This is a genomic window from Lunatibacter salilacus (assembly GCF_009797935.1).
In the GTDB taxonomy this organism is placed as follows: Bacteria; Bacteroidota; Bacteroidia; order Cytophagales; family Cyclobacteriaceae; genus Lunatibacter; species Lunatibacter salilacus.
Genome location: NZ_VOLC01000017.1, coordinates 57,672 through 156,108, shown reverse-complemented (window position 1 = coordinate 156,108; position 98,437 = coordinate 57,672). Strand labels below are relative to the sequence as shown.

Below are 98,437 nucleotides of genomic sequence, written 5' to 3'. Positions count from 1 at the left end.
CGTTCCAGCGGTTGGCCGCGGCACCGATTTGGTAGTATAGGGTCTGCCTGAATACATCCGTGTGGGCACTGCCAAGATTTTTCAACCAGCCCTGGATAGTATAGGCATAGGTCTGGTTGCCTGAAGTAATGCCAGGGAACGACTTTGCGGTCAGTTGCCCCAGATCGTTGTAGGTGTATGAAGCCAGTGTAACAGGGGTTTGTGTCCCGGTTTTATGCGTCACGGATGCAAGTTGTCCGGCCACGTTGTAGGTGTAGGCGCGGCGGATGTCCGGAACGGACGGGGATGTGCTTGAAATCAGGGTATGGGTTGGCCGGTCTTCGAAATTGTAGGCCGTGGAGTTCCGTACCGTTCCCCCAAGCTGGTGTTGGGAAAGCGTCTGTATTACCCGGGCCTTTTCATCGTAGAAGATGGCGGTGGTGTAAAATTCCCCTGTTTCCAAATTCTTTACTTTTTTCCCCGTTTGCAGCCCGTGAATCCGCATAGTTGGTTGGGCGGAAAAAGGCGCACCTGGACTTACGTAGGAATACCCGCTTAAAAATGCATACGAATCGTAGTAGTTTACGGTCAGGATATTGCCTTCATCAGCCGGCCAGGCACCTGATGGGCCCGAAGTGTCCGTCCCTATCCGGGCGGTAAAGCTTTGGTTGGCGGTAGCCTTCATGGTAAATCCGGGTTGAAGCGTGACGGAACCCGATGCCACATATTCCCGGTATCCGTCAAATTTGTTGGAGGAAATCGCAGTCCCCGTTCTTTTTGTGGCGGTATTGGCATCCACCGATGCGTTGTTGGAGGCCGCCCCGTCCAGTATTCCCTGAATATCCGCACGGGATCCGTTGACAGTGGTAATCCCGGTCATGACGACCCTTCCAAGTCCGTCGTATTTGGTGTAAAGCCATTGCTTGGGAGACGCATTTGCCATATTCGGATCCTGAAATCCCACAAGGCGGTCCTGGTTGTCATACACCATGGATTCCCTTCCTTTTCCGGGTATGCGCTTTTCTATCAATCTGCCCCTTCCGTCGTAGAAATACCGGAAATATTGCCCGTCCGACAACGTCGCGTCCGTACTCGCGGAGGGTTTCCAACTTGCTTCGGCAATTATTTCTACAGCCTTGGGCGGTATCACCACCCTAAGCCGGGAGAAGTCATCGTACACATAGTAAGTGCAAAGCCATCCCGCATGCCCGTCCGCTGCCGGCGAAGCCGTATCCAGGGATTTTTTCATTACCACACGGTCGAGTTTGTCCGTATAGGTGACTGTCCGGAGGTTGTCCTCGTCATCACCAATATCCACCCAAAGCGAATTTGCCGCATAAGCGGAAGAGGTCACCGGAAGGCCGCCGCTGTTTACCGTGAATATCCGCACTGCGTCAGCCGCGGTGTTCGGCCTTCGGGAATATTTGAATTCCCTGCCGGAACCCATTTTCCAGGCATTGCCCTGCGCCGCCTGTTTGTCCACCCTGTTTAGCGGGGAAGGCTCAAACGCCTTTTCGGCATATCCGGCAGGGTTGGGCCCATAGAGGTTAGTATAGTAGGTATTCTGTTCGGAAACGGCGGAAGGCCGGTATTCCCCCGGAGGGGAACCGTTGTTTCCTGCATAGGGAAGGTAATCAATTTTCTGCCGCCCGTAGTTGTCATAAAGGATCGGGGTAATGATGTCCTTTCCCGATACGGAAACCTGTTTTGACACAGTTTGCTTCGGCCGGCCCAGCCCGTCATAATAGGTAAATGTCTTGTAGGATTGGGATGGGGTGCCGGTTTTCACTGTCGTCTCGGTAAGACCAGTTTGTCTCGCGGTATATTTTTTCACAAAATTAGGATCGGATATGACCGCCTTGACCGGTATTTTGGGTGTCATGCAGCCGGATGCCGTGTGGATGTAGGCCAGGTAGTAGGTGGTGGTTGCCGACAGGCCGGGTGTGGTGAATTTTCGGGCGGTGCCAAGTTGAGTGGATTGGTCGGCGGCAAACCACCGGTAGCCGAAGCCGGTTGGGGCGGGGGAGGCTTCCAGGGTAACTGTGCCATTTCCGACCCTGGAACCGTCCGGGGCGGCCGCGGATATGCCGGCGCATTGGTCGGGACTTGTTACCTGAACCTGGATGTTGTCGTAATAATTCCCGTCGTAGGTCATGTATTGGTAGGATAGCCAGTGGGATCCAACAGAGTTGAAAGTAAGGCTTATGCTGTTTTGGGATTCATGGTTGACAAATCCACCGGACGGGGACCACATATAACCCAGGCCGCTGCTTGGATGGACCATGGTGGAGCCGTTCCAAAAAGCCACATGAAAAGTGGCTGCCGTGCCCAGGGCCACGGAAGTGGGCCCCGTGATTTGCGGCCGGGCGGTGCTTTGGCAAAAAACAGCCGGCGCAATCAGACAAAATCCGATAAAAAGTAATGCGGGCTTCATTATTCCTGCCGCTTGACAAAGTACAACTCATGGACTTCCCCGCGCCGCTCCCTCAGCGGCACCAACACAATTCCGTCCTTTCGGTGAGAATTGACCGCATACGCCGTCTTTGTCCCGTCCACTTCGATAAAAACCGTGTCCCCGGACACCATTCCCCAGGTTCCGTCCACCGCCGCCGGTTTTGTCCCCAGAAGCCATTGGGCGGTAAACATGCCGTTGTCGTGAAAAATATATTCCCTTGACCTGATTGCCCGGTCCATGCCATCCGACATTGCTTTGTCAGCAGGGTAGTCCGTATGTGGCAGTCTGTTTGTTTTAGCCCCAAGCTGGGCGGCGGAATCTGTTTGCCAATAACCTGTCAAGTCAGAAGCTATAAATTCACGGAGATTTTGACATACCGCCGGGAATGCGGTAAAAAGTAAAATCACCGTTCCGGTATAAAATGCCTTTTTCATAGTATTGGGGTTTTTACGGGTTTAGCCCACTGGTCTGGTAATTGTATTGGTAATGTTCGATGATCTGCCCGTTTTCGTCCTTGACAGTCTTCAGGCGGCCGAAGGCGTCGTAGTCGTAATGAACGGTGTAGTTTCGTGCGTCAGTCACGGACTTCACGCCCACCTGGGGAACATGCGTATAGGTGGTCATTTGGGCTTCCGCGGGGTGCAGGCGGAGTTCGTCGACATGGATACCGCTACCCGAAATGGTGACAGTGTTGCCTGTGACATCACGTTCGACAAACTTCCAGGCGGTAGTCAGGCTTTCCGTCCGCCCCATAAAGGCCCAGTTTCCGGAACCGGCGGAACGTCTCGCCCAGAACGTCAGGCGGAATTTGTTGGCCGTGCTTGCGCCGATTCCAGTTTTTGAAATACTTCCGGTTCCCAGGTTATAATAATAGCCGCCCGTTTTGGAGTTGGCAGAGGGGACGGGACTGCCGGAATAGTCCCAGCCCCCTTTTTCCGATGTCTCAAAGGATGTATGCGCAATGTTTGCAGAGAGGGCGTTTTCCGCCTTTGCGGTCGGATACCGATAATCGCCGTTCCATATGTATGATGTATGGGGATTTGCGGAAACAACCACATCTCTTAAAAGATGTGTTAAGGGGTCATAAACATAGGACGCTTTTTTTTGGTAGCCCGGTGGAGTCAACAAACCGGGATTATGGGTTGGGGGTGGAATTAATGATTCATTTTCATAGTTGTACACCTGGACGGGATCACCCCGGTTGTTGTATGTATGGACTGTGCCCTCCGTCAAATTACCTCCCTTTAAAATTTCTGTCTTGACAGCTTTGCCGATAATATGGTTGTTCTTCAGCGCGCTGATATTTTCTACCCCGTTGTTATAATCCTGTGGGTAGTAATACTTTTTTTGAATCTCTCCACCTTCACTGTCCGTTGATTTTTCCAGCGTGGGGAATTTGTGGTGGGTACCGGCATATTCGAATTCCTTTACGGTAACCCGGGAATTGGACCCGTCCATGCCGTAATGGGTGGACGTTTCCTTTTTTTTCGCTACCCAGTTTGCGGGCAGATAGTATTTGCCGTGTATATAGCTTTGTCTTGAGTTATCCCCGCTGATCTCATATACTTTATATCCAAAAACATCCGTTAAGTTTGGAAAAAAATACTCATAGTCCTTCTTATACAGCAGATGTTTGGATTCACTGTAAACGCGGACACTTTCCAAGTGTCCTCTTTTCCAATCCGTGTCGTACATGGGAAGAAAGGGAAACTGACTTCCGGATACATTTTCAATAATTAATTTGGTATACCCGCCAACACCCGGGGCCGGCGGTATCAACGTACTGTATTGACTGTCAAATATATCTGTCGGCGCGTCAATATCCGTATGGTCTTGCGGATTCCACATGTTTGGATAGGTGGATGAGGTGGTATAGGTACTTACCCTGTATCCGTTGCCGCCCTCAAATTCAATGACCTGCCTGTAACCAACAGCCTGGCCGCGGGTTGAACCCAAAACCGCCTGGGGCACTGTTGAAATTTTAACCACATTCTGAAATGGGTGGATGAATTTAACATTGCTCCAATCCCCAAAAACTGAACCTATATCTCCCGGTGGAACCGCCCTTTGTGCAGGTCCATACCCTCTACCCAACAACACATAAAAATCGCGGGGGTCACTAATCAACTGTCCGGAGGAAAAATTCCCGGAAATAAATGGCGGATCCATGGATGGATCAAAATTCTTATAGATGTAGGTTTTTTGGTTGACAATCAAACCGTTGTTGTCATGGTTGGCAATTGACCCGATCCTTAGACCGCCGCCGGTTCTATATCCTTCCTCCGGATCATCAAAATCATGCGGTTCAAGGTTGTACACCGTATATCCGCCGGTCGGATAGACAACCTTATGCAGGGAGCAGGCTTTTACCGCCGTGGCGCTGCCTTCCCGGTTAGCCCCCCCTTTAAAATTATTTGTTGAATAATCTTTCATATTAAGAATCCTTTCAAACCACTGGCCGGCGTAAACCGTCCATGTTATCCCGGGTATCAAAGTTCTGTTTCCGGCGTTGTTGAAATAGCCCCAATGATCCTGATCTACCGACAGCCGGTGGGGGAGGTTAAATAGTGATCCGTTGACATCACTGTAATATTCGAATTTGTAGGGGGGGTGTGCGTCTGACTTGTCACCCGCAAAAAAGGTTATGGCGTCGAGCTTTAAACGATACCTTAAATGCTCGAAAGTAGATAAATTTGGTGATCGATACCCCGCAAAACCAGATGTGAATGCGGGTGCGATAAAATAGCCGGTACTAAAACTGACATGCTTTATGGGGACATTGTCAAGATCATAAAATGAGATTTCCCTGAGTGCGTAGCCCGGTAGATTGCTCCGGTAGTCGAGGCGGGAAGAAGTATCAGCCGTAAATTCGATTTTACCCGAATTCGGCGTACTGATACTTTCCAGGAAAACCTCATTGCCGGTGGACCAATGCTGTACGGGGGCGGGCCATCCATAATTGTCTATGTCATCCCCCTCATCGATAAGCAGGGATGTTTTTTGGTTATAAAAATGTCCGGCAACCCTTGTTGTGTAGTTGAACGTTATTTCTCCACCCTGTGGTGATTCAATTTTTGTCAAGTACCATGAAGTGGGAATCAGTTCATTTAACCCGACAGCAAAAGCCCTGTCAATTTCATCAAACTCATAAACCGTTCCGGTTTCATCCGTGACAATAAATTTTGAATTGACAGCGCTCACCCCCGCTGAAGGGTTGCTTTTCACAAATTCGATTTTGAGATCCTCATACTTGTAAAACTGCACATCCCCATTTTCGTCAAAAACGAACTTCCCGTTTCTGTTTCCAAAATTGTAATAGAATATATCGGGTTCTATATCATAAAAATTTCCATCTCTAGTCGCGTCAAAGAAAATATTCAGGTTATCGAACCTACCTGTCCTGGGATTTGGATCCGGAAAACCGATATCCAAACGGGTAGGTAAAATGTTCCCGTTGCCGTCCGGTCTTTCCGCCTTGTGCCTTTCCTCCCTGGTAATCACGCCGCCGGCATTGAGACTCCACCCCAAGCCCACCCAGGAAGCAATTTCATCCACTTTTATACCACTTGCGTGATATGAAAGTGTAATATCCACACTGGCGCCTTTCTCGCTTATTGAACCGATCGGAATGGAAATAGGGACAAGTCCTGTGTAGGAGGATTCGGGTATTTCCACATACTTTGAGAACGCATAGGCATTCGGTGAAGTCGGGGCAACATCAAAATTCAGGGGATCGCTTTGGGCAAAGCCCAAGAGTGGAGAGAGATTGAAAATTAAAAACAAGGTAACCTTTTTCATTCTAGTTATTTTTTATTGTTATAATTCAAAAAACATACGGCCACTCCGGTATTGGGCTGTTGGGTCAATTAAAGATTTTAAAGGAAGGATTGGACATCATATGCGACTTTCACCGTTCATGCCAGTCATTTTCTGTTTTCAAGGTGTTCCAGTCTGATGACAAGGGCATTGATTTTTTCCTCCTGGGTGATGGTATACAACGTCAGCTCCTCGATCTTCTCCAACAGCTTCGCATTCAGCTCGCCAAGCCGCACCCCATTTTCAGTCACCTCCGCCTCGCTTGGGATATTCGGAAGATGTCCGTTTTCAAGAATAAAACCTTCCAATTCCCCCAGCGGCATGAGCTTATAGCCGGGACGGAACACGTAATCCGGCCAACCGGAAACGGTGATGTTTACCTCTTTGGCTTTCACCGTGCCGTTGACGTTTATCCCGCCGCTGTTGAACAGTGCCTGGACACCGCCTGTGGCATAGCCCCGTATAATCCAGCTTTGGGTTGTTCCGTCGTTTGCGAACTGCCGGAGATATTGGCCGTTGCCGTTGGAATGGATTTCCGTGTAGCTTGATGAATTTCCGGTCCATTTTCCGGAGCCTGCCACATGGAGGCGGTGGGTGGGGCCGGTTGTGCCGATACCCACATTTCCCCCGCCCATGACAGCCATGCGCGTTATCCAGTTGCCGTTGGATTTGCCGGCCTGGATGAAAAGGTGGCGGTCTTTGCCGTTGGCGTTGGTAGGGGAGGCCCTAAGAAAAAGATGTTTTTGGTTCGTATTGGGATCGTCGCTTGTCAAATACACTCCGTTTATATCTGAGTGGATCCGCATGAAGTTATTGCCCCCACTGCCGCGCCCGAGGATTACATCCCCCTTGACCTGCAATGGAACAGCAGGTGAGGTGGTGCCGATTCCCACATTTCCCGTGGACTGGATTAGGTTTGTCTGGGCCAGACCCGTAAACGAGACCGCCAAAAAGAATATGCAGGCGGTTTTGAATTTTCCGTGTAATATGATTTTTTCCGTGAACATCTGTCTGTTATAATTTTTTGGTTAGTAGAAAACATAATTACAATATGAACACTGGAGTTATATATGACATATAATTATGCCTTAATATGCATTATTACCCAATAGAAATTATAATATGTTCAATTGAACGAACGTATCCCGACAAATGCTTTGTATGGCATTCAAAAATATTGTTGGAATCCCAAATAGTGTAAAAATGACTTCCCAATCACGCACAAAAAACCCGGATACTTCTGTTTATAAAAAGCATATCAACACAATACGGGGATTGGAATGGCAAATTTAAGATGGATTCTAAACCGGCAATAAAATTTCCGCATATTTCAAAATCTACAGATTGTGAAACAAGGCAAAGGGCATGAAAAATTAATGGCGGCAAAAGACCCGGTCAATTTTAGGGAATTTCCAAACTGCGTACTTAATTCTTAGGCAATAAAACAATTTTAATTTTCAAACAATGGGTAACACAAACCTAATATTCACAAAGAATACATGCTATTTTTAAAAATTAACAAATTTATCTTAATTTTTAAAAATAGACCTGCTGGCGAAGTCTACTGCTGTGTCGGGGGTAACATAAAAAGAATTTTATTCCTTTACTTTTAAGACGCAACAGCTATTTAAATTTTATAACATAAATATAGCAAATGAAAATTAATTATCAAATAATTTTTTTGTTTATTTTAATAATATTTTTCGAAGCATTCTAAACAGAAATACTGTCTATAAATTATCTTTGATAATCGCATATAAAGTAAAGGTCCAAACTGAAACCGAGCTGAAAAACCATTGTTTTTATCATTATATGTTTGGCACAGTCTGGACGCCTATTTTAACCAGATCGGATTTTTGTATTTATTTTCCCGACTCTTTTTTAGACTTTGACAGACGTTCTAACTCAAACCCCATGCTAATCTGAACGGCGGATCCCGTCAGGCTTTTTTCCTTTCTATACAGTGGATCGATTCCTACCAAAACAATACTTTGTGCCTTTGAACCCATGGAAATCCTCCGGCCGACGCTTACCGTGGAAGATAAAATTTTACCCCCGTAATTCAAATTCTCATTCCCCTTTGGATATTGTATAGCGACTTCGCAACCTGTCAACATGGCTTGAACAGCCCAGTTTCTTTTCGATACCCGCATTCCCAATGAAACACCGACACCCTCACGCCTCGGCCAGGATTCCTTACTGAAGTGACTCCTAACAACTCCTCCCGCAAATACCCTCACCTGTGGTGAAAAACCATAGGAAACCCCGGAGGCAATATGCACACCCTCACCAAACGGCGTGAGCGGATCATACCATATATATAGCCCCGTCCTTTGCTGCCAACTTTTCCCAGCCAAAGTATTGGGTTCAAAAAAGGCTGATTTTTGTTTAAAATTTTGAAATTTAGTAACCTGTATGTACCCAAGAGAATCTATTTTCAGTTTCCTGAAGTCCCGATCTGCATTTTTGAGATATTCATCGGATATATGCCGCCCTTTACCCGCCACGTGTTTCCTGGCAAGTGCCAGTATTTCTTCGGCTGAATCCCCATCCGTTTCCAATAGCGAATGGCCTCCCGATCCAAAGTAATCGGGGACCTTCCCCGGAACAGGGTCCCATCCCTGATCCAAGGTGCCGCTTAGGTGCTGCTCTATCTTTGGCATTACCCATTCGTTTATCAGTGCCTTAAGATTTTCTTCACTGGTATCCATTAGGTGTTCTATTTCCGCCACACTACTTGCGGTTTCCAAGGTTTGCCCGCTGCGGTTAATATCGCTGAGGGTATTTGCGATGGCAGCATTTAGTTCTGCGTCCGGAACGTCGTCCCTGGCAACCATATCTTCCAATAGCTGCTTTTCCCTTTCCAAGACAACCTTGCTGCGTGCTCTAACGACGGCACTATCTGTACTATCTTGGGATATCTCCTTTAACCTTTTCAATTGGGTTTTGAGGGAATCGTAGGACTGCTTTAAAGATTGAATCTGCCGTAGTTCTTCGAGATACGGAATTTGTGGTTTAGGAGTTGCCGGATTTCCCGGCAAGGCGACCGCGTGGCCTGATGGCAGGGAAGGTTTGAACGTCGGAATGGTCTGTGCCTGAACATCACCAAACCGAAAGCCCAAGGTCAATGAAAACAGCAATGCGAATGATAGGATTATATAATTCTTACGCTTTAGTCTGGCAAAAGCATCCATTGGATTAAAGCCTCCCGGTAAAAATCTCTTTTTCATAGCCTAAAATTGAGTATTTACTAAAAAAACATGGTAAATATAAGCTATTTCAGCTAATCGTAAAATACCCAAGGTTGGGTATTTTTTACGTATTTAATCCAAAAAATTATGCTTAAAAAAAAAACTTTGAAAAAAGTGAGCAGAATACAAATTCCTTTTTATAAATTTAACTTGTCCTCCTGAAAGTCAGGTCCTTACTAATCAGTGAGCAGAAACCGGACATGGGTTTAACGGTGAGTGCCCCAACTAAAGCTCATACTTTTATATTATCCATAGAGTTTAAAAATCATGGAAAACAACCGAACTATGATGCAGTATTTTCACTGGTATTATGGAAATAATAGCAGCGATGCGGACTTGTGGGATAGGGTAGGGGACGAAGCGGAAAATTTATCAAAACTGGGTGTTACCGCTTTGTGGTTGCCGCCGCCATTTAAAGCTGATTCATATAATCCGGGGGGAAACACTGTCAACGAACAGTATAGTGTAGGCTATGATATGTATGATTTATATGACCTCGGTGAATTTGACCGAAAAGGCGCTATCCGCACCAAATACGGCAGCAAGGATCAATATTTGACCGCTATCAAAAAGGCGCATTCCCAGGGAATAGCTATTTATGCCGACGTTATATTTAATCATAAGGCTGGTGCGGATGATACGGAATGGGTGAATTCTTCGCGGGTTGCGGAACACGATAGGAATTTTGTGATTGAAGACGAATTGTGGATTGAAGCTTGGACCCAATTTAAATTTGAGGGGCGTGGTGATGTCTATTCTGATTTTAAATGGTGTTACCGGCATTTTGACGGGGTAGATTGGGCTGCCAACCTGGATCCGGAACAGGCCAAAGGCATTTTTAAATTTAAAGGATTGGGTAAGGATTGGCAAAAGATGGTATCGGGGGAACATGGCAATTATGATTACCTGATGTTTTCTGATATTGACATGAATAGCCCGGAGGTACGCACAGAACTGGCACGCTGGGCGAAGTGGTTCCTGAAATTTACCGGCGTAAACGGATTTCGGCTCGATGCCGTGAAGCATATTCAATTTAGTTTTTTTCGTGACTGGATAAGGTTTCTAAGAAAGCAGGATCCTGATTTGTTTTTTGTTGGTGAATACTGGAGTTATACTGTCAATGATCTGAAGTATTACATTGAAATGACGGCAGGACTCATGTCATTATTTGACGCGCCGCTGCAAGGTAATTTTTATAATGCCTCACGTACACCTTGGGGAGGGTATGATATGCGGACCATTCTGGATCATTCTTTAGTAAAAGACTATCCCAATCTAGCTGTTACCCTAGTTGACAACCATGACACCCAACCCTGTCAGGCACTCGAACATTGGGTGGATTGGTGGTTTAAGCCGCTGGCTTATGCAATTATTTTATTAAGGCAGGAGGGATATCCATCGGTTTTCTACCCCGACTTATACGGAGCTGAGTACTACGACAAAGGCCTACATATAAGCCTCGCCCCCGTACCCCATATCGAAAAGCTGATGCTTGCAAGAACGCAATTTGCCTATGGGAATCAATATGATTATTTTGACGATAGAAACGCGATAGGTTGGATTAGGGACGGTGATGAAGACCATAGTGGCAGTGGAATGGGAGTATTGCTTACCAATGGTCCCGAAGCTACGAAGTGGATGAAGATTGGTGAAAAATACGCGGGTAAAACACTCTACGATTTTTTAGGCAATACAACATGTACCATTACCGTAAATAATGACGGCTGGGCACCATTCTGTGTTAATGGAGGTTCGGTATCGGTGTGGGTTTTTCAGGGATAGATCTAATTATCTGAACTTAAACAAATTTTCATAACTTCCCGGGATTTGTTTTCGGAAACTAGCGCTAAGCAAAATGAGGCCTTTCCCTGAGTACAGCAGCATGGTTTGGAATAATAAGTATTGTTTGATCTTGCCTGCCCCTCATAGGAGGAATTTAACCGCTGCTACTATTTCTTTTGGACTTTGCCTTTTTATAGGGTTGTTTTCAATGCTAACTACTTAATCCGTGCAAAGACACCATAGCTGATCTTGTCAGGGTGGGATAAATAGTTGAAAAAATTCAACTTAATTCCCATGAATAAAATAGCATTCATGGGGATCCCACTGATGGCGTAAATAATAGGATAACGATGTTATAAGTTTTAATATATAAAATAACAGCATGTTTTTAAACCTTAAAAATTCATTAACTATTTTTCTCTGTTTGTTTTTCGTCTTTACCCAAGCCGCACCGATCCCACAAAAGGAAATACTTCAAACTGATTTGATTTCCCTGGCAGACAGCCTTGAGACCAATCAGCGATACCTTGAATCTGCCGGAATTTTTCAAAAAATAACCGATCAACTAGGGGAGGACCACAAGGATTATGCTGTGTATCAAAGCAAATATCACCACAATCTCGGGTTACATTTTTCCGGGCAACAAAATTATAGCCAAGCCCATTCGGAATTTGAAAACGCTTTGAAATTCAGCAATCAGCTTCTGGCAGCCGGAAATGCGGACTATTTGAAGGATGTTTTTACCAATACTTACCACAATATTGCCAATACCGGAGATTGGGAAAATTCTTTAAAAAAAGCTTTGGAAGGATACCAGCTTCTTGAAACGCACCTTAAGGCGAGGGATAAGGCCGATTTCGTTTACGATATCGCATATTTATATGATAAAAACAGAGAATTCCATCAAGCTATAAACGTTTACAAAGAATCTATCGCTCTCTATGAATCGTTGCCGGAGGAGGAATTAAAGGTTTCCAGCTTGGCTTTGGCATATAATAATCTGGGCACCATGTATGCGGAAACTGGTTTTTTTACCCAGCGTAAGCATTGTTACCTGCAAGCTAAATCCCTTTGGGAATCTGATCCTAAGGTGGATAAAAGTAACTTGATTACCATCTATGGAAACCTAATGCGCCTTTACCGCACCTATGGGGACAAGGAAGGAGCTGGGGAATTAATCAAGGGGGTGAACTCCCATTTTGACAAATGGGTAGCTGAAGCGTCTTTTGGCAAAACCGATTTCAAGGTGGATGAAAAGCCTGAACTGATGCATTATGTAAACAAGCACCGGATCAACATTCTCTATTTCGACCTTACCGACGATAAGGCATCTGCTCTTGCGCATTTGGACAGCTTGAGATGTTACTTTCAACAGCTGCCCCGTCGGCATCAGATAAAATATTCCAATTACCTGATCAGCAGCATACTCAATTCAGCCGCAATTTTAGATGATTACGAGCATGAAACTATCAAGCAGCAAAAAACTCAATTATTGGATCTTGCGCTACAGGAAAGCATCAATACGGACAATTACTATTATGAGATGTTGACCTATGCGGACTATTGTAAATATTGGCTATTTTCTTCCAATAATCTGGATAGGGCACTGATATATCTCGACAAAGCGCTGGAAATCGGAAGGAAGCATGATATTCGGGAAGTAAATCTGCTCAATTTGTCCCTGAAAAAAGCGGATGTCTTACAACAAATGGGGGATTTTGGACAAGCCGAAAGCATAGTGAAACATGCCTTTTCCTTATTGCTTGGCGAGGAAGTGGAAAATGTAATGGTGGTAGACGAGCATGATTTTAGGGAACGCAACAGCGTATTTTATATCAATGCTGTGAAAGAGGCCGCCAATATCTACCGAAACCAATACGCACTCACCGGCGATCGGAATTTGGGATTAATTGGATACCACCTGTATGATGTAGCGGCCATTATTTTTCAGGACTACTATCAAAAAGGAGCTTATAATCCCAGTTTGAGTATGACCGCAGGCAACATTCATGAAGGATTGATCGCTCTTCACATCCAACTGGAAAAAACACATGTAGACAGTCTGTTGGCCCGAGTGGAAAATAATACCTCGCAATTGCTTTGGAGGGAATTTGAATCCAAATTCCAACAATTCTTGCCAGTGCCAGATAGCTTATTGCTTAATCATAACCTGCTAAGGACAAGTTTGGCCCAAATACCCAAAGATTCGATCTCCTTAAATGATGAGAGGCGGAAACTTGAGTCAGACCTTGCCGCGAACGAAGCCAGCATTACGTCGCATGACGCGAACTATTTCGGTTTTTTCTCTGGAGGATTAGATATTGACAACCTTCAGAGCCAGCTTTCAGGCAGTAGAGCGATAGTAAGGTATATGGCTACGGACAAAAAACTTTTTGCATTTGTGGTCACTTCCTCGGAAATCCGGGTGGTGGATCTCGGTGAAAAGAAGCCTGTATTTGACCTCCTGGAATCCTACCATGAGCAGATCCAGCGAATTCAACCCAACGCTGCAGGAATGTCCAAGGAACTTTTCAGTCTTTTGATCCATCCATTGCATCTGGAGCCGGAAGTTATCAGCAAACTCGTTATTATCCCTAACGCTAAACTAAATTACTTGGCATTTGAAAGTTTGGAAAATCCAGAGAATTCCCGTCTGCTTGTGGAAGACTATGCCATCAGCTATTCCAATTCATTTAAGCTATGGGTCTTACAACAAAATATTGATACCAATTGGCACAATAGACATTCAGTCGCAGTATTTGTTCCTGAATATCCGCAGTCGTACCTAACTAATTTCGAAGAAAATCATGTAACTAGGGGACGTTTAACTCATTTGGAAGGTGCATTATCTGAAGGGCAGTATATTGTAAACCTGTTGGGAGGTGAATTATTCCAAAAAGAAAAAGCCAATAAGAGTCAATTTCTTCAGGCAGTTGGAGCCTATCAGGTATACCATTTTGCGACGCATGCGGTAGTGGATCAAACTGACTATGAAAGCTCGGGAATTTATTTTCAGGATGGAGAGATCATGTCCTATTCTGAACTATATAATATGCAATTTCCTGCCGAATTGGTTGTGTTGAGCGCATGTAATACAGGGATTGGGAAATTGCAGGCAGGGGAGGGCTTGATGAGTTTGTCCCGGGCACTGACCTATGCTGGTGTCAAGGCTTCGGTTTACAGCCTGTGGCAGGTGCCCGATGAGGAGACGGGAGTGCTGATGAGGAATTTTTATACCTACTTGGAACAAGGAAGCAATAAGGAAGAAGCCTTGACTATGGCTAAACAGAAGTTTTTGGCTGATTTCCCGATGAAACGTCATCCATTTTATTGGGCGGGATTTGTTCTCAACGGAAATATAGATGAGCTACCTCCGGATAGAACAGCGTTTCTGGTAAGGGAATACGGCATTTATTTGGGCTTTGGCTTACTGATTTTGGGCATTGCTATCTTCCTATATCTCAAAAGACGACCCCCAATATTCTAAAAAAACTCCATATATTACCCCATCTCCCGTCTGCCGTCTCACAATCCCCTCATTCCAGAAGTTTGTTAATAGGTCGATAGGTCTATGGGTCGATAGGTTTATGGGTTGAAGGGGTTCCCCTGTCCCTCAGTTTTCCGTCTCCCTCAGTCTCAGTCTATCAGTCACTAGGTCTCTCAGTCCCTAAGTCCCTCAGTCTCCCATTTCCTCCAATAACTTCCTTGCCCTCCCGGACAACAACCCGTTTGAATCAATCACTTTTTTCAAATGGCTTTTGGTTTGCGGAATCTGCTGATCATTTAAATAAGCCAGTGCCATATACCAGTGTGACGCCTCATAATAGGGGTTTTCCGGCTCCCACTCATGCTGCTCCAATAATGGGATAGCCTTTTCGGGATTGCCTGAGGCCATATAGGAAATTGCTTGATAAAATAAGGCGTAGTCTTGGTCGGTTTTCTTGTACACTTCTTCGAATGCAGTGGCGGCTTTGTCAAACTGCTCCTGATCGTAGAGATGAAAGGCTTGGGAGGCATGCCCGTTTTGATCGTTATTACTCCTGACTGTAGGCTTAACCCTATTTGGATAAGGTTCGAAGTAGGCGAAATAGAGATCCTCCGGTTGGTCATGATTTTGACTGCTTATCCACCATCCCATTGTCACAATCAATACAACAGCGGCTGCGGCGTACCACCATCTATATATCGGCTTCGGTGGCTTATCGACGGAGTCCAACTGGGCTTTCAGTTTTTCTCTTTCCTCTAGCCTTATGGCTGCTTTCAGTTTTTTATGAAACGCAACCGCCTCCGCAAATTCCGCATCCTCCTTTAACAATCTTTCAAATTCATTTTGTTCTAAGGGGGAAAGGCTATTTTCGAAATATCCTTCTATCAATAGTTCTTTATTGCTTTTCATATACCCCAACTAACGTTTTTAACTGCTTTATACACCTGGATTTTTGACTTTTAACGGTGTCTTTTGTTTCATACCCCAGGAGATGCTGAATTTCAGCAAGTTTTTTACCATCGTAATAAAACATGCGAAGCACTTCCCGGCACTTTTCACCTAATTGGCTATAGCCCATTTTAAGTTGAAGGGTCTGTTCATCCAATCCATCGGCTACATTCTCTGTCACTAGGGAAATTTCATCTAAAAGGCTAACATCTTCAAAAGGCACCAGCTCATATTTCCCGATCGTGCGAAGGTGTTCGATGAGTTTATATTTTCCAATGGCAAAGAGGTAAGTTTTGATGCTGCTCTTTAAGGTAGTCAACTTTCCCTCAAGGATGTTTTCATACAACACGATGATGGTCTCCTGGTAAATATCCTTTATGGATTCTTCCTCCAGTTGATACTTTCGGGCAAAAGATATGAAGTGGGCCTTGTTTTCAGAATAGATCTCTTCCAGTTTTTTTTTATCCCCTCTACGGATGTCTTGTACAAAACGTTCCTCCTTATTCATTTATAGAAAAATCAGTTAAAAGTAAACACTAGGCCGACAAAACTACATTTTTTTTTATCCACGTGTTTACTTTTTCAAACTTTTCACATGAAGGATACAAAGGTTCATGTGAAAACTTCCCCAAGGCAGTCTAGATACTTGCCCTAGGGAAAAACTAAAATTATTTACTGTTATGAAAAAATACCATTTATTTGCAAAGAAACTCCATTATGTTGTTTCAGCAGGACTGTTTTTAGCATTGTTTTCCTGTAGCGAAAGTGAAGATGTAGAGCCAATAGAAGAGATTCTACCTCCCATAGTACTTTCCTGTGATTATTTCTCGGAAGACCGGGTTCTGATCAATGACCCGCAGCGTCCGGTGGATTATGTTATCGAATGTTGGACGCGGGTAGAAGGGAGTCTACAAATACAGCCTGGAGTGGTCATTGCCTTTGAAAATCATGCGGGCATGCTTGTAGATCTGGACAGTAAGCTTTTTGAAATAAAAGGCACAGCAGAAGAGCCTGTAATTTTAACAGGCACATCTCAGCTGAAAGGCCACTGGAAAGGTCTGTATTTTACAGAAGCCCATAACCAATCAAACATAATAGAACATGCCATTATAGAGTATGCTGGTTCGGAATTGTTAAAATCTTCTTCTCCTGCTCTAGGAGGAAGTGTAGCCCTTAGAAACGTTTCCAGCACTACTAGACAATCCTTAACCCTCAACCATGTGGAAATAACCAATGGAGGAGGTTATGGCTTGGATCTTACCACAAATGCGAACGTTTCAGTCTCTAATTTGACCATCACCGGCAATGAGGAAATGCCCATCAAAGTCGCTGCCAATAAGGTCCACTTATTGGATCAGGCGTCTACATTTGCCGGCAATACCGAAGACGTTGTCAATATTGTCAGCAATAATCACGAAATTGAAAACATGACAGTTAGCTGGACTAAACTGGATGTCCCTTATCTTGTAGATGGCCGGGTCCATATCAAGGAAGATGGACACTTGACTGTTGAGGAGGGGGTAGAGATCCAATTTCAATCGGGTGGCTACTTGCAGGCTGCGGCTCATCTTCCCCCTTATAATGTAAGTCTGAAAATCTTGGGCACAGCGGATAATCCTGTTCATCTAATTGCAGCCAATGGAACAAATTGGGGAGGTATTTATTATTCCTTTACCCAAGAGGATAACCGGATCACCCATGCCATTATAGAAAATGCCAAGGGCGATTTCCCTGTTGGAAATCTTTCTAATTCCGGTGCTATTTATATGCATGCAAACCCACGGATCACGGTCTCAAACACCACGTTTACCAACCTGCCAAACGATGCATTTTATGCCTATACCGGAGGCAGTGACGCCCAACCTGAACTTCCCAATCTCACCCGCGACAACAATACCTACACTAATTTAGGTGGAAATGAACTCGGCTGGGGTAACGGAAGGGAATAAACTTTAAAGGCCCAGACCTGCCAAGCTACCTATAATGGATAAATCCGAAAGCTTGGTAGGTCTGTAAGGCCTTTTTTTCCTTAAGAAAGCCGAAAAAACAATAAAGCAGACCGAAAGCTAGACAATTTGGAATGTTTGTTGACCAGAACAATCACCTAATTTCTTTGGAAATGGATGGAGAACTTTTTTTTATAGGGTTGGAGTCGAGTTAGTGTGATGCTTTTCTTCGTAATTCGCAGGAAATTTGAATGTTTTCAGGAACATAAAATATTTCATTACCTCTTTTTATGAAGGTAATATATTCTCTTTCTGACTTGATCATAATCAAAATAAAAGTGGATTTTTTATTTTTATTTATCAAAGAAATATTATAAATTAGTTCGAGATTATCTGGCACAATTTAATTACAACTACCACAAAGTGACCTTCGTGACACTTTATTCGACTTAATTTATAAATAAAAATATCTTACAGGTATGAACCCGGCAGGGAAGTAGAGTAAAGAAGAGAATTGGGCATACTAAAGATACTTGTGCTGATTCCGGTGTTGAGTTTTTGGTTTGCTTTGCCTTACGGTGAAATGGCAGAAAGAAATTCAAAAAGCTTATTCTTTAGACAGTCTTTTTACAGCCAATTCTTTTCAACTGCGTATTCATAAAATTTTATGGAAACGAACCTGCCGCTACAAATTTCCCTACAGCCTTATTTATTAAAGGCCTATCATTTCAAATTGGGATTGAAATTTATCTCACTATTAAATGCTATCCCTAAAGGAAATATATTCCTTTTTTTCATCTGGGGTAAGGGTACCTGGGACCACCGCAAGGCCCATAACTATAAAATCAACAATCCGGGAGGAATTTATGTGTTAGGTCAGCAATTTGAAATTTTCAAGTTTTCAACAAATTATGACGAGCTTGATATAATTGGTTTTGAACTGAACCCGATTGTATTTCAACAGGTATTTGGCATTTCCACGAATTCAATTGTCAATGAAATGGTATGTATAAATGATAAGCTTTCTTTGGACCTTGTTGAAACTAATAATCCTGTTTCTGGTGAAGTGACTTTGGCGAATCAGCTAAAAAAATTTGAAAATCTCTTATGGAAAAAAATTCAGACCAAATCGCACATTACGTTTGATGACCTTAATCAGGCCATTTCAATAATAGATTTTTATGGGGGTAATATTTGCATTAAAAACCTTGCGGAAATGCTTCAGATGGGTACCAGAAGTCTGGAACGTAGGTTTCATACTGTATTAGGAGTTACTCCAAAAACCTATTCCAAAATAATACAATTCAATAATGCTTTTCGCATGATGGTACAGACCAATAGAAAGATCGTGGAAATTGCCCATGAGGCGGGATATTACGATCAGGCGCATTTTGTCAATCATTTTAGGAAAATATGTGGCATGTGTCCCTCCCAATTTTGGGCGGAACGCAACCTGACTCATGGAAACGGAATTCCTAAAAAAATAAGGACCAAAAACAATAGGGTGGGCAATACATTTTACTATGAAAATCAATTATATTTTTATTAGCTGTCGCATTTTTCCAAGATTCAGTATTTTTTTCTCCTTATGTTTGATTATTGGCAGTTAAAAACCTGTTGATCATAACAAATAACATGTTTTAGGAAAGCATAATCTGGCTTTAACAATTTCTTTCATTAATACGGAATTTTTAAGAGGGTTACACTACCAAAAAACAAGTTATTGCGTTTCGGCAGTCTAATTTGGATAGGTTTTAAAACAGTGAATTTTCATACTTTATTGTTTTTTTATTTTACCTATCCTGCAGTCCCGCATATTTTACTCCCTTCCTTCAAAGGCTTATTTAAATCAGCAACACATCTGCTTTAAATAATCCCCTAGGTTAAAAAATTATTTTCAAGCCCAAATGAAATGGGACTTGTGGTGGCAAAGCCGCTTTTAAATTCAAACAGACTCCTTCCATAAATTCCGGTGGAAAATTCAATACACCTGTTTCTCTTTATTTAATCATTATAAAAAACTAAAATTATGGCAGTTCAAACATCATATCCGGGTGTATATATTGAAGAAATACCAAGCGGGGTACGCACAATTACTGGTGTTTCCACCTCCATAGCAGTTTTCATTGACTATTTCCGGCGGGGGCCGATGAACAAGGCCGTGCGGATTTTCAGTTTTGGAGAATTCGAAAGGGAATTCGGAGGTCTCGACACTCAAAGCGAAGCCAGTTATGCCATACAGCAGTTCTTTGGGAACGGCGGATCGCAAGCTTATGTGGTTAGGGTGGCAGGAGGGGCACCTATGGCAGCAGATGTTAAAATAAGTGACACCGTTGGTGGGCCAATGGTAATTGAAGTAAAAGCGATTAACGAAGGTGATTGGGGAGATAATATTCGATTATCTATACAGCACAACGATCGACAACCAAGCAGAATCGCTAACCCACCTGATTCCTTTCACCTAACTATTACGGAATACAACGCATCTCTTGAACTTGTAAGGCAAGAAAAGTTTTTGAATCTGTCAATGAAATCCTCGTTGTCTAATTTTGTTGTGAAGGTTCTAAATGACGCAAATTCCGGTTCAAAGATTGTACGAAACACCGCTACTATTGGAGAATCGTTGCCAGCCGAAAACGGCACACGTTCCGGCGACCACCGCACAGGCTCCGAAACAAACGAAACTGCCGAGGTAACTCTTACTGCTGGAAATAATTCTTTAATAGTTGAAATCGATGGAGAAACAAAAACTGCAATTTTAGATTTACCTACACATTTGCCATCACAGCCTAACACTTATTTGTTGACATCTCTTGCATTGGCTTTGGAAAATGCAATAAGAACTGCCAACCCTTCTAAGGAGTTATTTGCAAAAGCGTCCGTTATTGCCTCAAATGGCCGCATAATTGCAAAAACAGGCACAGGGGTACCCCTTGCTATAGTGAGTTTTTCTAATCACGGGACGGATACCCTTGCATCAGAACTATTACTTGATAATGCCAACTCTATTAGAAATATTCAGGAATACGAATTTGGCAATGGTACTCCGATTGGGGCTATGTTAAGCAGCACCAATGGGGATAACGGCACACCTCCTGACGCATCGGCCATTATCGGCAGCCTGAATAGCAAAACAGGCATATATGCGCTGGAGGACGTTGACCTCTTCAATATCATGTGCATCCCGAGAACGGCGATTACAACAGGCACCGATGCCATGACTACGACTGAAGCTGATACCGTTATGGCTACAGCAATTGAATACTGCCGTCAAAAACGGGCCTTCTTCATCATGGACACACCAACGGGAGTTGACGAACTGCCTAAAATAACGACTTGGATGGCTGCCGGGGATACCCTTCGAAGCTCATATGCAGCTATCTATTATCCAAGGGTTCTATCCCCAGATCCCCTAAACAATTACAGGCTACGATCCTTTGGGGCGAGCGGCACCATTGCAGGGCTTTATGCAAGGACGGACAGCGACCGAGGGGTATGGAAAGCTCCTGCGGGAACGGAGGCAAACCTTCGCAACGTAACTCAATTAGAAGATGTACTAAGCGACCGTGAAAATGGGGTACTTAATCCGCTTGGCATAAATTGCCTGAGAAATCTTCCAATATATGGAAATATCAGTTGGGGAGGTCGGACACTTGCAGGTGCAGATGCCAATGCATCAGAATGGAAATATATACCTGTAAGGCGCTTAGCGCTTTTCTTGGAGGAGAGTTTGTTCAGAGGGATGCATTGGGTGGTTTTCGAACCAAACGATGAACCGCTTTGGGCACAAATTCGACTTAATGTGGGTGCGTTTATGAACATTCTCTTCAAACAGGGTGCTTTCCAGGGCACTTCCCCACGGGAAGCTTATCTTGTGAAATGTGATAGAGAGACCACTACTCAGAACGACATCAACCTTGGCATTGTGAACGTTTTGATAGGCTTTGCTCCTTTAAAGCCGGCCGAGTTCGTGTTCCTCAAAATTCAACAATTAGCTGGTCAAATTCAATCCTAAATTTTAACACATATGCCAACTTTCACAGTCAATCCGCAACGATTCGATCCATATAAGAATTTCAAATTCCGCATCAAATGGGATGGGAAATATGTAGCTGGCGTCAGCAAGGTAGGAATGCTAAAACGGAGCACAGAGGTAGTTGAACACCGGGTAGGGGGAGACCCAAGTACGGCTAGGAAATCTCCAGGGCAAACCAAATACGAACCCATCACACTGGAAAGAGGTGTTACCCACGACACAGAATTTGAAAAATGGGCCAATAAAGTTTGGAACCTCGGCTCCGGGCTAGGTTCTGAGGTATCCCTGAGGGATTTCAGAAAGGACATCATCATTGAGGTGTATAACGAGGCGGGTCAATTGGCCATTGCCTACAAAGTGTTCAGGACCTGGGTAACCGAGTTTCAGGCATTGCCCGAACTCGATGCCAGCGCCAATGCCGTCGCCATCCAATCCATCACCCTGCAAAATGAAGGCTGGGAACGGGACTACGATGTTGTAGAACCTGCTGAGCCTACCTTTACCGAACCTGACAATTGATGGATGTGACTAATTTCCAAAAGGTAGGAATAGTGTTTTTATACTATGATTTCTGAGCATGATTTATTGGATTTTTGGGAAATCGGACAGACCAAGCCATTAATCGAGCGAAGCCTGTTGCTGGTTTCCCTGTGGCATCCAACCTATGATTTCAGCCAAGTCGCAGCGATGCCAATAGGTGAAAGGGACCTCCATTTATTGGAAATAAGAAAAAATTTGTTCGGGGATATCTTAAACAATACAGCCCATTGCCCTGAATGCAAGCAGAAATTGGAATGGGAAATGACCATCGATGCTATAAGGACGGTGTCCCCACAAAACGTTGATATTCAAAAGGGTCAGAGCTTAGAATACGACGGGAATCTCATCCAATTCAGGCTGCCCAATAGTAGCGACATCATGGAAATCATGGCTCTTGGTAATGGTACTTCAAATGATGAAGTGCTATTGAGGAGGTGCATTGAAGCAGATTCATTGCCACCCACTTATTCTCATGAAATACCGGATGCACTTAGAAATGCCATAATAGAGAAAATGGAAGCCTCTGACCCGCAAGCAGACATGATGGTGGCCATTTCCTGTCCTGAATGTGGGCAAAACTGGAACGCAACATTCGATATAATAAGCTATCTGTGGGCTGAGATAGACGATTGGGCAAACAACTTGGTACAGGATGTTTACTTGCTGGCAAAGAATTTTGGCTGGTCAGAAAACGATATCCTTGAAATGGGAACTTTTCGTCGAAATCTTTACATAAACTTGCTTTACGCATGAGCAATTTTTTGTCCAATATCATCGGTCGGCATACTGGATCTATAAATAGTCTTGTTCCCACAACACCTGGGATATTTGAGCCGCGTCGCCCAACCCCTGGAAGATTCAATTTATCAGTACCTAAGCTCGGAAATGAAGCGACACTAGCTAACAATGATTCTAATTTCAGGTTGGACAAAAGTTCCATGCTAGCAGAATCTTCGGATACTATGGAAAAAGTTGTCGAAAGGAGAAATGACAAAAGAGTCACACCAGTATTTTCAAGTAGCAAAAACAAAGACCAGCCAAAAAAGGAAACTGACACAATTAGTGGCGATTGGCGAGTTGAGCAAACTCCTAATGAAAATAATTCTAAAAGCAGCCAATACCAGGCCGAACAAGAAAAGAAAACAAATATGGTGGCAGACGCATCGAGAGGTGATGGACAATTTGGGCAAAATCAAAAAGTATTTTTCCCAACCGGCCCATTGAAATCGATGCATCAACGTGTTTTGGAGCGGGGTCGCCTTGAAGTACCCAGGGATGGAAATGGTGTTGGATCTTCTTCTGAATTGCAAAATCAAAAAAACATTGATCCGACCGAATCAAATCAAGCAGAGCAAGTGGTTAGACCTATTTTAAGAACCGAAGCGTCTTTTGAGAGGAACGCCATACCGAGGTATCAAGGATCAGAAGGAACATTGCCAATTCATTCCAGTAGTACCAACCTAAACCTATATGGCGAAACGTCGCAAAATTTGACAGTGCGGAACAATCTTAATAGTGATCAACCTTTCAATGCACAGCCTACAATTAAGGTTCAAATAGGTAGGATAGAGATAAGGGCAATAAAAGAAGTACCTGCCAAACTAGTGAAGACGCAGACAACTGATAAACGACCATCTCTAGATGAATTTCTCAAAAAACGGGACAATAGATCACAGTGAGTAACGCATTTGGAATAGCTGCTGTAACCCATGTGCTCAAAGATTTGTTGAACGATGGGCTTGTGTACCAAAATGTATCGGCAGCGGTAGGTTCGGCCATCAACGTCACCTCCCTTCCTCCCGGCCAGGTGGAACCACAACAAGGGAGTCCTACTAACCAGCTTAACCTATTTATGTACCGCGTAAGCTACAACACAGGATTGAACAGTTTCGGGTATCCTTCCAGGAATGCCAGGGGTGGCCTTGTCAATAACCCTCCGCTTGCATTAAACCTACATTATCTGCTTATCGCTTTTGGAGAAGAAGAGCTTCATGCCGAAATATTATTGGGATATGGTATGCAGCTCCTGCATGAAAACCCAGTTCTCGACAGAAACCTTATAAGGAACTCCTTAAGTAGTGCCAATGCCTCTAACCCCGATGGCAGGCTTCCTGAGAACTTACTTGCATTGGCCAGTTCTGGGCTTTCCGAACAAATTGAGCAAATCAAAATCACACCGGAGCCCTTGACTACCGAAGAAATGTCCAAACTCTGGACGGCAATCCAATCCAGGTACAGGCCATGCACCGGCTATTTAGCGACAGTAGTGTTAATTGAAAGCGATAAGCCAACCTCTTCGCCCTTGCCGGTACTACAGCGCAATGTTTATGTATTTCCCTTCCGCCAGCCCAATATCCATAAAATCCTGTCTTCCGAGAATGCACCCAATGCGAAAATCACTGAACTTAGGCGCATAATCACCGGTGATATCCTGATCCTGCAAGGCGAGCAGTTAAAGAGCAATGGTGTGGTAGTCAAAATAGGGGATGTCGAAATTCTACCCGATGTAGCCAATATTACCGGAACCCGGATTAGTGTAGAATTGGATGCCAGTCTAGAGTTGAAAGCTGGGGTTCATGGTGTGCAGGTCGTCCAGCCTAATGTAGTGGTTGAGGGTAAACGGATCCCCGCGAACTGGGAGGAGATAGATGAGTGGGCGAGTGCAATCAGTTATGCTGTAGAGGATGTAGTAGTCATTAACAGTGGAGTTGAAGAATCTTCCCTTGCATACTGTTGTATTGATCCACATATTTCCAATGGTGATTTCGCCATCGATTTGGTAAATGCTAAGTGGGAAGAAATTGCCAAACGCAGGATGTTTAAAGGAAACTACTCAAATTTACTGGCCTTTGTATTAAGCCCCACATTGATCAATACCAATGTCGAGACTGATCCACTTGAGCCCGGTTGGTTTAATATTGAGGTCAACGTTGTGCCCGGGCTGCGCAAAGGGCAAAGGGTCATGCTGATCCTAAACGAAACCAACCTTGCGGCCGAAATTGAGCCGATTTCTTACAGCTTTCCGTTGCCACCAGAGGTGCTAGCCACCATTACTGATCCATTGCATAGTGTAACTTTTGGAATTAAATCTGGCATAAAGGTTGGACAATACTTAGTAAGGCTGCAAGTTGACGGGGCAGCCAGCCCCTTGACTACCAACGACGATGGCAAGTTTATCGGCCCAACCCTTATCATTTCATGAACTATCTGACCCAGGAAAAGTGGATGGAATTGAACAAAGGCTACCTGATGGGCGCTGTCAGCGAGGTTAAGTCAGAACTTTTAGCATATATAGAAAAGATAAATCGGGAGTCTGGATTCGAAGAGTTGGAACAACCAGTCGCCTCTAACAAAAAGGAAACCATCGACAGTGTGGGTGAAGTCCTGCCAACTCCCGCCGCCCTGGAAGACTTGGCGGATAGTTTTCAACTCAGTTCCTTTGAAAGGAAAATTTTAGTAATGTGCGCTGGAACCGAACTGGATACCGAGCTTGTCGACATCATTGCCAACTTTAGGAAGGATGGCTCTCATCTTCCCACTCTCAGCCTTGCAATGGCTGCTTTCAAGGATGCCCACTGGTCTGCCATATTTCCCGAAGCCCCTTTGAGGTATTGGAATTTGATAAACATAACAAGAATTGGCTTACTTACTCTTTCCCCCTGTACCATCAATGAATATGTCTTACATTATTTAATAGGTATCAATCATTTGGACCACGAATTGGCTGTCCATTTGAAATTGGTTTTGCCAGAAGGCAATTTACCTTCATCGCATGGGGCGGTGGCTTTAGCACTTGCCAGTCAAGTGGCGGGGTTTGAAAATTTGGGGGAGTACCCGCTCGTGCAGGTGCAGGGAGACAATACTGGAGACAGAGCAATGGTTGTTGCAGAAGCTTTTGCGCCCCTCGGGTTTTCTACCTATAAATTACAACTTGGAAACCTGCCCACAGGATTAAAGGACCTGACCGAGTTCACCCGTTTGTGGAATAGGTCTTCCCTGTTGAACAGGCTTGCCTTGTTTATTGATATGGATGGCGCTGATCAATCAAGCAGCCGGCCGCTGCAATATTTGATTGAAAATGCGCTAGGCATTGTTGTCCTTGGCAGTGAAAACGGCATGCCCAATTTTGATAGATCCCTGCTGACCTTTAACCTTGAAAAGCCGCTCCGAAATGAACAGGAAAACCTCTGGCGAGACCATCTTGGAAATTTTTCGGCAACACTGGATGGTAGTTTGAGTGAAGTAATAGGCCAGTTTAACCTGAACACGCAGTCGATCAAAAAACTGGCAACCGCCACAGTAGCCAGCCTCAACGCCGAAATGCACGGAACAATTGAAGCTGACGAAATTAAGCGAAAACTCTGGAAAGTCTGTTGCAAGCATACCCGCCCAGATCTTGATAACCTTGCCCAACGAATAGATCCGCTAGCCACTTGGGATGATCTGGTGCTGCCGGAAACGCACAAGGCCACACTAAAGGAAATCGCTGGTCATGTGAAGCACCGTCAAAAAGTCTATGACGAATGGGGTTTTGCAGGAAAGAGCACCCGGGGATTGGGTATAACCGCCATGTTTTCTGGGGAAAGCGGCACGGGAAAGACCATGGCATCCGAAGTGCTCGCCAATGAACTTAAGCTCGACCTCTACCGAATTGACCTTAGCCAAATTGTAAATAAGTACATCGGAGAAACCGAGAAGAACCTGAAAAAGGTCTTCGAAGCCGCTGAGGGTAGTGGCGCTATCCTCCTCTTTGACGAGGCAGACGCCCTGTTCGGCAAGCGCAGCGAAGTCAAGGACAGCCATGATCGCTACTCTAATATAGAGGTGAGCTACCTTTTACAAAAAATGGAGGAGTACCGGGGCCTCGCCATCCTCACGACCAATATGAAAGGGTCGCTTGATAAGGCTTTTTTAAGGAGGATACGCTTCGTGGTACATTTTCCCTTCCCCGATGCACAAATGAGGGCTGAGATATGGAAACGGATTTTCCCTAAGCAAACCCCCACGAATTCACTTAACTTCCAAAAACTCGCCAACCTCAATGTTGCTGGCGGAAATATCCGCAATATCGCCTTAAATGCAGCGTTTTCTGCTGCGGGAATAGGAGGAGCGGTGACCATGCAGGACATACAGATTGCTGCAAGGGGAGAGTACCAAAAATTAGAAAAACAATTGAGCGCCGCGGAGTCGCTACTTTGACACCATGCCACAGGAAATTGAAATATACATCGACCGTATTGTGCTGGAAGGCTTAGATCACCTGAATACCAGGGAACTTAACCATGCCATACAGCAGCACCTCACTACCTTACTTTCAGAACAGGGCCTGTCGCATGGCTTCATTAACATGGGCCAAGTAAACAAACTAAATGGAGGCCAAATATATTTGGCCTCCAACTCAACTACTGGGCAGGTTGGAGAAAGCATAGCAGGAGGAATTCATCAAGGAATAAAAACTATTGAATTAGAAAGTCACTCATTTCCTTCAAGGCAGGCATTGAAGCCAGCTATCGGTCTGCTACTGCTCATTAAGTGTAGGGAATTTGCTGCTGCCAGCCGACAAGGTCATTCAAAACTCAAAAATTTATGCCATCCTCCCCCCTCTCTCCCAAGCTCCTGAAAGGCGGCATCGTTCTCCTAGACCCAAATACCTCGGAGGTGAAGAAGGTCATTCCTTTACAGTACAACCCAGAGACCATGACCCGCAGCCTAACACCACAGCGACTAGGGGAGGGCGCATCCCAGTCGGACGCACTGCGACTCACTGGACCGCCTGAAGAGATTTATTCGCTCGAAGCGGAATTGGATGCCACCGACTACCTGGAAGTTATGGATAAGCAGACGCTTGAATATGGCTTGCAGCCCGCGCTTACGATATTGGAAAGGATTGTTTATCCCGAAAGTAGCAATCTGATAGCCAATAATTCTCTGGCCAATTCGGGCACATTGGAAATTATACCCATGGAAGGGCCACTTGTACTGTTCGTTTGGAGCAAAAACCGGGTTGTTCCTGTAATGATTACGAGTTTCAGCATCACAGAAGAAGCATATGATGCCAACCTGAACCCCATCCGGGCCAAAGTCAGCCTAACGCTGAAAGTGCTCACGGTCAACGACCTGGGCTTTGAACACAAAGGTGGCAGCCTCTACCTGGCCTATCACAAGCAAAAGGAAAAACTTGCAGATAAATTCAAGCCGGGCAGCTTAGCGGCGCTTGGCCAAACCAGCATATAATGGCAAAAATTACAGACCCAATACAAGCCCTGGTAGATTCGGCGAACCTGCCTACGCACAATTTTCCAGCCACCAGTCGCTACTATCCAATAGCCACAACGCATATGGATGGGCCAGACGAAGAGGCTATTTTATACCTACGCCGGAGATTTGTACCACCCCCAGAATTTTACAGCAGCCAACAAAGGCATCGGGTCGCAGATGGCGAGCGCCTCGACAACATCACTGCCATGTATCTGGGAGATCCGGAACAATTCTGGCAGGTGGCCGATGCCAATGGGGTCATGAAGCCACAAGAATTGATCGAAAAGGCAGGCAACCTGCTTCGTATTCCATCCGCTTCAGGATTTTAAGAATGTTAAAGGGGAATGTTCAACTGTCGTTAATGATTGGTCATATGGTACCAGAGCCAGTGGCTAAGGCAGTCCTTGACGCACTTATAGATGTAGAAGTTACAAACTCGGCTAGTTCAGACAGTGGTTTTCAGTTGAGCTTTGCTTTTAGTTCGAAATCTCCCCTAAATGCTTTGCTGCTTCTATTGGCCAAGGTTGGTCCATTAATTCGGGTTATCATCCTGGTAAACATCAAAGGCAGGCAACATGTACTCATAGACGGCGTGATTTCCACCCATCAACTTTCTCCCAACGTTCAGACCGGTCAATCCATTTTGACTGTAAATGGTTTTGATCTTACGACTGTGATGAACCTGAAACCTTTCACGGGCATCCCATATCCGGATATGCCTGCGGAAGCACGTGTTGCCCAGATTATCGAAAAATACGCAGAGTTTGGAATAGTATCCAATGTGATTGACAGTGTTTTCAAGGACATGCCGATTCGCTCCAATAGGATCCCCATTCACCAAGGGACTGATTTGGACTACGTTAAATTGCTAGCGAGAGATGTCGGACATGTATTTTATTTAGAACCAGGCCCCTCCCCAGGCTCTAGTACCGCCTATTGGGGCCCAGAACTGAAAGTAGGCCCCCCGCAGCCTGCATTAAACATCAATATGGACATTCACACCAACATTGAATCACTTAACTTCACCTTTAATGGGGATTCCAAGGAAATTCCCGTTGTTTATATTCAAAATGAGGAGACTAATGAATCTGATTCCATAACAATACCAGTATCGGACATCAACTCATTGAATCCTCCACTTGGATCAATACCGCCATTCGCAAGCAGGTTTCCAAAAATAAGAAACACAGCCCACCTTAAGCCCGTGCAGGCAAAAGCGCTTGGATTAGCGGAGGCATCCAGAACAGCCGATGCTTTAACTGGTTCGGGAACACTTAACGTGTTGCGCTACGGGCAGGTTCTTAAGGCAAGAGCATTGGTAGGGGTACGTGGCGCATGTGAAGCTTTTAATGGGCTATATTACGTCAAGAGTGTGACCCATAAAATCAAGCGGGGAGAATACAAACAAGATTTTACTTTGTCCAGAAACGGGTTGGTCTCTACCGAAAAAAGGGTACTAGTTTAACAGTATATCTATGGAAGAGAAATATTATGGAAAGTATCGAGGAGTGGTGAAGGAGAATATTGATCCAGAGAAAAGAGGCCGGATATTAGTAAAACTTCCCGATGTAACTGGTTTGGATACCTCAAGCTGGGCCATGCCCTGTGTACCGATTGCTGGGCCAAATATGGGCACTTATTTTGTTCCGATTATCGACTCATGGGTATGGGTTGAATTTGAAGCGGGAAACCTGGACTATCCAATTTGGATAGGAGGGTTTTGGGAAAATCAGTCCGAGGTTCCCGAATTGGCGCTTGCTGGTATTCCGGAGTCTCCCAACATCGTGCTCCAAACAGCAGGACAGAATTCCATCGTACTAAGCGACTTTACAGGCAGTAACGGCGGAATCATGTTGAAAAGTGCAAATGGTGCTTCCATTATTGTCAATGACGAGGGCATTTATATTGAGAATGGAAAAGGCGCCAGCATCATCATGAAAGGCACCGAAGTCGCTATCAATAGGGACGGAATGGTAATCAATTAGACATTTTCTTATATGCCAGGATTTTTGCTACATCTTGGAGCGACCGTAAAATGCACGCATGGCGGGCAGGCCGTGCCTACAGTCACAAACGAACGGGTTACCCTGATGGGCAATCCCATTGTGATGAAACCATCACCCTATTCTATTTCTGCCTGCCCGTTTCACGTAGGCAATAGTCATGTGCCATGCATCACTGCTCAATGGATCACTGCTGCTTCCCGCATTACCGCAAATGGGATGCCTGTCCTTCTACTGGACAGCCAGGCTAATTGCACACCAAACGGAACCCCTCTACTTATCGTAGCTACGCAAACCAGGGTCACAGGAGTTTAATTTAAACAATTGGATGTCCCTTTTTAACGCACATGAACATTAATTTTCCATACCAGGTTAGGGTCAACGGGCGGACGGATACCACAGACCGAAGTGACCATATTCGGGACATGATCAAACAAGTGCTTTTCACTTCTCCTGGGGAGAGGGTAAACAGGCCTACATTCGGTTGTGGATTAAACCAATTGGTATTTGAACCGAACAGTTTGGAACTGATTTCTACTCTTCAATTCTTGGTGAAGGGAGCACTACTGGAATGGTTGAGTGAGGAAATCGAAGTAGAAGAAGTAAGGATTGAAATCCTGGATTCTACATTACAGGTCCAAATTCAATATTCTGAGATAGGGATGACAGCCATTATGGAAGCAGTTTTTGAAAGAGTTTATTGACGCCATGCAATACTACTGCAAAAATCAAACAAGGCGAATCCGGGTAATCAATAGCCCTTTGGGACCGGGTCTTAATGCGCTAAACGGCATTGATTATTTGGAGGTGGATTCTTTTGACCAAAAAACTCTTGAAATCCACTTTCTTCGGCCCTTGCCTGGGGATGTTGGCGGAGTGCCCACTGGACCACCGCTTGCCTTAGATAACATAAAAATTGAAGGGGGTACAAGAATCCAAAACATCAAGGTGGTGTCGGTTGCCTCCGTCAATGAGGTACTGACCATACAGGTTGACAATGCGGGGGATTTTTCCATGTACATTTTCAGGCTTGTTGCGTCACCTACTGATATATCCCCTCCGGCTGATTTTGATGCCCAGTTGGCGTTTGTTGCGTTTTCTTTCAAGGCAGGTTGCCCCAGCGACTTTGACTGTAAAACCAAGGACAACTGCTATGAGGTAGTGCCGATTGAACCAAGGATTGACTATTTGGCAAAGGATTATGCGAGTTTCAGACATTTGATGTTAGACAGATTGAGCCTTCTGACCCCGGATTGGACAGAAAGAAATGCCGCCGACCTACAGATTGCCTTGGTTGAAATACTTGCCTATACAGGCGACCACCTAAGTTATTACCAGGATGCGGTGGCAACCGAGGCATACCTGTTTAAATCCAGAAAGAGGATTTCCGCAAGACGTCATGCCAGGCTATTGGACTATCATGTGCACGACGGCTGCAACGCCAGGACCTGGCTAACCTTTGAGGTGGAATCCGGAAGTAGTACTGATGGGGCAAACTTGCCAGCGCATACCATTTTGCTAACCAAAGGGAATGGAAACGAAATAAGCATACACCCAAATGACCTTGATAAAAAGCTGCATGAAAGAGGCGTGATTGTCTTTGAATCAGTGGACGGAATAACCCTTCACCAATCGCAGAACAAAATTGATTTTTATACTTGGGACGACACAAGCTGTTGCTTGCCAAAGGGATCTACCAGTGCGACTTTATACAATAAGGGGCAACAGGATTTATTCCTGGAAAAAGGACAGGTACTGATATTGGAGGAAGTGATTGGCCCTACGACTGGACTTATAGCCGATGCCGATCCTACCCATCGCCATCCGGTTCGGTTGGAAAGTGTCGAGAAAAAACAAGATGTACTGAACGGCATTGAGGTCTGTGAAATCTTATGGCAGGAAGAAGACGCGCTTCCATTTCCACTTTGCGTAAGTGCAATCATCCAAGGAGTAATGATTCAAGGATTGAGCGTGGCAAGGGGCAATGTGGTGCTTGCAGACCATGGCATAACCGTTGAGGCAGAAAAATTAATTCCTGAATCTGCTTCTGAAAAAGGGCTTTTCAGGCCACTGTTGCCCGACATTGGCGTCACGGTGCACGCAGCCTATCCAATTGAGGGCCCAGCTTCCAGGGTACTCCATCAAAACCCCCATCAAGCGAATCCTGCAATTGAACTCTTGAATGGCACCGAGGTTTGGAAAGCCAAGCGCGACTTGTTGGCCAGCGACCGTTTCACCAATGAGTTTGTAGCAGAAATAGAAACAGACCATACCGTACGTATCCGGTTTGGGGACGATATCTTAGGCAAAAAACCGGGACAGGGCTTTCAGCCCAAAGCCAGGTACAGAATAGGCAACGGGCTTGAAGGAAATGTCGGGTCCGACTCATTAGGTAGGGTATTGTGGCCCCAAGCGGGTATGCTGAAAGTGCGAAACCCTCTTCCTGCTCAGGGAGGCAAACAACCGGAAACTATAGAAGAGGTGCGCCAATATGCACCTGAAGCTTTCAAGACCCAAGAAAGGGCCGTAACTGAAGCCGACTATGTGGCTAAAACAGAGTTGCATCAACAAGTGCAAAAAGCTATGGCAAACTTTAGGTGGACCGGGAGCTGGCACACTGTTTTTTTGACAATAGACCGCAGGAATGGATTGGAAATCGACAAAGAGTTCAAACAGGAAATATATGATCACCTCGAAAAATACCGAATGGCTGGCTATGACCTTGAAATTCGACCACCTGTATTTGTATCATTGGAAATTGAATTGAATGTTTGCGTAAACTCCGGCTATTTTAGGAGCAATGTCAAAGAAAACCTATTGGAAGAATTCAGCAGTTTTGACCTGCCCAACTTTAAAAAGGGCTTTTTCCATCCAGACGAATTCACCTTCGGACAACCTGTTTACCTGAGCGCCATTTACCAACGGGCAATGGCCGTTGAGGGTGTTGCTTCAGTTGAAATGAAAACCCTTAAGCGGCAGGGCAGGCCAGCAAATCAGGAGATAACAAATGGCAGGCTGATGCCGAAAGAGAGTGAAATAATCAGGCTGGACAACGACCCCAACTTTCCCGAGAACGGAAAAATCAATTTTTATATGTATGGCGGATTATGAACTCAATTGAAAAAACATTGGACAACTGTGGATGCTGTAGGGGAGTGGAATTTCTTACCCCGCAGATAATTCACAATGATACCGGACTTAGTGCGCTGATGTTCCGAATTGGAACACACGGAACTTTCAAGGAATCCATGCTGCGGGGTCTGTCCGAGTCGGAAATACTTCGACAACTTACGACCCGTGAAAATAACGACCATACAATTGCCTTGATAGATGCTTGGGCAACCGTGCTTGATGTGCTTACTTTTTACAACGAGCGCTTCCTCAACGAAGGATATCTTCGGACTGCGGTGGAGCGGTTGTCGTTGGTTGAATTGGCAAGGCATATCAGCTACCGCCCCAATCCCGGAGTGGCAGCAAGCACTTGGCTTGCATTTTCAATGGAAGAAGCGCCCGGAGCGCCCCTGGAAGCCATCGCACCAATAGGCATGAAGGTGCAAAGCATTCCAGGACAGGACGAGAAGCCCCAAATTTTCGAGACCATTGAGGAGATTCGAGCCAGGACCCAGTGGAATGCCATAAAACCAAAACTAAGTGAAACGCAGCTTCTGATAAAAGGGAGCACCCAGTTGTACTTGCAAGGGACAAGTACCCAATTGCAGATTGGCGACCTGATTTTGGTTGTAGGAGATGAGCGAATCGCCAATCCTGGAAGTGAAAGATGGGACATCAATACCGTAGAATCCGTAACAGTTGATGTAAAAAAAAAACACACCCTAATAACATGGCGAGAAGGCCTAGGTCATGAAATACCATTGGTAAACCTTTCATCCAATATGGTAAAAGTCTATGTGTTCAGACAGCGGGCCGCATTGTTTGGGTATAATGCACCTGACGTAAGACTATTGACCTCGGTCATTGATACATCAATGGTAAATGAATCAACAAGCCCAATTGAATGGGCGAATTTTGAAATCACCAATCCTTCAAGTAAAACCATTTTTCTGGATGCTATTTATCCAAAAATATTAACCGATAGCTGGTTGGCCTTGATAGAACCTGACTACGCAGAATTGTACAGGGTAAAAGAAGCTACGGACGGTGCTCAAACCAATTTTTCCCTTGCCTCAAAATCATCAAAATTACTGTTGGATACGGATGAGAACCTTAAGGATTTCCCCCTTAGAGACACAGTTGTACTGGCACAGAGTGAATTATTAGAACTTGCAAAAGCACCGATTTTGTCCCCCGTTTTTGGCAATATTATAGAACTTGACAAAGAACAACCAGAACTCAGGGAAGGCCAGTTTCTGATTTTGAGAGGCCAATTATTGAAACAGGTACAGGTAACACCAAGAGAGCAATATGTCAGAACAGGAAGCACAATCAATGTGGTAACCAAAAACCTTACCTTTTACCCTACCGGTTCATCTTCAATCCACCTTAAAACAGGAGTAATCTTGGATGTGCTACAAACCCCAATCCAATTGGACAATGGGAAAATCAAGTGGATTGTTCGGTATAACAATTCAGAAGGGTATCTGGAAGCATTGCATAAAGATCTGATTCCCTACGAACTTCCAAGAACCACTAATGCTCCAGAACCCGCAACCTCCTTAAATAAACCTAAAATCGTAAGCGAACTTTGTGAAATCGAAAAAATAGAAGGTCCGGACAAAATCAAATTGAAAGTATCACTTTCGAATGTTTATCTAAGACACACTGTGGAAATCAATGCTAACATAGCGCTTGCTACACATGGCGAGACCAAGTCAGAGATTCTGGGCAGTGGATACGGTTCACTGTTTTTCCAAAAATTCAAATTAAAGCAAAAACCGCTGACTTATATTCCCTCTTCCGATACCACTACCGGACATGCAACAACACTTGAAATCAGGGTCAACAACATCAAATGGAAAGAATTCCCAACGCTATATGGCAAATCGACCAATGACAGGGGCTTCGTCACCAGGGCAGAGGATGATGGAACTACAAGCATACAGTTCGGCGATGGTATCACAGGTGCAAGATTGCCCTCAGGGTCTGGAAATATCAGGGCCAAATACAGGGTAGGCATTGGAATGGAGGGGGAAGTTAAAGCCGGAGAGCTATCTCTGTTAATGACACCACAATTAGGCATCAAGTCTGTGATAAATCCACTGCCTGCAACCGGTGCCGACGAACCTGAGGCCATAGAGAATATCCGGAGCAATTCCCCATTGACCGTACTCACCCTGGATAGAATTGTTTCGGTATTGGACTACGAAAATTTTGCAAATGCTTATGCTGGCATCGGAAAAGCCCGGGCAGATTTAATGTGGAAAGGGGAAGTTCGCATTGTACACCTCACTGTCGCCTCTGCCAGCGAGGGAGCAATTGACGATTCACTAAAAACCAGATTGCTGAAGGCCATTGACGATGCCCGGCATGAAAACTTTCCGGTTGTCATCAATTCATTTGAAAAGCTGCTATTCAACGTCATTGCCAAAGTTAAAATTCACCAAGATTACTTGGAGGACAAGGTAAAAACCAAGATAAGGGAAATGTTGGTTTCCAGCTTCAATTTCAGATCAAGGAACTTTGGGCAAAGCGTAACGCCAAGCGAGGTCATTGCTGCTATTCAAACTGTTGAAGGGGTGATTGCTGTCGACCTGGATCAAATCGGTGGCCAAAACCCATTTTCCAGCCCTCATTTTTTGTTAATGTCCCGCAAGTCAAGATGGGCAGGAGGTGCCATCCTGCCCGCTCAACTCCTACAGATTGACCCCGAAAGCATAGAAATCAACCAAATGGCTTAAGTACTTTCCATGAAAATCGATACCAATTTCCTTTACGACCTGCTCCCTGCTTATTACCGGACTCTGGACGATGAGCAGGGTCTTCCATTGCAGGCTTTTATCGAAATCCTGGCAAGGGAAGGGGGTATTGTTGAGGACCATATCAGCCAACAGTACGAAAACTGGTTTATTGAAACCTGCGAGGAATGGGTTGTTCCCTATATCGGCGACCTGTTGGGTGTCAAAAACATACATGAAATTGCCGGTGCTTCATTTAGTAGACGGGCTTACGTGGCAAATACATTGGCCTACAGGAGAAGAAAGGGAACCCTGCCCGTTTTGGAGCAATTGGCCTTGGATGTTACCGGCTGGCGCTCAAAGGCAGTGGAATTTTTCCAATTGCTGTCAGCGACCCAAAACCTCAACCACCTAAGGTTACATTGCACGGCAACCCCCGACCTTCGCGGGATGAACCGGCTTGACCTCATCAACACCGCTTTTGATCAACAGAGCCATTCTGTGGAAGTGGGGCGCATATCAGTTGGCATGGGCAAATACAAAATCCAAAACATTGGCATTTACCTGTGGCGTTTGCAATCATATCAATTGAGGATGGTCGATGCAAAAAAAGTTGGTCCCCAAGCGGGCATACCAGACGAAGCTTATACTTTTAGCCCCTTGGGAATAGACACCCACCTTTTCAACAATCCCCAGACAGAAAACAATATTGTTCATCTAGCTGAAGAGGTGAATGTACCCGGATTGCTGAGACGCCGCATATTACATGATGAACTGGAGACGGCAAGAGAAGCAATTTCTAAAGGAAGATCGCCGATTTATCAGTTCTTTGAACCAACCTACCCGACCGTTTTTCAATTATTCACCCAATCGACCGGAAGCCCACCTTCAGCCATCCCAACAGAAGAAATTGCCATTTGTAACCTATCCGATTGGAGGGTTCCTCCTATGTCCAAAACCTACCAGGTCTACGTGCCGGGCACAGGATATCAGGATGTGGTCAGACCAATTTCCGCGGCAGTTGATCCTGTGCTGGGTAGAATTGTTTTATCAAACCCGATCGGTGGTGCGCATTTGTTGGGCAATTTTAGCTATGGCTTCAGTGGAGACATAGGAGGTGGCCCCTACGATCGGAAACTTTCAATCGATGAGGTAAAAGATACCGATTTCGATTGGCATGTTGGAATAAGCAAGGACAAAAATAGCGTACAATCGGAGCCAATTTACGAAACACTCCAAGAAGCCATAGACGACTGGAATAGTTTGGACAGTACTATTCGCAGTGGACTGATTACCATTATGGACAACCGCTCCTACCAGGAGACCGTTGGGCTGACTTCCCTACTCATAGCCGAAGGCAAACAGCTATGCATTATTGCTGCGGACTGGCCGGTAGTGGATTTGGAAGGAGTGCCTACCAGGATACCGGGAACCTTCAATCCGGAAGACCTCAGGCCAACCATCATCAGGAACCTCGAAATAGATGGCACAGCACCGGCAACATCATTAAGTGGGGGGAGTTTTTTTATAAATGGAATACTGCTGGATGGCAAGCTGTCAGTAAATAATGGTAACCTGAAAACCTGTAGTATACGGCATAGTACGCTGGTACCAACCAAGGGAGGGGCGGAAATAGCTCCACAAACAGGCATTTTGGAGTTTTCTATCGGTCAGTCCATCTGTGGTGCCATTAATGTAGCATCCATAGGGGCACTGGTGAATTTAGAAGAATCCATTGTTGATAATAATGCTGGAACGGCCCTATCCGTTCCGGAGGGTCATCTGGGTCTACAAAATTGTACCGTCTTCGGAATGGTAGAATCTGAGTCCCTTGATGCCGGAAACTGCATCTTCAACGAGAGCCTGGATATTGCACGGCGCCAAAAGGGATGTGTGCGGTTCAGTTATGTGCCCTTAGGGTCTCAAACACCACGGCGTTTCCGCTGCCAACCAGAATTAGAAATACAGGAACAGATAAAGGAAAGGAAGGAACTTGGGCCAACGACTTTATCCGAGGAACTCGCCATCCAAAACCGTGTGCTCAACTGGCTGTTGCCAACTTATAATTCCAAGGAATATGGCCACCATGCCTATAGCCAGTTGGCAAACGCTACCCCAGAAGGCATCACCACTGGGGCAGATAATGCAGCAGAAATGGGTGTTTTCAACTATCTCCAACAACCACAACGACTGGCAAATCTGGAAATCGTCCTGGAAGAATACCTCCGCTTAGGGTTGGAGGCTGGCGTCATTTTCGTGACCTGAAATTCCTCCAATCGAATAGCCATACTGAACTTTTATATCATTTTACCATTGCCACTCAAAAACAACTGAAACGCCCTTGCAAATGCATAAATCGAAACCACTATGAAAGGAGACTTTAGTCGCATCACTGGTATCAAAGCCAAAAGAAAACATTATAGCGGCCTGCTAAAGCAACAAGGGCGTGTGCAACTGGATTCCGATTGGAACGAGCTTATTTCCATCATCGCCCATCAGCGTGGTATTAGGACCATAGATGCAATTGGTGAATGTGGTGCTCCAATCCATAACAGTGGTTTCGAAATACTGCACCCTGGGGGAGGCTTGTTGCCGGAGGACCTTTTGATAGCAGCAGGCCGGTTCTACGTAGGTGGGTTGCTTTGCGAGACTACCCCAGGTTCCAAGTTGCCAGTTAGAGGTTTTCCATCGCCTTCAGAAATTTCAGTGGATGACACCAAAATAGACGGTGTAAGCCTGGCCATTGACCACTGGGTACAGTTGCTATCCGATGAACAACCGGAAGGAATCATTGCACGAGTGACAGCAATAGGAGCAGGTACAATTACACTTAGCCAAAATGTTTCCTCCTTTGCAAGTGACAACCATCCTAAATTAAGACTTTTACTGCTTTATTCACAGCAACCGGACTATCCGGGTTCAGGCACCTACACGCCTATTGCTGGTCAAACCGATCTGTTTTATTTGGACGTCTGGGAAAGGCATGTTACTGTTATTGAAGACCCGGAACTTAGGGAAGTGGCACTTGCCGGCCCAGATACTGATACGCGCTCCAAAATCATGGCTCAGGTCAAGTTGCTTGCCAATGTAGGCAATATAGGTTGTGGTGACCAAATAGATCAGTGGAACAGCTTGGCGAAGGCGCCAAATGGTAGGCTTACCACAAGACCTGTTGACGTAGTGGCACCTGCCAACCCTTGTCAACTAGGCGAAAGCGGCGGCTTTTTAGGCTTGGAAAACCGCCTTTATCGGGTTGAGATTCATGACCCAAGTGCAAGTGGTATTCCTTCTTTTAAATGGTCCCGCGACAATGCCTCTTATGCCTATCCCATTCAGGATTTTTTCCATGATGGCGGTGGAGTAAACTATAATAAAATCAGCCTCGGTCAAAACGGCAAAGATGCCATACTCAAAATCAAGGAACTGGATTGGATAGAAGTGTCCGAGGACTTTGCCGACCTTAGTGATGACAGCCGTGGAACATTCGCCCAAGTATTAAAGGTGGAGGGAAATTTACTTACCCTTGATACCAATGTCACTTTGCATAGGGACAGGCCATTGCCAAAAATCAGACGATGGGACACGAGCAACCAACGCCCAGACGAATTGACGGATATAGTGACTGGCGCCAGCTACCAACTGGAAGATGGTATCGAAATTGAGTTTTCAGGAACAGAGTTCAAAACGGGCGACTACTGGTGTTTTTCTGCCAGGACCCTGACGGGGGAAATAGAAATCCTGGACAAGGAAGCGCCCATGGGAGTGAAGCATCATTATTGCCGCCTGGGGATGGTGACAGGGCTTGTAGGCGGTGGCGTTGAAATAGAAGACTGTAGGCCTGAGTTTCCACCATTGACGGAGCTCCCACCAACAAGAATGGGTGGGGGCTGCTGCACCGTCACTGTAGGAGAAGACGAAGAATTTCAGGATATACAATTAGCCGTTGACTCCCTGAATGGAGGCCCTGGAACCGTCTGCATCAAACCGGGGGTATATGTAATTGACCAACCTATAACTGTAACCGGTAGGGACATCACTATAAAAGGCTGCGAAGGCAAGCCAGTCATCATCAATAAAGCAAGTAGTCCAGAAAACAGCATAGTTTTTCAGGTCAGCGGATCCTGGGACATTGATATCCATGATTTGTGGTGCATTTCTACTTCTGGGGATGGTGGGAAAGTGGTTGATGTGGTAAACTGTCTTTTCTTCACCCTGCACGATTGCCTTTTGATTGGCGCAGGAACGAAGGAGCCCAACGGCGTTGTCACCTTTCAGGGGCTTACCATCAATACAAATCTGTATGACAACTTGATTCTGGGCAGGATTGGCATAAGGTACGACAGTACAGCGGAACAGGATCTTAACTTGCACATGAATGCCAGAATGGCACAAAACATTGCTTTTGTGCTTGAAAACGGCATTTTCCAAGCAGAAAATCCTGTAATGGTAGGAGTTGATTGTATTGAAAACCTGTTGTTGGGATTCAATAAGGGTTTATTGGGCAAGCCGTTCTTTCCAAAATCACTATTTAAAGTAGCAATAGACAGCGGTCTCTATGCTATAGAAGAGGTAGACGTAGAGGATCAGGAAGATGATTTATCCTTTGATGATGTAAGTACAGGAAACACTGTGGCTGTGGTCAATTTGGAATCTTATCTGAGGGTATCGGCTCACGAGCTTAGCTCAAGAATAGTCAAAGCAAGTTCGGTTGGAGCAGATGCATTTGGAGCATTGGATGGGTTGGAAAGGTCACTGGGACATATTATTAAGCTTGTAGGAACAGTAGTTGATGTCAACATTACCGACAATATTCTCTTGGGTCAGTCCGGGATCCTAACCCATGCAGCTATCGAATGTAGCATAGACAAGAACCTGATTTTAGCTAAATCAGAGGGGATTGAGATGGACTTATTTAATAGCGCTTCAATAGACAACAACCTTATGGTGTCAGGGCAACAAGGAATTGTGTTTCTTGGAAAAATTGGTAATGGCCTCACCATCACCAACAATAGAATTACCTCCCAACAGACAGGAATAGCAACAATTGGTAACAGAGAGTTTCATTTAATGCAAAACATTCAAATTGATAATAATACCATCTACGCTGGCGAGGTCGGTATACATCTATCTGGTCCGGCTCTAATCCTAATGGATTTGACGTTGATGGACAATTCCATTACAGGAGGCAAGAGAGCAGGGATTGCTATCATGGGCAACACACCTCCAGAAGAGTTGAGACAATTAGAACGGCAAAGGAGGATACAGCGAATCATTCAACGCAACTCGATAACTGTAGTAGGATCTGGAATAATAGTAGGCATGCCCCAATGTGAGGTTTTGGATAATGTAGTAAATACCATTGGGATCGAAAACCAGCACTCCGATAGTTCATGGGGTATACAGATTATGACCCGTGGTTGTTCCATCGTAAATAATACCATCCACGCTTATTTGGACATCCAACAAGGATTATTGCCAAATGGTGGAATTTTTATTATTATACACAATGACCTGATGGACAAGGAACTACATGAGATAGACATCATCAGGAATACCATCATTGGTGGAGTGAAAAATGGAATTGAAATTGCCTCCACTATCAATGGAATGGTGATAGAAGGCAATGAAATCGCCAATATGACCCTAAATGGGATTGCAGTGCAAAGGCATGTGCAATCTGTTAACAATCTTCGCATTGCTGGAAACCATATCCATGATTGTTTCACTCCATTGCCTGGTGACCATGAACCCTGGTGGAGTCATGCAGCCATAGTACTTAGCAGTACCAGCAAGACGCAGATTATTGGAAACCGTATCCTCAATAACGCAAGGGTCATGACAGAAGGCGCAAACGTCTTCGGCTATGGGGCATTTTATGCTGAACAAATCAACGAAATCCAGATTGTGGATAATCAGTTTACCGATAATTGGGGCATAGACCAAAGAAGGTCAAATCATGCTATCATCCATGTGCCCATTCGTTTTTACCCAGCGAATTCTCCCAACATTCCGCTAAATGAGGATATCCAAATTTCCAACAATATCATCAAGGGGTCAAACACCCTAGCATTGGAAATTGGAAATTACACAAGCGTTGTATTTGGTAATTTTTCGAGATTCTGGGGACTGGACAGCAAGGCAGTCATCAGTCAAAATCATTTTGAGACAACACTTAACGGCCCTATAGTACAGATACACCTGAGCTTGAGTATTTTCTCCAACAACTTTGTAAGTTGTGCTGTATCGGACAGTGCTGTCTCACTTGGCTATGGCGGATTTGTCATGGCAAACAGCAATGTAGTCAGCGACCCCATTACTGGGGCTGGCATAAACCAACAAATAATCAATACCCTCCAATTTTAATCAAACATAAAAATTCTCCGTCATGGCAAAAGTAAAGATAAGCAAGAAAGACCTCCCCATTCTCAGACGGGACTTGGAATTGGATGAAGAGGTTTTGAAAAACCTTCAAGAACTTCAGGAGACCTATAAGTCAAAATTTGAAGGCAATATTCAGGAAGCACAAAAGGAGGCCCTGGCATCCTATGAATCAAAAATCAAGGCCCTTAAAGAAGCCAAAGCCAGGGTATCAAAGGAATACGAGGCCGAAATCAAAAAATACACTGCCCTGGTCAAGGACCTGAAGAGCCAATCTACCGAAACGCATGCAGGATAGGAAAACCAAAATGGGGAAGTAGTCACTTTTATATGCATTCAACAGTTCTTCAAAACACCCCCACCAAACAGTCCAATGGCAGTTCTCCAGCCGTCTGGAACAAGCAGGAGGTTGATTTGGAACAGAAGCGCAAAGAGGCGGTCCATTTTGAAAAGCCCTACCATAATGTAAATGTGGATGGTTCGGCCGGCGACAATCCTTCCAAACCAGTTCATAACTCATTTAACTTCAATAAGATTCCTATCCTTCCAGGAAGGGACGAAAAGATACAACCAAAATTAAAAATCAATAAACCTGGGGATAAGTATGAACAGGAAGCTGATGCAATGGCTGATCGGGTCATGCGCATGCCGGAAATCGAGTCACATAACTTTCTTTCTCTGAAGCCGCTAAATTGCATTCAGCGCAAATGTGCTGATTGCGAGGAGGAAGAAACAGTGCAACGCAAAGAACAAAACAGTGGGACGGTTGACTCACAATCCATTGCTATTCAACTTTCAGAGGCAAGGGGTCAAGGTCATCCACTCCCTAGTGCTATTCAGAGATTCATGAGCCGGTCAATAGGTACAGATTTCAGTAATGTTAGGGTGCATACCAATTCCTCAGCAGCAGATATGACTCAGAAATTGAATGCGCGAGCCTTTACAAATGGGTCAGATATTTTTTTCAATTTTGGAGAATATGCACCGGACTCTCCTGAAGGAAGGCATCTCCTGGCCCACGAATTGACCCACGTGGTTCAGCAACAAAATTCATTGTCTTTGATCCAACGTAAAACATTGAGTGAAAACATAACTGCTACCAAAAATCCCCACTTGCTCCAAAACTCCAGCCAAAGGCAGACAAGTACAGCGCTAAATGAATTCATTGCTCAATTGGAAGAACGTATCCAAAAAGATGGCCTAACCCCCCAACTGCTTGCAAGTGAGATAGAAAATGGTAATTATAGCCCTAAGAATAAATTTCCTCGTGAGGTCCGCAGTTTTTTGTATGATCTGATGAAAGACTCCAAACAGTACAAAACTGCTGCCAAGCAGCTTATTGTTGGAGCATTTGCTTTAAAGACTTCCTCTTTTCGACGTGAGATGTACGAATATATATTTAATGATATCTCTTCAAAAGGAAAGAGATTTCGAAAGGAACTCATCAAACAACTCATCAAACAAAAGCGTTACAATGATTGGATTAATATTTTACTAAATCGAATAGCTGACCTAATAGTTAATCCGGTCGATGAATTTCCTGGCGAATACGCGGATTTAGACAAGCCCTCAGAATTTGTTACGCCAGTCAAAGATTGGGATTTTCAGAAGCTACAAAACGAAAACGAAGCTTTCATTTTAGGTTATGAACTGATCCTAGAAGTGGATGGTATATTAAAAAACAGTTTACCTCTTTTTGTTGAAGCTTCCAAGAAGGAATCAGTATATAAAGACAATATTATAAATAACCTTTTAAATCTTATCGTTCACTTTCGAAAAAATGGTGAAGAAGACGAACCAGCCCAACTAAAACACTATATGGCTGGTGAAATCGAAAAATTGGTAAACAAAGCTCAAAGTTTTGATTCTTCACTGGACTCCCAACGAAGCAGGTTGAACAGTTCATTATATGCTCGTACAATATCTCAACGGGATTTGCCAACGGAATTAGTCGAAATAATTAAAGATAACGAAGACGTTAAGGAATTAAGGCAGGTCCTTAATAGAACAAATCTATTCAAACAAGGGCTTGACGCAGACAATGTTGTAATGCAGGATTTAGATCAAATTATCGAAGATTTGAGGGATAATTTACAAAGGATAGATACGAAATTACAGTCCAACCGAGATGATGCTCTAAAGGTGTGGCTGAAAGGTGGAGAGAATGAAGAAAATAATGAAAGCCAATACGAAAAGGCGATGGCTTACGGAATTGTTCAAATTTTAGTCAATTCTATCTCAAAAAAGCTAAAAGACGATGTATTAGATAAATCATTAATAGATGGAATAGTTAATTATCAAGATTATCTTGATTATTTACAGATTCACGCTGCGTTTAGAGTACGTCGACTCGCACTAACTATGGATTGGAAAGAACTTATGAATCTTGTCAATCCTTTGTTGTTTGCGAACAACAAAAATGAACTCAATCTAATCCTTGTAGGAGAATGGGTAGAACAGAAATTGCATGATCCATTAAAAACGTTTCAATCAAGAATGACAGGAGGCATAGAACTGAAGACAAGCTACGCCGGTCAGTACAGTGCAATTGAGTTTTCTAAGCTAATAATGTTAATGTATGATCGAGAATTAGCCAATTGGTTGACGGATCTTAGGAACATTGATAATATTTCCGGTTACGATTCTTTCATTTTAAAAGGAAAGTCGGAAGTATGGGAGAAAATTAAGCCCCGGCAGTACATTATAAAGAAATTTGCCTATCGGTTTAATGATGAAAAGTTCGTAGACAATTCCAAACGTTACCCATTCCAACAGCTTATTTACGGTCATGAGAGAACCGCACAGTTTGATAAGGAGGATATGGCAAATAACGGCAGATTATTTTTAGCCAATCAGGATGATTCTTATCATAAGGTTAACGTCTTGAGGAGACCAGAATTATGGACAATTCCCGATCCGAGGAAAGAGTGGATAGAGCAGGATATAAAAGAATTTTACAGAAAAAGGGGAGTTCTTTACGCAGTAGAACGTGAAAGGAATAAAAATAAAAAAGAGTTTTCTATAATAACAACCTTACGAGATAGACATAGGGGATCTTGGCTTGAGGAGTTTGAAAAGAAAATTCAAGAGGAAACAAAGGAGACTTTTAATTTTGCACTTAGTGAAGACAGATTTAACTGGATCAGACGAATTCAAAACCAAAGATTAGAACCGGTCAACAAAATATCAAGGATAGCAACGAGAAATTATGAAGCTATCAGCGATGATTTAAACGAAGCATTTTCAGATCTCTTCACTTTCAGAAGAGATATAGTTCTTTCAAATGATAATGATATAAAGGCATATGAAACTTCCAAGCTTATTTTTGAGTTGGGATCCAATTTTCCAAAGGCTCTTCTGAAAGCGCTTGAAATTGATTTTAAAAGGAGGAATATTATTATCGGGAAATATTTGCCTTTGCTGGAAGCGGCCCTGCGAATAGCAAATAATAACCAATTGGATTTTCAACGCTTTTCAGAAGAAATAACTCAGATTAAATCAGTAGTAGAAGCGTTCCATAAAGTACTAAAAGAGCTTCAAGTTAATTTCGGATTTGAAGGCAAAATCGGAAATCCTCCTTTATTGAAAACCCTAAAGGGCATTAAGCTATTAGAACCCGGTAATCCTTTTTTTTTCAAAGAGCAGGTGTTTGAACTGGTCGAGGTTATGACGGACTTTAAATACCATCCACCTTTCGGATACCATTGGAGAGACCCTTTTTCTGACTCAATACCAAACACATACCTACCCATAATCATGATAGGTGGAGTAGATCACGGTGAAAGCGAAAATCCGATAGAACTGTTCAAGCTTTTGATCGATGGAAAGGAAGAAATTATAAGCTATGATAAAAAGAATGGAGATACCATCAAGTTTCTAAACAATATGACTTTAAAACTTGACTTTTTGGCTGCTGGTAATTATATGAAGTGGTTGAGCAAAAATATCGTATCTGTAGTTGAGAAAATGCAATATATTCCTGGTATAGGACTGGTTGTTGATGCGACCATTTTGGCAGATGGCATAACAGAAGCTTTAAAAGGCGCTGACGATTTGGTGCATGTGCTCCTTGATTATCCTCGGGAATATTTTTTCAAATTAAAAACCGAAATTCAAGAACTTGCAAAACCTGAAGAAATGATCCTGTTCCTGTTTCTAGGAGGAAAAGGTATTAAACAAGATATTAATAAACAAGAAACACCAAAAGAAAAAAGAAAAAGCCAAAGTCGGAAAACCGGTCCATTCGGAAGAATCGTTGATTTGGCAGGCAGCATCTTTGGAGCTGGAAAACGGCTCTTCGACAGCTTATCTAATATGCGGGAAAGGGTGTCCACACGCTTCAGCATTATACGTAACTGGATACTGGGTCATCCAACCCTTATTCATTGGGTTCAAAAAATAATCAATAAGATACAAGGTTTCGGTGAACCTAGGAGCTCACAAGATGATTTAAACTTATTGGACTCAGAAAAAAGGGAATTTGCCAACAGTCTAAGTGAAACCTTAAATGAGTTCTCCCCCGTCAGTCTACCCAAAGAAATAATTGATATGTCACAGGTAGTTCAGTTGACGCTTAATATAGTTTTGAATATGGCCATGAGATCTAAAAAACTTCAAGTAGCACATGAAGCTATAAAACTTCTTGATGCTGATGATTATTTAGCTTCTTTGATTTGGTCCTGGATGAGCAGCAAAGGTATAGATCCCAACATACTTTGGAAAAGTGAAGTCGTAGAAAAATTACAGGAAGCTCTCAATGATGTACAAGGTGAAATCTGGGATCAACTAAAATCAAAAATAAAAGAATATGCTGGAGAGGATATTCTTGAAGAAATTGGTTTTTCAGGTGTGGAAATAGAATCTGATGAAGGTGACGAAGTACAGCCTTATTTGACGAGAATCCCGCTCGAAACTGCAATCCTTAAAGGATTTGACCAGGTTCATTCAGGGGAACCCCTCAACAAAAAAACTAGAATTGATGCAGAAGAACGATTTGGCCAGGATTTCGGACATGTTCGGTTTCACAAGGACCAAAAAGCCAATCAAATCACCGAAAGTCTCGGTGCTGCTGCACTCACTTCTGGAAGTCACATCTATTTTGCTTCCAACCATGATCCAAATAGTAATGGATCCAAAAATATCCTCTTCCATGAGCTAACTCACGTCATTCAGCAGACCGGCAATCGCCCAATAAGGCAAGCACATCCCCAACAACCTGTACCAGGAAAGCCTCATACAGGCCTCAACCTCGATCCGAGCCTCGAACAAGAAGCAGGACAAGGCGAAAAATTAGCCAATAAACTTTCACCGAATGAATTTTCTGAGCTTGAACAAACTCATTCAGATGGCCTTCAACCGGCAGGTTTGTCATCCAACACATTTGCCAGACTTCTGGAGGAACTGACCAGCTTTGAATCTTTATCTGATGAAAAGGAAAGAACAGAAAAAGAAGCAATTTTGCAAGCTAAAAATCCAAAATTTCTCACGCCCCCTTACAAAAGTGCAGCAGCTATTTGGGGAAATTTGGCCATTTGGCTAACTGATAATTATGATTATTCAAACCCTAAATTCCCAGGGTATATGGCTGGTCTCAAAGTCCCTGTTAAAAATAGCATAAAAGGTATAAACCTCAATGAGATATTGGTATTGGCCGGACGCTCACTAAAGAAAAAACCAAAGAGCAAAACTTATCAGCTGGACGTAAAAACTTTCGTAAGGCTCCTAGAAGGATTTTTATTGGCCAAAACAGGTATCGGGATCAAGATTGACTGGAGAGGAAAATGGGACCCTAAAAATGCAAGAAGGCCTCCACCGCGTTTTTCAATTACATACTATCGTTTGCTGCTACCTTTAGTCACTTCCGATTCTATCTGGAATGAGATTCTTAATTTATTAAAAAACCACTCAATATTCAGAAGGATAAGAAATCGTCCAAGAGATAATGAGTTAAAAAACCGAATTAAAGGTTATTTGTTTACCTTAAAGTGGGGAGAAGAGCCATTCAAAAGTAATAAATTTGAATTAAAAGAAAAAATTGTTAAAGGCATCCTGGCGTACAAATTACCTGAATTACATACAGGTTTACAAGATGATCCAATTCCTATACTTTGGTATAAAGAACGGAAAGATTACCGCGATCCGATAGTGTATAAAGGTAAAAATTGGCCAATGGCTTTATCAAGACTACCTAATTCGGATGATTCATTCCATCCTGGTGTGGATATGAATAAATATTGGAATAAAAATTTTGTTCGCAAAGAGCCCCTAAAATATACCGGAGAACCAAAAACCGCTTCTCGTAGAAACTCCGACAAATTCAGGGAGGAATTTGCAAAGGCTGGTAACCGATTAAGTGACCTTGACTTAGAAGTTGATCATGTTATGGATTTGCAATACGGTGGTGAGGATGTTTTTACAAATCTATGGCCGCTTAATAAAAAGATCAATGCCCTTGGTCGCAAATGGTCATCAAAAATAGATGGAGAATTTGTATTACCTTTTGCTTTGGATAAACAAGATACAGAAGTGAAATATGCGAGTATGAAGCATTTGGCACGATTTGGTCGCAATTTTTACAAAGTCGTCGGTTTCAGTAAAGAAGGCCCTAATCCGGACTACAAAACATAATGTGTACTAATTCTCAAATCACCAGAGAGAATGAAAACTTTCCTCCATCTCATTACAAGTTCCTATTTCAGAATAAAAGTCAATTTCTACTCAAATTAGAATCTCTTCCTGCTTTACAAATAAATCGAATATTTTAGGTTTAAATTAAAGATATTATAAAATCCGACTCCAACACCACCAAATTATTCTAAAATAACTCAATAACATCCAAGATATTATCAAAAACCTGGATGACATTGTCCATAAATCTAAGAATTTTGCCTTTCTCACTTGGGTGGCAGTCTTAATTTAATCACATACCTAGTGGATGAGGAAAAGCTCAAATTTAAGCATATTCTATTTTATAAAGAGGCCTTTTTATTTTATTGGGCGCTGACTTTTTTATCCATATTATTGGGTTTAATACTGATATTTTAATTTCAGCCCACACATTATTTTTTTATGAAACCAAATATCCTTTGAAATTTCAAGCTAGACAATTGGCCTTATGTATTTCACATAGCAAATGAATATGAAATTTTGTTATTTTCTTTTCATTGTATTATATATTCCTACGAGTATTGTTGCCCAATCTGAGGAAGATATTGATGAGTTAGCTAAACCACAGCAGGAAATTACCACCAACTGGAATAATATCACATTTTTAAACGCTTCAAATTTCGATTTCAATAATAATTTGCAGGGAAGTTACTTGGGTAAAATTAATATTTTCGCTCCAGATATTTTGGGATCACCCTTTGGATTTAATTCCGGTATAATGAGAATTAAATTCGATTATACTGATACCACAAATAACCCCTTGTATTTCGAAAATATATTAGTCAATCCTCTACAGACCAAAAATCATGGGGAAAAATACCTACGACAACTTAATCAATATGCAACAAGCCGATCCAATATCGCTTGGAGCTTCTATTTGCAGCCGATGTTAAGAATTGTGTCTTATCCTTGGCCAAAAAATAAAAATGGTGGAGACAACACTGAAAGAATCCGAAAAAGAAAGCCAATACCAAATTCAATAGTTCCAAACGGAATCTATTTTCATCTACATGGGGAATTATTGGTGAATAATACCAGCGTAAGGACCAATATTTCAACCCTTTACCAAGATACCCTAACTATAGACACTTCGCAAAACCTAACATATTTATCCTACCAAAAAAACCCTTTAATCTTCGATAGGGCATTTTTAAATGGGTATTTCGGAGCGGGATTAACATTTAATATAGATCCATTTTCGAACGGGAATTCCCGCTTCTTTTTTCAGTTTACTCTAGGCAAGACAACTAATTATCCGAATTGGTCTTCTCAAGAAATCTCAACAGCCAAAATTAACGTCGTTACGGATTCTATTGGAGTCGCTGTTCAAGAATATGAGGAAATTAAAACAGGTTCGTTCTATTTGGTTCGATCGGAATTTGCACAAAGGTTATCCGACAATTCCCAAATTATTATAGGAGCGGATATAAGAGGCCTTTTCCCTAGGTTCAGCCCTTTATATGCAACTTACCTAGGCTTAAATGTGAATTTAGATGCGTTAGTCCAGGTGTTCTCTGACAAATAGTCAAAAATTGGTTAAATTGGATATGGGGAAAACGGGATAAGTACAACCTGGTTGAATAGTAAATGGAAGTACAGTTTACAATAATATTTAAAATGAATCAAAAAATTGTTAAAGATTAACGACGGACCAGAAAAGAAATGGTTTTTGCTGGAAACTCATTATAGAGAGGCGACCAATAGGTATGGGGAAGTGAAAGACGCGGATAGAGGGCCGGAATTGCATAGGGAAAAGATGCTTTTGGTTCATTTGATTGCTGAATACGAAAAAAAGCTTTGGGTTTTACCTGAAGTGGATCCTGTGGAAATGATCAAGGCCCGAATGGAGGATTTTGGATAAAACGCATCCACGCTGGCAAAAGTCTATAGTGATCCTAATTCCGTCCTTAAGCGTTTGGACTTCCTGTCGTTTTTATGCCAGTCTTGTTTCATTGATGGCGTAGCCCTGCGAGGTAGTCTTTGAGTCGCTTGGTGGCCCATTGTCGGAACTGGGTGCCGTGTTGCGATTTTACACGAGATCCCACAGAAATAATTACGTCAAGGCTATAGAGAGCTACTGGTTTATCTGAGTGGGCAATAGGCATTTTTTGCATATTGCTTTTTTCTTCTAACTCATTTTAAAAACATTTCTGATATGCCTTGAAACGACGGATTGGTCTCTTAGAAAAAGTATTACCATTTGCTCCTGGGTGAGCCAAACAGTATCCTGCTCAAACTTTACTTCAATTTGAGTCTGGCCATCACTTCCTTGATATATTTCGATTTGGTTTTCCACAAATGCTTCTCCTTAAAATTTCACCCGAATTCCTGCAGCTCAATCTCTTTCAATCATCATTGAGCAAAGGCATTTCCAAATATAGCGATTTGGGTACTGTGCATTTTGGCAACTTTAGCGAACAAGCACAAAAGTGCCCTTTTTCTCCTCGCGCTGTGTTTTTTTATCCAGGGTGTAATGATAGTTGACTATATAGAAATAAGATCCGATGGGAGCCTCTTTCCCGTTTATGCTGCCGTCCCAGCCAGTATCTCCGTAATAAAACAGTGCACCCCAACGGTCATATATCCATAGTTCAAAACTGACCTTGCAATCGGATACGCCTTCATAAATCCCCGGAGCTTGCCTGGGGTCGAAGCCCGTTGGCATCCTGATCATGGGAACGGTTTCGCTCACCTCCATGGCTTTGATGACCTGGCTGCACCCCTTTTGGTTCCTAATCGTGACCGAGTAAAATCCTGCTGATAAATTTTCTGCGATTGGGCCATTTAAGCTGGGATCATGCTGCCATTCATAGGTATAAAGATTGTGTTCTCCAAGTAGTGTAAGTTCGATTGTCCCAGAGGATTCGCCGGCGCAGGCTACATGTGTAACCTGCGCATTGGCCAATGGCTCAGCTACCTGAATAGTGATTTCAGGAGATATACCCACACAAGAATGATTTTCTGTGCCATAAACGGTGTAGCTAATTCCGGCTTGTATTCCCGGTTGGTCCCAAATTACTTGGATTTCCTGGCTTCCCTGTCCTGAAACAAGTTTACCCCCGGTTACCGTCCATTCATACGCTCTTCCCTGTACGTGGGCTTCAACGCTGTAAGTGTGGGCCAGTTCAGGCTCAAAACACACTTCCACCGGAACAATTGGTCTTAGCGCCTGAAGATCGGACTCAATCTTCACTTCCAATTCAACTGGGCGGCCCGGGCAGCCATTTTCAGCATAGGGTGTCATGATGAGCTTTGCATCGGGATTGGATGGACCCCACCTGACCAACACAGAGTCTACGTAGCTTTCCAAGATTTCCCCTCCAATAGCTTCAAATTCAGTCTCGGTGATATCCTGCTTGTCCACCAACCGGTACATTACTTCTTCTATATAAGGACATACAGTGGTCTGCCCGACCAATTCGGCTTTTGGGTCCATTACTTCCACTTCAAATGTGGCCTCATCCCCGTCTTCACAGGAACCGGTGGATGCGGTGACACTAATCATATACTTGCCAGGCCTGGTAAAAGTATGAGAGGCATGTTGACCTGTGTGGGAGGGACTACCGTCTCCAAAATCCCATACAAAATACGTAAAACCGGAAGTGCTGGTACTGATACTCCATTCCCCTTCCTGATCAAGACAGGCCACTTGGTCGCCATTTACTTCAAATTCGTATGCTGATTGGATATCTATTTCCAGATTGCCCAATGCTGCCCCGGCAGCATAGCCATAAGACTCCCGGAATCCAAAACCATAAACATATGCGGCAAAGCCATCAGGGTTGGTCAAATGGTGCGCACCTCCTGATACCCTGATCCTGGCAATCTGAAAATCGGTATCACCAGACAATGGTTCAAAAAATTTTCCGACGTTGTCGCCATCAAGAGCCGTCTTGTGCTGTGTGCCGGCTTTCACTACGATGTTGACATAATGGTTGCTAATGTTGGCCAATTGGAAGGAATTGAAAACCAGATCTTTTAGAAATTGCTCAATCGGACTGTAGGTGATCATAAAAGGATCACCTATGCCAGAAAGTCCCGGAATATTATTATCGTTACATCCTACGCCTCTCGAAAATACGGTGACAGAGGAAGGCTTGGATGTTTCAATTTTTCCCGATTCATCCGCACGAAAATCGATTGTCAGAAATTGCCCCTTATTGATGGTTCCTTGAGGTATTCCATTAAGGCCGACCTTAGTGTCGTCCTCCGAAGCCAGTACTTTAACCAACTCTCCTGATGTCCTCTCTTTCAATGCGATATGTACGAAGTGTTTGCCCCAGGAGCTGACCGGATAGGATTGCTGAAAAAGATTGTCACATCCCTCACAATCTCCCACCCAAGTACACACGCTTCCTCCAAATACAGCGATTTTTCTACAGGCGTTCTCAATATCATCTACTATCCGTACCCGGGAACCTGTCAAATCTTTATCTGCTTTGATCTGGTAACTTTGCCCACGGTTAAGTACAATAATAGACGGCACCCCGGCCCTGTTGCCGCTGACCGAATTCACGGAAGTGGTGATTTCTATTTTGGTATTGTCCTCAGTGGCCACCACCAGTAAGGTACTGGGAAAGGGACTGACTTCCTGATGCGTTGTGATATAATAGTCTTTTCCCAAACCCCCAACGGGCAAAACCACCGTACCATCAGTAGTTCTAAACATTTCGTTGAAAGCATGGACCGCAATATTTCCAGTGGCTTTGATAAAAATACCTTTGTTTTCCACCTTCCCTGAAGTTCTGTGCATCAGGTTAAGATTACCGGAGTTTATCCGGAGTTCATACTGTTGGCCTTTATTCAAATCAAACGATGATGAGCGACCAAGGTATTCTATCACCCCCGAAGTCTTTTCATTAGCCGTTATAATTAGGACAGCGTCACTGTAAGCACCTTCGTCCAAACCATAATTCTCCATAAATCCGACCCAAAATTCCCGACCAATAGTCGAATTCTGCCCCAAGGCCATTTGGCACGAGCTGATAAACAGCAGAAGCGCAAGAAAAAACCTATTGCGCATTACCGTAACTTACTATTGACCGTAAAATTTTTGTGATTACGGGCATTCACATTCATACATCTAAAAATAATAAGTCCATAAAATTTTTAAGCTAAAATCACTATAAATATAACGATATAACATTCACTTTTTCAAAACTTACAAAATTTAATATAATTTACTGACTATTAGTTGCTTATGTTTTTGATTGCCCGGTATTGTTTTAGATAGTTCCTCGCCCAACCCACCCTATATAATGATCTTTTCAAACATTATAGTTTTCCTTTTATAGTGTCTATTTTTTCATTTTGAGGTGTCAAAATGTTCAGCCATCTTTCTGTACACCTATTGATCGAATGAGACCACCGGGAACAATAAAAACGGATGCACAGGGCCTTTTCAATTCGATTAATTAGCCTAACTGATAAGGTTCCGGGATTGTGAAACCGAACTTTTGTACCCCAACGAGTCCATCACTTCCATCCACGCAGAAATTTAAATATGGGAAGCCAAAGGGTACATTTCAGGATTTTCAGCAATTCTAATAAATGTTTTTTCTAGCGATTCATGGTATATTTCCGCCTGCGAAGGTCCAAAAACTTGAAGGCCAAACAGGTATATCTGAATAAGGTCTTCTTCGAGTTAGTGTGTATTTCATTGTCCGCCCTTGGAACGGTTCTTAGCTTCTTCGAGTATTTCTTCCATAGTCTTTGTAGAAATCCCGCTTTCCTCACCTTTGATTAGCTCATTTCGTAGCCAATTTCGTTCTTCATCTTGTTCTCTTTGCCTACGTATCAAGTCATTGATCAACTCACTCTTACTTGCATATTAGGATCTTTTCCTTCATCCATCGGTCGTTCGGCTCATTTACCGTTATTGTTTGCCTGGCCATTTTTGTGTAGTTATGGTGTAGTAATACACCGGAAAAACCATAAACGCAAGCAGAATAGTTCCTATTTTTCGTGATTTACCTAGATACAATTTATTTAAATTGCGATTTACAAAGCTATGGTTTTTTACTAGCAGGTAAAGGCTATTTCCAGGGAAGGGTAGAAGTCCTTTTCGCATTCTGATTTGTAAAATGGCACTCTAAAAACTTCAGTCTTTTTTTTACCATTCCTGTTGACCTATCGCTTGCATACATGTTGATTTACCGAGAATTCCTCGGTAGTTGAAACCGTATAAAAACAGGCTGTTAATAGTTTAGACCAGTCCAAAATAACACTTGAAATCTAAACTATAGTAACAATTTTAAAACTTATATCTATTTGCAAAGGCCACCTGAAGTTTTTTCTGATTTTCATGAAAATAACGGATAAAATCTTCCGGCAACGTCAAGTGTGCATACACTTCATCATAGTAATGTGATGCAGCACAAAATACCATGGTTTTCATCTTATGCAATCGGAAATTTATCGGCGTTTCCTCGATTTCCAATTCGGTAACCTCCATATCCGCTTCTCTGATGAGGTATCGGATCCAGATGTTTTTGTAACCTAATTCTTCTAGGTCATCCAAATTCTTGATCCTAAACCCGTCAATAAATTCAATGAGGTTGTCTTCTTCCGTAAACAAGCAAAAGGAAAAGTTCATTTGTTCGACTTCAAATTTATATTCTGAAGAAATATGATCACCATTTACATAAATCGAGAGGCTATTTGATGTCTGAAATAGGGGACCTTTGGAGGCAAGGTATTGGGCTAACTCCTCGGCTGATATAGTTGACATGCTCAAAACTGGGAAATTTTTGGGATTAAAAAAATTGCTTTTATCATGATCCGTCCCTCTAATTGGGATATGAAAGTACCGAATACATACACGTCGTACTGGGCCTGATTTTCCTCAAGTTTGCTTCGGATAAGTTTGAGGAGTGCAAGGCCGAACTCACCGATGATGACAAGGAGAAATACCTGGAGATAAAGGAATTCTACAATATGTAGAATGTCTTTTTTCTCGCCCCTAAAAGCCGCTGGTCGCATGTGATCGAACATTCCAAACACCAGCATCCTGACCTGAAGGCCGATTACATCATGGCCAATCCGCCCTTCAACCAAAGTCAGTGGCGTGAAAAAAATGAACTGGAGGACGACCCCCGCTGGGCTGGATTTACCACCCCACCGGCAGGGAATGCCAACTATGCCTGGATTCCGCATATGCTGAGCAAGCTTTCTGAAAACGGTACCGCCGGCTTTGTCTTGGCCAATGGCTCCATGAGTAGCAATACCTCAGGAGAGGGGAATATCCGGCGCGAATTGATCGAAAAGGATATGGTGGACTGTATGATTGCCTTGCCTGGGCAGGTATTCTATACCACCCAGATTCCGGTTTGTCTCTGGTTTGTTGCCAAAAACAAAGCAAGACGGCCCCATCCCGAGGATCCGGAAAAGGAATTCCGGGATAGAAGGGGACAAACCCTCTTTATTGATGCCAGGCAAATGGGTACCATGATTGACCGCACCCAAAAAGAACTCACTAAAGACGATATTGCGACCATCGCCAATACCTATCATACTTGGCGCAACTCTACAGAGTTTGTCACTCCTAGCGGTAATGATGATAGCCTGAGAGATAGTGATGGTAGTGTGAGATGTAATGGTAGTAGGCTGAGCACTGGAGCTACGAGAGTAGCGGATACTGAAGCCTACCGAGACACCCCCGGCTACTGCAAATCCGCCACCCTTGCAGATATCGTAGCCAACGATTATGTCCTGACACCCGGCCGCTATGTAGGCATAGCCGAGGAAGAAGACGACGGCGTCCACTTCGAGGATAAAATGATGGAGCTCACTGCCACATTGAAAGGGCAACTGGATAAAGCCAAGGCACTGGATCAGGCTATTTTGGAGAATTTAAAGATGTTGGGGTATGAGTGAGTGGAATGATGTTGAAATAGGCGAGTATTGAACGCTACAAGGAGGATATGCCTTTAAAAGTAAAGACTTTAGTGAAAGTGGAATTCCAGTTGTAAAAATAAAAAACATACAAAATCGAAATGCTACTTTAGAAGGTTCACAGTGTTATCCTAAAGAATATCCACTAGAAAAATTCAAACTTTACCAGGGTGATATCTTGATTGCAATGACGGGTGCTGGAAGCGTAGGAAGAATTGGGCGTCTTATTTGTGATAGTAAATCATTCGGCTTAATGAATCAACGGGTTGGTAGATATACGAAAATTGATTGGGAGAAATTTGAAACAGAAGTACAATTACTTGAAAGTAGATTGGCAGAATCTCGGAGTTTACTTCCCCACGCATATTATGTAGTATGCTTGTTTTCAGTATTTTAGGTATATAACGGTACAAATACGGTACAACATATTATTTTAAAAATTTAATATTTTGTTTATATATTTATATTTATTAAAAAGGCGTAATTTCTCCAATAATCTTCACTTTTCTTCCAAAACAACGAAAAAATTTTGTCGCCTAGTTCATTTTTTCTTAAAAGAAAAGAAAACTTGCTGTGGCAGTTCGCTTGGAATTAGTCACAATATTAAGCTTTTTGGTAATTAGGTAGAGTGGGGGAGATGCCTTTTTATTAAGCGTGGGGTAGGGGTCTTATTGCTCAAGGGTGAGGTAGGAGTTAATTTGGACAAACCACCTTCCGAATTGTAAATTGGCACTCCCTACATTTAATTGCCTGTTTTGGAATCTTTTTCCATGTCTTTAAGTGTTTTGGTTTTTCTGTTGTTTCTGAGCCAAAGTTCTTTCTGACGGTGTGGCTCTGCGTGATGTGCATTATTAGTCGCCCGATGGCCTGCATTTTTTCTGTATTTTTCTGTATTCTAGCTTATGATAAATTTGATCCTTTTGCTCTTCTGTCATTGATCCTTACCCCGGCGCCATACGCGGATCGCAGAAGGTGTAAATACCAATGAACCCGTAAAGGACGAGACACAGAAAAATATTGATAACAAAACCCGTTACTCTTCGCTGTCGATTTTTTGAAGCGCCTTTGTGTCCAAGTTTGACTGGATTTATTCATTTTAATGATAAATTTAGCATTGCAATCAAAAAATGAAGAAAGGAATGAGCAATGATGTTTACATACTAGGAGCAGGAGCTTCTTTTGAATCCGGCGCCCCTTTGATGAATAACTTTTTGGATGTAGCCGAAGATTTACTTCGTCAAGAGGCATTTGGAGAAGACGCAGAACAAATACAGCTTGTCTTTGACCTGATAAGCGAACTCCAAATCGTCCACTCCAAGGCCCAGTTAGACCTTAACAATATCGAATCCCTATTTGGAGCCATTGAGATGGGTATCATCTTGGGCAGATTAACTTCAACATCAACAGATGTTGCCAAATACAAAAACGCTTTAACGACATTGATATCCAAGACGCTTATCAAATCAATGATGTTTCCATTCGAGATGAAGTCAGGTGTTACGAATACGCCAACCTTTTCATCATCAAAAACCTACAACTTCTTTGCAGAGTTGATATCCAAGAATATACCAACTTCCTCTATTCTTACCTTTAACTACGATTTAGGAATTGATTTAGCCTTGGCCTTCAATAATATTAAAGCCAATTACAAATTAGATAGTAGCGATAACGGTTTTAAGCTATTAAAACTGCACGGTTCCATAAACTGGTTTACCAATAAAAATTATCAGGATAAAATAATCAAGTTTCTTTCGATCGAAGATGCAAATGAATATGTGCGTCATGACAGCCATAAAAGACAGCACATCAAAGGAAAGGAATACAGTTTCGATATAAATAGCTATTTGAGTATGTTTCGTGCAAACGAAAAACAAGATCTTGAATTGGTTATCATTCCCCCGACATGGAATAAAACTGAATACCATGGCCAACTAGCAAAGGTTTGGGAATCGGCAGCGAAGGAGTTAAGTAAAGCTCAAAACATCTATATCTTAGGATATTCCTTACCTGAAAGCGATTCATTCTTTAGATATCTATTCGCCTTGGGCACCATAAGCAAAAATAGAATTCGTAATATCGTTGTGTACAACCCTGAAAACACTGGTGAAACAGAAGATCGATTTAGAAGGCTTCTCGGACTAGCGACCGCAAACAGGTTTCAATACAAGCCGCTTAAATTTTCAGAGGCTATTGATGATATTGCTAAAAGTAAAGGGATAAAATTTGATTCAAAAAACGGTTGGATTGCTATTTAACGCTCTACCTGTAAGGAATGGCGATCAAAAATTAAAAACAATCAAGTGACCCGCAAAAGCGGCAAAATAATAGAATATGGGATGTTTTACTTATATGAATCCCCTAGGATGGAACTGGAGACTTTTTCACTGCCCGAATTTCTGAAAAGTTAAACCTTTGATAGGTTCTATGATCTCATTATCCAGGACATCGGAGTATGAAAAGTCTTTTCGGGTAAAGATTTAGCCAACTAATACATGGCTTCCGAATTCAGTCTCAAAATCGTTACGTTGAAAATTTGAATCTTCTGACCACTACCTGAACAGGCGTTGCTTTAGCTGTGTTCCATATAACGACGCAGCATTTAGCAATCTACATAATAATCCCTAAAGCCGAATTTCATTAGGTCGTTCACATAAAAACTGGCAGGAATGATGCTCATTGATCCATATATGGGTGAGGCAATCACATAAAAATCCTAACTTTCTTACCCTAGTTATGGCTTCTTGGTTTTGAGGCGTTACAGGGAATTTTTTAATGCATTCTCTGAAATACACCAATTTTACAAGAAGTCCATCTGTGGTGAAGCTATACTTTCCATTTGCCCGTTGGGCATTAATAAAAGAGTCTAGGTATTTGTATTGATCCGCCATTTTTAAGTTCTATATTGCGATTAGGGTTTGATTTTGACCCCTTTTGCAATTGTGGACTTAGCGATTGATGCTTTGAGAAGCAAGCGTATTTATAAAAAGTAGAATATTGAGACAGCAAATGCCTAATTTGCCCACTAAATAAGGGCTTGAACACATATTATTCGGATATGGGAAGCAGAACTTTATGGGAAGCAGAACTATTATAAGTCTCCTACTCAAACTTTACTTCATTTTGAGTGTGGCTATCGCTGCCTTAGTTGATTTCGATTAGGATGCTATTTAAATTTTGATCACCACCATTTCAAATTAATTTCATGAAATGCTTCGACCTTTGGCCTTAAATTTACATCTAGGCTACCAAACTCATTGGTACGAAATGTGTAATAGAAAGGAATTGACCGGAATGACGCTCTTTTTAATCATATGAAGTTTAGTTCGTCTATTTAGTTTGTCTGATAAATTCCTTTAGTGTTATGGTTTTTAACCCAAGCCCTTTCGCTTTTATCTGTAAACCATTATCAGAACTAATTAATATCGGATTGTCATTTTTGAGTTTGAGCAACACTGTCAAAATCCTATTGTCAGGAGATCTTTTGTCGAAATCATCAGGAAGCAGAGATATGTCTGAAGTCACTAATCGAATTTCTCTAGAGTTTTGGTTCTGATTAATTGATTTTAATGCTCTTTGAACCATTTTCTTGCCTTCTGAATCTAATTTCAATTTTAAGCTATCAAGTTCATCTAGGACTTTTGCTGAAAGAATAATTGGGTACTTCTTGTCTATTTTACTAATTATTTCTGGATCATCTACAAAAACATTTGTATCGATCAGATAATAATTTTTCTTATCAATACTTATGTGTTTTCCTGGTTTTGAAAGATCAATATGACCCAGAATTTTTAAACCAGGAAGCTTTGATTCAGTTTGAGTACTTTTTTCGGAATTTTCAATTTGATTATCTTGTTCTATTTCTATCTTAGGATTAGTGATTTCATTTACAGATTCATTTTTGTTTTTTATTAATTCACCATTGGATGTAAATTTGAATGAAAATTCCTCATTTAACTTTCTTAAATAAGAATCAACATTATTATTAAGATTTACTTTTTGGTTAAATCCATCATCTGTTAAAATATACGTGCTTTTTTTTGCTCTACTTGTGGCAACATTAAAGCGATTTAAATTGAATGAAAATGAACTTGATTTTGGAATTACGTAGAAGCAATAATCCACATCTAATCCTTGCACTCTATCAACTGTTTCAATTAAATAGTTTTTAGAATTTGTTTTTGATTTTAAATTTTGTTGGAGATATATAAGTGTTTCTATATAGGGTGTTAAAACCGCTATTTCATTTTTTTTGAGTTGGGATAATTCGTCTATGCCTTTAACCAAGAATTTGAGCATCGATTCTTTAATGCTTCCAAATTTATCTGAGAATAAAATTAATGAGGGACCACCCAATGGATGCATTAAGCTACCAATTGAATTGAGCTTTTCTATATCTTGATTAAGATCCTTATTAAGAGAAATAGACTGAATAGTATTTTGATAGAAGTTATTAGTAAAAATTGTTGACCTTTCAGTTAACCTCCTTGTTTCAATTTTCCTATTGAATATAAAACTTTCCATTTGGGCTACTGAATTCATACCATTGACTAAAAAGTCAATATTCTCATATTCCTCATAATTTTTATTGCTAACGATTGGCAAAATTTGTTTTGGATCTCCTACCACTATCACTTTCTTCCCAACTTTCGTAGCTGCGGCAATTGTAGTAAGATAAGCTTGAGAGGCTTCCTCAACTATGACATAATCGAATGAATTGGTTTGAGTTTTCCATATTCTTGAAAATTGATAATAAGTTGTTAATAAAACATGCCCCTTAATAGCAACTAGTTCTTTTGCCTGACCAAGTTCTGGGTACAATTTTTTCTCGTCAATTGAGAGTGGAAGTTTTGAGATTTTACTGCTTTTAAGTAATTCAGCAATAGAATCCTTTTTGCATACTTCAACTGTTGCCTTATTGGTTAGGGCTGTAATCAAAACTGATTTATCACCTTTTGCTAACCTTGAGACCACTTCTGCAACTAGATGAGTTTTCCCTGTGCCGGGAGGTCCCTGGAAAATATAAATATTTGACTTATCTAATTCACTTATAATTGCTCCAGCAATATCATGGTCTTCTTTTAATAATCCTGGCGCCTTGTTTTTGTCAAGCTTGAATTTGAATCCTAAAATTTTCTCCCAAAGAGTGGAGCTATTTTCGTCAAATGACTCGCTTAACAATTTCAAATTTTGGAGATATTCAAATGGCGGGATTGTGGGTCCAAAACCCAAAATTTGATTAATTTGAATAGATTTAACGAATTCATATTCCATTCCTCTAACTAGCAGAGTTATCCAGCCTTCCCTTTTAGAAGGAATATAGTCCACAGTTTTAGCTTCAGTTCTATTTCTATCTTTTAATAGATCGAGAAAGTTGATATCCTTCCAAGTTTCCGGACGTTCAAATCCATTTTTTAGTGTGAAGCAGGTAAGGTTTTCATCAATCCGTGGAGAATGATATTTATCTCCAAAAGGTAAATCAAAGAAAGCATTCCCTCTTTTAGAGTCAAATCCTTTATATTGACCAACATATAATTCACCATTCTGAAATAAGGATAAGCCTGTTGAATTGAAAATTCTTTTAACTGAGAACTCAAGCTCCTTAAGTTCATCTGCGTAGAAATTAATTTGATCTTGTCTAGTTACCATATTTTATTCAAATGAAAATTCATCATCTGCAATTGCAATGTCATTTTCTTGGTTAAAAACATTAGTAGGTTTTATACCAGAAAACAAACTCTCTTTCATTTTTTCACTTGTAACCAATATTAGGTGAGATTCTGATTCTAATGACTCAAAAACCCCATCAATTTCAGCAGTATCCCTGCTATTTGGAACCCTGAATAGAACATTCGTTGCTAATCTATCTTCTAAAAGCTCTAATCTTTTTTTGAAGAGTCGTGGAGAATTTCCTGGATAAATGACAACTAAGTAGGTGTCGTTATCTTCAAACATATCCCAATGTTCCTTGTCTAAATAGAGTAGTCCCCCTTTTGCACTTCGAACAATACATTTTACATTTTTTCCATCGGGATCAATGATACTAGTTAGTGCTGCACCAGAACTATTTACATTTGATAAATCGAATCCCTCATTTAACAAAAAGTAAACCGCATGAGTTTTGGCATTTCCGTTTTCGGTTTTTTGCTTTTCAGTTGAAATTCCAAGTCTGTCCTGAAGTAACCTATCAATATCTTCCTTATATTCATAGGAGTCCTCATCCAGTAATGTTTCATCTTGAAGCGTTTTGTAGTGCCAATCTTTAAGTTTCTGTAATGCATCTTTTGGAAAGGAATCCGGAAGACTATTAATGATATTGTTTTTTAGAATTTTGGATACATAATATTTACCATTGCAGCTTACCTTTAAATCTTGTGTAAAACTGTTAACCGTTGTACCTTTAAAAGTTCGTTTATAAGGTATTTCGTCACCATCGTAAATATATATTTGATGGCTTGATGAATATTCCCATTTTTTATAAAAAAGTGTATCCCAAGGCTTTGAATTATTTTCCAATAATACTATATCAACCCCACTGACAAGCTTGATGTCCTCTACACTAAAATGTAATTTTTTATTTCCACAATTTTGATCTGTAAAGACTGCTTTATCAATCTCTTTACTTAAAATTTTAAATGTTGAATAGGAATATTCTTCTTTTAGATCTAAAAAGTACAACTTTGTGTCTAAGGAAACTGATTGAAGTTTATAGCATCTATTTCCCTCCTTGCTAATAGACTCCATTATAGGAAGAGTAACCGCTTTTAAATTATTTTCATTAAGGCTTATATAGTCATTAATTTGTTTAATTAATAAAATGTTTTTCGTAATTATTTGACTACTATATTGTTTTAGCCACTCAATAGTATTCCAAATAATTTGGGTATTTGGTTTCGATTCTTCAAAATACCGTATTACCACGTTTTGATCATGATTTTCTGATCTTGCTGCTTCTCTCAATTTTACAATAGGACTATCCAATCCATTATAACCAAGTTTACCTAAATATGCTAATTTGTTAGATTGATCAATCTTTATCCATTCCTCTAGCCATTGTGGAAGCAACTCTGATTCAATTGCCACGCTTTTATCGACACAGTTTTTAAGATTTAAACCATGAAAATAAAAATTATCTAAACTTGTAAAATTTAATTCAAATAGAATTGTTAGAAAAATAGTATATGATTTATAGAGTTCAGTTTTATTTTCTTCATTTTCCCAGAAATCATCGAAATGTTTTTTTGACCACTGCCTTTTTCCTCCATGTTTTTTATCCAATAGTTGAAATACAACCTGATGAATTGAATAATAAGCAGATTTTTCAGCTTCAATTACGGAATGTACCTCACTTAAAGGCATCATTCTGGTATTGAAAATAAGCTTTCTTAATTTTCTTTGATCTGTTATTGAAACAAATGATTCGATTAATTCATCTAGAACGTTTGACTCTCCTTTAAACTGTTCCAAAACATCTGAAAGTTTTAGGATATTTTTCTCATCTCCTTTGCCAAACTGAATTCTGTCACTTAAATTATAATCGCTCAATGTGTTAGAGTTAATTTTAATCTTACCTCTTAAGGTGTTAATCAGTTTTGCTAAATCATCAGGAATTGAATTAATGTCATCAACAGTTTTAATCAATTGATTGATAATGATATGTTCAGGTGTAGTGCTATTGTATTCAACTCCTATTATTATACTGAATTCAGGTAAGTTAGAGATGAATGATGTCAGTTGTTCCTTAGAAAATGAGGAAGGTAGGAATGAGGCCAAATTCTGATCGAAGGCTTTTGACTCAATAATTGCCTTAAGCAATTTATCTCCTTGCAGCAAGCCAATTTTGTGTCGTGTTGCTTTGCCTAAAGATGAATCAAGTTCAGTGAATTGAGATTTCAGATTTTCAATTGATTCTATATAAGCTTTTAAGCCCTTTTCGGACCCATCAAACATTTGAGTATTTTCAATTTCTTTGATTGACCAAAGATTATCATTAGTGGCCTCTAAAGTGTATTCTTCAAAAAAATCACTGCAAGATCCATCATTCTCCATCCAATCTAAAAGTATGTTTGCCGATAGTAATTCAAAATTTTGGATTTGTGTCCAATCAATATTAGTGTCACTATTGGTTTTTAGTGTGAATGACTGAATAAGATCACCACATTCTTTAACGGGAAGGGTTTTTAATTTAGCTTTTTGAAAAGTTTCTGTAATTGTTTCATAGTCTTCAGTAGTAAGATTGCTAAATGCCCTCGACCAAAATATTTTTTCTGAATTTAGAAATCTCAATTCATCGTTTACATACAACCACGGTATAGCCGCCCATTTACTTTGAAGGATCTCTTCTTCTTCATCCTTCCAGCTGTATAAAGACTTTAAGTCTTTTACATAGGTATTTATATTATTAGAAGAGAATGAGACAGACCATTCTTCGAATAAATCTGGATTCAGAATAAATGAGGTAAATACCTCACCCTTTGTGATTAACTCTTTCTGCAAAGCATCGGTAAGATGGAGATATTCGTCTTCAGTAATCCTGAAATTTTGGATTGAAGGAATCCCAGTAACATCTTGTCGGCTGATTAATTGGTTTAGAGGACGAGCAACACGATTTTCATCAACAAACAGCTTTAATTCGCCAAAGTATTTAGTCTTTCCTATTCCTTGCATAAATTCACTATTTTGTAAAAAGTCAATGAGTTTAATTTTTAATTCAATTTTGAGTGAAGATAAGTTTGAATTTCCAGCCAAGCGTCCATACGCTAATGATCTGTCATTTACATAGCCTGACATTTCATTTATATAGGTTTGTAGATTGGTATAATCTTGAAGGTTGAGGTTAATAGAATGATAGCCTAACTCAATTAAAAGTTCTTGATACTTGATGGTGTTCTTATTGATTAACCATGCCTCAGCTTCAGCCATTAATTTTTCAAGGGAAAACAAAGAGTTGTCATGTATAATAAAGGGGAGTTTTCCAAAATTTTCAGGCATGTGGCTTACCAATTTATCAAGCCATTTTAATAACTGAGGATTTTCAGAAAGGGATTTTTCTGCAATAATTTTTCCTAATCTTTCACAAATTTCAGGAGTAATTTGACTTGCCAATTCTTCCAAGTCTATTATTTCAACTTCTAAATAATCATACTTTTTTAAATATTTGGAGTCAAGATTGGAATGTGTCAGTCGTTTTTCAGTGTCAATAATCTCATAAAAAATTTCATGTCCGAACAATTCTATTATGCCGGAATTATCAATTATCGTAGCTGATAATATTTGAACGTGATTAATATCATTAACAATAATCTTCTTAATTTTAAGCTGTTCTAAAAATTTACTGTTATAACTATCTATGATTTGTTGAGCCGAATCGTCAGCAGGCATCGGTTCTTTTAGAAGTAAGGATAAATAACCTGAGTAAAAAACCTCGTCAGATTTAAATTCCAAGGCAAACCTTTCTAGGGTTTCAACGTGTTTCTCAGCTACCTTAGTCATAATATACTTGTTCCATAGATTATCACCTTGTATCTCTTCCCTTCGAGAATCTGGAACAAAATCACCATTTACAAGGAATGGCAATTTGAATCTTTTATCTTCCATCGGAAGATATGTGAATAAGCTTGAATATTGGGAATTTGAAGTTGCATACCCTGGTTCTGAAACTAGTTTTCCATTTTGTATTAAAAACCCAAAGGATACTTCTGTTTCTGAAACTGATGCTATTTTAGGAGGGATGGTCGTAATCTTATTTCCCTGTAAATCTGTAAAGAAATAAGTAATCTCATTATAATCATTTACTTGAGAGTCTTTCATTAGACCAATATCATTAGATGAAAAAGCTTCATTTGAAACTTGAATATCTTTAAAAGCAACCTTTTTATAGAGGTACTTCTTTTCTTCTGGTCCTTGCAAAAGGGTAATAGCAACGAGCTCATTTTCATCTTCTCGTATAACTATAACAGGATTTTTAGGAGAATTAAATCTTGATGTGTTTCTTAGAAAAAGTAAAAATTGAGGTTTTTTTACAATATTGTCTATCGCAGCTTTGTAGTCATCAATATGTGATTTCCCAAACTTGAGGCCTATTTGAATAGGATTTTTATAAAAATCAAAGTTGGTATCTTGAAATTCATGAGGAAGTTTTTTTTGCCAAATTGGAATCAATTGCCAAGGTATGTCTTCTGAACCCTTAAAGTTTAACCTATCAAATTGGTATTTTTCTTTATCTTTTATAAGTAGATCTGGATACTTGGTGTATCTTTCATCACTAAAGTAGAATCTGTCAAAATCCTCAAACAGCTTGTTATCTCTTAGAAAGGCAAACTGATAACCACCAGATTTAATCCATACTTCCGAGCTGTCGGTGAAAACTGACTTGAAGCCAATACCTTTATATCCAGTTACTTTTCTTTTATCACGTTTGGTGCTTTCTCCAGATCGAGTAATTGCTTCGACATCACTTTTACTGAACGGGGCTCCATCGTGCATAATGAAAAAATAATCTCCTTTGAAGTCTATATGAAACCCTACTTTATCTCTTCCGGGAGCATCATCCGCATTTTGAAGGAGCTCAAAAATCATGCGTTGTTTAGATGAATACATACCTTTGCCAATTTCTGTCATGGTTGTGGCAAGGCTCTTATTTGCACCAGGATTGTTTAGATAAGTAAAGCGAAAATCAATATGCTTTTCATAGGGATCTGAGTCAAGTTCTTTAATCGATGAAGTAATTGCATTCGGAAGTTTGCCTTCATTTTCTTTGATTAAAAAGGAGTAATACACTCCTTCCTTCAATTCCATATTAGGAGATACAAAAACGTTTATTGCTTCTCCTTGATTTTTTAAAATTTCGCCTGAATCAATGAACATTACATTTTCAAATGAAGCAAACTTTTCATCTTTCCTGTTGTAGCATCCATATAATTCAATGCCTTCATATTCACTTGGCTCTTTGTCCCCATCTAAAAATTCCTTAATGGATTTTTGATTGAGATCTGAAATGTTTTTGATTTTTAATGAATAGGGATTATTCTTACCATTAGGCCTATTTGTGAATTCTAATTCAACTTTATAATAGTTACCATCAATTAAATTTGGACCTTTTTGATGATAAAAAGATACACGTTTATTTTCAATCTCTATACCGTCGATTTTTGGATAAAACATCCTTAATTTATTAACAGGATTAAGAAAGTCATTAAAAAATCCTGACTCACCTTTATGCCTCGTATAAGTTGCAATGAATGTTAGATCTTCTGATTTCCAGTGTTCTTTAAGTTGCTCAGTAAAGTTTTTCATTGATTTTTGCTTGAAAAGTTTATTGTGTTTTTTATTAATTAATCTCTTATGAAAGAATGTTCTTGTCTGAGGATGGTTTTTTTTGGTCTATTCCTAAATCGTAGAGTGGGTTTGTATTGCTCCAAAGTATATGTCCTTTAGCTAACCCAAATAACCAAGTTATTCCAATCATTAATAAACCAGAAAGGAGTATAGGGATTATAAGGACACTACCGAATTGATTAATACATGGGATCTTTGATAGTATCTCAGTACAATTAATTATTAACGCTCCCCATGAAGTAGCAATTATGAAGGAAAATAGAATTGCGATTTTGGATGTACTAAAATTTGCTCCGGAGACAGGACTTATGAAATTGTTTTGTTCTGTTTTATTCGCAAACATGGAGTAAATGCGCTCCCCTTTTTTCCATCCTAATAACTCTTTCTCATAATGGTTTACAAGCAGGATGTAGTTAATATTCCAGTAGTAATATCCTTTGGATGACCAATAAAGTAGGGTGCCTGCTATTAGTCCTAGAGCCAGTATAGCAAATTGATAATTTTGTCGGCTTTCAAGTTCTTTTGCAGTTATGATTTGGATATAACCTAAAAATATAGCTGCATTTGCCACGTAAAAATATGTCAACCATTTATTGAAGTTTTCATAGTGAAAATTCCTAGCTGCCACTAGTAGCTTGTATTTTTCAAACAATTCGGTTTTTGCTGTTTCTTTACTTCCAAATAACATATTTATAAAGTCCATATCATAATTGATTTTTATGTGAATTTTCAGTTTATCAAATTAAGCTGTTTCACTGAGAAAAGTGAAATGTAACTATCTGCCTTAAGTATGCTTTATAATATTTGCTATGTACTTTATCACAAATGAGAATTAGTAAATTATTTCTTGCAAAGAATATTTGAACAAAAATTAAAACTTAGTTTACGTACTCAATATATTTTCCCCATAACTCTAAAACGAAGGCAATTTATAGTAATTCCTCGAGCTCTTTTATTCTTTCTGGTCCAAATAAACGTGATAAATGGGGGTAGTCTCTTCCTTTACTTTTAATATAACTAGTCAAATTTCCGATTGTACGCCACTCTAGAGGCTTTGAGCCATCAGAAACATCCTTACCTGTAACAGTATCTAGAATTTTATTTTGTAATTCGGTGGTTATCCCAATAGGGATTTTGGAATAAAGGAAATCCTTTCCTAATAAATTTATATAACCATTATTGAGATTATTTTCAGAGGTAGAGGGCATGGTAAATTCATCATGAATTCTGTTCGTATCGATATGGTCTATCCATCGGTCTTCTGTAAAATAGTCTTTGCACGAATCGAAGAGGGATGATGGTGTGTCATTGTAAGACATTATAAGTTCTTTCTTTGCTCTAGTCATAGCAACATAAAATTTACTTATTTCTCGAAACCACTCTTCTTTGGGCAATTCATTATTTGGAATTACATGATCATTACAATTAAGTATGATCATCCGATCAAATTCAAAACCTTTGGTGTTTTCTAAATCTGATAAAAAGATATTTCCTCCTGACAAATCAATTTTGCCATCTAAAACTGGAATCTTTAATTTTTTGCCTATTAAATCAATATCATAATAGGAATAACCACAAACAGCAATACAAGCCTTTTCTAGGTTTTTTGAATCTAAAATATCATTAAGGTATAACCATGAAAACATAAATGCTCTGCTAAGGCTGCTTGCTTTTCTAAGAAAAGGTTTTGGAGATGAAAAATTAGCAAATTCTGGCTTGAGAACCTCAAACCCATCGTTTTGATACATTTCATTGGAAGTGTTGTTTTTAAATACTTCATATGCGGCAGCCAGAATCTCTCTACTATTTCTATAATTCTTTTCAATTTTCAGGTAATTCTGCGGAATTATATTAATTCCGGCTAATCTGATTCGATGGTGTTTAGTATGAACAACTTGTGCAATATCGCCACATAGGAATAGATCATTTTCACCTTTGGGAGCCAATCTTCTAATGACTTCCATTTCAATAGTTCCAAAATCTTGAAATTCATCAACCAAAATGCATTTAAAATCTTCCTTTATTTGGTCTTTAAAATTTAGAACTTTTTGTGATAGACCTAAATAATCAGTCACTCCAACTTCTGGCATATGTTTTTCCCAACTCTTTAGACCGTTTAATATAGCTTCTCGGTAATTCTCTGGTAAATTGATCGACCTTCCATCTCTTTCTATAGATAAATATTTGTTCCTTTCCTGATTAGAAAGTGCGCTCCTTATCCAATCAAATTCTTGTCTAATATAGTTTTGTGGAAATACTCCTCGGGATAGAAGAGATTGGTGAACAGGAAATAATACTTCTGCATCATAATTGTAATTTTGACACCTGTAAAACTCACTCCAAATTTCATCAATACTGTCTTGTTGTTTATCGACATAGTCATTATAGAGTCGAGCTCTCATTGGGTCCTTGTCCATCCGCAAAATATATTCTCGGCATAATTCCCAATAAGACGTAACCTTGATTTGACTTTTGATTTTTTCGGAATGGCTTTTTGTTTCAATTAAAATATCAACTAGATTTCTAATTAATTTTGCAAGGGAGCGGTTCAGTGTAAGGATTAATATTCTTTCTTCGGGGTATTTGTTAGCTAGTCTTACAGCTCTTCTAACAATTACACACGTTTTTCCAGATCCACTTACACCAAGAAGCCTAGCAGAGCCGGAAAAGTCTTGATCAACAACTTGCCTTTGAGCAGGATGCATAAACAACATCCAATCATGCCAATTCTTGTTGTCCATCAGGATTTTCAAATCCTCTTCTTCTAGGTCATCTAATCTTAAATATTGATCATTTGAATTTATGATTACCTTTTCCTCTTCTTTAACTTTCTCCAGCAATTGAATTTCGTCAATAAATTCAAGGATTCTGTTTTTTGCGTGGTCAACACTACCGTGTCTTAACTCCATAAAAACATCAAAAATTACTTCTTGCTCAGTTTTTTCAACTATTTGTTCACATAGACTTAGAATCTCATCTTCGTCACTAATGGATTCTAATTCAGCTAACCTTCTTATAGTAGATTGTTTAATTGAAATTTGATCAAAAAGTTTGTCTAGATAATGAACCCCAATTTTTTTTATTAGTTTTCCATCCGAGTAATCAGAATCAAGTCCAACTCTTTCTTCAGGAGAGTGAATGTTATTCGATTTGTATACATCCTTAATTTCTTTCGACCCTTTTTCAATCCCCAAGTTTAGATTTCTATTGTTGTTTAACCATTTATCACATTCTTCATGAGTGCCTAAAAATTTCAAAATACATTCTCCGTTTGATTGAATTGTAATTAGTCTTGCGTATCCTTGAAGATCGTATTTGATACAGTTCTTAATCCTAGATTCCCCATGATTGGTCATGCTGACAGATCTAAAAGGACTTGGGTCACCACTATTAATGTCAAATACGAGCTGCTTGATTTTTTCGGCGGCTTTTTGAAATTGCCCACCCCTTCTCATTAGAGCTTGTATTTGGTGAGTTATTGATTTGTCAATGAAGTATTTCATAAAATTAAAATTTATTTAAAAATCATTCAATACCCCCAATCCACATGGTTGTAAGGAAGCCGATTTAATTCATCTCTATAAAATTGCCACTTGGGCATAAACTCGTCCATGTATTTAACGAATCGAGCATTGTGACTTCGTTCCAATAGGTGCACGAGCTCGTGTACAATGATGTATTCCAAACATTCAACTGGTTTGCGTGCAAGTTCTAGGTTCAACCAAATACGCTTTTCTTCGGTGTTACACGTGCCCCATTTGGTTTTCATTCGCTTGATGCCATATTCGTTGGTTTGGACACCAATCTTCTTTTCCCAATTCGCAATTAGATTTGGTACTATCTTCTTTAATTCCCTTCGGTACCAGCCTTCCAGAATTTCTCTTCGTTTGGCTTGGTCAGTAGCTGGGCGAACGTAAAGATGAATGTATTTGTGATCGATTTCAACTTTTGGAGCTGCATCATGCTCAATCACCTTTAGCAGATAACGCTTGCCCATGAAATAGTGACTTTCCCGATTAATGAATTCCCGTTGGGATTCACGCTCTTGGGCAAGAAGAGACTTCTGTTGTTTCTTAATCCATTGCAGTTTTGAGATTGCAAATACACGTATGGTATCTATATCCATTTTGGAAGGTGCAGCAATTCGTACTCTTCCGTTTGGTGGGTAGACACTCAGGTGAATGTTCTTGATATCTTTTTGCTCCACCTCTATACTGATGTTACCAAGTTGTATTTGTTGCATCAATATTCAGATTGGTTTTTTATAATTTCAAAAATTCGCACTACTTCTGCTTCAATACCATATTTATATAGTGGTTCGGCAGCCATGGAGTGCTCACTTTCCGGTAGAAGTACATCGTAAATATTTTTCTTAATAATATTCTCTTTTGTCTTGATACCTCTCCAATCTGCCGGACTTTGTGTTTTTAGTGCTACGTCCATTTTTATTACAAGCTCTTCATTCTGATTGAGATTGTTATACAAAGCTCTCATGCCTTTTGTAACCATTACAGATGGGGTATCATCTCCTTTTCCACTGTTTACTTTTTGGGCTAGATCAGCAATTCTTTTCAGATACTCTTCATAACTGACAGCATTAGCCTTTCTTTCTTTAATGAGTTCAGCAAGTAGCTTTGACATTTTCTCAAAAAAAGCTGGATCTAATAATTGATCTGAAATGATTTTCTTTCGGACGTTATTTTCAATGGTTTCTGCAATTGCCCCTCGGTCTCCTTTGATACCTTTCGGCAAGGAACCAATTGCTTCTCCAATACCAGCATTGGTGATTATCTCTAATAAAGACATATCACCAAAAGGGGAGATGTTCTCTGGATCATCCGCTTGGATGTAGGTGTCAATCAAATGCCTCATATCAGCTTCATAAGTTTTGAAGTCTAATGTTTCACCTGAAGCCTTCTTGATCTCTTCCCTCAGTTTTAAATAGAAATCAAGCTCTTTAGTGATTTCAGCTGTTTCCTTAAGTGAGTAACCTGCTTGCTCCATTTCATCTGCTATGTTTGCATAGGCTCTGATAAAAGCAACTGTATTTTTATATAGTACAGTACGCTGAGGGGCCGTTTCTTTCAAATCTTCCTCTTTCTCCGGATTTCCACAGAAGTAGTGAATGTATTGAAGTGTGCCTTTTGGTGGTTTTACAGGTTCGCACAAAAGAGCTAGCGCTTCAATAGCATTGTCAAGTCGCTTTTTTCCAACAGTCAAACGGTCTTCCAACATGATGTCAATGTCTTTTGCCTCGAAATCATCCATATCCAACTCTGAGGTATAAACTGAAATGGCAGCACCTACACTATCAAACAGATTTCTGTAATCCACTATGTAGCCGTAGTCTTTTTCCTCTCCATTCACACGATTGGTTCTACAAATTGCTTGAAACAAACCATGGTCTTGCATGCTTTTGTCCAGGTAGATGTATGCACAACTTGGCGCATCAAAACCTGTAAGCAGCTTAGAAACTACAACCAACATTTTCATGTTTGCAGGCTCTTTCCTGAATTTAAGCTTTGCCCAATCTTCGTAGCTTTCAGTCTTGGTTTTGTTTGGGAGTGTTTCTACATCCTTTAGAATCTCTTCATACAGGTTGTAAATCGCCTCTTTCTTTGTTTCAGTGTTTGCGCCAGTATCTTCAGTGGTTACATCTCCGTGGTGTGGATTGTAGGATGTGATGACTGCACACTTACCTTTGAATTCCGTTTTTTGGAAAAGTTTGAAATACTCGCAAGCTTCATAAATTGAGTTGGCGACCAGTATTGCGTTGCTTCGTGTAGAGGTAAGCAAACGCTTGGTGCTAAAATCGAATGTAATGTCTGCTACGATTTTTTCCATGCGAGAACGACTACTGAGTACATTCTGCATCGTTCCCCATTTCTTTTTCAGCTCTGATGTCTGGAATTCGTTCAACCCTTTGGTCTTTGCTATAAACCATTCATCTACTTTCTTTTCGGAAGTCAATCGCTGGTTAATGTCACGTGGCTCATACATTAAATCCAAGATTACTCCATCTTCTACACCTTCATTGAACTTGTAGGTATGGATGTATTTACCAAACACCTCCAAACTGGTCTGCTTGTCTTTTTTGAGTAAGGGAGTACCTGTGAAACCGATGAACACAGCGTTTGGAAGCATGGCTTTCATGGTACGATGTAGTTTGCCGCTTTGTGTACGATGACATTCATCTACAAACACAAACAATTCACCAGCAACAACCAGGGGATTCTCTGCAAGTTCAGTGATGAACTTTTCGAAGTTCTTGGTGTCTTTGTTGCCAAATTTGTGAACCAAGGAACATAGCAATCTAGGTTTTTCTTGTCCCAACTGAGTCATCAAGTCCCTTCCGCTACTTGTCCGATATATGCTTTCACCTGCATCGGTGAATACATCTTCTATCTGTTTATCAAGTTCTGTTCTGTCAGTAAGGATGGCGATGCGTGCATTTGGATTGTTCTCCAGTATCCACTTGGCCAGGTAAACCATGGTCAAACTCTTTCCACTCCCTTGTGTATGCCAGATGATGCCGCCTTCGTACCGTTTAACAAACTTCTCTGCTTCCTTTACACCAAAGTACTGATGCACACGAGGTAGTTTCTTAATACCGCCATCAAACAGGACAAAGTCGTAAAGCAGCTCCATAAACCGCACTTTGTCGCAAATTTTTTGGAGGTATTTGTCAAGCATGAGTTGACTGGTATTATCGACGTCTTCTTTCCAGCCCAAATACCATTTCTCCTCAGTGCTAATAGTCCCGTAGCGTAGGCCTTCAGAATCATTACCAGCAAACAAAATCTGAACTGTAGAAAAGAAGGGTTGAATAAATCGGTCTTGTTGGTTGGTGATGTTTTGTCGAATTCCTTCGCCTATATCCACAATGCCACGTTTGAGCTCCAAAACAGCTAATGCAATACCGTTTACATAGAGTACAATGTCAGGTCGCTTGGTTTTGTTGCCTTTGTAGGTTACCTCTTCTGCTATGGCGAAATCATTGTCAAGAGGATCAGTCCAGTTGAATAGCTTTACTGTCTCGTAGTTGTCACCAGCGTTTACCTTTACCTGCACACCAAAGCGTAGTTTCTTGTAAACTTCTTTATTGGTAGTGTAAAGGCTATCGTTGAAGTTTGTTGAAACTGATTGTAAGTCAAATATAGCTTTACTGATATGAGCGGGAGAGTAACCTTGTCGTTTTAGGTACTTGGTGAGCAGATCTACTTCGATATTACTATTGCCTTCACGATCTTCCCAATCACCTAAGTAATCATAGTTTAAACCCTCTTTCTTTTGAAAGAGCGAAACTATGCGGTTTTGCGTGATTCTTTCTATTTCTCCAGGCATAGTATTTATATTAAATCATTGAGCTTATTACATAATTTCAATAATATTTCTTTCACGCTTTTCTCGTTGGGTGCTGACTGAAGAAAGGAATTAATAAATGAGTCATCTTCAGCATGCCATTTAAAACCACACGACTCCAAGATGGATGCTATGTTACTATTATAATTTTTATTACCGCTTGGTTCAGATTTTTTTATGAATTGGATTTTAAAGCTTTTAGAGGGGGCTTCAACTTTGAAGTAATAATGCACATTGAGCTCATAATCTTCGCTATCGTACGTCCATTCGTTTAGATAAGCATATGACCATTCACTTCCACCTTGAACTGCATGATGATTAATGTTAGCAAATGGTCTAAATAAAACTTCTACTGATAACTCATTCAGACTTAGAGAGTAGGTGCGTAATTCTCGTTGTAAGTGATTTTGTTGAGAGGCTTTAAATAGTTTTATGTTTTCTTCTGATTCAAATCGAATAAATCCTTGCTCACAATAGCGAATAGCTTCAGGGTTTTTGATGAAGTATTTTCTCCAATCATCAGGTGCATTTCTACATATGTCCGACAAGCTCCCCGTTAAATCTTCTGTAGTGAAAATGGCATCATCAAAAACTTGTTTTACATATCCTCTAGCGTTCTCCCAGTCAGTATTTTTTTCTGATTCGGGTTGAATACGCAATAATCGCTTCCAACTATAATCCCTCATATTTTTTGAGGTACTCAAAAGATTTTTTCTTGAGGCTGTAGCCTTAATCAAATAGTCTCCTTTTGTTAAAACTGCTCTTTCCCATAAGTAATCAATACTTTCAGAGCCTTTCTTTTCTAAAATAGAAAAAATGGATGTTGCTTTATTCGAGTAATCAATAAATGATTTCAGATACATGGCATCACTCATTTCATCCCAGTTACAATCATTATGACCCTCAAAAAAAATGAGTATACCTGAAAACTCAATTAAAAAACCAATTTGACCTTTGAAATAGGGGTGTTTTTCCGCTTTCTCTATCGCAAACTGCCACCTCTCACCTCTGCTTATAAGGTGAGCTTTAATTTTTTCTTCTTGAAATTGTCTCTCGGTAAAAAAGCTGCTCTTAGACTGCTTTTCCCTAAGAAATTCAAGAATATTGTTACTGTGATTTATTAATACACTAGTGGCTTTAATCGCTCTTGCAAATTCATCAGCACCATCTATAATAGCATTTTCAGTAAGGTTATATATGACACGCATCCACTGAAACAGCCCCCCTGTATGATTTCCATTTTTAATTAAATACTGCAAAAATGCATGGAATCGGATCCTTTCAGGTAAGGTAAGATTATGTGTTAATGTCCCTTTAAATATTAAGTCTTCGTTGTAATAAAAGTCATCATCTAGGTATTGAAGTGTGCTGATATCTCCCGAGCTTAATACATCGAAGGAATTTATTAAATTAATAACAGCTTCTTTTGTTAGAGCACCAAGCTCGTGGAGCAGATGAAAGGATATATCATCACTATAGTCCTTTTTCTTACGTGCAACAGCAGTTCCAATCATGTACTCAAGGCTTGAGTTTTTATCTGTGTTGCTAGCACGACTGGCAAATTCATTGGTAAGCACAGCCCGTATGAAATTCATTATCTCTTCATCAAAAGCATTATCCTTACTATTTGTGTTTCGATACTGCCAAAATAAGTTTGCCCAAGCTGTGTCTATTTTAATAGAAAAATACTCCTTAGGAGATAAATTACTTTCTCCTTTGTCTAGAATTAAAATCCCATTCTTTCCATCTTCCCAAGGTAATTGGCCAATATGCTTTTCAAATCGTGCTTTGAAATTTTCAAATGAAGTCAACGGCCTACCACGAGCATTCATTTTAATGTATAAATCGTCAGTAAGCTTAAACTCCTTGAGGTTTAGAAAAAGGAAAGTGATGATTGTAGATTCTACGTTCGTTAGAGACACATAGAATTCTGGTTTATCTTTAAACTTAGCATGGATGGAATCCAGCATGGTGAGCATGGATTGAATAGTTGGATCATTCTGCCACGACAAGTAATACCAACCCTTATCTTGGATTGTTTTTGATAAACTATTGTTCTTACCATCATCTGAAGCTAAGAGGTTTTTCATGTCAATTTCATTGCGAACGAGCTCATTGCAAAACTCTCGAGAGCTTGTTCTGGTCTCATAGGAGAATTTTGATATGAACTGTTCACCATCCTTTACCGACAATACACTCTTAAAATCCTCCTGTTCATCGGCTAAGTTGGCCAAGTACCAGTGCAATAGAAATAGGGTAGTCAAGCGTTGCTGACCATCAAGCGGAAGGAATTTTATATGACCTTTTTTAATACCATTATTAATTAAGCTGCCATATACAAAATCTAAATCCCTGTTTGGCTTATTCTCCAATAAGTATTGATAGAGAGCTGCTAAGAATGTCTCCCTCACTAGTGCTTTAGATTCCCTGCCTTGGGCATAATCTCGCTGAATAATAGGGATTTCAATGTGGTAGCTTTTCTCCCTAAACATTTGATAAAAACTCAAACGCTCACCTGACTGCAAATTCAAATCGATTTCCGTCATTGTTCTAATGTTTGAGATGGTAAATAAACTTCCAGTACCTTTTTGATCGCAGAAATATAGTCCTCAGCATCGTTTTCTGTCCAATGCATTAAATTGCCTAATTTTTTGCTATAAGATTTCAAGAAGACGTTTCTTGTGCCTATTGGCACAAAAATCCCATTCATATCATTATGAATTATCGTTTTTCGCTTGATTGGAAACAGGGCATTCCCGTAGCTTCTATTCGTTGAGGCATTTAATAAGGAAAGATTTCCGATACTATCCTCGTATTCAAACTCTTTGTCTTCTTCGAAATATTGCGCAACCTTAGAATATAATGTTTCAAAAACCTCATCTTCAATTTTGCTTGAACAGATTAACGCTAACAGTTCCTTCGCCAATTCATTTTCACTCGCTACTTCGTTTTTTTTCTCCGTACTGAGCTTCTCTATTTCAAGTTCTTGTTTTTCAACGATATCTACTGATTTACAATCCCTTATTCCAGTAAAGTATTCTAATACATCAGTTGCCCAGTCTATCCTGTTTTCTTTATTCACCTGCCTATCTGATCTTGATCGGATGTGCTCAATATCCCAACCAGACGCTTCATTCTTGTATCTAAAGAATGGAAAACGAAAATCAGCATGCTGAGTAGCTAGTAATATTTGAATATTGAACAATAAGAGTACTTCTCTGATATGCTTGCCATTATACTTTAATTCCTCAATTTGGCATTTGACCTTCTTTTTAACCTCATTTTTTAAGTACACATCTTTAAAATAACTTTTAGATGATTTGGATGATTCATCTTTTAAGCTGTTGATATCGGCATTAAATGTTACTAGATAACCCACCAAATGATAGAGTTCTTTATCGTTATACCATTCTTCAAATGTTAAAAAGAATTTTTTAATTTCTGACCATAAGAAGTCAATGTTGGGCTTATCCTTGTTCTCTTTTCTACTAGTTTCGAAGTCTTGATAAAACTTCTGGAAGGTGAATAAATCTTCGTCTGTTTTCTTTTTTTTCATCATTAAATCGAAAATGTATTCGATTCGGTTATCGTACTTCAGCGGGTTGGTAGGGTTGTAGATAAAATACCAGAAAGCATCGTTTTGTAGCGTTTTCTCAATCAAATCCCATTCCGTTGCGATCTGAAGTTGTTTTATTGATGCTTGCTGCTCTGAGAAGTTGCCTTTTTGAAGAAATAAAGCTTTGATTAATTCAGCATTAGTCAATGGAATTTTGCCAATGTTTAGACGAGTAAAAATATCTATTGAATCAGAATCATCTTCTGCTTGGTACCAAATAACCTTTACAGCATTAGCTGTTGTCTCCTTCTCTAATAATAAGGACATAAATTTATTACAATCATTATAATCTTTATCCTCAAACCAATCGGAGATGACTTGATATGCCCCCCACATATGGTAGAAATCAATATTTTGGCTGTTCTCTTTTAAATCTTTTAAGAAAGCCTCACTTTCAGGTCTTGTTTCGTATTCTATTGTGAATTCATTCTTTTTAAAAGCTTCAAGTAATGGTCGTTTTAAATGTTGGCTAATGAGGTAACTAAGTATAATTCTAATTGTGGTTAATCTTTGCTGGCCATCAATTACTTCCCATCCTGAAGAAAGATCGTCGTAAGGACGAACGACTATGGGTTGTAAGCAATAAAACTCTTCGCTAGACTTTGTTCTAAGAGTGAAATCCCAAATATCGTTTAGTAAGGCTTCTACTTCTGTTTTAGTCCAACGATATCCCCTTTGGTAGGATGGAATATAGAAATGCTCTCCTAGTAGCTGATTAACGGACTTTAAAACTAGCTTACTTTCGCTCATACAAGTCTAATTTTGCCAGTTAACAATTGTTGCATCATGCCTTGTTTGACTTGCTTAAATCTGGATAGCTTTATTTCTAAATGTCGTAATTCGGCATCCATTGATGATAAAATATTTGCAATTGCTGTTTGTTCTTCTGTGCTTGGTGGTATTGGGAAATCGAAGTGTACGAAGTCTTTCTGATATAAATGATTTATTGTCGAGCCAGCGGTCAGACGAGCAAGGAATTCAGCAAAATGACTAGACCTAAGAATGTAATACAAATATCTAGAATCAAATGATTTCTGAATAGGTCTAATAACGAAAACTCCACTATTTAGAGTAGCTGGTTTTGTGAGTGAATCAATCAAAGCAATTTTACCGATAGTTCCATCTTTAGTAACTAAAACATCATTGATTTTCAGTTGAATGTTGGTGTCTTGTATGTATCGAAACTCTTCAACAAAAACACAATTGTCCCAATCAATGAATCCACCTTTAAAGTCAGTCCCTGTTACTAAATGATACGGTCCTTGATGAAGATACTCAGCAGTAGTTAAACCCTGCCAACCAATACGAGCCTTCAATGTTGCGCACTTACCGAGATTTAGGCTTTTCCATCCCAACTTAGGCGTAAGCAAATCTTGCATCACACCTTGTTTGATGAGCTTCTTCTTGGCTATTTTCTTTTCCAGGGATTGTATCAGCCTGTCCGTATCTGAAAGGACTTGAGCTATGGCTTGTTGTTCCTTTTTAGAAGGAGGTAAAGCTATTTTAAACTTACTGAATAGCTCTATATTCAAATTCTTCTGTGCGCCAGACGTTGAGAGGTCTTCTATATCTTCTCTATGATATATAAAGTAGTAATTCAAATAGTGATTATCAGCTTTCAACCCTGTTATCCCAATGAGGCTGTCTGGACAAGCCATATCTATCTCCAGTACACCAGTGTAGCCAATATTCGCTGCAATTGTCATCAAAACAGTCCCTTTCTTAAACAGCTTACTTACCGCTAATCCTTGTTGGTTTAGTGTTTGAGAATAATTCCGAACCACACCCCCGCAGCGAGTAACATCGCCTGTTTGAACAAAAGGAATATTTCCTCCATAATAAAAAGGATTATTTCTAGGTCGTGGTGTGAATTTACCACGTTTCACATCTGCAACGTCTAAAATAGATTCAATTCTCCAATCCTCAGGAATCAAACCAATCTCAGTGTGTTTGTATTGAATAGCTACTAATTCCATACAAACCCCATTTTAGCCAGGTGTTCATTTACTTTAGCTTCTAGGTTAGCTGTTTCTGTTGTAAGGGCCGGTAGTGGAGTGTCATAGCGTTCTGCCAGTTCCTTTATCCGGTTGGTGAGGCGTTGGCTTATCTGCTCTATTTCGCTCTTTAGAGCCGCTTCCATTGTTTTTAGCCATTTGTCATCCACTACCAAAGTCTTTATATTTTCTTCGGTAAGTGTTGGGTATTTGGCATAAAGCAGGTCATCCAGATTCTGCTCCGCTGTCTTAATCTCTTTGTTAGTAGCTGCTAGGTGAGTATGCAGTTTCACATATTCCTGTAAAGCTTCCAGTTCCTCTGCCAAGTCGGCATCTTTCTCATTCTGAATGGCTTTAATCCGCTTCTGTGCTTCGCCTTTGTTTACTTTATCCAGTTCCGCAAATAGTCCCTCCTCCACACCATGCTCTTCTTCCAGTTCCACTATCTCAGCAGCTAAGGCTTCTTTCTTGGCTTCCAGGTCAGCTAAAGCTTCTTGCTCTGCTTGGAAATAGCGGGTGATTACCAAATCCTTTGGTACAACGTCACACGTCCAGCCCTTGTCTACTTTTTTTCCTTTGTTGTTTTCTACTTCTATTCGGTACGTTTCTGCTTTCCAGCCATCATAAGAAATGATGTATACATCATCTTGCATGATCTCGTTCCAGTAGCTGAGTAGATGCTGGTACACGTTGTATTTGTTGATTAATGGCTTGTTGTGGTACTTTCTTAACAAGCTTTCTGCTAATGAAGCTATTACCTCTTTTGGATGGCAGTTCGTTTCTAGCCCTTTTAGATAACCAATATTCTCATTGCACCATGATTGGTACAGCGTGTCCATCTCTGCAATGAAAGCGGTAAACTCTGTATGCTGGTAAATGCTGTCATTGATCTCAGAAGCATCAATTTGTAAAGCAGAATAAGCAGTTCGTATCTCTTCAAACAGGCTTTTCTTTAGGTTAGGGTAAACCTTCCAGTATTGTTGGAGGTTGTCAATATCGTTATTGGGAATGCCTCCGTTTAAGTGAGCGTTTATGTCTTGAATGTCTTCTTTCTCTTGACTGTCGATGTAGCGAGGGAGGTTGAGGTTGTATTCGTTTTGCTCGATCTCATGTACGGAAACCATACGGCTGTAACCTGGTACCTCGAACTGTGCATTGAATACATCGGTAATGTTACGGATGTCCTGCTCTCGCAATCGGTTCTTGTTTCCATCCTTTATGAAGCCTTTGCTTGCATCTACCATAAAAATAGCTTTACGGTTCAGTGCATTTTCTTTATCAATCAAGATGATACAAGCGGGGATGCCCGTGCCATAAAATAAATTAGCAGGCAAGCCAATAATACCTTTGATGTATCCTTTTTTGATGAGGTTGGTACGAATCTCTGCTTCTGCATTACCTCTGAATAATACGCCATGGGGCAAAATGATAGCACCTTTAGCATTGCGTTTCAGCGATCGAACAATATGCAACAGAAAGGCGAAGTCACCATTTTTGGAAGGAGGAACGCCAAAGCCAGCGAAACGATTATTAGGTTCATCATTGGGAATTGACAAGCCATTGCTCCAACGCTTATCGCTAAACGGAGGATTGGCAACCACGTAATCAAATTGTTTCATTTTGCCATCCTCTAGAAAAAGAGGAGTTGCAAGTGTGTTTCCTTGTTTGATTTCAGCTGATGGATAATCATGTAAGATCATGTTCATCCTGCTCAAAGCAGATGTTGCCGAATCTTTTTCCTGACCGTACAGTGTCACTTTTGTCTTTGCAGCAGAACCAATTCGAAGCAACAAGGAACCTGAACCACATGTAGGATCATACACGGTGGTGTTTGCATTCGTTTGATCCTGAGAAATTCCGATAATCATCGCCATGATTCTACTCACCTCTGCAGGAGTATAGAATTGACCTTTGCTCTTACCACTTTCTGTCGCAAAGTGCATCATGAGGTATTCGTAGGCATCGCCCAGAATATCGTCACCCTCAGCTCTGTTCTTACTGAAGTCTAGCTCTTTCTTTTGGAAGATTGTAATTAGGTTGGTTAAGCGGTCAACCATTTCCGCACCATCACCCAACTTAGTTACATCGTTGAAGTCTGGCATGTCCGAAAGACTGTTTGCTTCCTTTAAGGGTGCGATTATCTTCTTGTTTATTTGATCGCCAATGTCTGTTTTACCTTTCAAGGCCACCATGTCTTTGAAGCTAGCACCCTCCGGTATCGTGATAGGAGCGAAGGGCTGTCCTGCCCATTTGTCGCTGATGTACTTGATAAACAACATAACCAGCACATAGTCTTTGTACTGGCTTGCATCCATACCGCCTCTCAATTCGTCACAACTCGCCCAAAGCGAGCTGTATAATTCTGATTTCTTTATCGCCATTCTTTATTTGAAATTTAGAATTTCCAGAGAAAGTATAAAAGATCCATCATTGCTTAAATAATGGTTTGATTCAAAGTCCCTCCTTAAATTAAAAACACTTCTTTCTCAGCAACTGAAATGTGGAAAAAAGGGAATATAATAATTCAAAAGTTTAATTTACAGATTAATCTGATTTTTAAACTAAAGATTTTACTCAATGCACTCTCAATCTTTTCAAGCTTAAGAGTTTGAGCTCACAAATAGTAATTTTAATACATTTTTAAATGTTTGAGTGTTTGTATTATTTTTAATTTCACTAGCATTATAAATAAAAAAACGGAGTATGGCCTCGGAGTTACTAAATCAGATGGGCATGACCTTCAAATTTCTATCTATCAAATAGATAATCACACCTACAAATACTATCTATTGTTCTTTTCCCGTTTTACCTTTGCGATTTTGTGCTAATCTACTTCATTTTCCATCAAATCCCATAACTTTTTCTGCCCTTTTATTTGTCAGGTAATTGGATGACATATTCGGTTTCGGTATTGTTAAAAGGCTTTAGTTGATATTTAATTTTGGAGATTAACCTGGCTGAATCGCATTAAAGACCAGTGCTCAATAAAAATTGGTGATGCGGAAGAGACTAGGTTTGCGATTTATGATAATACCTTTCTCGATGTTACCCATTCCTTTCAATAATTTTTGATGATTTTAGATGAATTATTCTAATAATGTTTTGAATATTTTCATACCTTTTTTGATGTGCAAATTGATCTCTTTTCCCAGCAAAGTTTGTCGTTTCTGAGCATCCAATTTTTGCATCATGAAGGTCAGCAATGTCTAGCAATAGTTCAATTTAAAAAAATATTTCATATTGTGAGGAATAGCCCTGCCAATTAAGCACTCTGCACAATGAATTCCACTTTCTCCCCTTTTTTATAATCTACCTATATTGTATACATGTATATCTAAAATCCGAGTTGCGAGGATTTTACTTCTCCTCAGCCATTTCAAACCTGTCGCACAGGTTGGGAAATGGGAGGGGCAAGTTCGTTTTTGGCGGAAATAAGCCGATAGGCTTATTGTCTGACAAAAACACAACTTGCAAGGACCGCGCACAGCAAATTTGAGGTTAAACCAAGACCAGGATTTTGAATATTCTGGCCCTGGTGCAGTGTAAGTAAGACCGGTTTATGATGGTATGTAGTGAATAATACCGATTTATGGACTAAATTATTTTATCTCAATTAAAGGGTATTTTTACATATTTAGGTAAAAACATATACGGATATTCACATGTTTAGATAGCTGGATATTCTGATACCCGGATAGCTTTATATACAAAAGTTGATGTGTTCAGTACAAAATATATTAAAACATATTGGAGGTAAATCAACCATATATGCGGCTATACGGGAAAAAATTTATGTCTTGTTTTGAAATAGATCTACAGATTGAAAGGTTTTAAACAAGAAAAATCATTGAAAAATGTAAAGCATTATTCGGACGATTACAAAAGATAGGTTGAATAGTATTATCTTAGCTCTGACTAAAGAATGAAGTCTGCCTTCGTTTAATTTAATTTATCGGTTACTGCTTCGGTTTCCCATTGGCTTTGTAAATTTGGACTATAATCCAAAACATTCATTGTGGACAAATCTTCTAAAAAGCCACGAAACCATTACCTGATGCACCCGAAGGTATGATCAGCCGCATAAGAGAACTGGAAGAGGCTCTGGAAAAGGAGCGTTTAAATGCCATGGCGGCAAACAAAATAACTGACATCGCTGAACGGGACCTGAAAGTTTCAATCAGAAAAACGTCTGAAACCAAGCAGTCCAAGAAATAAGAGAGGAACATCCGGAGCTTAGTAGCGATACGCTCTGTGGATTGTTTGGCTACAGCAGAAAAGCATACTATCAATTGCAGAAATACAGGTATAAAAGTCAGGCACAGACAGAAATTGAGCTTCAAATTGTCTGAAGTGAGCGTAAAACCCTTACCGGAGTCGGAGGCAGGAAGCTGCTTAGTCTGATGCAGGTGCTGATGAAGAAGGAACAAATACAAACGGGTAGAATTTTTTTTGATTTGTTATTGGAAAACAATCTGCTTGTCCTGTGGTCCAAAACCTAGTTAAATAGAATGACTACTGGAAGCAAAAAGGAAACAGCCATTAAGGTAGCTTAGATCATTACAATATCTAGAAGCCGCGTCTGAGTATCGACATGCTGACCCAAGAAGCCGCCCATATCACCGAGCAATGAAAAAACTCTGGAAGGAAAAACAGGAAGCGTTCTGTAAAGAAACTCAGGACTAAAACCTTTATAAAATAACCTTTATAAAATCGTATTGTCTCAAATAGATCATTTAGGAGATTTGCCTCAAGATCAAAAATTTTGGAAACCCCAATCTGTTAAAATCGAAATTAAAAACACAAGGTTGACTATGAAAAAATTAAATTGAACTATAGTCAATCTATTTGGATAAAATTCAATTCCATCGCACTTCTATGTTTTTAAATATAGGACATAGAAAAAGGATCATTTATCAGATCTGACGGATCATCATAAATTCAGTAAATCCAATCTATTTAAATTGAATAACGAAAATATAAATTAACCAGGAACGAAGGGATTTGACTTTCAGTCAATTTCACTGAAGACTATTCAATTCCCGCTAAACTTTGATTAGCATAATCATATACTAATTGAAAAAAGTCGTCTGAACCCGTTAAATCTTATATTCTTCGAAGGCCCAAAAATTTACCATTTGATCTTTATTCGCCTTTTGTCATTCTCATCCAACAAATGTTGATATTATTTGTAAGTTGTTGGGACATACCTTTTTGAAAAGTAAACATTTAATCAACTTCTGGTCAACCGGATAAGCTTTAAGTTGATTGTTGTAAACTTCCGTTTTTCTTTGTTTACCAAATGTTGCCCCTCGATTGCTCGGTTAAATCATTAACTTATAGTTAATTAGGTTAAACAGTCAACATTTCATTGTAGATACGCTCTAAATCCTGATGTAAAACTTTGTAGTAACGGCCTTTCATATCCATTTCCAATAAATATCCGCTGTGATCATAGAGGTATGCTGTAAAATTTGAAGCATTTGGATACTGTTTCAGTTTCCAGGCTTCTTCCAAGATCTTGCGGACCTGTGAGCGGGAAATTTTGATCCCTGCCCGTTCCAGCAGAACCTTCGCATGGGTGTTGGTGAGACAAAACTCCTGGAGTTCTTTTGTCTCCATAATTTCCTTAATGGTTTCAAACAGCTCAAGCTCCACCTTATTTACCGCATATGTCTTTACCCTTTGGAGAGCAGGGGTATAGATCTCTTCCGGGGTAAACCACATTCTGGATTGGTTCTGGGTTGAGAGTTTCCTTTGGAGCAGAAAGTCAAGGAAATGCGGTATTTCCTTTTCAAGCTTCCATAGGAAATCCGGATCGAGTTTTTCTAACTGAGGGACTTTTCTAACCCAATACCTGGTTTCTTGCAATCCAATGACCATAAAGTTGTCCTCGTTGTTGGAACAGAGTATTATTTTCCCAAAAAATTCAACCTCATGCCTGTCCTTTCCTTTGGCCTCTGCTTTGTACGATTTTGCGGTGCTGAGGTTTTTGATTTTCTCGCTGTCTTCTTTCCGGTCTAACAGTACTTCATCTATGGCTATAATCAGTTTCGATACCCAGTCGGAATTGAAGTTGCTGCGGAAGTCCGAATTGGTATTGAAGGTCATGTTATTCCCGTAAATTATCCTGAGAAGGTTTAGGAAGGTGGTTTTCCCCGTATTTCCTTCACTGCTGACAAGGCACAACACCGGAAGGCGCTGCATGGGTTGGGTATACAATAACTGAAGGTAATCCAGTCCAAGCTCATACTGTTCGCCAAAAATATGTTCTACAAACTGAAGAATTCCGGCACATGTACCTTTAATGGGGCTTAGGGCTATGGGTTCGTATAAATTGTAAAAGCCCCTGTAGTTTCTTTGATAGGATAGGTGTTCCGGAAATGTGCAAAAGCCATTGTATTTTTCAATGGACTGAACCGTTTCACGCCAGTTGCTTGGATAATCTTGTTTAAGGGTATCGAGGTTCCAGGGAACCATTATTTCCTCGTCTTTTCCATTGAGTAGGGGCTTCTTTACCCTTTTATACAGGGTAATCCCAACCCGGATATATTTTTCCATTTTAATAGGTTTTTGGTTGCGCAGATATAAACTTGCATCGTATTAAATGCTAGCTTTTTTTGAATAAGTGCTCTAGAGCTTCCATTTCGATTTCATCATTTGTCTTATACTTTCCTGTTTTCAGCCAGTTGATTAAATCAGCTTTAAAAAAATAAAGATGCCGACCCCGTTTTGAAAATGGGATTTCTTTTCTGGACGTTTTGGCATATATTGAATATATGCTGAGGTTTAACAATTCCGCAGCCTGTTTCACATTTAAAATTTCGTTGGGATCAGGATCATCTTTTTTCTTTTGGCGGGTTTGCTGCATTTCATCCAGCTTATTATAAATCTGATCCAGGCGGTGATTTAAATAATCAAACGGGTTTTCAATTTTCATGTCTTTCGTATTTAGTTGCCCCAAATTATAACTTAAAAATAAAATATTCAAAATTTTTTTTGTATTTATTAATGTTTTTTTATATTAAAATTGAATTTTATATATTTAAATATACTTATATCTGTATATTTAGAAATATGAATATATATATATCTGAATATCCAAGAAACTAGAAATACGTAACTTTTGGGGAAGAAGGCATTATAAAAACAGCGAATGAAGATAACTTGTATCTGTTTGTTAATTAGTGTCTTATAAAAAAATTAAAAAATATATCCGAAGATCCACTAAGAAAATCCTATTAGGAGCAATTAAATTACCAACTATTCCATTCATTTTTTTTTTGGAAAAGGGGAGGAGCTAACCAAGCAACAACTGTTGAATAAAAAATATCAATAAAGTTTTATCTTATCAGCCGCTTCAATTTTTTTCTTGTCAGTTATTTTTGTATAAATAGCCGTGGTCTTCAATTCCCTGTGACCAAGGTTCCCTGAGATCACATAGATATCGGTACCTGAAGCAAGTTGCAACGTGGCATAGGTATGACGAAAACAATGAAATGTCACCTTCTTCATTATACCGGCACTGAGTATCCAGTTTTTCAGGATAGTGTTATTGGTAGCGGAATACTTTAGCCCCGGAAAGACTCGTTCATGTTGACCTTTTCGCTCTCCCAATATTTCCCGTGCTTGTTGTGAGATTGGTAAATATTCAAAGCTTCCGGTTTTCTTTTGTCTAAATTTCAATATATCGGATTGGTCAGTCTCTTCCACCTCTGCCCAGGTCAGCTTTTCTATGTCTGACCACCTTAAACCGGTAAGGCATGAGAAAAGAGAGGCAAGCCTCAAGGATGGATGTAGCGGACAAGGCGTTTGATACAATTTTTTCAATTCATCCTGGGTCAGGTATACCCTGGAGCTTCCTTCAGCCCGGATATTTTGAATTGAAATGCAGGGATCTGACGTGATGATCTTTTCCCTGAGCGCATCTTTAAGTGCGGCCCTCAATTTGGCAAAATAGCTTAACTGGGTGTTGGTGGATAGTTTGAATTGTCTGCCAATGGACTTTGCAGTACGCAGGTAGTCCTTAAAGCCTTCACAAAAGTCAGGTGTCACCTCTGCGAATGTACAAGAGCCACCCGTGTAGTTGGTTAGATGTACGGAAGCGCTTTTCCAGTTTCCACTGTTTCCGGCTGAACTGGAATGGGTTTTTCCTTTTGAAATAAAGTATTGAAGAAAATCCCTTTTCTGATTGAACTTGTCATAAAAGCCGAAATTATGGTTGAGGAATTCAATTTCTTTCTGGGATCTGATGCTTTCCGCTTTGATTAAGCAAATCCGGTTGTATTCCTTTTGGGTACGGGTATCCGGGTTATCAAAAATATGAATCCCCAGATAGTCTCTGCGCTTTTTCTTGCCTGTGGATGGATCTTGGATGGGAGGGTAGAAGTCAAGATAGAGGCTGATCTTGTTGTTCTCCAAGGGTCGTTGGCGTAAGGTTACTTTGATTGGTTTCATTATTCAATAGTTATCGGTTCATAAAGGTCTCAATGTCGGCTTTTCTGAAAATCAGTTTTCGCCCAATTTCTTTTACTTCAATAGCATGATTATTTACAAGTCTCCAAAGTGTTGTTCTGCTGATTCCCATTAAAACACATGTCTCTTTTACATTTAGATAATTTTTCTGACTTACGGCAAACCAGTCTAAATTGATTTGCCCTGAGGTCTCGGTATTACTTTGGTTAATCTTCTCTTCCTTTTGGCGGACCTTATAGGCAGCCTTTGCACAGCGGTCTCCGCAAAACTTGGTAACCGTAGTTTTGGCGGTAAATGAGTTTCCGCAGAACTGACAAATTCGGGTAATTCTGATATTTGAACTCATATGATAAAAGCTTTGGTAATCTCCCCGAGAATGTTTCCCGTTGTTTCCAGTTGTTTCAGGTTGTTTCCAGTTGTTTCCCGTTGTTTCATAATCTCCCCATTTTGGCCAAAAAATTTGTACCGTTTTCTAGCGGTACAAATCCGGTACAAATTTTCTATAAAAGTAGGTAATTAGACGGAACTCTCCAAAAATGAAAAACCCCTAATAGGTTCTATTAGAGGCAGTTATTAGTGATTGCTTGTAGTTGTTTATATTAGTTTGTACTTTCTTATTTACCCACGCAAAACTTACTAAAAATATTCGCCAACAAATCATCCGTCGTAATCTCCCCAGTTATCTCGCCGAGGTAGTGCAGCGATCTTCGGATATCCATGGCCACAAAGTCGTTGGTCACCTCATTGTCCAAACCCGTCAGTACATCCAGTAGAGATTCCCGGGTGCGGGTGAGGGAGTCGTAGTGGCGGATGTTGGTGACCACCGTATTTCCGGTGCGGAATTTATCCAGATTCACCAGTTCCATAATGCGGTCTTTCAACAAGTCCAAATTCTCCTTTTGCCCGGCGGAAATAAACACAGTATCTGGATGAAGAGTTGATAACTCCTTAATAAATCGTGGGTTAGCCTTGTCTACTTTATTCGCTACTTTAAGGAAGGGAACTCCCAAATTCTCCAATTTATTGATATCCCGGTTAATCTCCACCATATCCGTATCCCCCAAATCGAAAAGATATAAGATTAGTGAGGCGGTTCTCATTTTTTCCTGAGTTCTGCTGACGCCAATCGCTTCTATGGTGTCGGTTGTTTCCCGCAAACCAGCCGTATCGATAAATCTAAAAATAACTCCGCCTATATTAATTTCATCCTCAATAAAATCCCGTGTAGTTCCGGCAATCTCGGAGACAATGGCCTTTTCCTCATTAAGCAGGGCATTGAGTAGGGTAGACTTGCCGGCATTTGGTTTTCCGGCGATAACGGTCGGAACCCCGTTTTTGATAACATTCCCCAAATCAAAGCTGCTGATAAGTTGCTCAATTACGCGAAGTAATTTTTCCACCAATATCCTCAAATCATCCCGACTGGCAAACTCCACGTCTTCTTCCGTAAAGTCGAGTTCAAGCTCTATCATGGATGCGAAGTGGATCAATTGGTCCCGAAGAGATTTGATCTCATGGCTAAATCCTCCCCGCATCTGATTCATGGCTGCCTGATGGGAAACTTCGGAATCGGAGTTTATCAGGTCGGCAACAGCTTCCGCCTGGGCAAGGTCAAACTGTCCGTTTAAAAACGCCCGGAGGGTAAACTCTCCCGGCTTGGCAGGGCGGGCACCTTTTCGGACCAATAATTTTATTACCCGGTTAACGATATAGGAGGAACCGTGCGTGGAAATTTCCACCACATTTTCTTTGGTAAAGGATTTCGGCGCTTTGAAAATTGAAACCAATACTTCATCCACGACTTGATCACCATCCCGAATCGTACCGAAATGGATTGTATGCGAATCTTGTTTCTGCAAGTCCTTGCCAAAAAACACTCCGTTGGCTAGTTCTATAGCATCGGGACCTGAAAGTCGAATAACGGCAATGGCCCCGACCCCCTGAGGTGTGGCCAAGGCCACAATGGTTTCGGTTTTTTCACCGTAGGAATAATTCATCTATTTACCGAAGGTATCCATTAATTTGTCCAGCGAAGCGACGAAATCATCCGCTTCACGATAGCCTGGAAGCTGTGTGATATTCTCCATTGCTGCATCCATGATCACAAAATTGGGATAGGAGCTAACCCGCATGGTACGGGCCATGGTCTCCTCACTATATTCCTTACCCCGAAAAGTAAACTTTTTCTTTTTGTCCTCGGCATTGAGTTTTACGGCGTAAAAGTTGTCATTCACATAGTCCACCACAACTTTCTTTGTAAACGTATCCTTGTCCATTTTTTTGCACCAACCGCACCAGTCGGTGTACACATCGATCAAAATCATCTTTGGGTTTTCCTCTGTAAGTTTCACAACTTCCTCGAAGCTATACCAATTAATTTTATCCTGGGCCATCAGCCAGAAAGTCTGCAAGAACAACAATGCAAGAACAACAGTTTTTTTCATGAATTTTTGGGTCAGTAAACTCTATAGGAACAAAGTTACAATTTTATTTTAGTAGATGAGATATTACTATTTAAACGAAAATGCACCCCACAGTTTAATTTTTAGATTAACGAAAGATCTCAAACGTTAGTTCTTTATCTACATTTTTTCGGACAAACAGCGGCTTCTATAAAAGAGGGCCTATTTTACCGGAGTCTCTAGCTATATTGAAGCTTTTTATCTCCATAAAAATGAATAGGTATATTTAATATTTATAAAATGTTGGTTTATAGGTATTTATGTTAAATAAGTTAAAGCTATAGTTTACACTTTTAATTTCAGACTCCTACAAGTCAAAATTCCTGACCATTGGTCAACACTCTTCTATTTTGACAATTTTCCATCTCCCAAGAAATCATCCATCCCAAGAGATTAAAAATTATGTAATCTAATTGACCTCCTGTGCTGGTAAAAAAATCTTTAGAATTAGGCTTTTGTTCAATACTACATACCACAAAATGATCCCAACAAAAACTCAACGATTAATCCATCTCACTTAAATTAACCTCCAAATGTTTCTTAGCATGTCTTTTTTAAATAGAACCACAGAGGACACAGAGAATTTTCTAGAAAAAAAACTCTGTGCCCTTTTTGCATTCTCCTTGCCCTTCGTGGTTATTTTTTTAACCGAATCTAAAGGATCCCCGCTGCAAAAAAAAACAGAACCACAGAGTTCACAAAGGTTACACAGAGAACACGTAGGATTTTTTTCCAAAATTTGGCGCTCTTTGTTTGTATCGTGAAGTTAGAGAAAGACTGAAGTTCTTTAACATGCAGTAATAGAGATGATTGATTTTGAAAAATAAGGACGTGCCTAATTCTAACCATTTACAATGGCTGCACCAATATGTTTGCTGCAACTTCCCGGGATACAAATACCTTGCGCTGATTGTCAACCATCAGCTCCAGGGAACCGTCAAATTCAACCTTTTCCAGCACAACCATCCGGGCACCTATATATATTCCCATCTTGTCCAGGTAGCGGAGAAAGGATGCTGTGTTGTCTTTTACGGCGGCAATTTTCCCCGTCATATCTACCGGCATATCCTGCAAGGGAACCCTCGCCTTGGTCTGGAAATCCCCAAATTCGTCCGGAATGGGATCCCCATAGGGGTCAAATTTAGGATATCCCAAGTACTCATCCAGCTTTTGAATAAGTAGGGGATGGTCCAACTGCTCCAATTCATCGGCTATTTGGGGGATCTCCTCCCATTGAAACCTCAGTTTATCCACCAAGAAAACCTCCCATAATCTATGTTTTCGCAGGATACCCAAGGCTGTTTTATGGCCTTTTTCCGTCAGGTGAACCCCGTAATACTTGCGGTAACTGATCATTTCCTTCTCCGCTAACTTCCCCAACATGTCGCTAACAGAAGCTGCTTTCGTCCCCATTTGAGCGGCGATAGCATTGGTGGAAACGGACTCTTTCCCTGCAGATGAAAGGGTATAAATAGCTTTAAGGTATTTGCCTTCAGATGAAGTTAATAGGGGCATATGTAGCGGATTTTATGCAAATATAGATATTTAGGCATGACTAAAAAAATTGTTTTTTCACCCTAAATCAACTGTGGATAAGTGGAGAAATTACGGTGGATTAAAAGTTACATTGTATTAAAAATATATTTTAGACAAGGCTAAAAATATATTATATATTGATATTCAGCTTTTTATGATAATATTTTATGAGATTTTTGAATTCTGGACAACAAATTCAGGGTATTGAAAAAGTACAATTTGAGATATGGGAAAAATTACCTCAAGAGATATACACCGCATTTTTCTTGAAATAGAAAAATATGAGTTACTAAAAACCGGGGATGGAATTATAAAGATTTAGCTCCCAATCAAGGATTCTACGACGGATAAAAGTTTTTCAGCCTCCTCGGACCAATATATATCCCCATTCTGAACCGCCGTGAAATATGTATGTCGGTAAAGGGATTCCATTTCGGACTTGGTCCAGGCTCCTTTATGGAAGTCTATGCAAAGACCGGCGGAATGTGTTAAAACCAATTTCTCCCAGACGGGGTTTTTTGTGATCAACACAACCTTCCTGCGGGCAATACTTTCATAGAGTTTGGTGGGCATCTTAGTGGCAATGCTTGGTATTAGTTGATAGGGCATTAACCAGCAGTCTGCTTTGGAAATAGCATCTTGCATTCTCTCAAAAGGTATTGGGGTATTAGAAAGCTCCAAGTTGATTTGAGGGATTCCATTTGCTAATTCCTCCAATTTTTGCCGATACGTTTTCATCGGGCAATGTCCAATTACATGCAGGGCCTGATTTGGAAAGTGGATATTAAATCCCATAAACCATTTCATTCCCTCCATTATTCCATATACCTCAGTGAGTGTACCGGCAAGTATAAAACGAATAGTACCTTCCGGATAAAAAGAAACTGGGTCTCCATGGAGGATAGGGCCACTGTATTTGTTTTCCACCGCAGTTACGTTGGAAAGTTGGGGGAACTCCTCCCTGTAACAATCCTCTGCCAAAAGATAGTGGTCTACATAGGGATCAATCCGTCTCTCCCACCACCTTATCCATCCTGCCGCAAGGCGTTGAAGCCCAGTAGGCAATGTCGCATTGGAAAGTACGTTCAAGCTGAAATTTTCCTGTATATCGTAAATTAGCTTAAATTTTAAAAAGCGGTTAGCAAAAATTACAGCAGGTGCTAATTCATAAGTAGTTAGAATTACGACATCTGGTTTTATCTTAAAGATATACCTAACCAACCGTAAAGGAGCCAGAACTCGGCTTGGGTGGGTTCTAGGTTTGGAATGGAGGGAATATAAATGGATGTTGTTGATTTTTCGATATTTTTTTTCCGAGAATCCTAGGATGTAAACCTCGTATTTATTTGTTTCACGCAGCGAAAACCCAAACTTATAAAGCATTCGGCTGTCCTCGGTGGGCTTGAGTACCGAAGCGATGATTATTCTTTTCTTGTCTCGCATAGATGAAAAAGGCTAGGTATTGAATTTAGTTGCAACCTTGGTTTCAAAATTGAAAATAATACATACTTTTACCGGGATAACGGAAGAACATATCAATTTTCGTAAAAAACATTTGAATAAACCACAATAAGCTACTTATTTAATCATTTATGGATTTACAGCACATCATTGAAAAAGCCTGGGATGACAGGGATTTATTGAACGACAAAGCCGTTCAGATAGCAATTAAGACAGTAATTGCGGATTTGGATAATGGTACCCTACGGGTGGCGGAGCATTTAGCAGATAACTCATGGAAAGTCAATGATTGGATAAAAAAAGCAGTAATTCTGTATTTTCCGATTCAAAAGATGCGGACGATTGAGGTCGGACCCTTTGAGTTTCACGACAAAATGGCTCTCAAAACGAACTATGCCAAGCAGGGAGTTCGGGTAGTTCCACACGCCATCGCCAGATATGGCTCGTTTCTTGCTAAAGGGGTAGTGATGATGCCCTCCTACGTCAACATCGGTGCGTATGTGGACAGCGGGACCATGGTGGATACCTGGGCCACTGTCGGCTCTTGTGCGCAGATTGGAAAAAATGTCCATTTGAGCGGTGGTGTGGGAATAGGAGGAGTATTGGAACCTATTCAGGCAGCACCTGTTATTGTAGAGGATGGGGCGTTTATAGGTTCGAGGGCCATCATTGTAGAAGGAGTAAGAATCGGAAAAGAGGCTGTAATCGGTGCTGGGGTGACCCTTACCGCAAGCTCAAAAATAATTGACGTTACATCGGAAGAACCAAAAGAATACCGGGGTTACGTTCCTGACCGATCAGTAGTCATACCGGGGAGTATCCCCAAAAACTTCGCTGCAGGACAATATCAGGTACCCTGTGCGTTGATTATCGGAACCAGAAAAGCTTCCACCGACCTTAAAACCTCCCTAAATGATGCCCTTAGAGAAAATAGTGTGGCAGTTTAATTAAATATTTATGAGTGTAGTGAAATTCCTTTCTTTTAGTATCCTTTGTTCAATAATTTTGATTTCATGCGGCGGTGGTAGCTCAACTCAGGGTGATGTATACTATCAAAACGAACAATTTGAAGAGGCAATAGTTGCCTATGAAAAATTTTTGGAAACAAAACCAAAAAACCTAAAAGCTTTATATAATAAAGGCCGGGCACACGAGGAATTGGAAGATTACGATAAGGCGGAAGATAGCTTCAAAAAAGCGCTTCAGGTTGATCCGAAAAATTCACAAATCCTTTTGAGTTTGTCCAACCTTTATCATAAGAAAAAAAGCTATGAATTATCTCTGATGTATGCTGACAACGCAGTGACTGTTTCGGGAGCTACATCAGTGGCTTATTTTATGAAAGCAAGAGCTTTGCATCAATTGGGAAATGTGGATGAAGCCATGAGGGAATACAACGCGGCTATCAAAATGAACCCCAGTTATGGTCAGGCATATTATTACAGGGGAATGCTGAACCGCTTAGTGGAAAAAAATTCCCAAGCTTGTGCTGATTTTAGAAAAGCTGTAGAAAATGATTTTGCATTAGGTCAGGATGCGCTCAATAGTTATTGTCAGTAAATTTTCTGCACCATCTGAAAAAAAGCAACCTTTAAATTATAAAGGTTGCTTTTTTTATTATCCGATTCCTACCTTTATGATATAGAACATCTTAATAGTCCTAGACTTAATAATCATGAGAGACCAAATCCTTATTTATTTTATTGCCGTTTTCCTATTCGCTTCCTGTGGGACAGAGAAACGGGAAGGCATTGACTTTGACAAGTGGGGAAGTTACTGGTATAACGGAGAGGCCGAAATAAGTGCCTTTGATTTGACGCAGTACCGGTATGGTGAATCAAGAGTAGGTGAAGCTGTATTAATTTTTGTGACGGAAGATCTCTCCAAAAAGGATCAGGTAAAGCTTGACAATCCACAAGATGCTGGAAGGGACGCTGTCAAAGTATTGAAGCTGAATATGACCAAATCATTTACAACTGGCATCTACCCCTACAACATGATGCTGTCCGTGTTTTCACCGGTATATTTGCAATCTTCAGCATTAAAACTTACAGCCTCCTCCCAAGAATGGTGCGGACAGTCCTTTACTCAGTTGAATCTCAACGGAAGTTCCTATAAGGGAAAGCTGTTTTCATACTTTGAAGAAGAAAGTGACGATACATTTACCGTTAACGCCATAGCTGAAGACCATCTTTGGAACCTAATCCGACTTGGCCCCGAGCAACTACCCCTTGGGGAACATGCTTTGATACCAGGGCTATTGGAGCAACGGTTTTCACATATAAAACCAGGCGCCCAGAAAGCCTTACTTAGAGTAAACCGTTTGGATAACCGACACGATGAACTTGAGGTGGACTATATCTCCTATAACCGCGCACTAAAAATCCATTTTGAGCGGGAATTTCCGTATCAAATTATCGCCTTTGAAGAGATTCGAGTGTTGGAAAACGGCACGGAAGAGGTGAGTAGGGGAGAACGGAAATCTGTTAGGCAGATAGACTATTGGAACAAAAACAAATCTGAAGATATTCGCTTAAGAAGAGAGTTACAACTTAATCCATGACAACAAGAAGTACCGTCCTTTTGATAGGGGCGGGTTCTTTTACTTTCCTCCTGCTTTGGTTGGGGTATGTTGGTACTAGGGGTGCTTTTGCGGCTAATTTTTTCATGTTTTCCATTGCCTTTGGTCTTCTTTATGGATTAATTACCCGTATCAAACTAAATGAAAGGCAACTTATCCAATGGCTTTTATTCGGCATGGCCATTAGAATTGCTTTTTTGTTGGCTATCCCCCAATTGTCCGACGATTATTTCCGGTTTATATGGGACGGTAAATTAATGCTTTCAGGCATCAATCCGTATCAGTTTACTCCCGAAGAAATCTTACCAACCTTAGTCGAGAAAGATTTT

At 40.7% G+C, this 98,437-nt stretch carries 62 protein-coding genes and 1 pseudogene (1 of these 63 running past the window's edge); 31 read left to right on the top strand and 32 right to left on the bottom strand.

The annotated features are described in order from the left end of the window. The 5 genes from FQ608_RS20680 to FQ608_RS20660 form a co-directional block, all read right to left on the bottom strand. The coding region (locus FQ608_RS20680) for a DUF6443 domain-containing protein (protein WP_199856435.1) at positions 1–2,413 on the bottom strand (2,413 nt) is incomplete at its 3' end. Next, a complete protein-coding gene (locus tag FQ608_RS20675; RefSeq protein ID WP_158860396.1) occupies positions 2,413–2,868 on the bottom strand; it encodes a hypothetical protein in 456 nt (151 codons plus the stop codon). The genes FQ608_RS20680 and FQ608_RS20675, both read right to left, overlap by 1 nt. Positions 2,869–2,881: 13 nt before the next feature. Then, positions 2,882–6,232, bottom strand: a complete 3,351-nt coding sequence (locus FQ608_RS20670; protein WP_158860395.1) for an RHS repeat domain-containing protein — start codon at positions 6,230–6,232, stop codon at positions 2,882–2,884. Between the two features lie 125 nt (positions 6,233–6,357). Further along, positions 6,358–7,257: a hypothetical protein gene (locus tag FQ608_RS20665; protein WP_158860394.1), complete on the bottom strand. Its 900-nt coding sequence runs from the start codon at positions 7,255–7,257 to the stop codon at positions 6,358–6,360. A gap of 855 nt (positions 7,258–8,112) precedes the next feature. Continuing rightward, positions 8,113–9,480: a hypothetical protein gene (locus tag FQ608_RS20660; RefSeq protein ID WP_158860393.1), complete on the bottom strand. Its 1,368-nt coding sequence runs from the start codon at positions 9,478–9,480 to the stop codon at positions 8,113–8,115. 288 nt (positions 9,481–9,768) lie between these two features. On the opposite strand from FQ608_RS20660, the gene FQ608_RS20655 reads away from it, so the two are divergent. Then, positions 9,769–11,283: an alpha-amylase gene (locus FQ608_RS20655; RefSeq protein WP_234364303.1), complete on the top strand. Its 1,515-nt coding sequence runs from the start codon at positions 9,769–9,771 to the stop codon at positions 11,281–11,283. 382 nt (positions 11,284–11,665) lie between these two features. Further along, on the top strand, positions 11,666–14,770 hold the full coding sequence (locus FQ608_RS20650) for a CHAT domain-containing protein (protein WP_158860392.1): 3,105 nt from the start codon (positions 11,666–11,668) through the stop codon (positions 14,768–14,770). A 189-nt stretch (positions 14,771–14,959) separates the two neighbouring features. On the opposite strand, the gene FQ608_RS20645 is transcribed toward FQ608_RS20650, so the two are convergent. Next, the gene (locus tag FQ608_RS20645) at positions 14,960–15,679 is read right to left on the bottom strand and encodes a tetratricopeptide repeat protein (RefSeq protein ID WP_158860391.1); all 720 of its coding nucleotides are present in this window, start codon (positions 15,677–15,679) and stop codon (positions 14,960–14,962) included. Further along, positions 15,666–16,226, bottom strand: coding sequence for an RNA polymerase sigma factor (locus tag FQ608_RS20640; protein ID WP_158860390.1), 561 nt, complete (start codon positions 16,224–16,226; stop codon positions 15,666–15,668). Before FQ608_RS20640 ends, FQ608_RS20645 begins: the two co-directional genes overlap by 14 nt. A 172-nt stretch (positions 16,227–16,398) precedes the next feature. Between FQ608_RS20640 and FQ608_RS20635 the strand changes: the two genes are divergently transcribed. The 23 genes from FQ608_RS20635 (at position 16,399) to FQ608_RS20525 (ending at position 51,258) form a co-directional block, all read left to right on the top strand. Continuing rightward, the gene (locus FQ608_RS20635) at positions 16,399–17,667 is read left to right on the top strand and encodes a hypothetical protein (protein WP_158860389.1); all 1,269 of its coding nucleotides are present in this window, start codon (positions 16,399–16,401) and stop codon (positions 17,665–17,667) included. Positions 17,668–18,331: 664 nt separating this feature from the next. Then, positions 18,332–19,213, top strand: a complete 882-nt coding sequence (locus tag FQ608_RS20630) for a helix-turn-helix domain-containing protein (RefSeq protein ID WP_158860388.1) — start codon at positions 18,332–18,334, stop codon at positions 19,211–19,213. Between the two features lie 480 nt (positions 19,214–19,693). Then, a complete protein-coding gene (locus tag FQ608_RS20625) occupies positions 19,694–21,679 on the top strand; it encodes a phage tail sheath family protein (protein WP_158860387.1) in 1,986 nt (661 codons plus the stop codon). Between the two features lie 12 nt (positions 21,680–21,691). Next, positions 21,692–22,219 (top strand): phage tail protein, encoded by a 528-nt coding sequence (locus FQ608_RS20620; protein ID WP_158860386.1) that lies wholly within the window; start codon positions 21,692–21,694, stop codon positions 22,217–22,219. Between the two features lie 45 nt (positions 22,220–22,264). Further along, on the top strand, positions 22,265–22,993 hold the full coding sequence (locus FQ608_RS20615) for a T4 family baseplate hub assembly chaperone (RefSeq protein WP_158860385.1): 729 nt from the start codon (positions 22,265–22,267) through the stop codon (positions 22,991–22,993). Then, entirely contained in the window at positions 22,990–23,919 is a 930-nt protein-coding gene (locus tag FQ608_RS20610; RefSeq protein WP_158860384.1) for a hypothetical protein, read from the top strand. Before FQ608_RS20615 ends, FQ608_RS20610 begins: the two co-directional genes overlap by 4 nt. Then, positions 23,916–25,442, top strand: a complete 1,527-nt coding sequence (locus FQ608_RS20605; protein ID WP_158860383.1) for a DUF4255 domain-containing protein — start codon at positions 23,916–23,918, stop codon at positions 25,440–25,442. Before FQ608_RS20610 ends, FQ608_RS20605 begins: the two co-directional genes overlap by 4 nt. Beyond that, positions 25,439–27,439 (top strand): ATP-binding protein, encoded by a 2,001-nt coding sequence (locus tag FQ608_RS20600; protein ID WP_158860382.1) that lies wholly within the window; start codon positions 25,439–25,441, stop codon positions 27,437–27,439. The genes FQ608_RS20605 and FQ608_RS20600 overlap by 4 nt, the downstream gene beginning before the upstream one ends. Positions 27,440–27,443: 4 nt before the next feature. Further along, positions 27,444–27,860 (top strand): hypothetical protein, encoded by a 417-nt coding sequence (locus FQ608_RS20595; protein WP_158860381.1) that lies wholly within the window; start codon positions 27,444–27,446, stop codon positions 27,858–27,860. Continuing rightward, complete coding sequence (locus tag FQ608_RS20590; RefSeq protein WP_158860380.1) at positions 27,827–28,474, top strand: hypothetical protein; 648 nt, start codon at positions 27,827–27,829, stop codon at positions 28,472–28,474. Before FQ608_RS20595 ends, FQ608_RS20590 begins: the two co-directional genes overlap by 34 nt. Beyond that, positions 28,474–28,827: a hypothetical protein gene (locus FQ608_RS20585; RefSeq protein WP_199856434.1), complete on the top strand. Its 354-nt coding sequence runs from the start codon at positions 28,474–28,476 to the stop codon at positions 28,825–28,827. The genes FQ608_RS20590 and FQ608_RS20585 overlap by 1 nt, the downstream gene beginning before the upstream one ends. Before the next feature lie 44 nt (positions 28,828–28,871). Beyond that, positions 28,872–29,963 (top strand): hypothetical protein, encoded by a 1,092-nt coding sequence (locus tag FQ608_RS20580; RefSeq protein WP_199856433.1) that lies wholly within the window; start codon positions 28,872–28,874, stop codon positions 29,961–29,963. A 10-nt stretch (positions 29,964–29,973) separates the two neighbouring features. Continuing rightward, positions 29,974–30,483 carry a phage baseplate assembly protein V gene (locus FQ608_RS20575; RefSeq protein ID WP_158860378.1) on the top strand — a complete coding sequence of 170 codons (510 nt, stop codon included), beginning with the start codon at positions 29,974–29,976 and terminating at the stop codon, positions 30,481–30,483. A gap of 12 nt (positions 30,484–30,495) precedes the next feature. Beyond that, positions 30,496–30,816 carry a hypothetical protein gene (locus tag FQ608_RS20570; protein ID WP_158860377.1) on the top strand — a complete coding sequence of 107 codons (321 nt, stop codon included), beginning with the start codon at positions 30,496–30,498 and terminating at the stop codon, positions 30,814–30,816. Between the two features lie 32 nt (positions 30,817–30,848). Further along, positions 30,849–31,205, top strand: coding sequence for a GPW/gp25 family protein (locus FQ608_RS20565; RefSeq protein ID WP_158860376.1), 357 nt, complete (start codon positions 30,849–30,851; stop codon positions 31,203–31,205). Beyond that, complete coding sequence (locus FQ608_RS20560) at positions 31,189–33,612, top strand: baseplate J/gp47 family protein (RefSeq protein WP_199856432.1); 2,424 nt, start codon at positions 31,189–31,191, stop codon at positions 33,610–33,612. Before FQ608_RS20565 ends, FQ608_RS20560 begins: the two co-directional genes overlap by 17 nt. Then, positions 33,609–36,356 carry a putative baseplate assembly protein gene (locus FQ608_RS20555; RefSeq protein ID WP_158860375.1) on the top strand — a complete coding sequence of 916 codons (2,748 nt, stop codon included), beginning with the start codon at positions 33,609–33,611 and terminating at the stop codon, positions 36,354–36,356. Before FQ608_RS20560 ends, FQ608_RS20555 begins: the two co-directional genes overlap by 4 nt. 9 nt (positions 36,357–36,365) lie before the next feature. After that, on the top strand, positions 36,366–38,618 hold the full coding sequence (locus tag FQ608_RS20550) for a hypothetical protein (RefSeq protein WP_158860374.1): 2,253 nt from the start codon (positions 36,366–36,368) through the stop codon (positions 38,616–38,618). A 102-nt stretch (positions 38,619–38,720) separates the two neighbouring features. Continuing rightward, entirely contained in the window at positions 38,721–42,716 is a 3,996-nt protein-coding gene (locus FQ608_RS20545) for a DUF6519 domain-containing protein (RefSeq protein WP_158860373.1), read from the top strand. 22 nt (positions 42,717–42,738) lie between these two features. Beyond that, entirely contained in the window at positions 42,739–43,029 is a 291-nt protein-coding gene (locus FQ608_RS20540; RefSeq protein ID WP_158860372.1) for a hypothetical protein, read from the top strand. Positions 43,030–43,061: 32 nt separating this feature from the next. Beyond that, entirely contained in the window at positions 43,062–49,358 is a 6,297-nt protein-coding gene (locus FQ608_RS20535; protein ID WP_158860371.1) for an eCIS core domain-containing protein, read from the top strand. A 511-nt stretch (positions 49,359–49,869) separates the two neighbouring features. Then, positions 49,870–50,922 (top strand): hypothetical protein, encoded by a 1,053-nt coding sequence (locus FQ608_RS20530; protein WP_158860370.1) that lies wholly within the window; start codon positions 49,870–49,872, stop codon positions 50,920–50,922. A gap of 105 nt (positions 50,923–51,027) precedes the next feature. Next, positions 51,028–51,258 carry a hypothetical protein gene (locus FQ608_RS20525; protein ID WP_158860369.1) on the top strand — a complete coding sequence of 77 codons (231 nt, stop codon included), beginning with the start codon at positions 51,028–51,030 and terminating at the stop codon, positions 51,256–51,258. Positions 51,259–51,346: 88 nt separating this feature from the next. On the opposite strand, the gene rhuM is transcribed toward FQ608_RS20525, so the two are convergent. The 5 genes and pseudogenes from rhuM to FQ608_RS28210 all read right to left on the bottom strand — a co-directional run bounded on the left by rhuM (position 51,347) and on the right by FQ608_RS28210 (position 56,378). Then, positions 51,347–51,502, bottom strand: coding sequence for a RhuM family protein (rhuM, locus tag FQ608_RS27300; protein WP_234364304.1), 156 nt, complete (start codon positions 51,500–51,502; stop codon positions 51,347–51,349). A 305-nt stretch (positions 51,503–51,807) separates the two neighbouring features. Next, positions 51,808–54,420, bottom strand: a complete 2,613-nt coding sequence (locus FQ608_RS20515) for a PKD domain-containing protein (RefSeq protein WP_158860368.1) — start codon at positions 54,418–54,420, stop codon at positions 51,808–51,810. Between the two features lie 633 nt (positions 54,421–55,053). After that, a pseudogene (locus FQ608_RS28150) lies at positions 55,054–55,215 on the bottom strand (ribbon-helix-helix domain-containing protein); the annotation flags it as partial. Between the two features lie 435 nt (positions 55,216–55,650). Next, a complete protein-coding gene (locus tag FQ608_RS20510; RefSeq protein ID WP_158860367.1) occupies positions 55,651–56,127 on the bottom strand; it encodes a hypothetical protein in 477 nt (158 codons plus the stop codon). 2 nt (positions 56,128–56,129) lie between these two features. Further along, entirely contained in the window at positions 56,130–56,378 is a 249-nt protein-coding gene (locus FQ608_RS28210) for a hypothetical protein (RefSeq protein WP_199856430.1), read from the bottom strand. Between FQ608_RS28210 and FQ608_RS20505 the strand changes: the two genes are divergently transcribed. Both FQ608_RS20505 and FQ608_RS20500 read left to right on the top strand, forming a co-directional pair. After that, the gene (locus FQ608_RS20505; RefSeq protein WP_199856429.1) at positions 56,379–57,272 is read left to right on the top strand and encodes an N-6 DNA methylase; all 894 of its coding nucleotides are present in this window, start codon (positions 56,379–56,381) and stop codon (positions 57,270–57,272) included. 1,145 nt (positions 57,273–58,417) lie between these two features. Continuing rightward, positions 58,418–59,545 (top strand): hypothetical protein, encoded by a 1,128-nt coding sequence (locus tag FQ608_RS20500; RefSeq protein WP_158860366.1) that lies wholly within the window; start codon positions 58,418–58,420, stop codon positions 59,543–59,545. Positions 59,546–59,911: 366 nt separating this feature from the next. On the opposite strand, the gene FQ608_RS20495 is transcribed toward FQ608_RS20500, so the two are convergent. The 20 genes from FQ608_RS20495 to FQ608_RS20400 form a co-directional block, all read right to left on the bottom strand. Next, the gene (locus FQ608_RS20495; protein ID WP_158860365.1) at positions 59,912–60,178 is read right to left on the bottom strand and encodes a hypothetical protein; all 267 of its coding nucleotides are present in this window, start codon (positions 60,176–60,178) and stop codon (positions 59,912–59,914) included. Between the two features lie 439 nt (positions 60,179–60,617). Further along, complete coding sequence (locus FQ608_RS20490; protein WP_158860364.1) at positions 60,618–62,936, bottom strand: PIN domain-containing protein; 2,319 nt, start codon at positions 62,934–62,936, stop codon at positions 60,618–60,620. 3 nt (positions 62,937–62,939) lie between these two features. Next, positions 62,940–68,582, bottom strand: a complete 5,643-nt coding sequence (locus tag FQ608_RS20485) for an ATP-binding protein (RefSeq protein WP_158860363.1) — start codon at positions 68,580–68,582, stop codon at positions 62,940–62,942. Between the two features lie 46 nt (positions 68,583–68,628). After that, positions 68,629–69,327 carry a RipA family octameric membrane protein gene (locus FQ608_RS20480; protein WP_158860362.1) on the bottom strand — a complete coding sequence of 233 codons (699 nt, stop codon included), beginning with the start codon at positions 69,325–69,327 and terminating at the stop codon, positions 68,629–68,631. A 226-nt stretch (positions 69,328–69,553) separates the two neighbouring features. Further along, positions 69,554–72,127: a UvrD-helicase domain-containing protein gene (locus FQ608_RS20475; protein WP_158860361.1), complete on the bottom strand. Its 2,574-nt coding sequence runs from the start codon at positions 72,125–72,127 to the stop codon at positions 69,554–69,556. A 26-nt stretch (positions 72,128–72,153) separates the two neighbouring features. Continuing rightward, positions 72,154–72,867 (bottom strand): M48 family metallopeptidase, encoded by a 714-nt coding sequence (locus FQ608_RS20470; RefSeq protein ID WP_158860360.1) that lies wholly within the window; start codon positions 72,865–72,867, stop codon positions 72,154–72,156. Further along, positions 72,867–75,968 carry a type I restriction endonuclease subunit R gene (locus FQ608_RS20465; protein ID WP_158860359.1) on the bottom strand — a complete coding sequence of 1,034 codons (3,102 nt, stop codon included), beginning with the start codon at positions 75,966–75,968 and terminating at the stop codon, positions 72,867–72,869. The genes FQ608_RS20470 and FQ608_RS20465 overlap by 1 nt, the downstream gene beginning before the upstream one ends. 5 nt (positions 75,969–75,973) lie before the next feature. After that, complete coding sequence (locus FQ608_RS20460) at positions 75,974–78,532, bottom strand: DUF262 domain-containing protein (protein ID WP_158860358.1); 2,559 nt, start codon at positions 78,530–78,532, stop codon at positions 75,974–75,976. Then, positions 78,529–80,352 carry a DUF262 domain-containing protein gene (locus tag FQ608_RS20455; RefSeq protein WP_158860357.1) on the bottom strand — a complete coding sequence of 608 codons (1,824 nt, stop codon included), beginning with the start codon at positions 80,350–80,352 and terminating at the stop codon, positions 78,529–78,531. The genes FQ608_RS20460 and FQ608_RS20455 overlap by 4 nt, the downstream gene beginning before the upstream one ends. Next, positions 80,349–81,578, bottom strand: a complete 1,230-nt coding sequence (locus FQ608_RS20450; RefSeq protein ID WP_158860356.1) for a restriction endonuclease subunit S — start codon at positions 81,576–81,578, stop codon at positions 80,349–80,351. Before FQ608_RS20450 ends, FQ608_RS20455 begins: the two co-directional genes overlap by 4 nt. Continuing rightward, on the bottom strand, positions 81,569–83,977 hold the full coding sequence (locus FQ608_RS20445; RefSeq protein WP_158860355.1) for a type I restriction-modification system subunit M: 2,409 nt from the start codon (positions 83,975–83,977) through the stop codon (positions 81,569–81,571). The genes FQ608_RS20450 and FQ608_RS20445 overlap by 10 nt, the downstream gene beginning before the upstream one ends. Positions 83,978–85,624: 1,647 nt before the next feature. Continuing rightward, the gene (locus tag FQ608_RS20440; RefSeq protein ID WP_158860354.1) at positions 85,625–86,029 is read right to left on the bottom strand and encodes a hypothetical protein; all 405 of its coding nucleotides are present in this window, start codon (positions 86,027–86,029) and stop codon (positions 85,625–85,627) included. Positions 86,030–86,945: 916 nt separating this feature from the next. Further along, complete coding sequence (locus FQ608_RS20435) at positions 86,946–88,154, bottom strand: primase-helicase family protein (RefSeq protein ID WP_158860353.1); 1,209 nt, start codon at positions 88,152–88,154, stop codon at positions 86,946–86,948. Positions 88,155–88,203: 49 nt separating this feature from the next. Next, complete coding sequence (locus FQ608_RS20430) at positions 88,204–88,533, bottom strand: helix-turn-helix domain-containing protein (protein ID WP_158860352.1); 330 nt, start codon at positions 88,531–88,533, stop codon at positions 88,204–88,206. 392 nt (positions 88,534–88,925) lie between these two features. Next, positions 88,926–90,050 carry a tyrosine-type recombinase/integrase gene (locus FQ608_RS20425; RefSeq protein ID WP_158860351.1) on the bottom strand — a complete coding sequence of 375 codons (1,125 nt, stop codon included), beginning with the start codon at positions 90,048–90,050 and terminating at the stop codon, positions 88,926–88,928. A gap of 10 nt (positions 90,051–90,060) precedes the next feature. Next, complete coding sequence (locus FQ608_RS20420; RefSeq protein WP_158860350.1) at positions 90,061–90,414, bottom strand: helix-turn-helix domain-containing protein; 354 nt, start codon at positions 90,412–90,414, stop codon at positions 90,061–90,063. 268 nt (positions 90,415–90,682) lie between these two features. After that, complete coding sequence (mnmE, locus tag FQ608_RS20415) at positions 90,683–92,065, bottom strand: tRNA uridine-5-carboxymethylaminomethyl(34) synthesis GTPase MnmE (RefSeq protein ID WP_158860349.1); 1,383 nt, start codon at positions 92,063–92,065, stop codon at positions 90,683–90,685. Next, on the bottom strand, positions 92,066–92,512 hold the full coding sequence (locus FQ608_RS20410; RefSeq protein ID WP_158860348.1) for a thioredoxin family protein: 447 nt from the start codon (positions 92,510–92,512) through the stop codon (positions 92,066–92,068). It lies immediately after the preceding gene. A gap of 867 nt (positions 92,513–93,379) precedes the next feature. Further along, positions 93,380–94,045: a metal-dependent transcriptional regulator gene (locus FQ608_RS20405; RefSeq protein ID WP_158860347.1), complete on the bottom strand. Its 666-nt coding sequence runs from the start codon at positions 94,043–94,045 to the stop codon at positions 93,380–93,382. Positions 94,046–94,384: 339 nt separating this feature from the next. After that, on the bottom strand, positions 94,385–95,509 hold the full coding sequence (locus FQ608_RS20400) for a glycosyltransferase family protein (protein ID WP_158860346.1): 1,125 nt from the start codon (positions 95,507–95,509) through the stop codon (positions 94,385–94,387). 149 nt (positions 95,510–95,658) lie between these two features. Between FQ608_RS20400 and FQ608_RS20395 the strand changes: the two genes are divergently transcribed. The 4 genes from FQ608_RS20395 to FQ608_RS20380 form a co-directional block, all read left to right on the top strand. Further along, positions 95,659–96,474 (top strand): 2,3,4,5-tetrahydropyridine-2,6-dicarboxylate N-succinyltransferase, encoded by an 816-nt coding sequence (locus FQ608_RS20395; RefSeq protein WP_158860345.1) that lies wholly within the window; start codon positions 95,659–95,661, stop codon positions 96,472–96,474. Positions 96,475–96,484: 10 nt separating this feature from the next. Beyond that, entirely contained in the window at positions 96,485–97,087 is a 603-nt protein-coding gene (locus tag FQ608_RS20390; RefSeq protein WP_158860344.1) for a tetratricopeptide repeat protein, read from the top strand. Between the two features lie 115 nt (positions 97,088–97,202). Continuing rightward, positions 97,203–98,090: a hypothetical protein gene (locus tag FQ608_RS20385; protein ID WP_158860343.1), complete on the top strand. Its 888-nt coding sequence runs from the start codon at positions 97,203–97,205 to the stop codon at positions 98,088–98,090. Continuing rightward, positions 98,087–98,437, top strand: partial view of a glycosyltransferase 87 family protein gene (locus tag FQ608_RS20380; RefSeq protein WP_158860342.1) — the start only. It continues 954 nt past the right edge of the window; the window shows 351 of its 1,305 coding nt (coding positions 1–351); it begins with the start codon at positions 98,087–98,089; the stop codon falls past the right edge of the window. Before FQ608_RS20385 ends, FQ608_RS20380 begins: the two co-directional genes overlap by 4 nt.

What these genes read in the sequence shown, in the direction of transcription:
- FQ608_RS20675 (WP_158860396.1), bottom strand. Translation starts at nt 2,868, where the DNA reads ATGAAAAAGGCATTTTATACCGGAACGGTGATTTTACTTTTTACCGCA.
- FQ608_RS20670 (WP_158860395.1), bottom strand. Translation starts at nt 6,232, where the DNA reads ATGAAAAAGGTTACCTTGTTTTTAATTTTCAATCTCTCTCCACTCTTG.
- FQ608_RS20665 (WP_158860394.1), bottom strand. Translation starts at nt 7,257, where the DNA reads ATGTTCACGGAAAAAATCATATTACACGGAAAATTCAAAACCGCCTGC.
- FQ608_RS20660 (WP_158860393.1), bottom strand. Translation starts at nt 9,480, where the DNA reads ATGAAAAAGAGATTTTTACCGGGAGGCTTTAATCCAATGGATGCTTTT.
- FQ608_RS20655 (WP_234364303.1), top strand. Translation starts at nt 9,769, where the DNA reads ATGGAAAACAACCGAACTATGATGCAGTATTTTCACTGGTATTATGGA.
- FQ608_RS20650 (WP_158860392.1), top strand. Translation starts at nt 11,666, where the DNA reads ATGTTTTTAAACCTTAAAAATTCATTAACTATTTTTCTCTGTTTGTTT.
- FQ608_RS20645 (WP_158860391.1), bottom strand. Translation starts at nt 15,679, where the DNA reads ATGAAAAGCAATAAAGAACTATTGATAGAAGGATATTTCGAAAATAGC.
- FQ608_RS20640 (WP_158860390.1), bottom strand. Translation starts at nt 16,226, where the DNA reads ATGAATAAGGAGGAACGTTTTGTACAAGACATCCGTAGAGGGGATAAA.
- FQ608_RS20635 (WP_158860389.1), top strand. Translation starts at nt 16,399, where the DNA reads ATGAAAAAATACCATTTATTTGCAAAGAAACTCCATTATGTTGTTTCA.
- FQ608_RS20630 (WP_158860388.1), top strand. Translation starts at nt 18,332, where the DNA reads ATGGAAACGAACCTGCCGCTACAAATTTCCCTACAGCCTTATTTATTA.
- FQ608_RS20625 (WP_158860387.1), top strand. Translation starts at nt 19,694, where the DNA reads ATGGCAGTTCAAACATCATATCCGGGTGTATATATTGAAGAAATACCA.
- FQ608_RS20620 (WP_158860386.1), top strand. Translation starts at nt 21,692, where the DNA reads ATGCCAACTTTCACAGTCAATCCGCAACGATTCGATCCATATAAGAAT.
- FQ608_RS20615 (WP_158860385.1), top strand. Translation starts at nt 22,265, where the DNA reads ATGATTTCTGAGCATGATTTATTGGATTTTTGGGAAATCGGACAGACC.
- FQ608_RS20610 (WP_158860384.1), top strand. Translation starts at nt 22,990, where the DNA reads ATGAGCAATTTTTTGTCCAATATCATCGGTCGGCATACTGGATCTATA.
- FQ608_RS20600 (WP_158860382.1), top strand. Translation starts at nt 25,439, where the DNA reads ATGAACTATCTGACCCAGGAAAAGTGGATGGAATTGAACAAAGGCTAC.
- FQ608_RS20595 (WP_158860381.1), top strand. Translation starts at nt 27,444, where the DNA reads ATGCCACAGGAAATTGAAATATACATCGACCGTATTGTGCTGGAAGGC.
- FQ608_RS20590 (WP_158860380.1), top strand. Translation starts at nt 27,827, where the DNA reads ATGCCATCCTCCCCCCTCTCTCCCAAGCTCCTGAAAGGCGGCATCGTT.
- FQ608_RS20585 (WP_199856434.1), top strand. Translation starts at nt 28,474, where the DNA reads ATGGCAAAAATTACAGACCCAATACAAGCCCTGGTAGATTCGGCGAAC.
- FQ608_RS20580 (WP_199856433.1), top strand. Translation starts at nt 28,872, where the DNA reads ATGGTACCAGAGCCAGTGGCTAAGGCAGTCCTTGACGCACTTATAGAT.
- FQ608_RS20575 (WP_158860378.1), top strand. Translation starts at nt 29,974, where the DNA reads ATGGAAGAGAAATATTATGGAAAGTATCGAGGAGTGGTGAAGGAGAAT.
- FQ608_RS20570 (WP_158860377.1), top strand. Translation starts at nt 30,496, where the DNA reads ATGCCAGGATTTTTGCTACATCTTGGAGCGACCGTAAAATGCACGCAT.
- FQ608_RS20565 (WP_158860376.1), top strand. Translation starts at nt 30,849, where the DNA reads ATGAACATTAATTTTCCATACCAGGTTAGGGTCAACGGGCGGACGGAT.
- FQ608_RS20555 (WP_158860375.1), top strand. Translation starts at nt 33,609, where the DNA reads ATGAACTCAATTGAAAAAACATTGGACAACTGTGGATGCTGTAGGGGA.
- FQ608_RS20550 (WP_158860374.1), top strand. Translation starts at nt 36,366, where the DNA reads ATGAAAATCGATACCAATTTCCTTTACGACCTGCTCCCTGCTTATTAC.
- FQ608_RS20545 (WP_158860373.1), top strand. Translation starts at nt 38,721, where the DNA reads ATGAAAGGAGACTTTAGTCGCATCACTGGTATCAAAGCCAAAAGAAAA.
- FQ608_RS20540 (WP_158860372.1), top strand. Translation starts at nt 42,739, where the DNA reads ATGGCAAAAGTAAAGATAAGCAAGAAAGACCTCCCCATTCTCAGACGG.
- FQ608_RS20535 (WP_158860371.1), top strand. Translation starts at nt 43,062, where the DNA reads ATGCATTCAACAGTTCTTCAAAACACCCCCACCAAACAGTCCAATGGC.
- FQ608_RS20530 (WP_158860370.1), top strand. Translation starts at nt 49,870, where the DNA reads ATGAAATTTTGTTATTTTCTTTTCATTGTATTATATATTCCTACGAGT.
- rhuM (WP_234364304.1), bottom strand. Translation starts at nt 51,502, where the DNA reads ATGCCTATTGCCCACTCAGATAAACCAGTAGCTCTCTATAGCCTTGAC.
- FQ608_RS20515 (WP_158860368.1), bottom strand. Translation starts at nt 54,420, where the DNA reads ATGCGCAATAGGTTTTTTCTTGCGCTTCTGCTGTTTATCAGCTCGTGC.
- FQ608_RS20510 (WP_158860367.1), bottom strand. Translation starts at nt 56,127, where the DNA reads ATGTCAACTATATCAGCCGAGGAGTTAGCCCAATACCTTGCCTCCAAA.
- FQ608_RS28210 (WP_199856430.1), bottom strand. Translation starts at nt 56,378, where the DNA reads ATGCGACCAGCGGCTTTTAGGGGCGAGAAAAAAGACATTCTACATATT.
- FQ608_RS20500 (WP_158860366.1), top strand. Translation starts at nt 58,418, where the DNA reads ATGAAGAAAGGAATGAGCAATGATGTTTACATACTAGGAGCAGGAGCT.
- FQ608_RS20495 (WP_158860365.1), bottom strand. Translation starts at nt 60,178, where the DNA reads ATGGCGGATCAATACAAATACCTAGACTCTTTTATTAATGCCCAACGG.
- FQ608_RS20490 (WP_158860364.1), bottom strand. Translation starts at nt 62,936, where the DNA reads ATGGTAACTAGACAAGATCAAATTAATTTCTACGCAGATGAACTTAAG.
- FQ608_RS20485 (WP_158860363.1), bottom strand. Translation starts at nt 68,582, where the DNA reads ATGAAAAACTTTACTGAGCAACTTAAAGAACACTGGAAATCAGAAGAT.
- FQ608_RS20480 (WP_158860362.1), bottom strand. Translation starts at nt 69,327, where the DNA reads ATGGACTTTATAAATATGTTATTTGGAAGTAAAGAAACAGCAAAAACC.
- FQ608_RS20475 (WP_158860361.1), bottom strand. Translation starts at nt 72,127, where the DNA reads ATGAAATACTTCATTGACAAATCAATAACTCACCAAATACAAGCTCTA.
- FQ608_RS20470 (WP_158860360.1), bottom strand. Translation starts at nt 72,867, where the DNA reads ATGCAACAAATACAACTTGGTAACATCAGTATAGAGGTGGAGCAAAAA.
- FQ608_RS20465 (WP_158860359.1), bottom strand. Translation starts at nt 75,968, where the DNA reads ATGCCTGGAGAAATAGAAAGAATCACGCAAAACCGCATAGTTTCGCTC.
- FQ608_RS20460 (WP_158860358.1), bottom strand. Translation starts at nt 78,532, where the DNA reads ATGACGGAAATCGATTTGAATTTGCAGTCAGGTGAGCGTTTGAGTTTT.
- FQ608_RS20455 (WP_158860357.1), bottom strand. Translation starts at nt 80,352, where the DNA reads ATGAGCGAAAGTAAGCTAGTTTTAAAGTCCGTTAATCAGCTACTAGGA.
- FQ608_RS20450 (WP_158860356.1), bottom strand. Translation starts at nt 81,578, where the DNA reads ATGGAATTAGTAGCTATTCAATACAAACACACTGAGATTGGTTTGATT.
- FQ608_RS20445 (WP_158860355.1), bottom strand. Translation starts at nt 83,977, where the DNA reads ATGGCGATAAAGAAATCAGAATTATACAGCTCGCTTTGGGCGAGTTGT.
- FQ608_RS20435 (WP_158860353.1), bottom strand. Translation starts at nt 88,154, where the DNA reads ATGGAAAAATATATCCGGGTTGGGATTACCCTGTATAAAAGGGTAAAG.
- FQ608_RS20430 (WP_158860352.1), bottom strand. Translation starts at nt 88,533, where the DNA reads ATGAAAATTGAAAACCCGTTTGATTATTTAAATCACCGCCTGGATCAG.
- FQ608_RS20425 (WP_158860351.1), bottom strand. Translation starts at nt 90,050, where the DNA reads ATGAAACCAATCAAAGTAACCTTACGCCAACGACCCTTGGAGAACAAC.
- FQ608_RS20420 (WP_158860350.1), bottom strand. Translation starts at nt 90,414, where the DNA reads ATGAGTTCAAATATCAGAATTACCCGAATTTGTCAGTTCTGCGGAAAC.
- mnmE (WP_158860349.1), bottom strand. Translation starts at nt 92,065, where the DNA reads ATGAATTATTCCTACGGTGAAAAAACCGAAACCATTGTGGCCTTGGCC.
- FQ608_RS20410 (WP_158860348.1), bottom strand. Translation starts at nt 92,512, where the DNA reads ATGAAAAAAACTGTTGTTCTTGCATTGTTGTTCTTGCAGACTTTCTGG.
- FQ608_RS20405 (WP_158860347.1), bottom strand. Translation starts at nt 94,045, where the DNA reads ATGCCCCTATTAACTTCATCTGAAGGCAAATACCTTAAAGCTATTTAT.
- FQ608_RS20400 (WP_158860346.1), bottom strand. Translation starts at nt 95,509, where the DNA reads ATGCGAGACAAGAAAAGAATAATCATCGCTTCGGTACTCAAGCCCACC.
- FQ608_RS20395 (WP_158860345.1), top strand. Translation starts at nt 95,659, where the DNA reads ATGGATTTACAGCACATCATTGAAAAAGCCTGGGATGACAGGGATTTA.
- FQ608_RS20390 (WP_158860344.1), top strand. Translation starts at nt 96,485, where the DNA reads ATGAGTGTAGTGAAATTCCTTTCTTTTAGTATCCTTTGTTCAATAATT.
- FQ608_RS20385 (WP_158860343.1), top strand. Translation starts at nt 97,203, where the DNA reads ATGAGAGACCAAATCCTTATTTATTTTATTGCCGTTTTCCTATTCGCT.